The 111974-nt window shown below is 63.3% G+C and carries 112 protein-coding genes, 3 tRNA genes and 1 riboswitch (2 of these 116 running past the window's edge); of the genes, 50 read left to right on the top strand and 65 right to left on the bottom strand.

Annotated elements, in window-relative coordinates; translation table 11 throughout:
* Together G8E03_RS04075 and G8E03_RS04080 are read right to left on the bottom strand one after the other, a co-directional pair.
* Positions 1-695: the 5' portion of an aspartate kinase gene (locus G8E03_RS04075; RefSeq protein WP_166188955.1), read on the bottom strand. The gene continues 556 nt to the left of window position 1, outside the view; 695 of the gene's 1251 nt are visible here — the first part of the coding sequence; it begins with the start codon at positions 693-695; its stop codon lies beyond the left edge, outside the window.
* Positions 696-795: 100 nt separating this feature from the next.
* Complete coding sequence (locus G8E03_RS04080; RefSeq protein ID WP_166188957.1) at positions 796-1212, bottom strand: DUF1178 family protein; 417 nt, start codon at positions 1210-1212, stop codon at positions 796-798.
* Between the two features lie 111 nt (positions 1213-1323).
* Between G8E03_RS04080 and G8E03_RS04085 the strand changes: the two genes are divergently transcribed.
* From G8E03_RS04085 to phoB, 7 genes are all read left to right on the top strand, one after another.
* Positions 1324-2589, top strand: a complete 1266-nt coding sequence (locus G8E03_RS04085; RefSeq protein ID WP_166188959.1) for an ATP-binding protein — start codon at positions 1324-1326, stop codon at positions 2587-2589.
* Positions 2590-2749: 160 nt separating this feature from the next.
* A complete protein-coding gene (locus tag G8E03_RS04090; RefSeq protein ID WP_240910420.1) occupies positions 2750-3739 on the top strand; it encodes a substrate-binding domain-containing protein in 990 nt (329 codons plus the stop codon).
* Between the two features lie 148 nt (positions 3740-3887).
* Positions 3888-5267 carry a phosphate ABC transporter permease subunit PstC gene (gene pstC, locus G8E03_RS04095; protein ID WP_166188962.1) on the top strand — a complete coding sequence of 460 codons (1380 nt, stop codon included), beginning with the start codon at positions 3888-3890 and terminating at the stop codon, positions 5265-5267.
* Positions 5268-5280: 13 nt separating this feature from the next.
* Complete coding sequence (gene pstA / locus G8E03_RS04100; protein WP_205793252.1) at positions 5281-7059, top strand: phosphate ABC transporter permease PstA; 1779 nt, start codon at positions 5281-5283, stop codon at positions 7057-7059.
* 27 nt (positions 7060-7086) lie between these two features.
* The gene (pstB, locus tag G8E03_RS04105) at positions 7087-7884 is read left to right on the top strand and encodes a phosphate ABC transporter ATP-binding protein PstB (protein WP_166188965.1); all 798 of its coding nucleotides are present in this window, start codon (positions 7087-7089) and stop codon (positions 7882-7884) included.
* A 22-nt stretch (positions 7885-7906) separates the two neighbouring features.
* Positions 7907-8605: a phosphate signaling complex protein PhoU gene (gene phoU, locus G8E03_RS04110; protein ID WP_166188968.1), complete on the top strand. Its 699-nt coding sequence runs from the start codon at positions 7907-7909 to the stop codon at positions 8603-8605.
* A gap of 13 nt (positions 8606-8618) precedes the next feature.
* Complete coding sequence (gene phoB / locus G8E03_RS04115; protein WP_166188970.1) at positions 8619-9332, top strand: phosphate regulon transcriptional regulator PhoB; 714 nt, start codon at positions 8619-8621, stop codon at positions 9330-9332.
* A 26-nt stretch (positions 9333-9358) separates the two neighbouring features.
* Here the strand turns inward: phoB and G8E03_RS17675 are convergent, their stop codons facing one another.
* Together G8E03_RS17675 and G8E03_RS04120 are read right to left on the bottom strand one after the other, a co-directional pair.
* Positions 9359-9541 carry a glyoxalase superfamily protein gene (locus G8E03_RS17675; RefSeq protein WP_430693235.1) on the bottom strand — a complete coding sequence of 61 codons (183 nt, stop codon included), beginning with the start codon at positions 9539-9541 and terminating at the stop codon, positions 9359-9361.
* Entirely contained in the window at positions 9541-10134 is a 594-nt protein-coding gene (locus G8E03_RS04120) for a GcrA family cell cycle regulator (protein ID WP_166188972.1), read from the bottom strand. Before G8E03_RS04120 ends, G8E03_RS17675 begins: the two co-directional genes overlap by 1 nt.
* Positions 10135-10277: 143 nt before the next feature.
* Here G8E03_RS04120 and G8E03_RS04125 point away from each other — a divergent pair, with 143 nt between their 5' ends.
* A complete protein-coding gene (locus G8E03_RS04125; RefSeq protein WP_240910421.1) occupies positions 10278-11087 on the top strand; it encodes an ABC transporter permease in 810 nt (269 codons plus the stop codon).
* A gap of 3 nt (positions 11088-11090) precedes the next feature.
* On the opposite strand, the gene G8E03_RS04130 is transcribed toward G8E03_RS04125, so the two are convergent.
* Complete coding sequence (locus G8E03_RS04130) at positions 11091-11528, bottom strand: NUDIX domain-containing protein (protein WP_166188974.1); 438 nt, start codon at positions 11526-11528, stop codon at positions 11091-11093.
* Between the two features lie 84 nt (positions 11529-11612).
* Here G8E03_RS04130 and hslO point away from each other — a divergent pair, with 84 nt between their 5' ends.
* Positions 11613-12650: an Hsp33 family molecular chaperone HslO gene (hslO, locus tag G8E03_RS04135; protein ID WP_166188976.1), complete on the top strand. Its 1038-nt coding sequence runs from the start codon at positions 11613-11615 to the stop codon at positions 12648-12650.
* A 49-nt stretch (positions 12651-12699) separates the two neighbouring features.
* Here hslO and G8E03_RS04140 read toward each other — a convergent pair whose 3' ends face one another.
* Positions 12700-13218, bottom strand: a complete 519-nt coding sequence (locus G8E03_RS04140; RefSeq protein WP_166188978.1) for a DUF4329 domain-containing protein — start codon at positions 13216-13218, stop codon at positions 12700-12702.
* Positions 13219-13266: 48 nt separating this feature from the next.
* Here G8E03_RS04140 and G8E03_RS04145 point away from each other — a divergent pair, with 48 nt between their 5' ends.
* The 4 genes from G8E03_RS04145 to G8E03_RS04160 all read left to right on the top strand — a co-directional run bounded on the left by G8E03_RS04145 (position 13267) and on the right by G8E03_RS04160 (position 16314).
* Positions 13267-13899: a CoA pyrophosphatase gene (locus G8E03_RS04145; protein ID WP_166188980.1), complete on the top strand. Its 633-nt coding sequence runs from the start codon at positions 13267-13269 to the stop codon at positions 13897-13899.
* On the top strand, positions 13883-15049 hold the full coding sequence (locus G8E03_RS04150) for a CCA tRNA nucleotidyltransferase (protein WP_166188982.1): 1167 nt from the start codon (positions 13883-13885) through the stop codon (positions 15047-15049). Before G8E03_RS04145 ends, G8E03_RS04150 begins: the two co-directional genes overlap by 17 nt.
* Before the next feature lie 72 nt (positions 15050-15121).
* Positions 15122-15736 carry a LysE family translocator gene (locus G8E03_RS04155; RefSeq protein ID WP_166188985.1) on the top strand — a complete coding sequence of 205 codons (615 nt, stop codon included), beginning with the start codon at positions 15122-15124 and terminating at the stop codon, positions 15734-15736.
* On the top strand, positions 15733-16314 hold the full coding sequence (locus G8E03_RS04160) for a LysE family translocator (RefSeq protein WP_166188987.1): 582 nt from the start codon (positions 15733-15735) through the stop codon (positions 16312-16314). Before G8E03_RS04155 ends, G8E03_RS04160 begins: the two co-directional genes overlap by 4 nt.
* On the opposite strand, the gene G8E03_RS04165 is transcribed toward G8E03_RS04160, so the two are convergent.
* A complete protein-coding gene (locus tag G8E03_RS04165) occupies positions 16280-16879 on the bottom strand; it encodes a hypothetical protein (RefSeq protein ID WP_205793254.1) in 600 nt (199 codons plus the stop codon). The two genes, G8E03_RS04160 and G8E03_RS04165, sit on opposite strands and share 35 nt — an antisense overlap.
* Entirely contained in the window at positions 16870-17751 is an 882-nt protein-coding gene (gene hemF / locus G8E03_RS04170; RefSeq protein WP_166188992.1) for an oxygen-dependent coproporphyrinogen oxidase, read from the bottom strand. The genes G8E03_RS04165 and hemF overlap by 10 nt, the downstream gene beginning before the upstream one ends.
* A gap of 166 nt (positions 17752-17917) precedes the next feature.
* Here hemF and G8E03_RS04175 point away from each other — a divergent pair, with 166 nt between their 5' ends.
* The gene (locus G8E03_RS04175) at positions 17918-19756 is read left to right on the top strand and encodes an ABC transporter ATP-binding protein (protein ID WP_166188994.1); all 1839 of its coding nucleotides are present in this window, start codon (positions 17918-17920) and stop codon (positions 19754-19756) included.
* Positions 19753-21588: an ABC transporter ATP-binding protein gene (locus G8E03_RS04180; RefSeq protein WP_166188996.1), complete on the top strand. Its 1836-nt coding sequence runs from the start codon at positions 19753-19755 to the stop codon at positions 21586-21588. Before G8E03_RS04175 ends, G8E03_RS04180 begins: the two co-directional genes overlap by 4 nt.
* On the opposite strand, the gene G8E03_RS04185 is transcribed toward G8E03_RS04180, so the two are convergent.
* Together G8E03_RS04185 and gltX are read right to left on the bottom strand one after the other, a co-directional pair.
* Positions 21572-24073: a methyl-accepting chemotaxis protein gene (locus tag G8E03_RS04185; protein ID WP_166188998.1), complete on the bottom strand. Its 2502-nt coding sequence runs from the start codon at positions 24071-24073 to the stop codon at positions 21572-21574. The two genes, G8E03_RS04180 and G8E03_RS04185, sit on opposite strands and share 17 nt — an antisense overlap.
* A gap of 58 nt (positions 24074-24131) precedes the next feature.
* Positions 24132-25454, bottom strand: a complete 1323-nt coding sequence (gene gltX, locus G8E03_RS04190; protein WP_166189000.1) for a glutamate--tRNA ligase — start codon at positions 25452-25454, stop codon at positions 24132-24134.
* Positions 25455-25558: 104 nt separating this feature from the next.
* On the opposite strand from gltX, the gene G8E03_RS04195 reads away from it, so the two are divergent.
* Positions 25559-25963 (top strand): metallopeptidase family protein, encoded by a 405-nt coding sequence (locus G8E03_RS04195; protein WP_166189002.1) that lies wholly within the window; start codon positions 25559-25561, stop codon positions 25961-25963.
* Between the two features lie 337 nt (positions 25964-26300).
* Here G8E03_RS04195 and G8E03_RS04200 read toward each other — a convergent pair whose 3' ends face one another.
* The 9 genes from G8E03_RS04200 to G8E03_RS04240 all read right to left on the bottom strand — a co-directional run bounded on the left by G8E03_RS04200 (position 26301) and on the right by G8E03_RS04240 (position 33590).
* Positions 26301-27392, bottom strand: a complete 1092-nt coding sequence (locus G8E03_RS04200; RefSeq protein ID WP_166189004.1) for a DUF1513 domain-containing protein — start codon at positions 27390-27392, stop codon at positions 26301-26303.
* Between the two features lie 6 nt (positions 27393-27398).
* Positions 27399-28415 carry an imelysin family protein gene (locus tag G8E03_RS04205; RefSeq protein WP_166189006.1) on the bottom strand — a complete coding sequence of 339 codons (1017 nt, stop codon included), beginning with the start codon at positions 28413-28415 and terminating at the stop codon, positions 27399-27401.
* Entirely contained in the window at positions 28412-29968 is a 1557-nt protein-coding gene (locus G8E03_RS04210; protein WP_240910422.1) for a di-heme oxidoreductase family protein, read from the bottom strand. The genes G8E03_RS04205 and G8E03_RS04210 overlap by 4 nt, the downstream gene beginning before the upstream one ends.
* Positions 29969-30066: 98 nt before the next feature.
* Positions 30067-31329 (bottom strand): imelysin family protein, encoded by a 1263-nt coding sequence (locus G8E03_RS04215; RefSeq protein WP_166189008.1) that lies wholly within the window; start codon positions 31327-31329, stop codon positions 30067-30069.
* A gap of 27 nt (positions 31330-31356) precedes the next feature.
* Positions 31357-31842, bottom strand: coding sequence for a hypothetical protein (locus tag G8E03_RS04220; RefSeq protein WP_166189010.1), 486 nt, complete (start codon positions 31840-31842; stop codon positions 31357-31359).
* Entirely contained in the window at positions 31839-32003 is a 165-nt protein-coding gene (hemP, locus tag G8E03_RS04225; protein WP_166189013.1) for a hemin uptake protein HemP, read from the bottom strand. Before hemP ends, G8E03_RS04220 begins: the two co-directional genes overlap by 4 nt.
* 286 nt (positions 32004-32289) lie before the next feature.
* Positions 32290-32829 carry an AAA family ATPase gene (locus G8E03_RS04230; RefSeq protein WP_166189015.1) on the bottom strand — a complete coding sequence of 180 codons (540 nt, stop codon included), beginning with the start codon at positions 32827-32829 and terminating at the stop codon, positions 32290-32292.
* 167 nt (positions 32830-32996) lie between these two features.
* Positions 32997-33072: transfer RNA gene (locus G8E03_RS04235), tRNA-Ala, on the bottom strand.
* Positions 33073-33257: 185 nt separating this feature from the next.
* Positions 33258-33590: a TIGR02300 family protein gene (locus G8E03_RS04240; protein WP_166189017.1), complete on the bottom strand. Its 333-nt coding sequence runs from the start codon at positions 33588-33590 to the stop codon at positions 33258-33260.
* A 129-nt stretch (positions 33591-33719) separates the two neighbouring features.
* Here G8E03_RS04240 and G8E03_RS04245 point away from each other — a divergent pair, with 129 nt between their 5' ends.
* Together G8E03_RS04245 and G8E03_RS04250 are read left to right on the top strand one after the other, a co-directional pair.
* Complete coding sequence (locus tag G8E03_RS04245) at positions 33720-34994, top strand: polyhydroxyalkanoate depolymerase (RefSeq protein WP_240910423.1); 1275 nt, start codon at positions 33720-33722, stop codon at positions 34992-34994.
* Positions 34995-35001: 7 nt separating this feature from the next.
* Entirely contained in the window at positions 35002-35688 is a 687-nt protein-coding gene (locus G8E03_RS04250) for a M48 family metallopeptidase (protein ID WP_166189022.1), read from the top strand.
* Positions 35689-35700: 12 nt separating this feature from the next.
* Here G8E03_RS04250 and G8E03_RS04255 read toward each other — a convergent pair whose 3' ends face one another.
* From G8E03_RS04255 to G8E03_RS04335, 17 genes are all read right to left on the bottom strand, one after another.
* A complete protein-coding gene (locus G8E03_RS04255; RefSeq protein WP_166189024.1) occupies positions 35701-38085 on the bottom strand; it encodes a ligase-associated DNA damage response DEXH box helicase in 2385 nt (794 codons plus the stop codon).
* A gap of 26 nt (positions 38086-38111) precedes the next feature.
* Positions 38112-38891 (bottom strand): crotonase/enoyl-CoA hydratase family protein, encoded by a 780-nt coding sequence (locus G8E03_RS04260; RefSeq protein ID WP_166189027.1) that lies wholly within the window; start codon positions 38889-38891, stop codon positions 38112-38114.
* A complete protein-coding gene (locus tag G8E03_RS04265; RefSeq protein WP_166189029.1) occupies positions 38888-40201 on the bottom strand; it encodes an ATPase in 1314 nt (437 codons plus the stop codon). Before G8E03_RS04265 ends, G8E03_RS04260 begins: the two co-directional genes overlap by 4 nt.
* Positions 40202-40204: 3 nt before the next feature.
* Positions 40205-40693: an A24 family peptidase gene (locus G8E03_RS04270; RefSeq protein ID WP_166189032.1), complete on the bottom strand. Its 489-nt coding sequence runs from the start codon at positions 40691-40693 to the stop codon at positions 40205-40207.
* Positions 40690-41538, bottom strand: coding sequence for a tetratricopeptide repeat protein (locus G8E03_RS04275; RefSeq protein WP_166189034.1), 849 nt, complete (start codon positions 41536-41538; stop codon positions 40690-40692). The genes G8E03_RS04270 and G8E03_RS04275 overlap by 4 nt, the downstream gene beginning before the upstream one ends.
* A complete protein-coding gene (locus G8E03_RS04280; protein WP_205793256.1) occupies positions 41535-42101 on the bottom strand; it encodes a tetratricopeptide repeat protein in 567 nt (188 codons plus the stop codon). The genes G8E03_RS04275 and G8E03_RS04280 overlap by 4 nt, the downstream gene beginning before the upstream one ends.
* Positions 42091-43101 (bottom strand): type II secretion system F family protein, encoded by a 1011-nt coding sequence (locus tag G8E03_RS04285; RefSeq protein ID WP_166189038.1) that lies wholly within the window; start codon positions 43099-43101, stop codon positions 42091-42093. The genes G8E03_RS04280 and G8E03_RS04285 overlap by 11 nt, the downstream gene beginning before the upstream one ends.
* Before the next feature lie 3 nt (positions 43102-43104).
* Complete coding sequence (locus G8E03_RS04290; protein ID WP_166189040.1) at positions 43105-44067, bottom strand: type II secretion system F family protein; 963 nt, start codon at positions 44065-44067, stop codon at positions 43105-43107.
* A complete protein-coding gene (locus G8E03_RS04295; protein ID WP_166189042.1) occupies positions 44067-45554 on the bottom strand; it encodes a TadA family conjugal transfer-associated ATPase in 1488 nt (495 codons plus the stop codon). Before G8E03_RS04295 ends, G8E03_RS04290 begins: the two co-directional genes overlap by 1 nt.
* Positions 45555-45604: 50 nt before the next feature.
* Positions 45605-46819: a CpaE/TadZ family protein gene (locus G8E03_RS04300; RefSeq protein WP_166189044.1), complete on the bottom strand. Its 1215-nt coding sequence runs from the start codon at positions 46817-46819 to the stop codon at positions 45605-45607.
* 17 nt (positions 46820-46836) lie between these two features.
* Positions 46837-47478, bottom strand: a complete 642-nt coding sequence (locus G8E03_RS04305; protein WP_166189047.1) for a TadE/TadG family type IV pilus assembly protein — start codon at positions 47476-47478, stop codon at positions 46837-46839.
* On the bottom strand, positions 47475-48083 hold the full coding sequence (locus G8E03_RS04310; RefSeq protein WP_166189049.1) for a TadE/TadG family type IV pilus assembly protein: 609 nt from the start codon (positions 48081-48083) through the stop codon (positions 47475-47477). Before G8E03_RS04310 ends, G8E03_RS04305 begins: the two co-directional genes overlap by 4 nt.
* A gap of 119 nt (positions 48084-48202) precedes the next feature.
* The gene (locus G8E03_RS04315; RefSeq protein WP_166189051.1) at positions 48203-48850 is read right to left on the bottom strand and encodes an OmpA family protein; all 648 of its coding nucleotides are present in this window, start codon (positions 48848-48850) and stop codon (positions 48203-48205) included.
* A complete protein-coding gene (locus G8E03_RS04320; RefSeq protein ID WP_166189054.1) occupies positions 48837-50228 on the bottom strand; it encodes a type II and III secretion system protein family protein in 1392 nt (463 codons plus the stop codon). The genes G8E03_RS04315 and G8E03_RS04320 overlap by 14 nt, the downstream gene beginning before the upstream one ends.
* Before the next feature lie 234 nt (positions 50229-50462).
* The gene (cpaB, locus tag G8E03_RS04325; RefSeq protein ID WP_166189056.1) at positions 50463-51314 is read right to left on the bottom strand and encodes a Flp pilus assembly protein CpaB; all 852 of its coding nucleotides are present in this window, start codon (positions 51312-51314) and stop codon (positions 50463-50465) included.
* A gap of 79 nt (positions 51315-51393) precedes the next feature.
* Entirely contained in the window at positions 51394-51612 is a 219-nt protein-coding gene (locus G8E03_RS04330; RefSeq protein ID WP_166189058.1) for a hypothetical protein, read from the bottom strand.
* A gap of 108 nt (positions 51613-51720) precedes the next feature.
* Positions 51721-51933 (bottom strand): Flp family type IVb pilin, encoded by a 213-nt coding sequence (locus G8E03_RS04335; protein WP_166189060.1) that lies wholly within the window; start codon positions 51931-51933, stop codon positions 51721-51723.
* Between the two features lie 270 nt (positions 51934-52203).
* On the opposite strand from G8E03_RS04335, the gene G8E03_RS04340 reads away from it, so the two are divergent.
* Entirely contained in the window at positions 52204-52959 is a 756-nt protein-coding gene (locus tag G8E03_RS04340) for a lytic transglycosylase domain-containing protein (RefSeq protein ID WP_205793258.1), read from the top strand.
* A gap of 12 nt (positions 52960-52971) precedes the next feature.
* On the opposite strand, the gene G8E03_RS04345 is transcribed toward G8E03_RS04340, so the two are convergent.
* The 4 genes from G8E03_RS04345 to G8E03_RS04360 form a co-directional block, all read right to left on the bottom strand.
* Positions 52972-53613, bottom strand: coding sequence for a 3-oxoacid CoA-transferase subunit B (locus G8E03_RS04345; RefSeq protein WP_166189062.1), 642 nt, complete (start codon positions 53611-53613; stop codon positions 52972-52974).
* Complete coding sequence (locus G8E03_RS04350; RefSeq protein ID WP_240910424.1) at positions 53613-54335, bottom strand: CoA transferase subunit A; 723 nt, start codon at positions 54333-54335, stop codon at positions 53613-53615. Before G8E03_RS04350 ends, G8E03_RS04345 begins: the two co-directional genes overlap by 1 nt.
* 100 nt (positions 54336-54435) lie before the next feature.
* Complete coding sequence (locus tag G8E03_RS04355; RefSeq protein ID WP_166189066.1) at positions 54436-55107, bottom strand: alpha/beta fold hydrolase; 672 nt, start codon at positions 55105-55107, stop codon at positions 54436-54438.
* 119 nt (positions 55108-55226) lie between these two features.
* A complete protein-coding gene (locus G8E03_RS04360) occupies positions 55227-56318 on the bottom strand; it encodes a class II histone deacetylase (protein WP_240910425.1) in 1092 nt (363 codons plus the stop codon).
* Positions 56319-56443: 125 nt separating this feature from the next.
* On the opposite strand from G8E03_RS04360, the gene G8E03_RS04365 reads away from it, so the two are divergent.
* Positions 56444-56971 (top strand): L,D-transpeptidase, encoded by a 528-nt coding sequence (locus G8E03_RS04365; RefSeq protein ID WP_166189068.1) that lies wholly within the window; start codon positions 56444-56446, stop codon positions 56969-56971.
* On the opposite strand, the gene G8E03_RS04370 is transcribed toward G8E03_RS04365, so the two are convergent.
* Complete coding sequence (locus G8E03_RS04370) at positions 56964-57563, bottom strand: ParA family protein (protein ID WP_166189070.1); 600 nt, start codon at positions 57561-57563, stop codon at positions 56964-56966. The genes G8E03_RS04365 and G8E03_RS04370 overlap by 8 nt on opposite strands.
* A gap of 101 nt (positions 57564-57664) precedes the next feature.
* Between G8E03_RS04370 and G8E03_RS04375 the strand changes: the two genes are divergently transcribed.
* A complete protein-coding gene (locus tag G8E03_RS04375) occupies positions 57665-59146 on the top strand; it encodes a flavin-containing monooxygenase (protein WP_205793260.1) in 1482 nt (493 codons plus the stop codon).
* On the opposite strand, the gene G8E03_RS04380 is transcribed toward G8E03_RS04375, so the two are convergent.
* From G8E03_RS04380 to G8E03_RS04415, 8 genes are all read right to left on the bottom strand, one after another.
* Complete coding sequence (locus tag G8E03_RS04380) at positions 59122-59352, bottom strand: hypothetical protein (protein ID WP_166189074.1); 231 nt, start codon at positions 59350-59352, stop codon at positions 59122-59124. The two genes, G8E03_RS04375 and G8E03_RS04380, sit on opposite strands and share 25 nt — an antisense overlap.
* A 9-nt stretch (positions 59353-59361) precedes the next feature.
* On the bottom strand, positions 59362-59862 hold the full coding sequence (locus tag G8E03_RS04385; RefSeq protein ID WP_166189076.1) for a GNAT family N-acetyltransferase: 501 nt from the start codon (positions 59860-59862) through the stop codon (positions 59362-59364).
* The gene (gene rimO, locus G8E03_RS04390) at positions 59859-61238 is read right to left on the bottom strand and encodes a 30S ribosomal protein S12 methylthiotransferase RimO (RefSeq protein WP_166189078.1); all 1380 of its coding nucleotides are present in this window, start codon (positions 61236-61238) and stop codon (positions 59859-59861) included. Before rimO ends, G8E03_RS04385 begins: the two co-directional genes overlap by 4 nt.
* Before the next feature lie 157 nt (positions 61239-61395).
* Positions 61396-62637, bottom strand: a complete 1242-nt coding sequence (locus G8E03_RS04395; RefSeq protein ID WP_166189081.1) for a GAF domain-containing sensor histidine kinase — start codon at positions 62635-62637, stop codon at positions 61396-61398.
* A gap of 203 nt (positions 62638-62840) precedes the next feature.
* On the bottom strand, positions 62841-65306 hold the full coding sequence (ligD, locus tag G8E03_RS04400; RefSeq protein WP_166189083.1) for a DNA ligase D: 2466 nt from the start codon (positions 65304-65306) through the stop codon (positions 62841-62843).
* Positions 65307-66134 (bottom strand): non-homologous end joining protein Ku, encoded by an 828-nt coding sequence (gene ku, locus G8E03_RS04405; protein ID WP_166189086.1) that lies wholly within the window; start codon positions 66132-66134, stop codon positions 65307-65309.
* Positions 66135-66306: 172 nt separating this feature from the next.
* The gene (locus G8E03_RS04410) at positions 66307-67083 is read right to left on the bottom strand and encodes a COG3904 family protein (protein ID WP_166189089.1); all 777 of its coding nucleotides are present in this window, start codon (positions 67081-67083) and stop codon (positions 66307-66309) included.
* Positions 67084-68361 carry a hypothetical protein gene (locus tag G8E03_RS04415; protein WP_205793262.1) on the bottom strand — a complete coding sequence of 426 codons (1278 nt, stop codon included), beginning with the start codon at positions 68359-68361 and terminating at the stop codon, positions 67084-67086.
* A gap of 134 nt (positions 68362-68495) precedes the next feature.
* Here G8E03_RS04415 and mgtE point away from each other — a divergent pair, with 134 nt between their 5' ends.
* The 6 genes from mgtE to infB all read left to right on the top strand — a co-directional run bounded on the left by mgtE (position 68496) and on the right by infB (position 76465).
* Positions 68496-69875 (top strand): magnesium transporter, encoded by a 1380-nt coding sequence (gene mgtE / locus G8E03_RS04420; RefSeq protein ID WP_166189091.1) that lies wholly within the window; start codon positions 68496-68498, stop codon positions 69873-69875.
* A 261-nt stretch (positions 69876-70136) separates the two neighbouring features.
* Positions 70137-70820, top strand: a complete 684-nt coding sequence (locus tag G8E03_RS04425; RefSeq protein WP_166189094.1) for a type 1 glutamine amidotransferase domain-containing protein — start codon at positions 70137-70139, stop codon at positions 70818-70820.
* Positions 70821-71011: 191 nt separating this feature from the next.
* The gene (rimP, locus tag G8E03_RS04430; RefSeq protein ID WP_166189096.1) at positions 71012-71575 is read left to right on the top strand and encodes a ribosome maturation factor RimP; all 564 of its coding nucleotides are present in this window, start codon (positions 71012-71014) and stop codon (positions 71573-71575) included.
* A gap of 6 nt (positions 71576-71581) precedes the next feature.
* Positions 71582-73213 carry a transcription termination factor NusA gene (nusA, locus tag G8E03_RS04435; protein ID WP_166189099.1) on the top strand — a complete coding sequence of 544 codons (1632 nt, stop codon included), beginning with the start codon at positions 71582-71584 and terminating at the stop codon, positions 73211-73213.
* Between the two features lie 24 nt (positions 73214-73237).
* Positions 73238-73849, top strand: a complete 612-nt coding sequence (locus tag G8E03_RS04440; protein ID WP_166189101.1) for an RNA-binding protein — start codon at positions 73238-73240, stop codon at positions 73847-73849.
* 78 nt (positions 73850-73927) lie between these two features.
* Positions 73928-76465, top strand: coding sequence for a translation initiation factor IF-2 (gene infB / locus G8E03_RS04445; RefSeq protein WP_166189102.1), 2538 nt, complete (start codon positions 73928-73930; stop codon positions 76463-76465).
* 116 nt (positions 76466-76581) lie between these two features.
* Here infB and hppD read toward each other — a convergent pair whose 3' ends face one another.
* Positions 76582-77682 carry a 4-hydroxyphenylpyruvate dioxygenase gene (gene hppD / locus G8E03_RS04450; protein WP_166189105.1) on the bottom strand — a complete coding sequence of 367 codons (1101 nt, stop codon included), beginning with the start codon at positions 77680-77682 and terminating at the stop codon, positions 76582-76584.
* Positions 77683-77816: 134 nt separating this feature from the next.
* Here hppD and G8E03_RS04455 point away from each other — a divergent pair, with 134 nt between their 5' ends.
* Positions 77817-78281 carry an Lrp/AsnC family transcriptional regulator gene (locus tag G8E03_RS04455; RefSeq protein WP_166189107.1) on the top strand — a complete coding sequence of 155 codons (465 nt, stop codon included), beginning with the start codon at positions 77817-77819 and terminating at the stop codon, positions 78279-78281.
* A gap of 27 nt (positions 78282-78308) precedes the next feature.
* On the opposite strand, the gene G8E03_RS04460 is transcribed toward G8E03_RS04455, so the two are convergent.
* Positions 78309-78845: an NADPH-dependent FMN reductase gene (locus G8E03_RS04460; protein WP_166189109.1), complete on the bottom strand. Its 537-nt coding sequence runs from the start codon at positions 78843-78845 to the stop codon at positions 78309-78311.
* Between the two features lie 188 nt (positions 78846-79033).
* Between G8E03_RS04460 and smc the strand changes: the two genes are divergently transcribed.
* Entirely contained in the window at positions 79034-82486 is a 3453-nt protein-coding gene (gene smc, locus G8E03_RS04465) for a chromosome segregation protein SMC (protein WP_166189112.1), read from the top strand.
* A 4-nt stretch (positions 82487-82490) separates the two neighbouring features.
* Here smc and G8E03_RS04470 read toward each other — a convergent pair whose 3' ends face one another.
* Entirely contained in the window at positions 82491-82838 is a 348-nt protein-coding gene (locus tag G8E03_RS04470) for an ArsR/SmtB family transcription factor (protein ID WP_166189114.1), read from the bottom strand.
* Positions 82839-83083: 245 nt separating this feature from the next.
* On the opposite strand from G8E03_RS04470, the gene G8E03_RS04475 reads away from it, so the two are divergent.
* From G8E03_RS04475 to G8E03_RS04495, 5 genes are all read left to right on the top strand, one after another.
* The gene (locus G8E03_RS04475) at positions 83084-83422 is read left to right on the top strand and encodes an AtpZ/AtpI family protein (protein ID WP_166189117.1); all 339 of its coding nucleotides are present in this window, start codon (positions 83084-83086) and stop codon (positions 83420-83422) included.
* A 45-nt stretch (positions 83423-83467) separates the two neighbouring features.
* A complete protein-coding gene (locus tag G8E03_RS04480) occupies positions 83468-84205 on the top strand; it encodes a F0F1 ATP synthase subunit A (protein ID WP_166193870.1) in 738 nt (245 codons plus the stop codon).
* 50 nt (positions 84206-84255) lie between these two features.
* On the top strand, positions 84256-84492 hold the full coding sequence (locus G8E03_RS04485) for a F0F1 ATP synthase subunit C (protein ID WP_166189120.1): 237 nt from the start codon (positions 84256-84258) through the stop codon (positions 84490-84492).
* A gap of 169 nt (positions 84493-84661) precedes the next feature.
* Positions 84662-85210, top strand: a complete 549-nt coding sequence (locus G8E03_RS04490; protein ID WP_166189122.1) for a F0F1 ATP synthase subunit B' — start codon at positions 84662-84664, stop codon at positions 85208-85210.
* A gap of 12 nt (positions 85211-85222) precedes the next feature.
* Positions 85223-85714 (top strand): F0F1 ATP synthase subunit B family protein, encoded by a 492-nt coding sequence (locus G8E03_RS04495; RefSeq protein ID WP_166189124.1) that lies wholly within the window; start codon positions 85223-85225, stop codon positions 85712-85714.
* Positions 85715-85786: 72 nt separating this feature from the next.
* Here G8E03_RS04495 and G8E03_RS04500 read toward each other — a convergent pair whose 3' ends face one another.
* Both G8E03_RS04500 and G8E03_RS04505 read right to left on the bottom strand, forming a co-directional pair.
* On the bottom strand, positions 85787-86356 hold the full coding sequence (locus tag G8E03_RS04500) for a peroxidase-related enzyme (protein ID WP_166189126.1): 570 nt from the start codon (positions 86354-86356) through the stop codon (positions 85787-85789).
* The gene (locus tag G8E03_RS04505; protein WP_166189129.1) at positions 86353-87051 is read right to left on the bottom strand and encodes a GNAT family N-acetyltransferase; all 699 of its coding nucleotides are present in this window, start codon (positions 87049-87051) and stop codon (positions 86353-86355) included. The genes G8E03_RS04500 and G8E03_RS04505 overlap by 4 nt, the downstream gene beginning before the upstream one ends.
* Positions 87052-87119: 68 nt before the next feature.
* Positions 87120-87252, top strand: a riboswitch (FMN riboswitch).
* 68 nt (positions 87253-87320) lie between these two features.
* Between G8E03_RS04505 and G8E03_RS04510 the strand changes: the two genes are divergently transcribed.
* Complete coding sequence (locus G8E03_RS04510) at positions 87321-87776, top strand: 6,7-dimethyl-8-ribityllumazine synthase (protein ID WP_166189131.1); 456 nt, start codon at positions 87321-87323, stop codon at positions 87774-87776.
* Between the two features lie 55 nt (positions 87777-87831).
* Here the strand turns inward: G8E03_RS04510 and smpB are convergent, their stop codons facing one another.
* Both smpB and dapA read right to left on the bottom strand, forming a co-directional pair.
* Positions 87832-88308: an SsrA-binding protein SmpB gene (gene smpB, locus G8E03_RS04515; RefSeq protein ID WP_166189133.1), complete on the bottom strand. Its 477-nt coding sequence runs from the start codon at positions 88306-88308 to the stop codon at positions 87832-87834.
* Positions 88309-88329: 21 nt separating this feature from the next.
* Positions 88330-89208: a 4-hydroxy-tetrahydrodipicolinate synthase gene (gene dapA, locus G8E03_RS04520; RefSeq protein WP_166189135.1), complete on the bottom strand. Its 879-nt coding sequence runs from the start codon at positions 89206-89208 to the stop codon at positions 88330-88332.
* Between the two features lie 138 nt (positions 89209-89346).
* Between dapA and G8E03_RS04525 the strand changes: the two genes are divergently transcribed.
* From G8E03_RS04525 to G8E03_RS04540, 4 genes are all read left to right on the top strand, one after another.
* Positions 89347-91278 (top strand): lytic transglycosylase domain-containing protein, encoded by a 1932-nt coding sequence (locus G8E03_RS04525; RefSeq protein ID WP_205793264.1) that lies wholly within the window; start codon positions 89347-89349, stop codon positions 91276-91278.
* 262 nt (positions 91279-91540) lie between these two features.
* Positions 91541-92203 carry a pseudouridine synthase gene (locus G8E03_RS04530; protein ID WP_240910426.1) on the top strand — a complete coding sequence of 221 codons (663 nt, stop codon included), beginning with the start codon at positions 91541-91543 and terminating at the stop codon, positions 92201-92203.
* A gap of 59 nt (positions 92204-92262) precedes the next feature.
* Positions 92263-92424 (top strand): YqaE/Pmp3 family membrane protein, encoded by a 162-nt coding sequence (locus tag G8E03_RS04535; protein ID WP_166189140.1) that lies wholly within the window; start codon positions 92263-92265, stop codon positions 92422-92424.
* The gene (locus tag G8E03_RS04540) at positions 92421-92783 is read left to right on the top strand and encodes a DUF4112 domain-containing protein (RefSeq protein ID WP_166189142.1); all 363 of its coding nucleotides are present in this window, start codon (positions 92421-92423) and stop codon (positions 92781-92783) included. The genes G8E03_RS04535 and G8E03_RS04540 overlap by 4 nt, the downstream gene beginning before the upstream one ends.
* A 79-nt stretch (positions 92784-92862) precedes the next feature.
* Here the strand turns inward: G8E03_RS04540 and pnp are convergent, their stop codons facing one another.
* Complete coding sequence (pnp, locus tag G8E03_RS04545; protein ID WP_166189144.1) at positions 92863-94986, bottom strand: polyribonucleotide nucleotidyltransferase; 2124 nt, start codon at positions 94984-94986, stop codon at positions 92863-92865.
* 286 nt (positions 94987-95272) lie between these two features.
* Between pnp and G8E03_RS04550 the strand changes: the two genes are divergently transcribed.
* Positions 95273-95869, top strand: coding sequence for a hypothetical protein (locus tag G8E03_RS04550; RefSeq protein ID WP_166189146.1), 597 nt, complete (start codon positions 95273-95275; stop codon positions 95867-95869).
* Between the two features lie 128 nt (positions 95870-95997).
* Here G8E03_RS04550 and rpsO read toward each other — a convergent pair whose 3' ends face one another.
* The 6 genes from rpsO to rbfA form a co-directional block, all read right to left on the bottom strand.
* The gene (gene rpsO, locus G8E03_RS04555) at positions 95998-96267 is read right to left on the bottom strand and encodes a 30S ribosomal protein S15 (RefSeq protein WP_166189149.1); all 270 of its coding nucleotides are present in this window, start codon (positions 96265-96267) and stop codon (positions 95998-96000) included.
* A gap of 154 nt (positions 96268-96421) precedes the next feature.
* Positions 96422-97294, bottom strand: coding sequence for a DMT family transporter (locus G8E03_RS04560; protein WP_166189151.1), 873 nt, complete (start codon positions 97292-97294; stop codon positions 96422-96424).
* Positions 97282-97830: a DUF1643 domain-containing protein gene (locus G8E03_RS04565; RefSeq protein ID WP_166189154.1), complete on the bottom strand. Its 549-nt coding sequence runs from the start codon at positions 97828-97830 to the stop codon at positions 97282-97284. The genes G8E03_RS04560 and G8E03_RS04565 overlap by 13 nt, the downstream gene beginning before the upstream one ends.
* 10 nt (positions 97831-97840) lie before the next feature.
* Entirely contained in the window at positions 97841-98743 is a 903-nt protein-coding gene (gene truB / locus G8E03_RS04570) for a tRNA pseudouridine(55) synthase TruB (RefSeq protein WP_166189156.1), read from the bottom strand.
* A 24-nt stretch (positions 98744-98767) separates the two neighbouring features.
* Positions 98768-100327: a sulfotransferase family 2 domain-containing protein gene (locus G8E03_RS04575; protein WP_166189158.1), complete on the bottom strand. Its 1560-nt coding sequence runs from the start codon at positions 100325-100327 to the stop codon at positions 98768-98770.
* A 24-nt stretch (positions 100328-100351) separates the two neighbouring features.
* Positions 100352-100753, bottom strand: a complete 402-nt coding sequence (rbfA, locus tag G8E03_RS04580; RefSeq protein WP_166189161.1) for a 30S ribosome-binding factor RbfA — start codon at positions 100751-100753, stop codon at positions 100352-100354.
* Positions 100754-100917: 164 nt separating this feature from the next.
* Between rbfA and dapB the strand changes: the two genes are divergently transcribed.
* Positions 100918-101721, top strand: a complete 804-nt coding sequence (gene dapB / locus G8E03_RS04585; protein WP_166189164.1) for a 4-hydroxy-tetrahydrodipicolinate reductase — start codon at positions 100918-100920, stop codon at positions 101719-101721.
* Between the two features lie 57 nt (positions 101722-101778).
* Here dapB and G8E03_RS04590 read toward each other — a convergent pair whose 3' ends face one another.
* The gene (locus tag G8E03_RS04590) at positions 101779-102798 is read right to left on the bottom strand and encodes an alcohol dehydrogenase catalytic domain-containing protein (protein WP_166189166.1); all 1020 of its coding nucleotides are present in this window, start codon (positions 102796-102798) and stop codon (positions 101779-101781) included.
* A gap of 179 nt (positions 102799-102977) precedes the next feature.
* Here G8E03_RS04590 and G8E03_RS04595 point away from each other — a divergent pair, with 179 nt between their 5' ends.
* From G8E03_RS04595 to G8E03_RS04620, 6 genes are all read left to right on the top strand, one after another.
* Positions 102978-103799, top strand: coding sequence for an SDR family oxidoreductase (locus G8E03_RS04595; protein WP_166189168.1), 822 nt, complete (start codon positions 102978-102980; stop codon positions 103797-103799).
* An 11-nt stretch (positions 103800-103810) separates the two neighbouring features.
* Entirely contained in the window at positions 103811-104569 is a 759-nt protein-coding gene (locus G8E03_RS04600) for an SDR family NAD(P)-dependent oxidoreductase (RefSeq protein ID WP_205793266.1), read from the top strand.
* Positions 104570-104823: 254 nt separating this feature from the next.
* Positions 104824-107763 carry an isoleucine--tRNA ligase gene (ileS, locus tag G8E03_RS04605; RefSeq protein WP_166189170.1) on the top strand — a complete coding sequence of 980 codons (2940 nt, stop codon included), beginning with the start codon at positions 104824-104826 and terminating at the stop codon, positions 107761-107763.
* A gap of 72 nt (positions 107764-107835) precedes the next feature.
* Positions 107836-107909, top strand: a tRNA-Gly gene (locus tag G8E03_RS04610).
* A gap of 358 nt (positions 107910-108267) precedes the next feature.
* Positions 108268-109443 (top strand): elongation factor Tu, encoded by a 1176-nt coding sequence (tuf, locus tag G8E03_RS04615; protein ID WP_166189173.1) that lies wholly within the window; start codon positions 108268-108270, stop codon positions 109441-109443.
* A gap of 96 nt (positions 109444-109539) precedes the next feature.
* Positions 109540-110511 (top strand): zinc transporter ZntB, encoded by a 972-nt coding sequence (locus tag G8E03_RS04620; RefSeq protein WP_166189175.1) that lies wholly within the window; start codon positions 109540-109542, stop codon positions 110509-110511.
* 27 nt (positions 110512-110538) lie between these two features.
* Here G8E03_RS04620 and G8E03_RS04625 read toward each other — a convergent pair whose 3' ends face one another.
* Entirely contained in the window at positions 110539-110973 is a 435-nt protein-coding gene (locus G8E03_RS04625) for a hypothetical protein (RefSeq protein WP_166189177.1), read from the bottom strand.
* A gap of 311 nt (positions 110974-111284) precedes the next feature.
* Between G8E03_RS04625 and G8E03_RS04630 the strand changes: the two genes are divergently transcribed.
* The 3 genes from G8E03_RS04630 to nusG form a co-directional block, all read left to right on the top strand.
* Positions 111285-111360, top strand: a tRNA-Trp gene (locus tag G8E03_RS04630).
* A gap of 58 nt (positions 111361-111418) precedes the next feature.
* Entirely contained in the window at positions 111419-111616 is a 198-nt protein-coding gene (gene secE, locus G8E03_RS04635) for a preprotein translocase subunit SecE (protein ID WP_166189179.1), read from the top strand.
* 140 nt (positions 111617-111756) lie between these two features.
* On the top strand, positions 111757-111974 hold the start of the coding sequence (gene nusG / locus G8E03_RS04640) for a transcription termination/antitermination protein NusG (protein ID WP_166189181.1). The gene runs 316 nt beyond the window's last position; only the first 218 of its 534 coding nucleotides appear in the window; it begins with the start codon at positions 111757-111759; the stop codon falls past the right edge of the window.

The raw sequence follows: 111974 nt of genomic DNA on the forward strand, positions 1-111974 counted from the left end.
ACCTTGTGGGCCATGGCCAGCTCGACCGAGCGGACCTGAAGCACCTTCGCGCCGAGGCTGGCAAGCTCCAGCATCTCCTCATAGGCGATGCGGTCCAGCTTGCGGGCCTTCTTGGTGATGCGCGGATCGGTGGTATAGACGCCGTCCACATCGGTATAGATGTCGCAGCGTTCCGCGCCCAGCGCGGCGGCAAAGGCGACGGCGGTGGTGTCGGACCCGCCCCGACCCAGTGTGGTGATCCGGCCCTCGGCGCTCAGCCCCTGAAAACCGGCGATCACCGCATGGGTGCCCTCAGCGAATTTCGCGTCCAGATTGGCGGTGTCGATGCCCTCGATCCGCGCGACGCCGTGGGCGGAGGACGTGCGCACCGGCACCTGCCATCCCAGCCAGGACCGCGCGTCAATGCCCATCTGCTGCAAGGTCAGCGCCATCAGGCCCGCCGTCACCTGCTCACCCGAGGCGACGACGCTGTCATATTCGCGGGCATCATAGAACCCGGCGGAATTGCTGCCCGCCGGGGCGGCGGCATCGCGCACCCAACCGACCAGCTCATTGGTCTTGCCCGACATGGCAGACACGACGACGGCAACGTCGTAGCCTGCGTCGATCTCCCGCTTGACCTTGAGGGCGGCGTTCCTGATGCGGTCCAGATCGGCGACCGAAGTGCCGCCGAATTTCATCACGAGGCGGGGCATGAGGCGTATCCTGACGTATTGATATTTGCCCTGAACGGCGGGCCGGAAAATCCGCGCGGTACTTAGCGTGTCGCGCGGCAATGGGCAAGCAATCGCGCGCTCAGTGCGTCTTTCGCGGGCCGAAGGGCAGGGGGGCCACCGGAATGCCGTCGTCGATCAGGGCCTTCGCCTCCGCCTGCGTGGCCTCACCCCAGATCGGGCGTTCGTCGCTTTCGCCGTCATGAATGCGGCGGGCCTCGCTCGCGAAGGTCTTGCCTACATAGTCGCTTTCGGCCTCGACCTTTTCGCGCAGCGCGCGCAGGGCAATCTCGGCCGGCGACCGGTTCGCGGTCAGCGGCGCGCTCTCTTCCTCCGCCGCGCTCACACGGGGGGCCATCATCGCCTTGACCACATCGTCATCGCCGCAGATCGCACAGGACACATGCCCGGCCCCGGCCAGGCGGTCATAGGTGCCACTGTCAGCGAACCAGCTTTCGAAGCGGTGCCCGGCACTGCATTTGAGGGTATAGCGGATCATCTCGTCACCGTTGCGTCAAATCACTGCGTTAGATAGCGATGGTCCCGCCCGATGCAAAGCGGCATCGCCGTCGCGGGCATTTGGCAAGGCCACCTTACACGAGGAGACCCGATGACGATACGAGGGTGGCGCCGAATCGCCGTAGTGCTGGTCTGCACCGTGATGGGCGGACTGGTCGTCGCTTGGGGCGTGCCGACCCTGGGCGCGATGGTCTTGATCGCGATAAGCGGGCTGTCGGGCATCGCGGTGTTCGCAATTCTGGCGCCGGACGTCGATGACGAACCCACGACCAGCGCCCCCAAGTCATCCGGTGCCTTGCCGCGCGGGGTCGGGCGGCATCTGCTGGAACGCATCCCCAGCCCGCTGTTCCTGATCGACGCGCGCGGGCGCATTGTCTACGCCAATACGGCGACGCGCACGATGCTGCCCCGGCTGGAACAGGGCGTCCATTATGCCTCGCTGTTTCGGGCACCCGCCTTCGTTGATGGCGTGGCGCAAGTGATGCAGGGCACGGCGGAGCAGACGGTGACCTTCACCACGTTCTTCGCCGGGATCGAGACACATCTTCTGGCGCAGATGCGACAGATGGAGGCGGATCAGGAATTCGGCGCGGGCCAGCAAGTCCTCGTCCAGTTGTCGGATGAGACGCGGCGCATGGCGACGGAGCGGATGCGAACGGATTTCATCGCCAATGCCAGCCACGAATTGCGCACACCGCTCGCCTCGATCATCGGGTATATCGAAACGCTGCAAGGCCACGCCCGCGATGATGAGGCCGCCCGCATTCATTTCCTCGACATCATGTCGCAACAGGCGGCGCGAATGCAGCGGCTGGTAGAGGACCTGATGTCGCTCAGCCGGATCGAGATGGATGCCCGCTCCACCCCGACGACGCCCTGCGATCTGTCGCGGATCGTGCTTGAGGTTACGGATGGGATGCAGCCCCTGGCCCAGCGGCGCAAGGCAACGTTGCAGGTCACGTTCGGACAGGAAACCGCCGGGATCGTCGCGGATCGCGATCAGATCGGGCAGGTGCTCAGCAACCTGATAGAGAACGCGCTGAAATACGGGGGCGAGGGCGGCACGGTCAGGGTTTTCCGCACCGAAGCCGATTCGCGGTTTCCCGGCATGATCGGCGTGGGGGTCAGCGACGACGGCCCGGGGATCGGTCGCGAACACCTGCCCCGCCTGACCGAACGTTTCTACCGGGTCAACGCCAAGCAGAGCAGGGCGCAGGGCGGCACGGGGCTGGGCCTTGCCATCGTGAAGCACATCCTCGCGCGGCATGGCGGGGAACTGGACGTCGCGTCAGTTCAGGGTCTGGGCAGCACCTTTACCGCATGGTTGCCGTTGCATACGCAGGACGAGGCGGCGTGAGTCTGGCTTATTCCATGCAAAATCAACGCCATGAACTGTCATATTTCCGATATGGCCTGCTGTTAGACAAACCCCGACTTCGGTTGTCGCCGAGGGTTTCGAGTGGCAGCATTGTCGCATAACGAATGGGTCCCAGACCCGAATAGCGGAGTTTCTCACTGTGAAAAAATCAAGCATCCTCGCGCTCACGACTGTCGGCATGGTCGCCGCTGTCACCGCGAACGCCCAGTCGCGCGATCAAATTCAGATCGTCGGTTCCTCCACGGTGTTCCCCTTCTCCACCGCTGTGGCCGAGCGTTTCGGAAACGTCACCGACTTCCAGACCCCGATCGTGGAATCGACCGGCTCGGGTGGCGGTATCCGCCTGTTCTGCGCCGGTGTCGGCGTCGAGAACCCGGACATGACCAACGCCTCGCGCCGGATCAAGCCGTCCGAGCTGGAAACCTGCTCCGAGAACGGCGTGACCGGCGTGATCGAAGTGAAGATCGGCTATGACGGCATCGTGCTGGCCAATTCCAGCGAAGCCCCCGTCTACAATCTGACCACCGGGCAGATCTGGCAGGCGCTGGCCGCCGACGGCCCCCTGCCCACGATGTGGAATGAGATCGACCCCTCGCTGCCCGCAGTTGAGATCGAGGTTCTGGGACCGCCGCCGTCCTCCGGTACGCGTGATGCGTTCGAGGAACTGGTGATGGAAGCCGGATGCGAGACGATTTCCGGCGCGAACTGCGAAAACTCCGCCCATATCCGCGAGGATGGCGTCTATGTCGACGCGGGTGAGAACGACAACCTGATCGTGTCGCGCCTCGAAGCGAACCCGCAGGCCGTCGGTGTGTTCGGCTTCTCGTTCCTCGACCAGAACAGCGACGTGATCCAGGGATCGCTGATCAACGGGGTTGAGCCGACCTTCGACGCCATCGCCGATGCGGATTATCCGGTCGCACGCTCGATGTATTTCTACATCAAGGACGCACATATCGGCGTCGTTCCGGGCATCGCGGAATATGCCGAGCTGTTCGTGTCCGAGGACATGATCGGCGAAGACGGCTCCCTGCTTGATCTGGGCCTGATCCCGCTGCCCGAGGATGAGCTGGAAACGACGCAGAGCAATGTCGCGAACCGCACTGTGCTGACGACACAAGACTTCTGATTTCATGTCGCGTATGCGATTGAAGTAAGATGACGGACAGGGGCGCGCGCGTCCCTGTCCCCAATTTCTGGCCCCACGTTCCGGCCCCGCTTTTCGGCCCGGCTTTTCGGGAACGGTCGGTGGGTCCGGCAGGAATGGAGAAGACGGCATGGTGCTGACCGCGAGTTTTGTGGCGATTTTGTTTCTGGCTGTGGCGGGATACGGCATGTCGCGGTCGCGCGCCGTCTCCGTCGCGGGGGGCAATCTGGCCCGGCTGCATTCACGGCCCAGCTATCACGGCACGTATTCGCTGCTGTGGGTGCTGATCGCCGGCATCGCCACCCTGCTGATCGTGGGCGAGGCATGGGCCCTGCTGAATGAGCGTATCTATTTCTCGATCATCGAGGACGCCCGTCCCGGTCTGGCACAGATCGAAAAGCAGCTGATCCTTTCCGATGCACACCAACTGGCCAATGGCGGGATCTCCTCCGCCACGGGTGAGGTGCGAACCACGCTGGCCGAGACGATCCGCGTGATGGACACATGGCGCGTCGTCGTGACGTCGGTTCTGTCCATGGCCGCCGCTGCTGCCGCCGCCGCCCTGACATTTGGCCGGATCGACGCGGACTGGCGTGCGCGCAACCGGTCCGAGAACATTATCCGCGCGATCCTGATGATCTGCGCGATCATCGCGATCCTGACGACGATCGGCATCGTGCTGAGCCTGATTTTCGAGACGATAAACTTCTTCGGAAAGATCGACTGGCAGGTGCACAAGTTCCTGTTCGGCACCACCTGGTCGCCGCTGTCCGGCGTCAGCGCGGGCAAGCTGGATCCAGACAAGGTCGGCGCCGTGCCGCTGTTCGCGGGCACGTTCATGATTACCATCATCGCGATGCTGGTCGCGGTGCCGGTCGGCCTGTTCGCCGCCGTATATCTCTCGGATTTCGCCAGCAAGGCGACCCGCGCCTGGGCCAAGCCGATGCTCGAAATCCTCGCAGGGGTGCCGACGGTGGTCTACGGCTTCTTCGCCGCGATCACCGTGGCCCCCGCGATCCGCGACGCCGGGAACTTCCTGGGGTTGAGCGTGGACAGTTCCTCGGCGCTGGCGGCGGGCACGGTGATGGGGATCATGATTATCCCGTTCATCTCCTCCCTGTCGGATGACGTGATCAATTCCGTACCGCAAAGCCTGCGCGACGGCTCCTACGGGCTGGGCGCCACCAAGGCGGAGACGATCCGCCAGGTGGTGCTGCCCGCCGCGCTGCCCGGGATCGTGTCCGCCGTCCTGCTGGGCGTGTCCCGCGCGGTGGGGGAAACGATGATCGTGGTGATGGCCGCCGGTCAGGGGGCCAATCTGACGTGGAACCCGTTGGAGGCCGTGACCACCGTCACCGTGCAGATTGTCATGCTTTATACCGGCGATACCGATCTGGAGACGGCCTCCGGTCCTGTCTTCGCGCTGGGCTTCACGCTGTTTTGCGTGACGCTCCTGCTGAACGTGGTGGCCTTGCGCATCGTGCGCCGCTACCGCGAAATGTACGATTGAGGGAGACCGCATCATGGTCGCCATGAACGAACTGAGCGCCCTGCACGGATCCGACGCGTCCAAGCGTCGCCTGCGCAAACGGCGCGCCGCCGAAACCCGGCTCAAGATGTACGGCATCGGCGCGATCGTCATCGCCGGTCTGGCGCTGGTCACGCTGATGTGGTCGGTGGTGGGCAATGCCCGCTACGCCCTCAGCGAGAGCTACATCACCTTGCCGTTGACCCTGTCGGCGGAGGAGCTGGGCGTCGATCCCTCCGACCCGCAGAGCATTCGGCGCGGCGATTACGAAAACTTCGTGCGCGACGCATTTCGTGACAGGTTCGACTATGTTTCCGGGCGCACACCACGCCGTGAACTGGGGGATCTCTATTCGAACGCCGCCGGGTTCGACCTGCGCGACATGGTGGTCGAAAATCCCGCCCTGATCGGACAGACCGTGGATGTGCGGATGCTGGCCTCGGACGTGGCGGACCTTTATATCAAGGGGGATTACGGCACGCTGCAAACGCCCGATCTGTCCTCACCACTGCGATTCACCGCAACGGGTGAGGATACCGTGCTGGTCGAGGCGACACAGCCCGTCTTCGCGGATGTCTTCGCGGACGTGCAGAACGATCTGCTGGCCCTGGCCGAGCGACGCTGGCGTGAGGCCGCCCGGCAGGAGCTTGGTCGCATCGAATTCCTGCGCCGTGCCGATATCGCCGAAACCACCGAGGAACGCACCGCCGCCATCGAGGAGGCCGCCCGCCGCGAGGCCGCGCGCGACGCGCTTCAGGAGGAGGCCGACGATCTGCGCGACCGCGCGATGGCATCCGACGGGTTCGAGGAGTTGACCGAGGATAACGAAAGCCTGCTGTTCAGGCTGAACGGCGGCTGGCTCAAGGCGACGATGGTCGGCCCGGACGTGGCCGAGGCGACGATCATCGCGCCGCTGGACAGCCGCGATCTGAACAATCCCGATTATGAAATGCTGGTGCAGCCGGTGCCCGAAAGCGCGCGCAAGTTCTCGGACGATCAAATCGTCTGGATCGAGGAATTGCGCAACCAGGGTGCCGTGGAACAGGTGTTCAACTGGCGTTTCTTCACCGCCAGCGACAGCCGGGATGCGGAACGTGCGGGCATCTGGGGGGCGGCCGTCGGCTCGTTCTGGACGATGCTGGTCACCTTCCTGCTGGCCTTTCCCATCGGAACCCTAGCCGCGATCTATCTGGAGGAGTTCGCCCCCCGCAACCGCTTCACCGATTTCGTTGAGGTGAACATCAACAATCTGGCGGCCGTGCCCTCCATCGTGTTCGGTCTGCTGGGTCTGGCGGTGTTCCTGGGCTTCTTCGGCGTGCCGCGATCCGCGCCCATCGCGGGCGGCATCGTGCTGGCCCTGATGACCCTGCCAACGATCATCATCGCCAGCCGGGCGGCGATCCGGGCCGTCCCGCCCTCGATCCGCGATGCGGCGCTGGGGCTGGGCGCGTCGAACTTGCAGACCGCCTTTCACCACGTTCTGCCGCTGGCGATGCCGGGTATCCTGACCGGAACGATCATCGGCATGGCACAGGCCTTGGGAGAGACCGCCCCCCTGATCCTGATCGGGATGGTGGCGTTCATCGTGGACGTGCCCACCTCCGTCACGGATCCGGCGACGGTTCTGCCGGTTCAGGTCTTTCGCTGGTCCGACTTCCCCGAGCGCGCATTCGAGGCGCGTACCGCCGCGGCGATTTGTGTGCTGCTCGCTTTCCTAGTACTCATGAACGCATTCGCTGTGTTCCTCCGCAAACGTTTCGAGCGGCGTTGGTAGGACGCCATGGCCGAAGGAAACCCAGATATGACGAATATGCGCATGACCGAACAAGACCTTCAGGATCGTGAAACCAAGATCGCCTCACGCGGGGTGGACGTGTTTTATGGCGCGACGCACGCGATCAAGGACGTGGACATCGACATCCTCAACAACACGGTCACGGCCTTCATCGGCCCATCGGGCTGTGGCAAGTCCACGTTCCTGCGGTGCCTGAACCGGATGAACGACACGATCGACAGTTGCCGCGTAACGGGGCAGATCCTGCTGGACGGCGACGATATCTACCACAGTTCCGTCGATCCCGTGACGCTGCGCGCCCGCGTCGGGATGGTGTTCCAGAAACCGAATCCGTTCCCCAAATCCATCTTCGACAACATCGCCTATGGCCCGCGCATTCACGGGCTGGTCAACAACAAGGCGGAACTGGACGAGGTGGTTGAGAAATCGCTGCGCCGCGCCGCCATCTGGAACGAGGTCAAGGACCGTCTGGATCAGCCGGGAACCGGCCTGTCCGGCGGTCAGCAGCAGCGCCTGTGCATCGCCCGCGCCATCGCCACCGCGCCGGAGGTCCTGCTGATGGATGAGCCGTGCTCCGCGCTCGACCCCATCGCCACCGCGCAGATCGAGGAGCTGATAGACGAGCTTCGCCAGGATTTCGCGGTGGTCATCGTCACGCACTCGATGCAGCAGGCCGCGCGGGTCAGCCAAAAAACGGCGTTCTTCCACCTGGGCGTTATCGCGGAACATGGCGACACCAACCAGATTTTCACCAATCCGGTGGACAAACGCACGCAGGATTACATTACTGGCCGTTTCGGCTGATCTCATTGCAGGAGGGCGCGTCATGGGTCCGCATATCGTATCTTCTTTCGACGACGATCTGATCGCCGTGCAGGCGCGCATTTCGGAAATGGGCGGCATCGCGGAGGAGATGCTTTCGGGCGCACTGGAGGCGGTGAAGAACCGCGATGCCCAGATGGCGCAGGAGGTCATCGCCCGCGACAAGCGGCTGGACGCGATCGAGATGGAGGTCGAAAACCTGGCCACCCGCGTCATCGCCCTGCGCCAACCGATGGCCGGCGATTTGCGGCTGCTGATCTCCGCGCTGAAGATGGCCTCGACGTTGGAGCGTGTGGGCGATCTGAGCAAGAACATTGCGCGCCGCGCCGTCTATCTGGCCAATGCGCGCCCGGTCAAGCTGTCCTCCTCCATCGTGCGCATGGGCAACCAGACGCTGGGCCAGTTGACGGAGGTGCTGGACGCCTTCACCTCCAGGGATACCGCGCTGGCCGTCTCCGTCTGGAAACGGGACGTGGAGGTGGACGAGATGTACAACTCCATCTTCCGTGAGGTCGTCACCTACATGATGGAGGATCCCCGGACCATCGGTCTGGGCTCGCAATTGCTGTTCGTGGCCAAGAATCTGGAACGGATCGGCGACCACTCCACCCATCTGGCGGAGACGATCTATTACATCGTCGAGGGAACGCCCCTGGGCGATGACCGCCCCAAGGGGGAGCCGCTGGGGCTCGAAGGCTACTAAGGGGAGAGGCGACATGGCCAAGGTTTTGGTGGTCGAGGATGAACAGGCGCTCAGCGAATTGTTGAGCTACAACCTCAGCAAGGAGGGCTTTGACGTCTGCCTCGCGATGGATGGCGAAGACGCGCTGTACATGGTCGAGGAGGACGCGCCCGATATCATCCTGCTCGACTGGATGCTGCCGAATGTATCCGGCGTGGAGATTTGCCGTCAGGTGCGCGCGCGCACGCAGACCAAGGATATTCCCATCATCATGCTGACCGCACGGGGTGAGGAAGAGGACAGGGTGCGCGGCCTGGAAACCGGTGCCGACGACTATCTGACCAAGCCGTTTTCGATGACGGAACTGGTGGCGCGAATGCGGGCGGTTCTGCGCCGCTCCCGTCCGGGCGTGGCGGGCGATGTCGCCACCTTCGCCGATATCGTGCTGGACCGGGAGACGTGCCGCGTGCGTCGTGGCAAGCGGGACGTGCATCTGGGCCCGACGGAATTTCGTCTGCTCGACGTGCTGATGCAACGTCCGGGCCGGGTATTCAGCCGCGAGCAGTTGCTGGACCGCGTTTGGGGCCACGATGTTTATGTCGAGATTCGCACGGTGGACGTGCATGTCGGTCGTCTGCGCAAGGCGCTGAACCGGCGCGGCGAACAGGATCCGGTGCGCACGGTCCGTTCCGCCGGATATGCGCTGGATGAGACATATTCAGCAGTGGCACATGCGCGGGCAAGCTGAGGCTTAACGATAGGTTAAGTTATTGATTAAAATGGTAGGTTTCGCACGCGAAACCGTCCATTTTTCCGGACCGCCGTGCGCGCCATATAAAGCGGTAGGTCAGGGGCGAAGCGGTGCTCCCACGCAATCTCAACCCCCAGGTAGCCGATCCAGAAGTCCCGCGCCCGCCCCGTATCGAAGCTGCGCAGGACAGGGACCGGCGGCCGCATCAGCGGCTGGCGGAGCGGCGGTCGCGGCGCGAGGACATCGGCTGGAACGCGACGGCGGTATGCGCCTCGCAATAGGGCTTTCCGGGTTGGCAGGGCAGGCCGCAGAACCAGAATTCCTCCGTCGCGGGATCACCGATGGGCCATTTGCAAGTCCGCTCGGTCAACTGCATCAGGGTCAGCTTGCGGGCGCGCTTCTCCACCTCGGCCAGATTCGCCAGAGCCTCGGCGCTGATCTCATTGGCGGAGGGTTGCGGCGGCAGGGGCTGACCGGCGGTGATGATCGGCTTGCGCGGCGGAATCGGCAGGTTCGCGGGCTTTTCCACCGGCTTGGGGGCGGCGGCGGCCTGCGGGGCAGGTTCGGGCTTTTTCGCCTCCGGCTCCCGCGGGGGGGGCGGCTTCACGGCCTCAGGCTCGGGCGTGGTCTTGGCGGCGGCGGCAGGTGCCGCGGTCCGATTCGACAGGCCGAGGCGATGCACCTTGCCGATCACGGCGTTGCGCGTGACACCGCCCAATTCCTTTGCAATCACCGAGGCGGACTTGCCTTCGGCCCACATCTGCTTGAGGATTTCCACACGCTCATCGGTCCAGGACATCGCTCACGCCTTCCTTGGGTCTGTCAAAAACAAAAACGCGGCCCATATGACCGCTGGTGATATCTTCATATCAATTCACTGACTGCATAGTATGGCGTCAGGCCCCCCGGATACAAGGGGCCGGGATGCCCTGAGAGGACTTCATGACCGCGATCGACAACCGCCCGATGGGCGAACGCCGTTTTGGCCGCTGGAATACGCTGGGAACGCAGACGCTGGCCCTGCGTGAGATTCGCCGGTTCACCAGCGTCTGGACGCAGACTCTGGCCGCGCCGATGGCGACGGCGCTGTTGTTCATGCTGATCTTCGTGCTGGCGCTGGGCGACCGGCGCGGCGACGTGATGGGAATGCCCTTCGCGCAGTTCCTGGCGCCGGGCATCGTGATGATGACCGTGATCCAGAACGCGTTTGCCAACACCTCCTCCTCCATCGTGATATCCAAGGTGCAGGGCAATATCGTCGATACGCTGATGCCGCCGCTGTCCGCCTCCGAGATCATGCTGGGCTATGTCGCGGGAGGTGTCGCGCGCGGTGCGCTGGTGGCGGTCGCGGTGGCGCTGGTCGTCTTTCCGTTCGCGGGGGTCTGGCCCGCCAACCCGATCTGGACGCTGGTTTTCGTGCTGCTGGGCGCCACGATGATGAGCCTGGTGGGCATTCTGGCAGGTATCTATGCCGAGAAGTTCGATCAGATGGCGGCGATCACCAACTTCATCGTGACGCCGCTCAGCTTTCTGTCGGGCACGTTCTATTCGCTGGAAACGCTGCCGCCCGCGATGTCGATCATCAGCCACGCAAATCCGGTGTTCTATGTGATCGACGGGTTCCGCTACGGCGTGCTGGGGCAGTCGGACAGCTCACCGTGGCTGGGTGTATTGGTCTGCGTCGGCGTCTGCGCGGTAATCGCGGCGATCTGCTGGCGGTTCTTCGCGACGGGCTACAGGCTCAAATCCTGAACCTCAGATACGGAACTGGCGCCTTACGAAGTGCCGTTCCGCCCCGACGCTGAGGCGCTCGGCGGCATCCGTCGCGCGCATCCAGACGGGGAAGTGATCGGGTTCCGTCGGCGGGGCCAGTTGGCGGACCGGATGGCACAGGTAGACTGCGCAGATCTTGTGCGCCCACCAGCCATATTCCGGCATGAAGACATAGCGTTGATACGCGCCCAGCCGCCGGGGCCGTGCGACGCGCCAGCCGGTTTCCTCGATCACCTCGCGGTGCAGACCGGCCAGAGGATGCTCCCCCTTGTCGATGCCGCCGCCGGGCAGCAGAAGCGTCTGATCCCTGACGGTGGTGCGCGCCAGCAGCAGCCACGCGCCATCCGCGATGATGGCATAGGCACCGGGGCGATCGGCATAGGCCTGACCGCTCTTTATCGCTTCGCCGAACCTGCGCATATTCTGCTCCCGCCTCACAGGGGTTACATTGCCCCGGTCTGAGTACTATGTCGCATCCTCATGTGAAAAGCCCGGAGTGAGAGAATGAGCACCGCCGCAACCATCGCCTGGGATGATTCCATCCTGCCGTTTCAGCTCGATGCATCCGACATGCGCGGCCGGATCGCGCGATTGGACCACTCGCTCGACAATATTCTGGGGCAGCACGACTACCCGTCCAACGTGTCCGAGCAGGTGGCGCAGGCCGTCCTGCTGACCGCGATGATCGGGCAGACGATGAAACTGCGCTGGCGGTTGTCGTTGCAGATTCGCGGTGACGGGCCGCTGCGCCTGATCGCGACGGATTACTTCGCCCCGGCCAAGGCGGGGGAGCCGGGACAGGTTCGCGCCTATGCCAGCTATGATGAGGATCGTCTGCAAGACGGTCCCGGATTTCCGCAGATCGGCAAGGGCATGTTCGCGGTCATCATAGATCAGGGCGAGGGGATGCAGCCCTATCAGGGCATCACGCCGCTGGCGGGCGGATCCCTCGCCGCATGTGCGGAGACGTATTTCGCACAGTCCGAGCAGTTGCCGACCCGCTTCGTGCTGGGTGCGGCCCAACAGGTCGAGGCCGAGGGTGAAACCTGGCGCGGCGGTGGTATCATGCTTCAGCACATGCCGCCCGCAGGCAGTCACGTCACGGGTGAGGAAGGCTCGGGCGAGGGCGGTCTGCTGGGCGCGAACGATCTGATCGGGCGCGACGCGGAGGAAGACTGGAACCGCGTCACGATGCTGTTGGAGACGACCGAATTGATGGAACTGGTCGGGCCGCATGTGACGCCGGATCAGTTGCTGGTGCGCCTGTTCCATGAGGAGACGCCGCGTGTCTTCGACGCGCAATCGGTCAAGTTCGGCTGCACCTGTTCGGCGGCGAAGGTGGTGCAGACCATGTCGATGTATTCCAGCAAGGATGTCAGCCACATGACCACCGATAACGGCACCGTCACGGCCGATTGCCAGTTCTGCGGGGCGCATTACGAATTGCCCGCGCAGGTTCTGGGATTCGAGGCCGATCCCGAGGCCGCCGAGGCCGCAGCGCAGGCGGCCAAGCCCAGCTGGCCGGGCCGCCCCGCCAGCTAGGCATGGGTCAGGCCAAAGGCGCGCGCGATGCCCGGCACCGCGCGCGCGATCACTCTCCGAACCGGTTCAGCAACTGGTCCAGCGTATAGCGTTCCGGCACGGATCTGCTGCCACGTGTGGTAAAGGCCGGATCCTGATACAGGCAGCCCAGCCCGCAAAGCTGCTGCGCCACGCGGCGACGCCAGTCGAACACCCAGATCCGCCCGCCCGGCGTGCCGACATAGCCGTCTGTCTGCGAATCCATGTCCGAATACACGTCGATGGGGGAGGGGACCTCGTCATCGTATTCCTGCGTCCAGGCACCGTGGCTGTGATAGGAGGCGACGACCGTCCAGCCATCGGGCACGTTCTTGATCAGGCAGCTTGCATGGGTTCCGGGCGCGGCGCGGGTGGCGCGCAGGACACCATCGGTATCATAGGCGATATAGCCGCAATATTCCCGGCTTTCCTCGACGCTGCGCCGCTGAATGTCCTTGAGCGCCTGAAAGGCGAGGGCGTGGACGGGGTTCTTGTGCTGAGCCATCGCGGGTGCGGCCAGCAACAGCAGGATCGCCAGATAGATGCGCAAGGTGCCGCTCCTCTTGTGTCGGTGCCCAAGCTAGGCCATCACAGGCGCATGGAGCAAGCAGATCAGGCAAATCGCGACCTGGAACAGGTGCGCAGGGCGCTGGCACGGGGGATTCCGGCGGGCTCGTCTGACTTCGATCTGAACGCGCAGTTCCGCGCAGCCCTGCCCGAGGGGCGGACCCTGCGTCCGGCGGCCGTGCTCTGCCCGTTGGTGGTGCGCGGGGGACGGGTGCGGGTGATCCTGACGCGGCGGTCCTCTCAACTGCGGCACCATCCGGGGCAGGTTGCCTTTCCCGGCGGCAAGGTCGATGCCGGTGACGATGGCCCGCTGGCCGCTGCCCTGCGTGAGGCATCCGAGGAAATCGGCCTCGCCCCCTCGCAGGTCGAGCTGTTCGGTGAACTGCCCCAGCATGAGACGGTAACGGGGTTTCGGATGCATCCCTATATCGGGCTGGTCGCGCCGGATTTCACGCCGCGTTCCGACCCCGGAGAGGTCGAGGAAGTGTTCGAGGTGCCGCTGGCCCATCTGGTCGATCCCGCGCGTTGTCAGGTGCATACGCGGCAGTGGCGCGGGCATGTGCGCAGCTATTACGCGATGCCCTACGGGCCGTACTACATCTGGGGCGCGACCGCCCGGATCCTGAAGGCCCTGTCGGACATGGTAAATGCGACTGACATCTGACTGGATCACCGCGCCACGCTCGCAACTGGTTCTGCGCGTGGCGGGCGGCGCGGCGGGTCCCGCGTTGTTCGTCGGTGGATCGGTGCGCAACGCGGTGCAGGGCCGCCCGATCGGAGATCTGGATATCGCCACACCGGCCTTGCCCGAAACCGTGATGGCGCAGGCGAAGGCCGCAGGGCTGAAGGCGATCCCCACAGGTCTGGACCACGGCACGGTGACCATCGTGGCGCAGGGTGTCGCGCATGAGGTCACGACATTCCGCCGCGATGTGCGCACCACGGGCCGCCATGCCACCGTCGCGTTTTCGCACGATATTGCGCAGGACGCGGCGCGGCGCGACTTCACGATGAACGCGCTTTATGCCGGTGCGGACGGGCAAGTGATCGACCCGCTGGGCGGCTTGCCCGATGCGCTGGCGGGCAGGGTCCGCTTCATCGGTGACGCAAGTGCGCGCATCGCGGAGGATTACCTGCGCATCCTGCGGTTCTTTCGCTTTACCGCGATCTATGCCTCCGGCCCGGCGGATGCGGAGGGGCTGGCCGCGTGTGCCGCTTCGCGCGATGGGATCTCCCGCTTGTCGGTGGAGCGTGTGACCGGCGAGATGTGCAAGCTGTTGCAGGCCCCCGCCCCGGCCCGCGCCGTGGCGGAGATGGACGCCGCCGGCATATTGCAGAGCGTTCTGCCCGGCGCGCAGCCGCAGCACTTGCCGCCGTTGCAAAGGGCGGAGGCTGCGCTGGACGCCGCCCCGCGCTGGCGCCGCCGCCTGTTGGCGCTGGGGGGCGACAGTTCGGGCTGGCGTCTGTCCAACGCGGATCGCAAGGCCCTGACGCAGGCGCAGCAAATGCTGGGCACCCCGGCGACCACCGCCGAACGGGCCTATCGCGCCGGTGCGGACATCGCGCTGGACGCGGCGTTGGTCGAGGCGGCGTGGGCCGATGCCATGCCCTCCGCCGACCTGCGCCGGGATTGCGACCGGGGCGGGCGCGCGCGATTTCCGCTGGCGGCGGCAGACTTAATGCCCCCTTACCGCCCCGGCAGCGCGCTGGGGGCGGAGTTGCGCCGGCTGGAGGAGCACTGGATCAGGCGCGATTTCACCCCCGACCGCGCCGCCCTGCTGGACGCGATGCGCCCGCCGCCGGACCTGCCGTAACGATACAAACTGAACGTTGACGCGCCCCGCGCGGCCCGCGAAGGTCTGGTCCGCAACGACCGGAGCCTGCCCGTGACCATCGAGACCATCATCGCCATCGTGGCACTGGCCGCCGGCACCGTCTGGACGCCGGGGCCGAACAACGCGATGCTCGCCTCATCCGGGGCGCGGTTCGGGTTTCGCGCCACGCTGCCCCACGCGATGGGGGTGGCGGTCGGCTTTCCAGTGATGTGCTTCGTCATGGCGCTGGGACTGGGGCAGGTGTTCGAGGCGCAGCCCCTGATCGGTGAGATCCTGCGCTGGATCGGCGCGGCGCTGCTGCTGCGGATCGCGTGGAAGACCCTGAACGCGAAACCGCCCGGAACCGATCAGGGCGCGGCGAAGCCGTGGACGTTCCTGCAGGCCAGTGCCTTTCAATGGATCAACCCCAAGGCGTGGGTGATGGCCGTCTCGATGATCTCGCAATTCGTGACCGGAGTGGACCCGGTGCGCGAGGCAGGGCTGGTCGCGGGCATCTATCTGCTGGTGGGGCTGACATCCGCCAATGGCTGGGCAGGCTTCGGCGCGGCGCTGCAACGGTTCCTGTCCACACGCGGGCGGATGCTGGCATTCAACGCGGTAATGGCGGGGCTGATCGTGTTGACCGTGGTGGGGCTGATCTTCGCGGATCTGAGGCCGGGCGCTTGATTCCGGCCTCGCTGGCCTTCTTCGTTTTCGTCGGTCTGTTCTCACCCGGGCCGAACGTGATCCTGCTGACGGCATCGGGGGCGCGGTTCGGGTTTCGCGCGACGGTTCCGCATATCCTCGGCGTGGCCATCGGTGTGGGGATCACGGCGGGGCTGACCGGGCTGGGGCTGGGGGCCGCGATCATGGCCGTGCCCATGCTGACCGTCGTGCTGAAGGGCATGGCGATGATGTGGATCCTGCATCTGGCCCACAGCCTGTACCGCGCCACCCGCGCGCCGAGGGCACAGAGTGCGCAGAGGCCCTTTACCTTCGTGCAGGCGGTGCTGTTCCAGTGGGTCAACCCCAAGGTCTGGGCCGTTGCGCTGGCGGCATCGTCCTTCGTCGCGGATCAGGGACCGGTGGGGGCGGGGCTGGCGCTGGCACTGGCGTTCTCAGCCATCAACCTGGGCGTCTGCTTGTTCTGGACCAGCGCCGGGCACCTGCTGGGGCGTCTGCTGGCGGATGAGGCGCTGTGGCGGGTCTTCATGACCGTGATGTCGGGGGCTATGGCCCTGTCCGCTGTGCTGGTCCTGCTTTGAGCGAGGCCCACCACGGGTCCGCTGCCAGGGCGCGGCGCAAGGGGGTCATCGTGGTGGCCGGGGCCTCCTGAATATAGCGGTGCGCCTCCTCGATCTGGTCGCCCTGCAAGGTTTTGAGATAGGCGATCGCACCCGCCACGGTAAAGGGGTCGCGCGGTGCCTCGTGGAAATTCGGCTCCAGATCGGTCCAGATGGCGGCATCGTAATCGCCCGTCGCGCACCATTCCATCACCCGGTCATTGACCTGTGGCAGGCGACCGAAGGCGTCGGTCGCCGTGGCCCAGCCGATCCGGTCCAGCGGTGCGCGCTCACGCTCCGCCAGATCGACCGCCGCTTGCGCCACCTGCGTGCGGGTGGAGCGGATGGCGTGGGTGGGGCACAGGGCACCGTCCTGCGGGTCCAGGCAAACCGCCAGCCCCATCTTGCGCTTGGCCGAAACGCGCGAGAATTCCATCGGGAGGTCTGGCCCGCCGCGCATCTGCCATGCGCCGGTCACGTGGGGGGCGAGGATCTCGATATCCCAGATCAGGGAGCCCCAGCCGAGGATGGCGATCCTCATGGCCATGCGGCCAGCGGCGGCAGGCTCATCAAGACGGCCTCGGGGTTGTGGCCTGTCTGCAAGCCGAAGGTCGTGCCCCGGTCATAGACCAGATTGAACTCCGCGTAGCGCCCGCGCCGGAACAGCTGGTGATCGCGGTCAGCCTGGGTCCACTCCTCGAACATCCGATTTTCCACAATCGGCACGAACGCCTTCAGAAAGGCCCGTCCGACATCCTGGGTAAAGGCGAAATCGGCGTTCCAATCGCCTGAGCAATGATCGTCGTAGAAGATGCCGCCGACGCCGCGCGCCTCGTTCCAGTGGCGGATCATGAAATACTCATCGGCCCATGCCTTGTAGCGCGGGTACAGATCGGCGCCGTGCGGGTCGCAGGCGGCCTGCTGTTGCGCATGAAAGAACGCGGTATCCTGCGGCACCTCGACCATCGGGTTCAGATCCGATCCGCCCCCGAACCACCAGCCATGCGGGGTCCAGAACATGCGGGTGTTCATGTGTACGGCGGGCACCTTGGGGCTGCGCATATGCGCGACCAGGCTGATGCCGGAGGCCCAGAATCGGGGATCCTCGGCCATGCCGGGCATATCCTTGCGCGCGGCCATGGCCCGCTGTGCCGGTGGGGCCAGGGTGCCGTAGACCTCGGAGATGTTGACGCCGACCTTTTCGAAACAACGGCCGCCGCGCATGACGCGCATCTCACCGCCGCCGGCATCCGAACCATCATCGGAATGGCGTTTCGTCGGCTTGCGCTCGAACCGCCCGGGGGCCAGGTCAGCGAACGGTCCCGAGGTCTGAGCATCCTCCAACCCCTCGAATGCATCGCAAATCCGGTCGCGCAAGCTGCGAAACCAGTCCGCCGCTCGGCGTTTTTCGTCTGTCATGTCCATTTTCGGATGTCTCACCTGGTCGTTTCGGGCGGATTTTCATCCTTTGTGCGGCAAGGTTCAAGGGAAGGGGCGCAACGCGGTTGTCCTCCGCGTCACAGGACATAGGTTAACTGGGTCTGCGGGTCGCGCGTCCCGTGCCGTCCCGCCGAGGAATTATTCCATGTTTCGCTTCTTTGAGAAGCTGGTGGACCCCTACCAGCCCTATCCCGACGACGACGTGCCACCGACACGTTTGTGGCCCTTCCTTGCGGATTACATGCGGCCCTTCCGCAGCGTCCTGATGTGGACCCTACTGACCACATTCGCCGTTACCGTGGTCGAGATCGGGTTGATTTTCTATACAGGCCGGGTGGTTGACCTGCTGGAGGTCAGCGGTCCGACGGCCTTTCTCAGCGATCACGGGGTCGAACTGGGTCTGATCGCGGCGTTCATCCTGCTGCTGCGACCCATTGCACAGATGCTAAACGCGATGCTGCTGAACCAGGCGCTGCTGCCCAATATCGCCACGCTGGTGCGCTGGCGCTCACACAGGCATGTTCTGCGACAATCGGTCGCTTGGTTTCAGGGCGATTTCGCCGGACGGATCGCCAACCGGGTGATGCAGACGGCCCCCGCCACGGGCGAGGCGGTGTTCCAGATCTTCGACGCGCTGGTCTATGCGGTGATCTATCTGATCGGGGCGCTGCTGCTGCTGGGCGGCACCGATCCGCGGCTTATGCTGCCACTGGCCGCGTGGGGGCTGGCCTATATCGTGCTGTGCATCGTTGTCATTCCGCGCATCGGACGCGCATCCAAGGATTTTTCCGACGCCCGATCCGCCATTACAGGCCGGATCGTGGACAGCTACACCAACATCCAGACCGTCAAGCTGTTCGCCCACACGCGTGAGGAAGAAGCCTTTGCCGGTGAGGCCATCGAACATGCCCGGGACAAGTTTCAGGTGCAGATGCGGCTGATTACAGCGATGGAGCTGGGGTTATTGCTGATCAACGGCCTTCTGATCGTCGCGGTCATCGGATGGTCCATCGCGCTGTGGCAACAGGGGATCGGAACGGTCGGGACGGTGGCCGCCGCCTCTGCGCTGGTGCTGCGGCTGAATTCGATGACGGGCTGGATCATGTGGGCACTGTCGTCATTCTTCCAGAATCTCGGCGTCGTGCGTGAGGGGATGGAGACGATTGCCCAGCCCATCGACCTGACCGACGCACCGGATGCCAGCCCCCTGCACCTGAAAGGCGGCGAAATCGCGTTTCACGACGTCAGTCACCATTACGGACGCGAAGCCGGGGGGCTAGACCGCGTGAACCTGACGATCCGTCCGGGGGAACGGGTGGGTCTGGTCGGGCGATCCGGCGCGGGCAAGTCCACGCTGGTCAACCTGCTGTTGCGGTTTCATGACGCGGAATCCGGCCGCATCACGCTGGACGGGCAATCGTTGGCGGATGTCACACAGGACAGTCTGCGCCAATCGGTGGGGATGGTGACGCAGGATACCTCGCTGTTGCACCGGTCGGTCCGCGAAAACATCCGCTATGGCTCCGCCGACGCGACCGAGGCTGAGATCATCGCTGCGGCCAAGCGGGTGGAGGCGCATGAATTCATCCTCGATCTGGGGGATATGAACGGGCGCACCGGCTATGATGCGCATGTCGGGGAACGCGGCGTCAAACTGTCCGGTGGGCAAAGACAGCGGATCGCACTGGCCCGTGTCGTGCTGAAGGACGCGCCGATCCTGATTCTGGACGAGGCGACCTCGGCCCTGGACAGTGAGGTCGAGGCCGTCATTCAGGACGCCCTGTATGGGTTGATGGAGGGCAAGACCGTCATTGCTATCGCACACCGCCTGTCCACCATCGCCGCGATGGATCGCATCGTCGTGCTGGATACAGGTCGGATCGTCGAGGAGGGAACCCACGACGCGCTGATCGCGCAAGGTGGGTTGTATGCCGGATTCTGGTCGCGCCAATCGGGCGGATTTTTGAACGCGGCGTCGAAATGAAGGCGTTCTTTGCCAACCTGATCGCGCCCTTCGCACCGGCGGACGGGCCGCCCCCGCAAACCTTGGGCGCGTTCCTGCGCTGGGCGCTGGCCGGATCGGGGCGCGTGGTGGCGATCACCGCTCTGTTCGGGCTGGCGCTGGGCATTAGCGAGGCGGTTGCCGCGTGGCTGGTCGGGCACATCGTCGATCTGGCGGTGGCACAGGGGGGCGAGGCATTCTTCGCCCGCAATGCCGGGCTGTTGCTGGGCGCGGGGGCGTTTTTCGTGCTGCTGCGTCCGATGCTGGTTACGCTGACCTCGGCGCTGAATTCGCTGTCCGTCGGGCCAAATGCCACGACGCTGGCGATGGCGCGGCTGAACCGTCACACGATGGGACAGTCCTTGCGCTTTTTCGAGAACGATTTCGCGGGACGGATCGCGCAAAAACAGATGCAGACCGTATCGGCCATCGGCTCGATCCTTTCGGAAATCGTGAACTCGCTGGCGTTTGCGTTCTCCGTTCTGATGGGATCGCTGTTGGTGCTGATTCAGGTCTCACCCCGACTGGGACTGGTGCTGGCGGGATGGTTCGCGATCTACGTACTGTACGTCCGCTACTTTCTGCCCAAGGTGCGCCAGCGTTCCCGCGCGCGGGCCGGGGCGCGGGCGGCGCTGTCGGGGCAGCTGGTCGACGTGCTGTCCAACATGGCGACCGTCAGGCTGTTTGCCACAGGCGCGAGCGAGGAGCGCGCGGCTGAGAGGGCGATGGGAACGCTGCGCGACAAATCAATGGATTTCGGCGCGATTTCGGTCGCGTTCCGCGGGGGGCTGAGCCTGCTGGGAGGTCTGTTGCCGGTCGCCCTGATCGGATGCTCCGTCTGGTTCTGGCAAAGCGGGGAAGCGACGCCCGGCGACATCGCTATCGCGGGCCTGCTCTCCACCCGTCTGGGGCAGATGTCGGGCTGGATCAGCTTCGTCGCGATGGGGATTTTCGCCAATATAGGTGAGATCGAGAACGGCATGAATACCCTCGCACCCGCGCATGACCTGCCGGATCGCGACGGTGCCGTTCCCCCCGGTCCGGTGGCGGGTGAGATCGCGTTTCACGATGTCAGCTTCGGCTATGGCAGGCCGGACGGCGGTGGCCTTGACGGGCTCGACCTGCATATCGCCGCCGGGCAGAAGGTCGGCTTGGTGGGACGGTCGGGGGCGGGGAAATCCACCGCGCTGTCGCTGCTGCTGCGGCTCTACGATGTGGAGGGCGGGAGGATCACCCTGGATGGAAAGGATATCCGTGACCTGACGCAGGACGGTTTGCGCGGCGCGATCGCGATGGTTCGGCAGGATACCGCGATGTTCAACCGCTCCGCCTTCGACAATATCTCCTACGGAATCGCGAACGCCGATCCCGCCGCGGTCGAGCGTGCAGCCCGGCGCGCGCAGGCCCATGATTTCATCGTCGGTTTGTCCGATCCGGCCGGGCGCACTGGATATCAGGCACATCTGGGCGAGCGTGGTGTTCGCTTGTCCGGCGGGCAGCGGCAGCGGATCGCGATTGCCCGCGCGTTCCTCAAAGATGCGCCGGTGCTGATGCTGGATGAAGCGACGTCCGCCCTCGATTCGGAGACGGAGGCGGCGGTGCAGTCCGCTCTCGAAGACCTGATGCAGGGGCGCACAGTTGTCGCCGTGGCGCACAGGCTTTCGACGCTGGCGCATATGGATCGGATTGTCGTGATGGAAAACGGCAGGATCGTGGAATCGGGCCATCATGCCGAATTGCTCGACCTGCCGGGGGGCACCTACGCGGCATTCTGGCATCGGCAATCGGGCGGCTTCATCACGACCGAGGCGTAACCGTCGCGGCGATCTGCGGCGTCTCAACCTCAACCGGGGTCAATTGAAACTGCGAGATCAGCTTGCGCAACCGCTGGGCGCTGTCCTGCAAGCTGCGCGCGCGCTTGGCGCCGCCTTCGGCCAGGGCGGTTTGATGCTGGGTGGAATCGTCCATGGCGCTGATCGCGACCGTGACCTCCTCGACCGAGCGGCTCTGCTCCGTGGACATGGTGGAAATCGCGATGATTGCACGGTTCATGTCGTTGACGGACTGCGCGATGGCCGCGAGCTTTTCCCCGGTTTCACTGACCTGAACCGCCCCGCTTTCGACATGGTCGATGCTGTTGGAGATAAGCCCGGAAATGTCTTTGGCGGATCGCGCGGCGCGGTCGGCCAGATGCCTGACCTCGGAGGCGACGACCGCGAATCCGCTGCCCGCATGCCCGGCGCGGGCCGCCTCGACCGCGGCGTTCAGGGCGAGGAGTTTGGTTTGGAACGATATGGCGTTGATGACCGCCACGATGTCGCGCATCCGGGAGGCCGCGCTCTCGATCCCTGTCATGGAGGCGCGGGCCGCCTCAGCGATATCGGCGGCCTCGACCGCGCCGGACGCGGTCGTGGTGGACAGAGCGCGCAATTCACGGCCGCGTTCGGAGGTCATGGCGATCGCGCGGGCCATTTCGCGCATCGTGGCAGAGCATTGGCGCAGAGCGGAGGCCTGCATCTCCGTCTGTCGGGACAGTTGATCGGCCTCCTCCGCGACCTCACCGCTATGGATGGCGAGGGCTTCGCCGGTCAGTGTAATGTCTCCCACCACCTCACCCAGCGTGGCGATTGAACGGTTCACATCCCTTTGCAGGATGTGGAATATGCCGTCATGCTGGCCATCCATCCGGTGTGTCAAATCGCCATGCGCCACGGCTGCGATGGTGGTGGCGACGCTGGCGAAGCCGCGTTCGAAGCTTTCGCACATGCGGTTCACGTCCTGGCCGATCTCGTTCAGTTCGCCGCCATCGGCATTGTCCGCGATACGTGTGGTGAAATCCCCTGCGATGACACGGCCCACCAGTTGGCCGATATCGTGCTGCAACGTGCGCGCCGCTGTCTGATCGACAAGTTGGATGACGAAACCGGCCCGTGCGTTGTGCTCTGCTATCGGGCGGATGACGGCGTCATAATGGCGATCCGCGATATGCACCGCGACGGTCGCCTCCACCCCATTGGCCACCTTGCGGGCCAGATCATTGTCCAGTGACACCAGCCAGGCGAGCGGGTTGTCGTATTGCGTGTCCGTATCGTGCGCGCGGGCCAGATCCTCCAGCTGTTTGCTGACATACAGCACGTCGCTGACGGAATGCGCGACCAGGAGCATCATGTCGGAGCGATCGAGCGCTTCACGTATGCGGCGGCCGGCGACCCCGCGTTGGTCGATGAGCGTTACCGCCGTCGCCATCTGCCCGAATTCGTCATTGCGGCCGCCGGGCATCTGACCTGCGGCCTTGTTCTGCGCGATATTGCGGACGGCCCGCAGAAACTGGTTGAGAGGTCGTAACAGCGAGATGATGTTGAGCAGGGTCATCAACATGAGGACCACGAAACTGATGATTGCGATCAGGACGACGGTGTTGCGGGTGGTCATCGCCGTGTTGACCGCCTGACCGTCGGCCCAAGCGCGAATCGTGTTGAGCTGATCGACGATTCCGCTGAAATCCCGATAGATCGCGGGCGATTCGGAGTTGATCCGTTGCTCCTCCAACGCGCGGGCGTTTTCGTCCAGTGCGCTCAGACGACCAAGCGCATTCTGCATGGCCTCCAGAACGGTGACGAAGGGGTCGATCCGATTGCGCAAATCCTCCCCCGCCAACGCGCGCAGACGGGGCATGGGGGCCAGCATCGCTGACAGTTCACCGGCCATCGTTCGCATCAGGGCGGTGTCGTGGGGGAAACGCGGGTTTTGCATCAGCTTCCAGATAGCGTCGTAGGTCGCACTGACCTCCGCCAGCATATCGAATCGACCATCACCGATCACGACCTGATCCGAGGCATAGATGCGCGACAGCAACGGGTCGAGGCTCGAGAAAGCCGCTTGCAGCTCAAGGCCGATGGCGTTGATCTCACCCTGCACCGCCACGGCGTCATCATAGAGGGCGTTGAAGGCCACCACCTCCGCGCGAAGAGCGCTTAGCTGGTCCGTGACGTCGGTTTCGATCGACACTATTTCCGACATCATTCCCAGATGTTCGACGACATGGGCGAACTGTTCGTTCGCATAGCTGCGCAGATCGAGGTTTTCGCGGCGCAGGTCGAGGGTGGAGGCCCGATCCGCGTTGGCGAACGCGCTTTGCGCATCGTGCAGATGCATCAGCGAATCGCTCCTGTCGGAGGAGCGGATGACCTGAGAGCGGACCTCGTTCATGCTGCTCCACACGAACAGGATGATGCCCATCAGTCCCAATCCGGTCAGGATGAAACTTGCGATAAAACGCAGTGCGATCGTATTCTTCATCCTGGGCCTCGACAGAAAATGCTGTCAAAAGGCCTAAGCGGCACAGGTTAAGGTAACGCTAACTCCCCTTGGGAGCTTTGGAAAGCAGTGGCATCAGCCGGGCCATGTCGGGTCCACGCTCCATCCCGGACAGCGCCTTGCGCAGGGGCATGAACAGGGCCTTGCCCTTGCGGCCGGAGCGTTCCTTCATGGTGTTGGCCCAGTCAGACCAGCTCGTCTCACCCCACGGTTGCGGCGGCAGATGGGCGAGGGCGTCCGCGATGAAATCCGCGTCCTCCTCCGCGATCAGGGGGGTCGCGCCGTTTTGCACGATGTCCCACAGCGGATCGACATCGGCGATCACCTGAACGTTTTCGCGCGCCATCAGCCAGAACGGCTCCGCCTTGGGGCCGTCGATGCCGCGCGCGGCCAGGGCCTCGGCCACATCGGCATAGGGGCGGGCGTGCAGAACGCGCGCGGTCAGCGGGCGCAGGTCGTCCACATCGAATTTCGTGGGGGCGGAGCCGAAGCGGCTGAGGTCGAACCCGTCGATCAGTTCCTGATGCGTCGTGCGCAACTCCACCGGATCGGAGGAGCCGAGACGCGCCAGGTGGCTGAGCAGGGCCATAGGCTCGATCCCCGCCGCGCGCAGATCGCGCAGCGACAGCGTGCCCAGACGTTTCGACAGCGCCTCACCCTGCGGGCCGGTCAGCAGCGAGTGGTGGGCGAAGCGCGGATGCGAATGCCCCAGCGCCGCCATGATCTGGATCTGGGTCGCGGTGTTGGTCACGTGATCCGAGCCGCGCACCACGTCCGTGATGCCCATATCGGTGTCGTCCACCACGCTGGCGATGGTGTAGAGCACCTGCCCGTCGCCCCGGATCAGGACCGGGTCCGACACCGACGCCGCATCGATGGAGATATCGCCGAGGATACCGTCCGTCCACTCGATCCGCTCGTGATCCAGCTTGAACCGCCAGTGGCCGCCTCGTTCCGCGCGCAGGGCTGCCTTCTCGGCGTCGCTGAGGGCGAGGGCGCCGCGATCATAGACGGGGGGGCGGCCCATGTTGAGCTGCTTCTTGCGCTTCAGATCCAGTTCGGTGGGCGTCTCGAATGCCTCATAGAGCCGCCCGTCGGCGCGCATCCGGTCGGCCGCGTCGGCGTAGCGGTCCAGCCGGCTGGATTGCGTCTCGATCCGATCCCAGGTCAGGCCCAGCCATTCCAGATCCTGCTGGATCGCATCGGCATATTCCGGCTTGGACCGCTCGGGATCCGTATCGTCGAGGCGCAGAATGAACGTGCCGCCCTGCTGCTTCGCGATCAGCCAGTTGAACAGCGCGGTGCGCAGGTTCCCGATATGCAGATATCCGGTCGGCGAGGGGGCGAAGCGGGTGACGGTCATGACAGGCTTTCGGCTGTGAAAATGCTTGCCACTGCATAGACCAGTCGCGCGGGGCATTTAAGGGGGAATGTTGCCTATATGGGCGCACCCGGTACTGTGCGGGCATGGAACAGATCGACATCCTGCCTCCGGGCCTGCCCGAAATCGCCGCGATGGCGCAGGCCGTGCGTGAAGCCTTGCCCGAAGATATGCGCCGGATGTGCGCCGATCTGGTCGTTCGGGTCGAGGATTTCGCCGATGATGAGACGCTGGAGGAGATGGGGATCGCCTCACCCTACGAGCTGACGGGCCTCTACAGCGGCATCCCTCTGACCGAGAAATCCGTCGCGGATCAAGGGTACGGGCCCGACACGGTCTACCTCTACCGTCGGGCGATATTGGAGGAGTGGATCGAGAGGGGCGATGTCGGACTGGAGCATCTGGTCGGCCATGTGCTGATCCACGAAATCGCGCATCATTTCGGCTGGTCGGATGCGCAGCTTCACGCGATCGAGGATTGGACGCTCTAGCCTTGTGCAGAAATGCCGGATCGTGCCTCTGAATCGTGCTTGGCGGATCGGATTTGGCCCTGATTGCACGGAGCGGATCTCACTGAATTCAAGCGTTAATCATTTATCAACGTTCACGACTTTGTTGTCCCGTTGCTGCGGGAATGTTCATGTTATCACAGATACTTATAACCACATCATGCAGCGTCACCCTACAGCGCTGCATGATGTGAGCCGGTTCGGTTCATGTTGATAGCTGTCGGATGGGCACTCCCCCCTCCAGACCCGCCCGATGTGACTGCGCCTGCGGACCCCACGCTGCAGGCGTAGTTCCTTTCGGGGGCAGCCGGTACCGGTTTCACGCGCTATCGGACGTGATCGCGATCAGGTGGTTGTCCCATGTATATCGGCCCGACCACTGCCTAGACTGCTGTACTGCGCCGATCCGGTGAAAGCTGCCCAATCCCGAGGTGACTGCGAACCCGCCGCGCGCGCGGGCCACGCCGCTGGCATCCTCGACCGCATGGCTCTCGATCAGATGCCCCACCTGCGTGTCATAGACCTGCACCAGTCCGCCGCGAGGCGACGTGACGGCGACGCGGCGATCATCGGGCGCGAAGGCGACGCTGCCGACATAGCCCCGCATGGCGCGCAGCGCCTCGGCCGGGGCGTCCATCAGAACGGGCGAGGATGCGCCGCGCCGATGCGTGCCGAGCAGGGCCACGACGTCCCCACCGCCGTGCCACTGCATGGCGAAGGCGACCTGGCCGCGCGTGGAAACCGCCAGATGCCGGATCGAATTCTTATGCAGCGTCGGGGGCAGGGCGGCGATCTGCTGCACGGTGCCGTCGGTGATGTAGGCCAGATTCGGGGCCATGGTCGGAATGTTCAGCTTGACCCGTCCGCTATCGGGATGCGTGTCGATCCCGCCATTGGCCACGACCAACGTGTCGGTGCCGGGCAGGCGCTGGATGTCGTGGGGGCCTATGCCGCCGCTGGACCATTCCGCCACGCGTAGATATCCGGCGGCCACGTCCCAGACGCCGATTCGGCCCTGTCCCGCCTCGAAGTCGTTTTCCGTAGTGAACAGCCAGTTTCCATCTGCGGAAAACGCGCCGTGCCCGTAGAAATGCCGCCCCTCGGGCGCGGTCAGCGTCGCGGTTGCGCGGCCCGTCAGGCAGTCGATGACGATGGCGAAGGTGCCGGGTCTGCGGGCGAAGGCAACGGCCTCGGGGCGGGTGGGCCTTGCCGCCGCCGCATGACCGCGCCCCGGCAGCGGGATCTGGAACAGGACATCCAGCGCCGCGTCGATTCCGCACAGTGCATAGCGCCCGTCCGGCAAGGCCGCCGCCGCCAGATAGGCAGGTGAGCCGACATCCGCCCAGGTCGGTTTCGGGATCAGCCCCGCCGCCAGCAAGCCGCCGACGAAATGTCGCCTGCCTGTGTGCATGGCGCCTCAGTCCCCGTCCATCGAGTTGAAGCCGGCGGCGACGCCCAGGCGGGGGCCAAGCTCATCCCGCGCGAGGGTGCGGATCGCCTGCACGCCCTGCTCGATGACCTCGATCCGCAGGCGGCCCTGCGCGCTTGAGACGCCTGCGAAGGTCGGATTGTCCAGCCGCGCCAATCGCGTCTGGCTGTAGGCGAAGGCGGTGTTGAACTCCGATGCAAGGTCCGTCCCCTCGCCCGCCATGCGGATTGCAAGGTCGTTGAGCGCATCCAGGCTCAGTTCCACATGCCGCGCTGAGCGGCCGGATCGCCATGCCTCGGCCCGGGTGGGGCGGGGGCGATCGAATGAACCCATCGGACGGCTGAGGCGCGTGTCCGCCGTGAATTCCAGCCCGGTGGTCAGGGATTTGAACAATTCGCGCAGCACCTCGTTTTCGGACCTGTAGGTGCCATCCGGCGCAGGGTTCAGCATCCGCGCGGCGTAATCCTCATGCCAGTCACGGGAAATGGAGGCTGTGGTCGCTGCGATATCCTGTGTGACGGTGCGCACCAGTTGGCAGCGATAGGTCGCATCCCCCATGGTGGAGATCGCAGGATCGTAAAGCAGGAATTCCAGAGCGTAGAATCCCCGTGCCGCGATCGAAACGTCTGCATATTCCTCCGCCGTATCTGCGATCGGATCCTGATCCGCGATCAGTTCGGCCAGACGCTTCGGTGTTGCCCCCCGGCTGTCGGGCCAGAAGGCCAGCGCGAAGGCCCGGTCGTCCTGTTCCGTCGGGCCGAACCGCAGATGGCTGGCCGCGACCCAGGCATCGAACGCCTCACCATAGGCGGTGCGCAGCGGGGGCGCGGTCGCCTCGCATGTTTCCTGCGCAATGTCGGCCAGATGGTCCGAACGCTCGGCGAGCATCTCGAACCTGGGCAGGATGTGACTGTTCACCACATCCTCGACTATTGCGGCATCGTCCTGGGCGGCGAGGGCGGTGGGCAGGGTCAGTATTGTCAGGGCGGCAAGAATACGAATCATAAGCTCTCCAGAAAGGCGATCAGCGCGGCGCGATCCTCGGTTGGCAGGGCGATGACGGCATCGCGCTGCGGCGCGGCCTCACCCCCGTGCCACAGAACCGCTTCGAGCAGCGAGCGCGCGCGTCCGTCATGCAGGAAATAGGTATGGCCGCTGACCTGTTGCGTCAAACCGATGCCCCACAGGGGGGGCGTGCGCCATTCCCGACCCGTGGCGCGACCCTCGGGCCGGTGATCGGCTAGGCCCTCGCCCATGTCGTGCAACAGCAGGTCGGTATAGGGCCAGATCAACTGAAAGCTCTGCTCGGGGCGGTCGCGCAACCGGTGCGTTACGAAGGACGGCGTGTGGCAGGCGGTACAGCCGGTGGAATAGAACACCTCCTTGCCGCGCAGAACCTGCGGGTCGTCCACATCGCGGCGCGCCGGAACGCCCAGATTGCGACTGTAGAAGGCGACCAGCTCCAGCCCCTCGGCGTCTACCTCGGTGCCGCGATCGTCGCCGTCGCCGTGAATGGCGTTGCGGCAATCGACCTGCGCGGGGGTGCATTCGCCCGCCGCCGCCGGAAAGATCGGGGTGGAGATGCCGATATCGCCCGCAAAGGCACCGGCAGATTGTTCCAGTACCGTCGGCTCGATCGCCTTCAGCCCGAACCGGCCCAGCATCGGTTCGTCGTGCACCAGGGACCAGACCACGTTGGGCCGCCCGGAAATGCCGTCATCGTTGGCGTCGTCGGGGTCGGCATTGGCCAGAATGTCCGCCGTCGGAATCGCCTCCAGCAGGCCCAGTCCGATCATCTGCGGCGCCAGGCGGGGGCTGAACATCGCGTCGGGGTGCAGCGGTCCATAGCCCAGATCGGCGGCGGTATAGGTCGGATGGCGCAGGGATGCCGTCTGACCGTCGGGGAAGGTCACGGTTTCCTCTTGATAGCTGATGTCGAGGCGATATTCCGCGCGATAGCCCTGCACCGCGAAATCCTGCAACTGCACGCCGTAATTGGGATCCGGGCTGGTGGCGATGTAGCCCTCGATCTGCGGTATCAGATCGTCCAGCGTGCCGGGGATCGACACGCGCAGGAACATCGAGATTGCGTTGCTGTCCTCCGCCTCGGGCGGGTGGCCGCGGCCGTCCTTGATGTGGCAGCGCTGGCATGAGCGCGCATTGTAAAGCGGCCCCAGCCCGTCCGAAGCGAGGGTGGAGGACGGCGCGGAGACCCACAACTTGCGAAACAGCCCGTTGCCGACCTTGAAGGTCAACTCATCCTCGAAGGTCAGATTGTCCGAGGGCTGCGAGAACGCGTCGGCTGTGCCCACCACCCGCACGGTCGCGGCCCCGGCGGACATCTGCTCGAACCGGGCGGGGGCGGTGAAATCATCGCTCAGCGCCGTGACGGCGGCAATCCGTGCGGTTTCCTCCGCCGTGCGGGGAATGACGTTCAGGTGCGGATCGCCTAGGGTGGCCCGGAAATCCTCAGCCTGAATATCGGCCTGAATGGCGGAGCCTGCCAGCAGAGCAAGGCCGAACGTCAACATGGCATGGCGCGATGATCTGGTGAGCATTCCGTGTCCCGCTACGAAGGATGCGGGCGGTTCGCAACCGAACCGCCCTGATGTTCAGGCGAAGCCCGGCCACCGCGATGTGCGGCCGGGCATATGCTTTATTGGAAGACCGCGTTCGGATCGTCCAGACTGTCCGAACCTTCGATGGCGATCTGGTCCAGTTCCAGTGCCGTCACGACACGTTCGATGGATCGGGTCTGATCTATCAACCCCTCGACGCCGCCCATGATCAGGTCCTCACCGGCGGAGTTGCCGCGCTCCAGCATCTGATCGTAGGCGAAGCCTGCCTCGGCGGTGGTCTTGATCCGGCCCAGTGCCATCATGGTGGTGCTCAGCTTGGTCAGCATCTCACGGTCCAGCTCCGGGTTGGTTTCGGCCACCAGATCGGACAGCGAGGCACCTGACACCAACGTGCCGTCGATGCGGATATATTCGCCCAGATATGCGCTCTGCACGCCCAGACCGTCATAGTAGTGATCGTTATGCGTGTTGTCCGCGAAGCAGGAATGCTCCTCCTCGGGGTCGTTCAGCATCAGGCCTAGGCGCATCCGCTCACCTGCCTGCTCGCCATAGGACAGCGATCCCATGCCGGTCAGAATGGTGGACAGGCCGGAGGTTTCATCACTCAGCACCGCTGCACGGGCGGCACCGCCGTCCGCCCATTGCGCGGCCATCCATTCCAGGTCGGAGACCAGCAGATCGGTCGCGGCCTTCAGATATTCGCCCCGGCGGTCGCAATTGCCGTTGGTGCAGTCATCGCCGGTCGCGTAGTCGGTCCACGCGCGGTTTCCGGCCCCGGCCTCGTGCCCGTTCAGATCCTGCCCCCACAGCAGAAATTCGATCGCGTGATAGCCTGTGGCCACGTTCGATTCGATGCCGTCGGCCTCGTGCAGGGTCTCGCTCAGCAATTCGGGCGTGATGGCGCTGGCATCGACCTGCGTGCCGGAGAGGGTGAATTCGGGGCTGGCGATGACGTTCAGCGCCGCGAACGCGTTTTCATCGGTCGGCCCGCCATAGGTGGCATCGACGTAATCGATCAGGCCTTCGTCGAGCGGCCAGGCGTTCACCTTGCCCTCCCAATCATCCACGATCGCGTTGCCGAAGCGGTAAACTTCGGTCTGCTGATAGGGCACACGCGCGGCAAGCCACGCGTCCTTTGCGGTCTGAAGCGCCGGGGCCGATGGGTTTGCGATCAGCGTATCGACCGCCGATTGCAGGCGTTGCGCGGCGATCAGGCTGTCCTCGTACTTCGCCGCCGCGATATCGGCATATGTGTCGAGCACATCTGCCTTTTCAACAGCCAGGGCGGGGGAGGCGAGGGCGAGGCAGATCCCGGTCGGAATCAGATAACTGCGTTTCATGGGCTTTCCTGTCAGTGGGATGTCGTTTCAGTGGAATGTAGGTGGCTGCATGTCCGTCTGCGCCACCTCATGCGGGGCGCTCAGATGCATCCGCCTGAGCGCCAGTCCGAAATCGGTGGCGAGCGCGGTGACCAGCGGCGCCATGTCCGGCCGCACCAGAAGGGTGGCGATCAACATCGCGTCGTCGCGATCCCCCTCCGCCGCCGTGGCGATGAAATTGGCAAAGCACGATTCGTCCCCGCCCAGGCATTGGCAGCCCACGGCGTGCAGCATCAGCGGGCGGCGACCGTGGCGGGTGCACAAACCGCAAAGCTGTCCGAACGTGTCCAGAAGGCGACCGCCATTTGCAGGGCCGAAGCACCGCTCGAAATCGCCCGACACGCAGGTTCGGCTCTCATCCCCGTCGGACCAGAGGCGCAGGTAGAGGACGCTTGCCGCCTCGATGCCGCCAAGCTCGGTGATGTAGCCGACAGGCGCGCCGCCGCGCCGCGCATGTGAAACGTCATGGGTCATTTGGTCAGGATCAGTTTTCCGGCCCGCGTGATCCGCAGGGTGTAGACTTGATCGCCCAGAACGATCTGCGCCTGGTCGCGGCCCTCGGTCAGGTCTGTCGCGGCATAAGTGGGCAGAGCATTGGGCACGGTCTGTTTCGGGGGGATCGCATGAAAGGACATTACAGCCACCCCCCGGTTCTGCCTGCAATTCGGCAAGTGGAAAGGCGTGGTGCGTTCATGTGAGTGGTCTTCGAGCGTTCGATCAGCGGCCGCATCAGGGGTTCCCTCGCATCTGATGATTTTCGGGCTTCTCTGGCGCGAGGCCTGAGTGGCTGGACTGCGGTGAAGTTGAGTGATTTGCTCAGATATGTCAACCCGACAATTTCAGTCGGGTAAGGGGGGCGGGTGTCGGCTCTGCCACTTCTGCTGAAAGGCCGTATCGACCTGAGGTAGCACTTTGGAGAATTTACAAGCTCAGCTGTGTGGCTACGAAATTGGCGCGCTGCTCAATGTCGACAAGCGGAAGCTCCGTGATCTCGTATCCGAGCGCGGCGTAGGTTTTGCGCATGACCGCACAGGTTGCTTCGGCTTCGGCACTGTTCTGCTTGCGCTCCGCGTCCTGCGTAAAAATGTCATCCCAGTAAGGCGCCAGAAAGACGCGACGATTGTAGCGGGCCGCCCTTGCCGCTGCGATGACGTGGGGTGGCACGGGGAGGGCGCAGAGCGTCAGGTAGCCCAGGATGTCGGGAATGCCGCGATCGAAGATTACGGGGCCTGGAATGGCCTCAGCGGAACTATAGGCGCGAAGGTCGCGCGCCAGCATGCTCTCGGCGTAAGCGGCGCGGTCCGCCCAGGGCAGTGCGCTGCCGGCGTTATCTCTCTCCTCGCGGATGATCGCGCGGCCGGATTCAGGGATCGTGTGGAAGCCGCAGCGGGCGAGCTCTGTGATCAGGCTGGTCTTGCCCGCACCGGGGCCACCCGTCACGACAAAGAAATGGTCGCTCATGGGCCATCCTCGGGTTTGACAAGGGGGAAGAACTGCGAAGCGATCAGAACGCAATGGGCGTGGATCGAGGCAGCATGAGATTTTCTAGGTAAACAGCACCCGTCGGCGCGGCAGAGGCAAGACACCTGATGATAAAAAGCGGAACTATCTGATGCTTCTAGGGGTGTTGGTGGAGCCTAGGGGGATCGAACCCCTGACCTCCTGCATGCCATGCAGGCGCTCTCCCAGCTGAGCTAAGGCCCCGAACCGCTTGCGCGATACCGGCGGATGTCTAGGCCGACTGCGGGTATCGCGCAAGGGTAAAATACGACATTCGTCTTCGCTATATTCTATGGCCCGCGCACAGTGAAGACTCAGGTGCCTTCGCGGTGGTGAAGATCAGTCCCCACCGAGATAGCGAAAATCAATCCGCATCGCGGCAGCGAGAATCAATCGTCGTCGTTGTCGTTCGCCTTCTCGGCGATCTCATCCAGCGAGACGTCGTCATCATCGTCGTCCAGAACGGTATCGTCATCCGCTTCCAGATCGGAATCATCGTCATCGTCCAGCACGTCATCGACGACCTCTTCGGCCGCGGCGGCCTTGGCCTTTTCCTTTTTCGCAGCCTCGGCGCGCGCGCCTTTGGACTTGGTCAGGGTAAAGGCCGACAACTCATGCACCGTACCGCAGTTCGGGCAGGTCGTCGGATCGTTGTTCAAATCGTAGAAGCGTGTCGTGCAGCTAGGGCAGAGACGTTTCGTGCCCCATTCCGGTTCCGGCATCTGACTTCCCTCATTCTCATATATCCAAAGCGGTGCCGTGCCATAGGCCCGGCCTGATGTCAAAGGCTTTGGTCCCCACACAGGGTAGCTATGTGTTGCAATGCGGTGAAATTCCGCGCACCTTCGCAGATGCAAACAAAAAATGATGAGGGACAGGCGATGCTATATCACGCTTATGAGTACACGCACGCCGCGATGGGCCCCATGCGACAGGCCGCGCGCATGGGCCAGCAAATGCTGACATCGCCTTTCAATCCCATGGCCAGCACCTATCAGGCTCGTGCGACCGCCGCCGCGTGTGAGATGTTCATCAATGCGACGCGACGTTACGGGAAACCCGAATTCGGGATCGATACGGTCGAGTTGAACGGCAAGACCCTGGACGTGGTCGAGTCGGTTCCGTTCGCATTGCCGTTTTGCGACTTGCTGCACATGAGCAAGCCTGACGCGCCTGCGGATCAGACTCCGGTGCTGATCGTGGCGCCCATGTCGGGCCATTACGCGACCCTGCTGCGCGGCACCGTGCGCCAGATGCTGCCCGATCACGACGTCTATGTCACCGATTGGGTGGACGCACGCGACGTGCCATTGAGCCAGGGACGCTTCGATCTGGACGACTATACCGACTACGTGATGGAGCAGTGCCGCTATATCGCCAAGGTCACGGGTGAGCGTCCCGCCGTTCTGGCCGTATGCCAACCCGGTGTTCCGGTTCTGGTCGCGGCCTCCCTGATGGCGGAGGATGGCGACCCCGCGCGCCCGGCCTCGGTCACGCTGATGGGATCCCCGATCGACGTGACGAAGAACCCCAAGCAGCCCAACGAACTGGCCACCGGCCGGCCGCTCAGCTGGTTCGAGAACAACGTCATCGTCACGGTGCCGTTTCCCAACAAGGGATACATGCGTCGCGTCTATCCCGGTTTCCTGCAATTGTCGGGCTTCATGTCGATGAACATGGACCGCCATGTCGATGCCCACGTCAAACAGTTCCGCAACCTGATCAAGGGCGACGGGGACAGTACCGAACAGCACCGCACCTTCTATGACGAATACAATGCCGTGATGGACATGACGGCGGAATTCTACCTTCAGACCATCGAGAGGGTGTTCCAGAAGGGCCTGCTGGCGACGGGCGAGTACATGTACCGCGACCGTCTGGTGGCGCCATCTGCGATCACCGACATCGCCCTGATGACCATCGAGGGTGAGATGGACGACATCACAGGTCTGGGTCAGACGGAGGCGGCACATACGCTCGCCACCAATCTGCCGGATGACAAGCGGGCGCATTACGTGCAGGCCAAGGTCGGGCATTACGGCGTGTTCAACGGCTCGCGCTGGCGCCAGTTCATTCAGCCCAGGGTCGCGGAATTCATGCAGGCGCAGCGCGCTCCGTTCGCCTGAGGCCGCGATGGCCGAGGTGCTGCGCATCGGATCGCCGCCGATCACCGTGGTTCTGCGTCGGTCCACGCAGGCGCGGCAACTGACGTTGCGCGTGCCCTCCATCGGGGGCGACCCGATCCTGACCGCGCCCCGCCGGGTGGCGCGGCATGCGATAGATGGTTTCCTGATTGAGCGTGAGGACTGGTTGCGCGCCGCATTGGGGCGCACCCCGCAACCCGTGGACATTGTCGAGGGCGCGCGGATCCCGGTGGAGGGGCGGCTGCATACCGTGCAATTGACGGGCCGTCGCGGCATCCGGGCTGAACCCGGTCTGCTGGAGGTTCCCCGCGCGGGGACGGGCAGTGCGCTGTCCGCCTGGTTGCGTGGGCTGGCCCGTGACAGGCTGGCCACCGCGACCACGCGCTATGCGGCCCAGCTCGGGGAGGTGCCGGGAAAATTGACCCTGCGCGACACCCGCTCGCGCTGGGGCAGTTGCACCTCGGACGGCAACCTGATGTTTTCGTGGCGGTTGATCATGGCCCCGGTCGAGGTGCTGGACTACGTCGCCGCGCATGAGGTCGCGCATCTGGTGGAAATGAACCATTCCCCCGATTTCTGGGCCATCGTCGACCGGCTGAAGCCCGGCTGGCAGGTGCATCGCGACTGGCTGCGCCGCGAGGGAGCGGATCTGCACCGCTATCGTTTCGATCCCTGACGGGCGCGCGGGTTACTGCCCGATCTTCGCCTCACGCAGGAGCGCGCCGATTTCCTCGTCCAGCAGGCGGCGCTCGGCCTCGCCCTTTACCGGCACGCGGCCGACTTCAAGGATCAGCGGGGCGCTCAAGGGCGTGACATGCGGGGCGGCCACGTGGTCCACCCGCCCCTTGATCCGATCCATCAACTCCTCGATCCGGTCGAAATCGACCATGCCGCGCATCGCCTCGTCGCGGGTGATCTGCAGCATCAGGTGATCGGGGTCGTATCGGCGCAGCGTATCGTAGAGGATATCGGTGGAAAACGTCGCCTGACGGCCTGATTTACGCTGACCCGGTTGGTTCTGGCTGATCAGTCCGGCGACGCGGGCGGGAATGCGGAATGTCCGCTTCATCACCATGTTCTCGGAAAACCAGGTGTCCAGGGCCTCTCTCAGATCACCCTGATCCAGCAAGCTGCCCGGATCCTCCACCGGGTCGAGCGCCCAGATCATCAGGGCGTAATCATTGGCGACAAAGCCGAGAGGGCCCAGCCCCGCAGCCTCCATCCGGCGGGTCAGGATGATGCCCAGCGTCTGATGCGCGTTGCGCCCGGCAAAGGCATACCAGACCGAATGGAACTGCGGCCCGCGCTTGAATGTCTCAACCAGTAGGCGGTCGGCTTGCGGCATTTTGCTGATCCGGGATTGCAGGTCCAGCCAGTCGGCGGTGTGATCGGGCAAGCGCGACCACGCACTGCGATCGTTCAGAAAGGCCAGCAGGCGGTGCGCCAGTCTGGTGGACATGGCCAGTTTCGTACCGCCGAAGGTGGCGATCTTCGGTTCCTTGCCGCTCGACGCGCTTACCTGCACCGTCATCTCACGCAGGCCCTCGTATTTCACCACCTGACCGCCGATCAGGAAGGTGTCGCCGGGGACCAGCGTGCTGGCGAAGCCTTCCTCGATCTCACCCAATGTCTTGCCCCGCCGATAGGCCACCTTGAGGTTGTTCTGGTCGAGGATGGTGCCGACATTCATTCGCAGGTCACGCGCGGCACGCGGGTCGCGCAATTGCCACTTGCCGTCCCGCTCCACCAACCGTTGATAGCGGTCATAGGCGCGCAGGGCATAGCCGCCGGTGGCGCAGTAATCCAGACACCGCTCGAACGCGGCGCGGCTGACGGTGCGGTATGCGCCGGCGCGCTTGATCTCGGCAAACAGGGCCTCCGCCGCGAAGGGGGCGGAGCAGGCGGTCAGCAGGATATGCTGGCACAACACGTCCAGTGGCGCGTCGGGGCGCGGGTCGCCGTCCAGATCGGCATGGCGCGCCGCCTCCAACGCGACACGGCATTCGATGATCTCGAACTGGTTCGCTGGCACGATCAGCGCCTTGCTGGGCGCGTTGTAGCGGTGGTTGGCCCGGCCGATCCGCTGGACCAGCCGCTTGACGTTCTTGGGCGCGCCGACCTGGATCACCAGATCGACATCGCCCCAATCGATGCCCAGATCCAGCGATCCGGTGGCCACGACGGCGCGCAACGCGCCGCTGACCATGGCCGCCTCGACCCGCTGGCGAGCATCGCGGCTGAGCGAGCCATGATGCAGCCCGATCGGCAGGTTTTCGTCGTTCACCGCCCATAGCGCCTGAAAGAACAGCTCCGACTGGGCGCGGGTGTTTATGAAGACGATGGTGATCTTGTGTTGGCGGATCTGTTCTAGAACCTCACGCGCGGCATGTCGCCCGCCCTGACCGAACCACGGCGGCGGCTGCTCGGTTTCCAGCATCTCGATATCGGCGGGCGGGCCGGGATCGGCGACGAGCAAATGCGTATCAGGGCCCAGAAACCGGGCGAGGGCAGGCGGATCCTCGACCGTGGCGCTCAACCCCGTGCGGCGCAGGCCGGGGGCGAGGGTTTCCAGCCGCTCCAGGCACAAGGTCATCTGATCGCCGCGTTTGCTTTCGGCCAGGGCGTGAATCTCATCGACCACGACGCGCCGCAACCCGCCGAAGATGCGCGGTGCCTCCTCATAGCTCAGCAACAGGGCCAGGCTTTCGGGTGTTGTCAGCAGGATATGGGGCGGATCGACCCTCTGGCGTTGCCGCATGCTCTGTTTGGTGTCGCCGGTCCGATCCTCGATCCGCAGATCCAATCCCATTTCGCGCACTGGTGCATCCAGGTTGCGGCGAATGTCCGCGGCCAGCGCCTTGAGCGGTGAGATATAGAGCGTGTGCATCCCCTTATGCGGCCCTGCGGCCAGTTCCACCAGCGAGGGCAGGAACCCGGCCAGCGTCTTGCCGCCACCGGTTGGGGCGATCAGCAGGGTGGAGCGGGCCTCCGCCTGCAGCAGGGCACGCTGATGCGGATGCGGCGACCACCCCTTTGCGGCGAACCAGTCGGTGAATAACTTGGGCAACTCCATAGGGCGGAGTTAATCCAGCGGGGGCCTCATTCAAACACCGGCGCACGTTTCTGAACGTTGGCCATTACCGCCTCCATCTGATGCGGCTTGCCGATCAGATCGGCCTGAAGCCGCGATTCCGCCAGCAGGACTTCCTCCGGCGTTTGGGTGGCGGCGATTTCCGACAGGGCCTTGGCCGTGCGTACGGCGCTGGGCGACTTGCCCGCGATGTCTGCCGCCAGGGCCTGCGCGCGGGCCAGCGGATCCTCCGCGATTTCCGTCACAAGCCCCCAGTCCTGCGCCTGCTGCGCGGCGAAGACCTCACCCGTGTAGATCAGCCGCTTCATCACGTCGGCCCGCATCAGACGCGGCAGCAGGACCATGCCGCCCATGTCGGGGACAAGACCCCATTTCATTTCCATGATGCTCAGCCGCGTGTCCGGGGCCGCAATGCGGATATCGGCCCCCAGCGCGATTTGCAGCCCGCCGCCGAAGCATGTGTGATGTACCGCTGCGATGACCGGCATGGGCAGCTCGTGCCAGACCATCGCCACGCGCTGAAACAGGTTCGAGCGCCCGTGCGTGCGATCCAACAGGGCGGCCGGGTCCGCGCCCAGCACGCCGAAGCTCGCCACATCCAGACCGGCACAGAACGCCCGCCCCGCGCCCGACAGCACCACGGCGCGCACGTCGTCGCGGTTCACCGCCTCGCCCGCGGCGACGATCCCGTCCAGCATCGCGGGGTCCAGCGCGTTCATCTTGTCCGCACGGTTCAGGCGCACATGCGCGACGTGATCCGTGATCTCGATCGTAACCCGGTCGGTCATCCCATTCCCTTCGCATCGCTGGAGTCGCTATCGACGTAGAGGTTCTCCCACGCCCGTTCCATCAACGGGATCGTCATTTCACGCGCGATCCCCTCGTAATCGCAGATCGAGCCCATCTGGCTCATCAAGAAGGGCGCATGATAGGCCGCGAAAGGCCCGTTCGGGCTGGGATACAGATTGCGCAGCATGTGCGTGATGACATCCTCACGCGGTTCGAACCCGGCCTTGCGCGACATGATGACGAACATCTTGAGGAAGTCCTGCTGCCCCGGTCGATCGATCTTGACCTTGTAGTAAATCCGCCGCAACGCGGCACCGTCGAACAGGTCCGTGGGCGCGAAGTTGGTGGAGAAGATCACAAGCGTGTCGAACGGCACGGTGAACTTCTGCCCCGATTGCAGGCTCAGCAGATCGTAGCGTTGTTCGATCGGCACGATCCAGCGGTTCATCAGTGCCTGCGCGCTTTCGCGTTGCCGGCCCAGATCGTCAACGATAAACACCCCGCCCGTCGCCTTGAGCTGCAAGGGTGCCTGATAGGTGCGGCTGACCGGATTGTAGCCCAGATCGAGCATGTCCAGCGTCAGTTCCCCCCCCGTGATGACCGAGGGCCGCTTGCACATCACATAGCGCGGGTCGAATGGCGGGCGTGATCTGATCGCGTGGGGATCGGATTGCGGACCGGCAATGACCTGATGCACGATCGGATCGAACAGGCTGATGGTCTGCCCGAACACGACCAGGGTATGCGGGATGAAGACCGCATCCCCCAGCGCATCGCGGATCGCCTCGGACAGCACGGATTTGCCGTTGCCCGGCGGGCCGTAGAACAGGATGGAACGGCCCGAATTCACCGCCGGTCCCAATTTGTCGAGCATTCCGGGCGGCAGGACCAGATGGTTCGATGCGGCCTCCAGCTGAGCCTTGCGGATTGCCGCGCCGGCAACGCTTTGCCGTTTGCTCTGTGCCTCGAATGCGTCGAGCGAGATCGGAAAGGTTCCGTAGTATTCCGATTGCGCCAGTGCGTCCTGCGCCCGCGCGCGGCCCAGATCGGTCAGTTGATAGCGCAGCTCGGAGGCCGCCTCGACCCCCCGGTTTCCCAACGTCTCGATCAGGTTTTGCGTGCGGGCAATGTCGATCAGCGCGTCGATGATCGGCGTCATCACACCGCAGGCCCGCGCCAGTTCCGTGGGCAGGCTAAGGCTCATCCGAAACATGGTCTTGAGCATCAGGTCCCGCGCGAACGTGGTGTCCAGCCCCAGATCCTCCAGTCGGGTGGGGGCCTGTGGTGCGGTCTGTGGCAGCGCGCTCATATCTCAGATTTCCGTCGCGAGCAGCAGGAGGTAGAAGATCAGCGACACCGATAGCGCCACCCCGTAGGAGAAAACGCCCTTTGCCGACCAGCTCGCCCAATCGGGGGCCATCGCGCGCATAGCGGGAATCCGCCCGACCATGCGGTGGGTCAGCAGACCCGTCAGCGCCATGATTCCCAGGATACGCATGAAAAACGTCATGTCCGCAGGATCGACGAACAGAAAGACTGCCGCAGCGAATTTGACATCCCCCGCGCCCATCTGCCCCAATGCATAGAGCACCAGACCGATGGCGAAGACGATGCCCCCCGCCAGCAGGCGCATCGGAATTTCGCTCAGCGGCACCGTCAGCGGCACCACGATCACGAAGATCGCGAGCATCGCGATACTGATCCGGTTCGGAATGCGCATGGCGCTGAAATCTGTCCAGACCGCGATCAGCGCGGGAATGGCAACAGCACACAGGTGAATCAGGGCTATGGTCGGGGTCATCTGTTCACGGCACTTTGCAAGGCAGCCAGCTTATCCGCGGCGGCGGCGAAGTGGCGCGGATGTGTTTCCACCGCCAGTTCCAGCAGCCCGCGCGCGATATCGGGCTGATCCTGGCGCAGCGCGACGAGGGCCATGTTGTGATAGATTTGCGCCCGCTCTTCCTCGCTCAACGGGACGACGGGCAGGGCGTAGTTGCCCTGTAACGCCCGCGCGATGGCGAGGTTGTTCTTCGCGCCGAAGCTTTGCGGATCGTAGCGGACGGATTCGGAAAATTGCCGCGCTGCCCCCACCAGATCGCCGCGCGACATCTTGGATACGCCCCAGTTGTTGAGGATCGGCGCCGGTTGCGAGGTGAGGTTGCGCGCCTTGGCATAAAAACCGTCCGCCGCATCCCACCGTTCGTAATTGTCCGCGACAATGGCGTTGAGCTGGTTCCAGCGGTATTCCTCGGCCCCGCCGCGTACGAGCGACAATTGTGCTTCGGCGCGGTCCCACTGATTCAGGCGCACCAGCGATTGCGCATAGGTGATGCGGTCGCGATCCTCCAGATTGCCCTGTTCGTCCAGCCGCTCGAACGCGATGACAGCCTCGTCGTTTCGGTCGGCGCGGGTCAGGCTGATGGCATAGCCCCGCTGGAAATCCAGCCGGTCCGGCTCATCCGCCAGGGAGGATCGGAAAAACTGCACTGCGGCCTCCGGCTCACCGGTGGTCAGCATCAGTTCCGTCAGGTTCACGCTGTCGATTGCATTGAGCGCCTGCGGCGTCGGGTCGAAGGGGGCGCGCGGTTCGCACGCGCTCAGCGCCATCACCCCTGCCGTGCCCAAAATCGCCAGTTTGCGTTTCATTCTGCCTCCCCCTCGCCCAGAAGATACCGACCCGATCCCTGTCGTACCAGCGTCAAATCCGTATGTGCGGTGTCAGATACCGGCACGACGTCGCCCTGCAATTCCTCGATCCGGGCCAGATTGGCGCGGGCGACCTCGTTCGAACCGCTCGACAACGCGAATGCGGTCTGGAAGGCGTTGCGGGCCGTGGCGAGGTCTTGCATGCTCAGGGCGACGACGCCCAGATTGTTCCATGCCTCGACCGAGGCGGGTGCCTTATCCACCGCGATCTCCAGAAACCGTTTCGCTGCGCGCAACCGGCCCAGCCGTGCGTTGACGGTCCCTAGCGCGGCCTCGATCTGTCCTGACGGGCCGGTCTGCCCGCTTGCATAGGCGCGGGTGAAGGCGCGCAGGGCCAATTCGTACTGCCCCGCCCGCATCAACAAATGTCCGGTCGCCAGCGGATCGTCCACCTGATCCACGTCATAGACGGTGGGCATGACACTGCGCATCTGCGGAACCGGTTCCTGCGGCGTGCAGGCGGTCAGCATAACCAGCAGGATCAGCACGGCCCTACCCGCCAAGGGTGTTCAGGATGTCATAGACCGACGGTCCGACCAGAATGATCAGCAGCGGCGGCACTGTGAACAGCATCGTGCCCAGGGTCAGTTTCGTGGGCAGGGTGTTGGCCTTCTCCTCCGCCCGCATGACCCGCTTGTCGCGCATTTCCGCGCCATAGACCCGCAGCGCCGAGGCGATCGACGTGCCGAAGCTGGCGGACTGGATCAGAACGGTGACGAAGCTGGACACGTCCGGCACGCCGCAGCGTTCAGCCATGTCGCGCAGCACGGTGACGCGGTCCTTGCCTGCGCGCACTTCGTTCGCGACGATCTCGAATTCCTCGGCCAGGGTAGGATAGCCGACGCGGATTTCCTCGGACACGCGCAGGATCGCCTGATCCAGCGACTGGCCCGCCTCGACGCAGACCAGCATCAGGTCCAGCGCATCGGGAAAGCCGACGGCGATTTCCTCCTGCCGTTCCTGCAGGCGTTTGGTGACCCAGTAATTCGGCCCCATGTAGCCGATCAGACCGGGGATCGCGACATACATCATCATCTTGGTCAGGTCGGTATTGTCGCCTGCCGTGATCAGATAAAACACCAGCCCCGTTCCGAGCAGCCCGATGCCCAGCGTCACCCGAAGGAAAAAGAAGGTCGAAACGGCGGAGCGGCTGCGATAGCCCGCGCGGGTCAGCTTCAGCCGGATTTCCGAGAATTCCTTCTGGTCCTGCGGTTCCAGATACGGTGCGAGCGAGGCCAGACCCCGTGCGCCGGGATCGTGGCGCAGTTGCAGGCCGGTCTGCTGCTGAACTGGCCGCGTCTTGCCCGGCCGGGACTGACCGCTATGGCCCCCGTCCTCATGCAGCCGGTCGAGCCGGTCCGCCGGGCGGCGCAGCGCGATCGGTGCGGCCAGTGCCAGCATCAGCAACATCAGCGCGATGGAGGCATAGAGCGGTCCCAGCGGCCCCAGCGCCGCCTCCAGAAACACGTAAGCCGTGTCGAGCTTGTCGAGCACTGCATCCATCGGTCAGACCTTGATATTGACCATCGCCCGCATGAACAGGACGTTGACCACCAGAAACACACCCACGACGATCACCGCCGGGGTAAACAGAGAGGTTTCCTGAACCTCGTCGTAATAATTCGGCTCCACCAACTGGATGATGATGATCGCCAGCAGAGGGAAGACCGAGAGGAACCAGCCGGACCAGCGGGCCTCCGCCGTGATTGCCTTGACCCGGCGGAACAGCTTGAAGCGTGATCGGATCACAGCCGACAGGCCTGCCAGAACCTCGGCCAGATTGCCGCCCGATTGCGCCTGAATGCTGACCGCGACCGACAGGAACCGCAAATCCTGGACCGAAATACGCTCCGCCATCCGGGCCAGCGATTCCGTGATGTCCATGCCATATGTCGCCTCATCCGCGATGATGCCGAATTCGGTGCCCAGCGGATCAGGCATCTCATGCGCCACGATGGAGACGGAGGAGGAGAACGGATGCCCCACCCGCAAGGACCGCACGATCAGTTCCACCGCGTCGGGCAATTGTTCCTCAAACAGGGCCATGCGCGCCTTGGCCTTGTTGTTCAGCCAAAGGTAGACCCCGCCGAACCCCATCAGGATCGAGATGCCGATCCGCAGAACCAGTGCCGCGCTGGAGAAGATCGTCAGCAGTACGAAGACCATGATCGCCATCATGCCGATGACCAGCACCAGACCGCGCGGCGTGAACGCGATGTTCGCCTGCGCCGCACGTTCGTATAGCGGCGCCATGATCGGGATTCCGGAATTGCGGCGATGCTGGTCCCGCTCGGCGCGCAGGGTTTCCAGCACGTCCTCGGGGTCCTCACCCTTTTCCAGCAGTTCCAGCCTGCGGTTGACCTTGCTTTCCAGGCGCACCGACTTGCCGAAGATCAGCAGGTACACCCCTTCGACCATCAGCAGGACGCCGACGAAGATCATGGCATAGATGATCGGCTCGAACGACATCAGTCTGTCTTCACGGGAGTGTAGATGGAATTGGGCAGCTCATATCCCCACTGTCTGAACCGATCCGAGTGGATTGAGCGCAGGCCCGTCGCGGTGAAATGCCCAAGGATCATGTTATCCGCATCCAGACCGGTCCGCTTGAAGCGGAAGATTTCCTGCATCGACACGATATCCCCCTCCATCCCTGTCAGCTCCGTCACCGAGACCATTCGGCGCGAACCATCTTGTAGACGACTGACCTGTACCACCAGGTTAACGGCCGCGGCGATTTGCGCGCGGCTGGCGCTCATCGGCATTTCCACACCGGTCATCGCGATCATGTTTTCCAGACGGCTGATCGCGTCACGGGATGAGTTCGCGTGGATCGTCGTCATCGAGCCGTCGTGGCCGGTGTTCATGGCCTGCAACATGTCGATCACCTCGTCGCCGCGGGTTTCACCCACGATGATCCGGTCCGGGCGCATCCGCAGGGCGTTGCGCAGCAGGTCGCGCTGCGTGACCTCGCCGCGCCCCTCGACATTGGGGGGGCGGCTTTCCATGCGGCCGATATGGACCTGTTGCAGTTGCAGTTCGGCGGTATCCTCGATGGTCACGATCCGCTCGGAATTGTCGATGAACGAGGACAGGGCGTTCAATGTCGTCGTCTTGCCCGAACCCGTACCGCCCGACACGATGATGTTCAGCCGGCACGACACGGCCGCTTGCAGATAGGCGGCCATTTCCTCGGTGAAGGCGCCGAAGTCGATCAGCTCGTCGATGCTCAGCTTGTCCTTGGAGAATTTACGGATCGACACCAGCGGGCCGTCCACCGCGCAGGGCGGGACCAGCGCGTTGAAACGTGATCCGTCCGACAGGCGCGCATCGACATAGGGGTTCGATTCATCCACCCGCCGGCCCACGGCGCTGACGATCTTGTCGATGACCCGCAGCAGGTGCTTCTCATCCTTGAAGACGGTATCGGTCAGTTGCAGCTTGCCCTTGCGCTCGACGAAGACCTGACGGTGCGAGTTCACGAGGATGTCGTTGACGGTCGGATCCTTCAGCAGCGGTTCCAGCGGGCCCAGGCCCGTCACCTCGTCATACAGATCATTGTTGAGCTGCTCGACCTCGGCCGCGTTCAGGACGATGCCCTGTTCGCGCAGCCCCTCGCGGCTGATCGCGCTGATCTCACGCCGCAGATCGCCCTCACTGACCTTGTCGAGCACGGCGAGGTTCAGGGTTTCCAGCAACCGGCGGTGCAGTTCCATGCGGATGTCGAGCAGGCGGGCGCGGCGCTTGGCGTCCCGTTCCTTCTCAGCGATCTGCGCCGCCGTTTCAGGCTGGGCCTTGCTCAATTTCGGTGATGGTGTCGTGGCGCCCGCAGGCGGGGCGCTGCCAGTTGCCGCAACCCCGGACTTTTCCAGCGCGGGTGAAGCCTGAGGGCGGGGCGAGGGTTGTGCAGCCCGCTGACCCGGTTTTTGCCCCGGCTTCTGATAACGTGAAAACAATGCCGTACCCCCCTCAACCTCGTCCCGGCGTCCCGGCCGGGCTGCGATCCTCAGATCGCGTCTGTCTGCTGTTTCTCGGCCAATTCGGCCAGCGACCCTGCAATCTTGCGCACTTCCTTGCGCAAGGCATTGCCGGAAGCGCCCTCCGCGAGTGGCACACCCTGATCGGCGGCGTTCATCACGGCCTTGCCGCCATCGGGCAACATGACATTGTATTCGATGCCCAGCGATTCCGCCATGCGCTTGACGCGCCCCTTGCCGCCACCGGTCAGGCCGCCGGGGGCGCGGTTCATCACGTATTGCACCTTCTCCAACGGCAGGTCCTCGGCCTTCAGCGCGCGCAGGAACCGCAGCATGTTCTGGGCGCAGCGCATGTCCAGCTCCATCACGGCGAAATAGGTCTCCGCCATCTCCAGAACGACGCTGGTCCATCCCACCAGAACCGAAGGCATGTCCACGATGACGAAATCATGGGTTGTGGCCGCCACATCCAGAATGCGGCGAATATCCTCGTTCTCCACAATCTCGAAGGGAACCGTATCGGGCGGGGCGGTCAGGACGGACAGCTTCTTGCCATAGGTCACCATCGCATCGCCGATCGCGGCCTTGTCCTGCCCCTGTGGTTCGGTCAGCAACTGCATCGTCGCCTCGCGCCGGGCCAGATCCAGATAAGTCGCGACCGACCCGAATTGCAGGTTCAGATCAATGATACAGACCTTGCGCGAGACCTTGCGCGGGGTCTGCGCCATCTCCCATGCCAGATTGACGGCCAGGGTCGTGGCCCCGACGCCGCCCGCGATGCCCTGCACCGGCAGGATCATCCCGCGCCGCGCCGACATATCGCCGACATGTGCGGGCTGATGCGATGCCACGCGCATCTTTTCCAGAGTCTCTGCCAACACGCCCTCGGGCATCGGGTAGGGCGTGAACTCGTCCGCGCCGGCACGCACCAACCTGTGCAAGGCGGTTGCTGTCAATTCCTCGACCACCAGCAGCACAGGCAGCCCGCGGGCCTTCGCCGCCGTCACGATGCCGACATACGGGTCCAGTTCGCCCTCATCCGCACGCTGCACGGCCAGGATGACGCATTCCGTCGCATCGGGGTCCAGACCCGCGATCTGTGTGAGCGCATCGTCCAGGCCCGCGCCCAGCCAGCCTTGGCCATATTCACTGTCCAGATCCTCGATCAACAGATCGAACTGATCCATCTCCCGCGCGATGGCGAGGGCATCTGGTGTCGCCGGCTTTTTTCTGAGTAGCGCCATTCCGGATCTTACCGCCCTTAGTTGCTGAGGTCTTCGGCCACGATCGTGGCGAGGATCTCGGGGATTTCGAACTCGACCGTCGTGTCGAACATTCGCAGAATCATCGGCATGGATTGCGGGCTGACGGCCAGAACGATCAGCGGCACGTATGTCTGTCCGGCAGAGCCCAGATTTACATCCTCATATGCGATCGCGAAATCCTCCAGCTCCAGCGAATAGGCGAAGCGGTCGACCTCATCGTAGATCAGCTTGAACCGGGTGAGATCGCAATTGCTGTCGGGCATGCTGCCATCCTCACGCGGGATGAAGGCGGAGCCGTTGCACACTTGCGTCGGGATCGGCTCACACGCGCCCAGATAGCAGGCATCGCCCGCATTCGCCCCTGCCGCGACATTGCGATTTATCACCCGCGTGCCCAGTCCGGTCTGCACCGTCAGCGACGTGGAAACCGGTGGCGTGACAGCCGCGAGGCGTGCCGCCATCTCCAACCCCTTTTGCGCGCTCAACGCCCAATGATACGCGATGGAGACCTGAACGATCAGCAGAATCAATAGGATCAGCGGTATGAACACGATCACGAATTCCAGCGACGCGGCCCCCCGGTCCCGTCTGACGAACCGACCAGCGGCGCGACGCGCATTTGCCAACAGGCGCGTCATTGCGTTCTCGGCCAGTTTTCGGTGGCGGTCATGAAGATGCCCTCCGCGAAACTGCGCTGTTCCAGTTCGGTGTAATTGTAGACAGCGACGCCGTTCTCAGTGGTAAATTCGGCGTCGTTGTCGCGCATTCCAATGAACTTGACGAACGCGAACTCGGCATAGGCCTTGATAGTGATCTGTGTAGAGGTGGCGGTGGAGACGATGGAGATGGAATCGACAATCGGCTGGCCATTCTCGTTTGTCGCGATCTCACCCCCCGCATTGGTGTGGTATCCGGTGCAGCCTAGGGGTTCGGTTCCATCCGCCGCGCCATCGAACAGGCTGATCGAATCGCCCATGCGGGTTTCGATTATGCCCCGCGCCTTGCACAGAAATTCGTCCGGAACGGTGGTTCCGGTCGGGTCCAGCGGCGCACGGCTGATGAACCGCGCGGCATCGCGTGCCGCGACATCCAGCGAATTTCGCGTCTGCATTGCTTGACCATACTGTTCCGCAAAGCCGAGCGCAGCCAGGAGAACCGGCAACGTTACGACGAATTCGACGGTAATCGCCCCCTGCGAGTCCCCGAAGAACTTGCGGATGCGGTCTAAGGTTTTACGCCCCACGCGCATGCCTGTTCCGATCCATTATGTCCTGTCTGATGACCCTATCAGGAAGCAGACACTTGTAAATATTTGCGCGAAGCTGCGGCGAGGAAATCTTGCGACATTGTTGCGTAAGCGCGTTAATCCTGACCGCTACCCCCCTCGCCACCACCACCGCCATTGCCGATCTTGAGCGTATAGACGGGACGGTTCACATAGGCGTCATAGATCGCGTCGGCGCGCGCTCCGTCGAACTCCCCGCCGGCCAGCTCTATCGCTATGCCAGCCACTCGGGTGACAGCTCGCCGGTTCAGCACCTCACGCTGGGTCGTGTCGACCACCGGCATCTGTTCGCCGAAGGTGGCAATCGCGTCCAGCCGTTCCCTGCTGATCCCCCGCGAAACGAGGAAATCCACAGCTGATTCTGCGCGTCGCAGTCCGAGTTGCAGGTTGTAGTTCTCACCCCCGACCAGATCGGTATGCCCCTCGACCCGCAACCGTGCCTGCGGCGTCCGGCGCAACCACGCGGCCTGCTGCTCCAGCGTGACCTGCGCCTGCGGGGTGAGCGCCGCACTGTTGAACGCGAAGTTGATGGTATCGTCCACCTGACCTGCGAACCGCGCGGACAGTTCCTCGAAACTGGGGCCCGAGACGGCATAGCCGACTTGTACCGCGTTGTTCATTTCGACCGAAGCGCCAAAGCCGGGCAGGACGTTACGCTGTGAACCCTGGTCGCAGGCAGCCAATCCGGTGACGACAAGAATCAGCCCCAGCTTATTCCAGAACATAACCGTACTCCCCCTCGAAATCCTGAGCCGCCACGGCATCCGCGCCGCCGACTGTCTGCCCCAGCAGGAACAATTCCCGCTCGTTGGGGATTTGCACGCGGTCCGTGGGCAATGAGAGCAACTGCCCGTCGGTGGGTGACACCAGATAGGGTGTGATCAGGATGACCAACTCGGTTTGCTGCCGTCGATATTCTGTGGATCGGAACAGGGCGCCCAGAACAGGCAAGTCACCCAGCAGCGGAACCTGCGAGATCGAGTCTGTGAAATCGTCCTGCAACAGGCCGGCAATGGCGAAACTTTGCCCGTCGCGCATTTCGACCGTGGTCTGTGTGCTGCGCGTGCTCAGACCGTTGACCGATATGCCGCCCCCGCCGGTCACGGCTATTTCGCTGTTGATCGAACTGACGGTCGCCGCCAGTTGCAGATTTATCAGATCCTCATCCACCACGGTCGGGGTGAAGGCCAATTGAATGCCGAACGGTTTGAATTCGACAGACACGGATCCTTCCTCATTTATGACCGGCACTGGATACTCCCCGCCGGCGAGGAATTCCGCGCCCTCCCCGGACAGTGCGACGAGGTTCGGTTCGGCCAGCGTGCGCAGCAATCCCTCGGATTCCAAGGCGTCGATCGCGATCTCGATCCCGATATCGCCAAGCTGGAACAACGCGCCCAACTGCCCCGACGAGGATATTACCACTCCAGCAGTGTCGTTCCCAACCAGCGGCGCGGGGGCCGTCGCATTGCCGAATACTCCGACGAAACGACCATCCGCATCGGTGATACCCAGGCCCAGCCCGAGGTTCTGGGACACGGTGCGCGACACCTCCGCGAAGCGGACCTTCAGCATCACCTGCTGCGATCCGCCGACCGTCATCAGATTGGTGACGTTATCGGGGGCATATTGTTCCGCCAGCTCCAGCGCCTGACTGACCTTGCGCGCGCCAGAGACCCGCCCCGACAGGACAATGCCGGCGCCTGCGGTGCGCACCTCGATATTCTCACCCGGCAGGATGTCGGACAGGCGTTCCTTGAATTCCGACAGGTCCGGGGTGACGCGGATTTCGACATTCGCGACCAACTGGTTGTCGAGCCCGATCAGCGTCAGCGTCGTGCGCCCCGGCGCGCGGCCCAGCACATACAGGCTGGAATCGCTCAGCACCGCGACATCGGCAATCCGTGGATTGGCCAGACTCAACTCACTGATGCCAACACGCGACTGCAAAACGCTGGCCTGATCGACCGTAACGCTGATCGCCTGTGCGACGGCGCCGCGTTGAACGGTTAGAACAGGTTGCTGCTGTGCCCCGGCGACATTCGCCGCGAGCACACCCAAACTAGCGAGCAGACTTGCTCGAATCAGCTTTCTCAAGCGCATGTTGCCGATATCTCCTGACCCACAACCTCTGGTAGTCGCACCTCTGCCGGGTGCGCTTGCCACTGATCCTGCCTGAAATCGGAAAAAACGCAAGAATCAAGGACTTGTAAGACGGTGCTATTATGGGATTTCAGCAACAGATCCGTGTCCATATAGCGTCAGTATGACGCAGACCTCCCGGGAAAGTACTTTTTTCCCAGATGCTTGCTCGATTTTACTTGTATGGGCCATAAATCAGTCCGCATTCACGATCGAAACGTCCGATCCGCGGCGGATCGTGATTGTGCGACGGGGCGCAATGACCTCTGGCACGATTTCCTCGGCAATGACCGGTTCGGGGGCGACGTAGCCGACCACATCGTCCAGATTGACCTCTAGATCACCCGTTTCAGCCACGTCCCCGATGCCACGCAGCGACAGCGATAATGCGCCCGAGGCCTGAGCCTGCGCCAGAACGGCGGCCTGTTGCGGGGTCGCGCGAACGGTGATCGTGCGGGCCACCACGGGGCGGTTGCGGTCCTGATCCGAAATCTGATCGACGGCGATCAGGTCGATATTCTCGATGATCAGGCGGGTGACGGCCTCACCCCGGAAACGGCCCGACCAGAACACATCCACCCTGTCGGATGGAGTCAGAAAGCCCGAAACCCCCGATGCGACATCGACGCGGATGGTGAAGGCGCGAAACCCCTCGCCCAGACGCGCGGCAACGCCCGCCTCACGCCCGAAGCCGGTGATCTTGGCGCGGCTGATCGGTTCGCCCATCTCCATGTTGCGCAAGAGGCTGGGGTTTGGCGCGTCTTCGCCAAACAGATCGTCCTCGGTCAGGAACCAGTTTTCGCCGACGATATCCACGACTCTGGTGGGAAAGTTGACGAACAGCACACGTTCGGGCGTCAGTTCGGAACCGTAGCTCAGCGCACGGCGCGCCACAGCGACGGTAACATAGGAATCCTTCTGGGCTTCCAGCTCCAGCGTGCGTGCGAGGCGCACCTCATAGGCATCGAAGCGGTTCTTGGCGGTATAGGCGGCGAAGCCAGCCAACCCCAATCCGACGATTAGAAACAGTAGAAACAGAAACCGCATAGTGCCCCCCAGTATATGCGTGATATATCGAACGATATATCTTGTGGCTCCGGGCCAGAATTCGGATCGCGACCGTGAACTAGTCTAATTCGTCTCCGAAGCTTTCACCAGTGCGATCCACGACTGCGGTGCCGATCGCATCGGAAACCACTTGCGTACTGTTGTCCACACCCGGTTCGATCAGGATCAGCACACCCAAACCCAGCACGATAGCCGCCCCACATAAAACGATCCAATCCACTGTGACCGCGCCCGTGTCGTCTGTGGCAAAGATACGCAAGTCAGTATTGAGACGCATGGGCCGAGCCCCTCATGTGTACGCGTATTACAGACAGTGAGGATATAAAAATGCCGCTCGCAACGAAGGCGAACGGCATTCGTATTTCAACCTAGAAGAGGTTGGCTATCAGCCGCCGAGGTCCTGATCTGTACCGATCGCGGTGGAGCTGACTGCGCCTTCGAGTTGCAGGCCCACATTGGTCGCGGCAGTGCCCAGACCCGACTCGACCGTCGCGACGACGCCGATTGCCAGGGCGACGACTGCGCCTGCCAGAACGACCCAGTCGACCGTCACGGCGCCGGACTCGTCCTTGGCGAACTTGCTGAAGAATTTGGTCATGTTGATCCCCTCCAAGAGATTCTGAGAATGTCGCCCGCCGAACCTAATCGGTGACTGGGATTACTATGCGAACTGTTTGTGGCGTGAATTTGTTCGTCCACACGCTGACGAAATGCAATCATAGGTGGAAATCTGGGGCAAATGTGGCGGGAATGTGGCGAAAATGGTCCGCGTTGTCACAAAGGTAGCCAGAGCGATTCCAATTGCGGCAAAAAATCGGCAGATTGAGCCAACTGGGGCGTTCGATGCCCGTCTTGCAGAGAATCCCTGATGCCCGCACGTCTGATCCTGTCGTTCTGTCTGTTCGTCATGGTGACGACGATCGCCTCTGCCGCCCACGCGCAGGGGGGCGGAGTTTTCAGGTCCGTCTCCAGCGAGCTTGCACAGCGGCCGCGCGGCGGCGTCATCGATCTGTTCGCCCGGCCCAATGTCGGAGTTCAGCGCAGTCCGGCCGATCTGGACAACTGGTTTTGGCGTGGGGTGGCACCGGATCGAAATGCAGCGGCCCCGCGACGAATGGAGGCCGCGGGCGCGCTGGCCGCGACCGGGCGCTACTCGGCCCCCTCGCGGGCCCGGTTTCTGGCTTTGCTGGCGCAATATCGCGCGCCGTTGCAGGACGCGGCGGCGGCGCATGGCCTGTCGCTGCCGTTCCTGATGTCGCTGGTGATGGTGGAATCGGGCGGGGCGCACGATGCGATCAGTTCGGCCGGGGCGGTCGGGTTGACGCAACTGATGCCTGCAACTGCGGAACTGATGCAGGTCGCGGACGCGACCGATCCGCGCGATAATGTGATGGGGGGCGCACGCTATCTGTCGCAAATGCTGGTAGCGCATGATGGCGACGCGGTTCTGGCCCTTGCCGCCTATAATGCCGGGCCGGGGGCCGTGGCCCGGGCGGGGGGCGTGCCGCTCTATGCGGAAACGCGGGCCTACGTGCCCCGGGTTCTGGCCGCATGGCATGTCGCCAGGCAGTTGTGCGAGACCCCGCCGGTCAGTGCGACGGGGCCTTGCGAGATCAGAGGCTAGACGCCACGCAGATCACGGGACCAGGGTTGCTTCGGTCGCGGCCTCGATCTCGGCCATGGTGATGCCCTCGGCGATTTCCACCACCTTCAGGCCGCCCTCGACCACGTCGAACACGCCCATTCCGGTGATGATCCGGTCCACCACGCCCTTGCCCGTCAGGGGCAGGGTGCATTGCTTGAGCAGCTTGCTCTCCCCCTTCTTATTGGCATGGTCCATGATGACGATGACGCGCCCGACACCGGCGACCAGATCCATCGCGCCGCCCATGCCCTTGATCAGCTTGCCGGGGATCATCCAGTTGGCCAGATCGCCGTTTTCCGCCACCTCCATCGCGCCCAGAACAGCCGCCGCGATCTTGCCGCCCCGGATCATGGCGAAGCTTTGCGCGCTGTCGAAATACGATGTGCGGCTTACCTCGGTAATGGTCTGCTTTCCGGCATTGATCAGGTCGGGGTCCTCGTCCCCCTCATAGGGGAACGGCCCCATGCCCAGCATGCCGTTTTCGGATTGCAGGGTGATGTCCTTGTCGCCGACGTAATTCGCTACCAGCGTCGGGATGCCGATGCCGAGGTTCACATACATGCCGTCTTCGAGCTCACGCGCGGCGCGTGCGGCCATCTGATTGCGATCCCAACCTTTGATTTCAGCAGACATCATGCTTCCTCCCGCTGGCGCACGGTGCGCTGTTCGATCCGCTTTTCGTGCTCACCCTGAATCAGGCGATGCACATAAATGCCGGGCAAATGGATTTCATCGGGGTTGAGGGTGCCGCAGGGCACGATCTCCTCGACCTCAGCCACGCAGATCTTGCCACAGGTCGCGGCGGGCGGATTGAAGTTGCGCGACGTCTTGCGAAAGACGAGGTTGCCGGAATCGTCCGCCTTCCACGCCTTGACGATGCTCAGATCCGCGACCATTCCGCGCTCCAGGATATAATCCTGACCGTCGAATTCCTTCACCTCCTTGCCCTCGGCGATCACGGTGCCGACGCCGGTCTTGGTGTAGAATCCGGGAATGCCGGCGCCGCCGGCGCGCATCCGCTCAGCCAGTGTGCCTTGCGGGTTGAATTCCAGCTCCAACTCGCCCGACAGGTATTGCCGCATGAATTCCGCATTTTCCCCTACATAGGAGGCGATCATCTTTTTCACCTGACGGCTTTCAAGCAGCAGGCCGAGGCCGAATCCATCGACGCCCGCATTGTTCGACGCGATTGTCAGGTCCTTGGGGCCCGCATCGCGGATTGCCACGATCAGGTTTTCGGGGATGCCGCACAGGCCGAATCCCCCCGCCGCGATAAACATCCCGTCGAACAGGACGCCCTCCAGCGCCTCCGCCGCCGAGCCATAGACCTTCTTGACCATTGCGATGTCTCCCATGCTGCATTTGCGAATGATGTGCCGTGTACGCTGGCCCCGAGTCAAGCGAGCCGGACCCGGACCATGAAATATTCGTGCGTGAACCCGGTCTTGCGGCGGCTCATAATATCCGGCGCAAAGCGGTGTTCACGATGTCCGGGCGCTCCAGGCTGACCAGATGGCCGCATCCCTCGATCTGTGTCAGGCGGGCGGCGGGCAGGGCCTGCGCAAGGCTTTCGTGCAGTTTCGGCGGGCAGATCCGATCCTCGGTGCCGACGATGACCTCCACTGGCATCGTGCAGCGGTCCAGATGCTCCAGCATGGCGCGTCGCCCGTTCAGGGCCGCCGATTGCCGGTGGTATGTCGCCTCGTCCGTAGCATCGCTCATCTGCGCGACCGTTTCCGAAAGGCGTTCCCCCACGCTCGGATCGTGTGCGAAGAACATCGCCTGGAACGGCTCCGAGAACGCCGCCAGTCCGCCGGCGCGAACCGCGGCCTGTTGCCCGGCCCGCCATTCCTTTTCCTTATCGCGCGCCGCGGTCGGATCGGTCGCCATCAGACAGGCGAAGCGTACCCGGTCCGGGGCGCGGGCCATCACCTCCATCGCGACCATGCCGCCCATCGACAATCCGCCCAGATCGAACCGATCAGGCGCGTTGGCCAGCACCCGGTCGGCCATCGCCCCGATATCGTCGTCGCGCGTCACGTCCGCGACATGCACGTCGTCGAATTCGGCGATCTGGGGCGCGTATAATCTGTGGTCGCATAAATGTCCCGGTATCAGGATCAGCATGGTCGTTTCCTTTGTCGTGAGTAGGCCGCGTTAACGACTTTGTCGCGATGGAATGCCCGCCGCAGCCCAGCCACGGGGCAGCGCGACAATGTCATCGGCAACCATCGTAACCGTCGGTTTCATCGGCAACCATTGTAAACGGCAATCTCGTCGATCAGTTCGCGGTACACGGCGTTCATCCGCTCATTTGGTTGGTGTGCCGTAATCCGGGGGCTGAGGGGATCCGGCGCTACGATCTGACTGCGCGCCATTTCGCCCAGGACCGCGTGGCCGCAGAATGGCACGTGCACCTCGGAATATCCGCCCTCATGCGCCATGGCCAGACGACCGGTGCACAGCTCGTCCGCTGCCTCCATCATGCTGCGTGTCATGGCTGCGAAGGTATCGGACCCGGCCAGCATACGGCCCAGGGGGTCCACGCCGCTGGCGTCGTAGCCACATGCGATGATTATTATGTCCGGTTTGAAGGTGCTCAGCACAGGGCGCACCACCTGCTCCACCGCATAAGTATAGGCCACGTGCCCCCCGCCCGGGGGCAATGGGATATTGACGTTGCTGCGCGCATCGGTCTGCACGCCGCCGGTCGTCCAGGGATAGTTGGCCGCCTGATGGAGCGAGACGGTCAGAACGTTCGGGTCGTCGGCAAAGATAGCCTCCGTCCCATTGCCATGATGCACGTCCCAATCGACAACGGCGAAGCGTTCAGCCAACCCGGCAGCCTTCGCCGCCTCGATGGCGACGGCGATATTTGCCAGTAAGCAATAGCCCATGGGAGTATCGGGCAGACAGTGATGCCCGGGCGGGCGGCTTAGCGCATAGGCGTTGTCGAAATGCCCGCGCAGCACCCCGTCCACGGCGGCGATCACCAGCCCGGTGGACAGCGCCGCGATCTCGAACCCGCCGGGGCCGAAGGGCGTCCGCTCCCCCATCTCACCCCCACCAGTGTCGGACAGGCGTTTGAATTCGTTCAGGTAGTCCGCGGGATGCACCCGACGCAAGGCCTCCTGCGTTGCCTCTGGCGCGGTGCGGATATCCAGATCGCGCGACAGGCCGGTGACCTCGATCAGATTGCGCAAGCGGCGCTTTGTCTCGGGGTTTTCGGGCAATCCGCCAGTGATCATTGGCTGAACCAACCCGCCGACAGGTGCGACCAGAGCGTAATTTCCGCCGGAGTGCCAAAAGCACCGCTCATCACTGAAAATCGCTGTCACCGTACCCTCCGCATTTTGGGCAGTTGAGACCGATGGGAACCGGATTGCAACTCACGGCGTTTGAACATTGAGCGGCTGATGAAGGGTGTCATCGGTCAACATATTGTAATTCAGAGGTTTTTATCATGTCTGCAACCCACTTTTCACGCCGAGCCGCCCTTGCAACGCTTGCAGGTGGTGCATTGATGATCCCCTCGATCACGAGGGCAGCGACCGTTGCAGACTGGTCGCCATATTTCTCAAACATCACGCGCGGCGGGCTGCATTTTTCGACGGACGCCCGTCAATTGACTTGGTGGGCGCCCGGCGGAACGATCAGCCGGGTGATGGCCTCCGCCGTTCCTCGCAGTGAGGATCTGACCCGGCGTGGCAGCACCGAGATCGTGCGCAAGCAGCGCAATCCCAGTTGGTCCCCCACGCCCGACATGCTGGCCAAGAACCCTGATATTCGTCCCACTCCGGGTGGTGCGCCGGACAATCCGCTGGGCAGTTACGCCCTGTATTTCGATTGGACCTATTACGCGGTTCACGGCACCAACAACCCCGACAGCGTCGGTACGGCTGCATCCTCCGGTTGTTTTCGTCTGGCGGCCGAGGATATCGAGTTCCTGTATTATACCGTTCAGGTCGGCACGCCGGTCGTCGTCAGCTGATCGCGTCGATTTCGGCAGCGACGGCGGAGACCTCGATCGCCGCCTTCGATCTGGGCTGAAGTTCGGCGGCTGCCTTTCCCATCGCGAAGGCTTGCTGAAAGATCACGCGGTTTCCCAGATGCTGATCCAGCAGATCCGCCCCCAGAACCTCTCGCGCGTCCTGTGCAGCGCGCCCCGTCGGCGGCACGCGGTTGAGCAGAACGCGCAGGGGCGTTTTCTCCTTCTTCGCCATCTCAAGCACCGGTTCCAGTGCCCACAGGTCCATCATCGACGGCTGGGAGGGCGCGATGACCAGATCGCTGTCCCGGATCGTCGCACGCAACAGGATATCGGCGTTTCCCGGGCAATCGACCAGCACCAGATCGGCCTTGCGTGCGGCTGCCCGGATGTCGGAGCCGGCCTTCCAGTCGGAACTGGCCGTACACGCCATGTCGGATCGCATCGCGGCCCAGCGGGTCAGCGATCCCTGCGGGTCCAGATCGACCAATGCGACCTTCAGGCCGGACGCCAGCCAATGATGGGCGAGTTGCGTCAGAACGGTCGTCTTTCCTGCGCCGCCTTTCTGCTGTGCGAACGTAACGATCCGGCTCATAACTCTCTCCCGCAGTGCAATATTTGTCAGAGTGACGCCTTTCGCGGGTAAAGAGAAACAAAATCGACTTGCGCTTGCGCGGATGTCGCAATGTGCTCCAAATGGCGACCGAAAGGGGGGCCGGGATGCCGGACGCGGATGTCATCATCGTCGGCGCAGGCCTGTCGGGCATTTGCGCCGCAAGCCTGTTGAGCGCCAAGCGCCCCGCGGATCGCGTCATTGTGCTGGAGGCGCGGGATGCCATCGGCGGCACTTGGGATCTGTTTCGCTATCCCGGCATCCGTTCGGACAGCGACATGCATACGCTGGGGTATTCCTTTCGCCCCTGGCGAGGGCAGAAGGCGATAACCGACGGTGGCTCCATCCTGAGTTACATCCGTGACACAGCGCGGGAGCAGGATGTCGAACGGCTGATCCGGTTCGGGCACCGGCTGTTGGCGGCGAACTGGGACGGGGTGGCGCAACACTGGGCGTTGCGCGTTCAAACCCCGGAGGGGCAGATCACGCTGACCACACGCTTCCTGCTCGGCTGTACGGGATATTACGACTATGAAGCCGGGTATCAGCCGGATTTTGCGGGGCAGGAGGATTTTGCCGGTCCGCTGGTGCATCCCCAGCATTGGCCCGAGGGGTTGGACTGGCACGGCAAGCGGATCGCGGTTATCGGCAGCGGCGCCACCGCCATCACCCTCGTTCCGGAGCTGGCGCGAAAGGCCGCGCATGTCAGCATGATTCAGCGCATCCCCTCCTACGTGGCGGGAATGCCGGCCCGCGACAGGCTGGGGGACAGGGTGAAGCGTATCCTGCCCGAACGGGCCGCCTATGCCGCGATCAGATGGAAAAACATCCTGCTGGGGATGGGCACGTATCAGGCGACACAGCTTTGGCCCGGTTTCATCGGGCGGCTGCTGGCTAGGAAAGCGGCAGAGCGTTCGGGGACGGATCCGGCGGATTTCCACGCCCCCTACGGCCCCTGGGAACAGCGGTTGTGCCTCGCGCCGGACGGGGATCTGTTCGATGCGCTGCGCACGGGGCGGGCCAGCATCACGACCGGCCAGATCGCCGGGTTCGCACCGGACGGCGTTCGCATGGAAAGCGGTGATCTGATCCGTGCGGATGTGATCGTTGTCGCCACCGGGCTGCGGATGCGCCTTGGCGGCGGCGCGGCCCTGTCGCTGGACGGCGCTGTGCTGCGCTTTGCCGATCACGTCTCCTACAAGGGAGCGATGCTGTCGGGTGTGCCGAATTTCGCGCAGATGTTCGGCTATACCAATGCGAGTTGGACGCTGAAATGCGAATTGATCGCCCGTTGGGTCATTCGGCTGCTGAACCGGATGGAGGCGGTGGGCGCGACCGTGGCGACGCCGGTGTCACCGCAGGATCTGAAGCTGCGCAGCGCGGTGCCGCTATCGTCGGGATATGTTCAGCGGGCACACGGATCGCTGCCGATGCAGGGCGACCGTGGCCCATGGCGCGTGCATCAGAACTACCTCAGGGATGTCTACGCGTTTCGTTATGCGCCGGTCGATGACGGGGCGATGGTCCTCTCCACCATGGATCAGTCCTTCTCCACACGGGCGTAACTCCCCTCAGGCAGGTCGAGAGCGGCGTGCAGATCGCGCAATTGCGAGGTGGTCAGCATCAGCACCTGAACCTTGCCCGTGCGCGGGTCCAACTGCTCCACCCGCGCACCGTCGTCGAAGATGGTGATTGTTACGTCCTCGGTCGCGGCGGTGTCACCGACCAGCGTCACCACGGTCGCATCGAATTCATGTTCTATGGTAAACATGACCGAAGCCTAGGACGCTTCGCCGGCGTGGACCAGTGCGGAAATGTCAGCCCAGTCGAACCGGATCGCCGTCGAGGGAAAGTCATAATCCGGATCCGGGCCGCGCCAGGTCTCTACCGCGCCGAGGCGTTCGTAAAACCGCCGCGCCCCCTCATTGCCCGCGACGATATACAGATATGCGGAACTGACGCCGTTTTTCGCGATGCGGGCGAAGGCCGCGCCCAGCAATCGCGGGCCAAGTCCGGCGCCCTGCGCGAAATCTGCGACGTGCAGCGCATCCACATAGGCCGGATTCGCCGCGTCCACGCTGACGAAGCCCGCCAGACGATTCCCTTGAATGGCGACCAGGGTCGTCCCCTCGGGCAGGACCGTCCATTTTTCGGCAAGCTGTGCGCGCGCCCCGTCGTTCAAATAATCGGCGGGCAGCAATTCGGCATATGTCGCGCGCCAGCTTTGCAGATGCAGTGCGGCAATCGCGGGCAGGTCGGCGGGCGTGGCGCTCCGGATCAAACCGGGGTGCCCCACAGATCGTATTCGCTGGCCTCATCCACCTGAACGTTGACGAAATCGCCGGGCTTGAGGTCCGCGAACCCCTCGTCGATGAACAGGTTGCCGTCGATTTCGGGTGCGTCGGCCCTGGTGCGGCAAACGGCGCCTTCCTCATCCACGCTGTCCACGATGACCTGCTGGATGGAGCCGACCTTGGCCTCCAGCTTTTGCGCGGAGATACGCTGCGCGACCTCCATGAACCGTGCATAGCGATCTTCCTTCACCTCCTCCGGCACATGGTCGGGCAGGGTGTTGGAGCGGGCGCCGGTAACGTTCTCGTATTTGAAGGCTCCGACGCGATCCAGCCGCGCCTCCTCCATCCAGTCGAGCAGGTGCTGGAATTCCGCCTCCGTCTCACCGGGATAGCCGACGATGAAGGTGGAGCGCAGGACGATCTGGGGATTGATGTCGCGCCATGTCGCGATCCGCTCCAGCGTCTTGGATGACGCGGCGGGGCGGGCCATGCGTTTGAGCACGTCGGGATGCGAATGCTGAAATGGAATGTCCAGATAGGGCAGCAAATTGTCGCCCATATGGGGGATCAGTTTGTCCACATGCGGATAGGGATAGACGTAATGCAGGCGCACCCATGCGCCCAGCTTGGCCATCTCCCGGCTCAGATCTTCCATGTGGGTGCGGACCTCGCCGCCCTTCCACGGATGCAGGTCATGCTTGCGATCCACGCCATAGGCGGAGGTATCCTGCGAGATCACGAGGATTTCCTTCACCCCGCTTTCCACCAACTTCTCCGCCTCACGCAGGACGGCATGGACAGGGCGGGAGGACAACCTGCCGCGCATGTCGGGGATGATGCAGAACTTGCACTTGTGATTGCAGCCCTCGGAAATCTTCAGATAGGCGTAGTGGCGCGGCGTCAGCTTCAGTCCCGCAGGCGGCATCAGGTCGATGAAGGGATCGGGGTCCGGCGGGACGGCGGAATGCACCGCGTCCAGCACCTGTTCGTATTGATGCGGCCCGGTCACGGCCATGACGGAGGGGTGGGTGCCGCGGATATAGTCTTCCTCCGCCCCCAGACAGCCCGTCACGATGACCTTGCCGTTTTCGCGCAGGGCCTCGCCGATTGCCTCCAGCGACTCGGCCTTGGCACTGTCGAGGAAACCGCAGGTGTTCACGATGACACTGTCGGCCCCGGCATAGTCGCCGGTGATCGCGTAGCCTTCGGAGCGCAATCTTGTCAGGATGCGTTCGGAATCCACCAGCGCCTTGGGGCACCCGAGGGAGACCATGCCGATGGTCGGCTGGCCGGGGCGCGCGGTGCCGCGGATCACGGCAGCCGGGGCGAGGTCGGGGCGAAGATCTGGTGGATTGGTGCTCATCCCCGCCTCATACATCCAGTTTCGCCCCACGAAAAGCGCGCAGTTCGTGTGCGACACGCCATGTCGCGACGAAAGGAAGACATGATGAGCGAATGTTCCGCCTCCTCGACGGGGGCCCGGAATGCGCCGCTCCCTCGAAGGTGCATCCGGGGCAGTATCAGGCGGCGACTGACAGGGCAGGCATTTTGAACGCGAAAGTGGTGGTTCCGTCCTCGCATGTCACATCGATCCGGCCACTATGGGCCACTGCGATTGACGAGGCGATATATAGGCCGAGGCCCAGCCCCTCTCCATTCGCATGAACGCCGCGTTGGAATGGGTGGAACAGATTTTCCTGCAACTCGTCGGGGACAGCCTCGCCCTGATTGGCGACACTGATCTCGATTCCGCATTCGCGCATCAGGCCGCGCACCTCGATCGGCGTGCCGGGGGTTGCGTAGCGAACGGCGTTCGACAGCAGATTCGAGATTGCCTGCGCGACGCGCGGCGCATCGCAGCTGACCGGCTGGTCAAAGGCCAGATCAAGCAGGATTTCGTTCTGCGGCGATGCCGCGCGAATTTCCTCGACGATCTGGGTGATGACTTGCGTCAACGGCGCATCCGGCGTGGCGGAAATGCGGATGCCACCGCCAAGCCGTGCCTTGGCGTGCATCATAATGTTTTCGATCAGGTCGTTCATGCGATGCAGCGAGGACCGCATGAACGGCAGGATTTTCCGCGCTCCCTCGGTCAGAGGTTCCCTGTCCAGTTGGCGAAAGCCTGCATCCAGCGCCGCCACCGGATTGCGAAGGTCGTGGCCCAGAACCGCCACGAACTCCTCCTGAATTCGGGCCAGTTCGCGCTCCTGCTCCGCCAGCCGCTTCTCTGCCTCCAGCTGCTCCTCAGTCTCAAGGCTGCGGCCGATGATGTCGGCGAACATCTCAAGCATCGCCACCGCGCGCGGGTGCTTGATATTGCGAGGTTCCGTGTCGATCGCGCAGAGGGTGCCGAAAAAGCTGCCATCGCTGCGGTAAATCGGGATCGAGGCGTAGCTGACGATCCCGAACTTGGCCGCGATGGGGTGGTTCCCATAGACATCGTCGGTTGCGGTATCGTTGAACAGGACCTTGTTCGACGTTTCCCGGACCGACTGGCAAAAGGTCGACTGGATCTCAATCTCATCGCCCTCGGCCAAGCCGAAGTTCACCTCGTCAACGGTGCGGCACGCCACCCAGCGGTCGGCAGTTACCCGCGCCACGGCGGCAAAGCGCATGTTCGTGGCCAGCATGACGGTTTCAAGGATCGTGCCGACAAGATCGCTGCCAGCCAGAATCTGGATATCGGCCTGGAAATCGTGGTCTCCCGCCAGAAAGGCGCTGTGATCCTGGATCACCGGCTGCTGCAGCGCGTTGTCATTCATTCTTGTCTCCTGAAGGATGGCACTCGCGGTGACACTGGCGAAACGATCAGCAAAGAGTTGCGGCTATTTGCTTGAGCGCATGGACAATATGGCAAATGTATAGGGGAGGCAATATGGTCTAGAATGCGGCCAACGGAACGCGGTGTCAGGCTATACCATGTCAGGTCAGCGTGAATGCGATCCATTTGGTTCGTCTTGTGCGGCTACTTTTCCGACAGGGACTGAAGCGCGTCGATGACGCCATCGCTCAAGCTCTGCAGGTTCTTTTGTGTTTCCAGCCCCGGACAATCCAGTTTCAGCCGCGCCGCCATATCGGCCATGGAAAACCGGTTGGCACCCTCCAGCGTTTCCAGCTCCTCCCACGTCACCGGCACCGCCACGGGCGCACCGGCGCGGGCGCGCAGGGAGTAGGGTGCGATGGCCGTGGCGCCGCGTTCGTTGCGCAGCCAGTCGATGAAGATGCGACCCCGACGCTTGGATTTGGACATCGTCGCCGTGTAGCGATCCGGGTGGCGGGTGGCCATGACATGCGCGAAGGTCTTGGCGAACAGCTTGACCGTGTCCCAGCCGCGGGTGCGCCGCAGCGCCATCCACACATGCACCCCCTTGCCGCCCGTTACGATTGCCCCGCTGTCGAGGCCCAGTTCCGACAGGGTATCGCGCAATTCAAAGGCCGCGTCGCGCACGTGGTCCCATCCCAGCCCCTCGTCCGGGTCGAGGTCGAAGACCAGACGGTCGGGCCGTTCCAGCCTGTCGATGCGCGCGCCCCAGATGTGGAATTCGATGCTGCCCATCTGCGCCGCCGCGATCAGGCTTTGCGCTCGCGTGGCATAGAGGTAATCGGCCATGTCGCCATCGCTTTCCTCGATGCTGATGCGGGACAGTTCATCCGGCATGCCGCCGCCATCATGCTTCTGGAAAAAACACGACGCGTCGATGCCTGAGGGGCAGCGATACAGCGACAGGGGGCGATGCCCGCTCAATGCGATCAGGCGTTCCCCGATCCGGGCGTAATGGCGCGCCACATCGCCCTTGGTGCAGCCTGAAGCGGGAAATACCGGACGCTCCGCGCTGCTGATGCGGATGCCCTGAACGGTGGTTTCGCTGTCTTGCTGCATCGGTTCCTCCAATCGCACCTCGTCGGCCGGCTTGTCGTCGCGCAGGCCCAGAAAGCTGGCATGCCTGACATAGCCGTCGCCGGTAAATTCCGCGAACTCCACCTCGGCCACGAGGTTCGGGCGCACCCATTGCGTATCCTTCGCGATCTCATCAGGAACATCGGCGCAGGGCGGTGTCTTGCGCGGCACGACAGCGTCCATCAGATCTGTCATCGCGGCATCGGAAAACCCTGTTCCCACGCGGCCCTTGTAGCACAGCGCATCGTCCTCATGGCTGGCCAGCAGAAGCGAGGCAAACGGGCGTCCTGCCTTGTCCGAGGGGGAGTAGCCGATGATGACGAATTCCTGTCTGCGCGTGCATTTGACCTTGCGCCAAGCCTTGCTGCGGGTGCCGCGATAGGGGGCGTCGATACGCTTGCTGATGATCCCCTCGGCCCCGGCCTTGCAGGCGCTGGCAAAGACCTGCGCCCCGTTGCCGACGATATGTTCGCTCAGCCGGAGCGGGGCGCCGGGCTGCACACCTGACAGCAGACTGGCCAGCCGTTCCCGACGCTCGATCTGCGGTGCCTTGCGCAGATCCTCACCGTCGATGTTCAGCAGGTCGAAGGCGAAGAAGACCAGCGCGCGCCCCTGCTTCAGCGCCTGTTGCAGCGAGGAGAACGCAGAGCCCTGAATGCGGGCGGCCATCACCTCCCCGTCGATCAGCGCGGCATCACAGGGCAGCGGATCGAAGGCACCGTCCAGCGCGTGAAACCGATCGGTCCAGTCCTTGCCCGACCGGGTATAGAGCCGCGTTCCGCCCTTGCCCAGCGCTGCAAGGCAACGGTAGCCGTCAAACTTGGTCTCATGCAGCCAGTCGTCGCCCTCGGGCGCGCTATCGACCAATGTGGCAAGTTGCAGCTTCGCAAAGGCGGGGCGTTTCCGGTTGCGGTTGGTTGTGTTCTCAGACTCAGGCGGGGTCTGGGCGGGGGCGTCGGCGGCGATTTCCTTCATCGTGCGGCCGGTCTTCACGGATAGGGCTGTGCCCGTGGTGAAGGCATCGGCATCATCGCGGGCGTAATCGTCACGCTCCTTGATCAGCAGCCAGTTTTCACGCTTTTCCTTCGGCTTTCCGCGCATCCGCACCAATGTCCAGCCGCCCTTCATGCGCTGGCCTTGCAGGGTGAATTTCAGCTTGCCGTCCTTCAGGCCCTCTTCGATGTCCTCCTGCGGGACCCAACTGCCGGTATCCCACAGCATGACCGTGCCGCCGCCATATTCGCCCTTCGCGATCGTGCCCTCGAAATCGCTGTAGTCCAGCGGATGATCCTCCGTGCGCACGGCCAGTCGTTTTTGGGACGGGTTGGGGGAGGGTCCCTTGGTCACAGCCCAGCTGAGCAGGACGCCGTTCCATTCAAGCCGGAAATCGTAGTGCAGTCGGGACGCCGCGTGTTTCTGAACCAGGAATCGCCGCCGCGCCTGGGACGTTCCGACCTGACCGCGCGGCTCTGCCGTGCGGGAGAAATCCCGCTTTCGGTTGTATTCCGCCAAGGGGTCGGGGGATTTGGCCATCTAGGATGCCTTTTTGCCGGATGCCTTCTTCTTCTTGCCGTCCGCGTCCTTCAGGCTTTGTTTCAGGGCGCTCATCAGGTCGACCACGTTGCTGTCGCCGCCGGTGTCATCATCGTCGGTGCGCACACGCGGGGTCTTCTTGTTCTTGATCTTGGCATCCAGCAGCGTCTGCATCGCCTCGGCATATTTGTCGTGATAGGCGGCGGCGTCGAACGGCGCGCTCTTGCGGTCGATCAGGGAGGTCGCGACCTCCAGCAGATCCTCATCGACCTTGTCATCCTCGATATCGGTGAAGATCTCGTCCGCCTCGCGCAGCTCATCCTCGTAATGCAGGGTTTCCATCAGCAGGCCGTCACCGCAGGGTTTCACGGCAGCCAGATATTCCTTGCCCCGCATCGTGACCTGACCCAGCCCCACCTTGCCCGCCTGCCGCAGCGCATCGCGCACCACGCGGTAGGCATCCTGCGCCAGATCATCCGAAGCGGTGATGTAATACGGCTTGTCGAAATAGAGCGGCGGGATTTCGCAGGCATCGACGAATTGAACCAGCTCGAAGGTCTTTTTCGTCTCCAGCTTGATCGCGTCGATCTCGTCCGGGTCCAGCAGGATGTATTCGTCGTCATCGACCTCGTAGCCCTTGACGATGTCGTCGCTCTTGACGGGGCCGATGCCGGGCACGGATTTTTCATAGCGGATACGCTTGCCGGACGGTTTGTGGATCTGGCGGAACGATACGCGCGCACCCGTTTTGCTGGCCGAGAATATCTCGACCGGGATGGAGACGAGCGACAGGCGAAGCTGTCCTTTCCAAAGCGCGCGCGGTGCCATCTTGGTCCTCTCCTGCGAATGTGGGCCGCCATGATCGAAAGGCGGGGTTCCTTAAGATATAGATTTCACCCGGCAATCGTTCCACATTTTAGAGCTGAAACTGTATTGTGCATGGTGCTTGCGTCGTCACTCGTTCCGCCAGATGGGCGCGCGGGCGAGGGGCACATGATCGTTAGTCCGTCAGGACAGTAGCGACCTCGTATTCCTCGATCTGCTCGGGCAGCAGGTAATAGACCTCCTCGGGCGGTGTTTGCAGGGCATGGGTCTGAACGCGCGGATCGACGCCCATTGTTGCGGTATGTTCCAGCACCTCGCCCTGAATGGCCTGTACCTGCCGCGCCGCCTGCGCACCTGACAGGAAGCTGCCCTCCAGAAAGGCCGCCTGATGCATCCCGACCCAGGACCGGCGGCTGACCGTGCGTTCCATGCCCGAAAACAGGATCAGCGGACAGGCGGAGGCGCAGGCCGCATCCGCGGTCAGCAATGTGTCGTATTCCGCAGCGCGCACCAACTGCCCCATGCGCAGGGCCTCCTGCACCACACCGCCGGGGGAATGCAGGGCGATGGTGTCGATCCGCTGCCCGTCGAGAGCGGCTTCAAACCGGTCGGACGTACCGGCGGAGATGAAGCCAGACAGCAACATCACACGCCCGAAATCCGGGGTTTCCTCAATGGTGAAGGCCATATCCTCCATCTGCGTGGGCAGCGGAATCGGCCCGCCCTGCCTGCCTTCGCGCGCGGGAACGGTGGTCGGGCGGTAGCGACGAACCTGATCGCCCGGCGCGGCAGGCTCCGTGATCGCGGGGGAGACATCACCGCCCCGCATTCCGGTCCAGACGGCGGACGCGTCCGACCAGACGAGAAACCCCGCGATCCCCAATTGAGCGAGCAGGACCGTCCCCAGAATGCGCGGCAGCGGCAGGTTGGTGGCGCGCAGCAGAAGGCCCATCTAATCGCGGACCGTGTGGATGGCCGCGACCTTTTCGGCGCGGGTAGCGTCGGGACGCGCACCCTCGATCCGGTCGAGCGCGCGCATCGCGGCCTCCAGATCGTCCAGCGTCATGGCGCGGGCGGGGTCGCCGCGACTCTCGCCCTCTCGTATTGCGGCCTGCGTGACGGCGAGGATCAGCACCAGCACCGCCGGAAGCAGATCAATGGCGATCGCGCCCGCCCAACTGGGCACGAAGTTACCGGCGTAGCGGATGACCGCATCAGCGGTGGAAATCGGAGTGTAGGTCGTCTCCTCCGGCTGGGGCAGGGCCTGAACCTCCTGCGCGGCAATGGCGAGGGTCTCGGCCCGCAGTTCCAGCGCCTCAAGCACCGAGGTGATCGTCGCGTTCTGCGCGTCACGAATGGTCGCGGTGCGGTCAAGCTCCGGCAGGATCACGGATGCGGCCAGGTCGTTCGCCGCCCGCTCCACCAACGGGGCGACGGACATCTGGCGCAAATCGGTGATGACACCGGCCAGGCGCACGGATTGCTCGGCGAACGCGACCGAGCGCTGTTCGACCGCGCCGCTGGCCACGATCAGACTGCGCATCCGGCTGAGGATCTCGTTGCCCTGCGCGAAGGCGGCGTCGATGCCGATGCTTTGTGCCTCGATCAGTGATTGCAGGGAGGCCAGCTCATCCGCCTTTTGCGTCAGAACGCGGTAGACGGCCCCCTGACCGCCGACGCCCGACAGGGCGCCCGATGCCTCCTGCTGGCTGAGCGCGGTGAACCCGTCGCTGGCGCGCGCCACGTCCAGGCCCAGACCCTGCGCCGCCTGCGCGTTGGAATTCGCCCGTTCCAGCGCAGCCTGATAATCCTGCACGGTCACGGCAAGGTGCTGCTCCACGGCGGCCGACCCGGCCAGCGCTGCGGCATTCAGCCACGAGGACATCGCAACGATCGCCAGACTGCCGAGCACGGTGGCAAGCCCCAGCCCGATACGCGAACCCGCGCTGGTCAGCACAGGCAGGATGCGCATGACGTAGGACCAGAACACGAAGATGCCCACCGACACCGCGACCGAATACGCGACGGCGGCGAAGATCGACATCGCGCCGGTCTGTTCCAGCAAGCCGGACACGCCCAGATAGGTGTAGATGCCCGACGCGACCGCCAGAACGCCTAGTGCCAACGGCGTGAAGGTATCCAGCCACCGGACATGCCCCCGCAGCTCCCGCGCGGCGCGTACGCCGGACTGACCTGTCTGGTCTGGCTGCTCGGCGTGCTGATCTGTCATGGAACGCTCCTCAATGAGTCTATGGCAAATATGGCGGATCGACCCAGTTTCAAAGACGACCGAACGCCGGGCCGCCTTTCAACCGGTCTTGCACGTGCTAAAACATGATCTGAACACCGACCGAGGGGACTACCATGGCCGAAAGCCCGCAAGAGCTGCACAAGAACGAGGATGTCTATGCGCTCAACGCAGCGGCGGTCGAGGCGATCCTCGCGGCGATGGAGGCCGGCGATCGTGATCGGTTGATCGAGTTTCTGGGCCACATGCACCCCGCCGACGTGGCCGACCTGTTGGAACAGATCGAACAACCCAGACGGATCCGACTGATCGAGATGTGGGGATCGGACATCGATCCCGAGGTTCTGTCCGAGCTTGAGGAAGGCGCCCGCGACGACGTTCTCAATACGCTGACGGCGGATCAGCTCGGCTCCGCTGTGCAGGAGCTGGACACCGACGACATGGTCTATCTCGTCGAGGATCTGGACGATGCGGACAAGGAGGAGCTGCTCGACCAGTTGGACGACGCGGACCGGGTTGCTGTCGAACAATCGCTGACCTATCCCGAATACTCCGCCGGTCGCCTGATGCAGCGCGACATGGTCACCGCGCCCGCCCATTGGACGGTTGGCGACGTGATCGACTACATGCGCGCGTCAGACGATCTGCCCGAACAGTTCTACGACATCATCATCGTCGATCCGGCGATGCGCCCGATCGGTGAGGTCAGGCTGGGTCGCGTGATGGCGCATCCGCGCAGTGTAAAGCTGGAACACATCATGGAAAAGGACCTGCGCACGATCCCGGTGGATCAGTCGCAGGAGGACGTCGCCTACGCCTTCAACCAGTATCATATGATCCAGGCGCCGGTGGTGAATGCGGACGGACGACTGGTCGGAATCATCACCATCGACGATGCGATGGACGTGCTGGAGGACGAGGCGGAGGAGGACATGCGCCTGCTGGCGGGTGTGGGGGACGAGGAGATCTCGGACACGACCTGGCAGATCGCGCGGCAGCGGTTTCCCTGGCTGCTTGTGAACCTGTTCACGGCGATCCTAGCGTCCATCGTGATCTCTCTATTCTCCTCGACAATCGAGGCGGTGGTGGCCCTGGCCGTTCTGATGCCCATCGTGGCCAGCATGGGGGGCAACGGGGCGACGCAGACCCTGACGGTCGCGGTGCGGGCCATCGCGACGCGCGATCTGACGGGATCGAACGCGATGCGGGTGGTGCGCCGCGAATTGGTCGCCGGCACGTTGAACGGCATAGCCTTCGCCGCGATTATCGCCGTCGTAGGGGTCATCTGGTTCGGCAATCCGATGCTGGGCGTCGTTCTAGCCATTGCGATGATCGGCAACATGGCAATTGCGGGGCTGGCGGGAATACTCGTGCCGCTGAGCCTGGACAAGTTCGGCGCCGACCCCGCGCTTGCCTCGGGCACCTTCGTGACGACAGTGACGGATGTGGTGGGCTTTATGCTGTTTCTGGGGCTGGCGTCGCTGCTGCTGTTGTAACCCGCGCATTTCACTTTCCCGATACATCCCCGCCGGAGGCTTCTGGACCCTCGCCCGGACGTTCCGTCATATTGTGGGATGCCCCGTCATATTGCTGTTCGTGCTAGCCTGATTTCCCGGGATCGTGCCCCAGTTCATCAGGCTGTAGCGCCACGCGCGGGGCGGGCGGGGTTCCTGCGGCGGAACGTCCGGGTAAGAGGGCGCGTTGATGTGCGCTGAACATTGCAGCCCCCCACAAGATATATTCCAGGAGATTTACAGATGACCAAATCCATTCTGATGATTCTGACATCGCACGACACCTTGGGCGATACCGGAGAGAAGACGGGCTTCTGGCTCGAAGAATTCGCGGCCCCCTATTTCGTCTTTCGCGATGCGGGGCACGAGATCGTCCTGGCCTCGCCTGCGGGCGGGCAGCCGCCGCTGGACCCCAAGAGCGATGCGGAGGACGCGCAGACCGACGCAACCCGGCGGTTCAAGGCGGACCCGGCGGCGCAGAGCGCATTGGCCAATACGCGCCCGCTGGCCGAAATATCCGAAGATGCGTTCGACGCCGTGTTCTATCCCGGCGGTCACGGTCCCATGTGGGATCTGGTGGACGATGTGAAATCCATCGCTCTGACGGAGGCGTTCTGGGCCGCAGGCAAGCCTATCGGGGCCGTGTGCCATGCTCCGATCATTTTCAAGCATGCCAGGACGCAGACCGGCGATTATATTGTCGCGGACCTCGACGTCACAGGCTTCACAAATGGTGAGGAGGACGCCGTCGGCCTGACCGATGTCGTGCCGCATTTGGTCGAGGAGGTGCTGAAGGAGCGTGGCGGCAAGTATGCCAAGGCGGACGATTTCGCGCCCTTCGTGCGGATCGACGGCCAGCTTGTGACCGGGCAAAACCCAGCATCCTCGGAAGGGGCGGCAAAGGCACTGCTGGATTTGCTGGGCTAGTCGCTGCCGGACGGGATGTCGCGGCCCCGGCATCGTTGCCGGGGCTTGCGCATCCGGGTGGTTGGTTCTATGTTGCCTTTCAACAGCGACTGTCGGCCTCCACCCCCGATACTCACCGAAACACGCAACGGGCCGCTGGCCCGTTTTTTTATGCCCGAAACTTTTTCATACCCGAAACTTGGCGAGTGCCCATGACCGACATGATTGCAAAGGCGTCCATCGACCGGCGCATCCACGACATCATCGCCCCCGCGGTGGAGGATATGGGATTCGAGATCGTGCGCATCCGCTTCATGGGGGGCAAGACCAAGGTCGTGCAGATCATGGCGGAAAGGCCCGAGGGCGGCATCGAGGTGGACGATTGCGCGAAGATCTCGCAAGCCGTCTCCGCGCTGCTGGATGTCGAGGATCCGATCGAGGGGGAATACGCCCTCGAAGTATCCTCACCCGGGATCGACCGCCCGCTGACGCGCCTCAAGGATTTCGAGCGTTACGAGGGCTATCAGGCCAAGGTCGAGACAACGGAACTGATCGACAACCGCCGCCGGTTCAACGGGGAGTTGCGCGGCGTTCAGGACGGTGAAATCCTGATCGAGATCGCCGAGGGTATCGTCGGACTGCAATTCGACTGGCTGGCCGATGCCAAACTGATTCTGACGGACGAGCTGATCGCGGAAAGCCTGAAGGCACGCGACACCAAGCTCGAAGGATTTGACGAGATCATCGAGGATGATGCCTCGAACGAAGAGGAGTGACGGACAATGGCAACGGTTGCGGCAAACAAGCTCGAACTGCTTCAGATCGCCGACGCGGTCGCGCGTGAGAAGATGATCGACCCCGGTCTGGTCATCGAGGCGCTGGAGGAAAGCTATTCCAAGGCGGCGAAGGCCCGCTACGGCGCGGATTACGATATCCGCGCGTCCATCGACCGCAAGACCGGCGATCTGACCATGACCCGCGTGCGCACCGTGGTCGAGGAGGTCGAGGATCACTTCACCGAACTGGACCTGCACGACGCGAGAGAGATCGACCCGAACGCCCAGATCGGCACCGAACTGTCTGATCCCCTGCCGCACATGGATTTCAGCCGCATCGGCGCCCAGTCGGCCAAGCAGGTCATCATGCAGCGTGTGCGTGAGGCCGAGCGTGAGCGTCAGTACGAGGAATTCAAGGACCGCAAGGGCACGATCATCAACGGTCTGGTCAAGCGGACGGAATACGGCAACGTCATCGTCGATGTCGGCCGGGGTGAGGCGATGCTGCGCCGCGATCAGCTGATCCAGCGCGAGGCATTCCGCAACGGCGACCGCATCCGCGCCTATATCAAGGATGTGCGTCTGGAGCAGCGCGGCCCGCAGATCTTCCTGTCGCGCACCGCGCCGGAATTCATGGCCGAGCTGTTCAAGATGGAAGTGCCCGAGATTTATGACGGCGTGATCGAGATCAAGGCTGTGGCCCGTGATCCCGGATCGCGCGCGAAGATCGGCGTGATCTCCTACGATTCGGGCATCGATCCGGTCGGGGCCTGCGTCGGCATGCGCGGCAGCCGCGTACAGGCCGTCGTGAACGAGTTGAACGGTGAGAAGATCGACATCATCCCGTGGAACGACGACGCCGCGACCTTCTTGGTCAACGCGCTGCAACCTGCCGAGGTCGCGAAGGTCGTGATGGATGAGGATGCCGGCCGGATCGAGGTCGTCGTACCGGATGAGCAGCTGAGCCTCGCCATCGGACGTCGTGGTCAGAACGTGCGTCTGGCCAGCCAGCTGACCGGCTGGGACATCGACATCATGACCGAGGCCGAGGAATCCGAACGTCGTCAGGCGGAATTCGCGGAACGCTCCAAACTGTTCATGGATTCGCTCGATGCGGATGAAATGGTGGCGCAGCTTCTGGTCTCCGAAGGGTTCACCAACCTTGAGGAAGTCGCCTACGTGGAAATCGAGGAACTGTCGGGCATCGACGGCTTCGATGAGGAAACGGCGCAGGAGCTTCAGGCCCGTGCGCGCGATGCGCTGGACGCGATCAACGCCGCCGCGACCGAGAAGGCCCGCGAGATGGGCGTCGAGGATTCGCTGTTCGAGTTTGAGGGCCTGACCCCGCAGATGATCGTGGCGCTGGCCGAGGACGGCATCAAGAACCTGACCGATTTCGCGCAATGCGCGGATTGGGAGCTCGCTGGCGGCTACACCACCGTAGACGGTAAGCGGGTCAAGGATGATGGCCTGCTGGAGCAATTCGACGTCAGCCTGGAGGAAGCCAAGGAACTGGTGCTGACCGCGCGGGTTCTGCTGGGCTATATCGACGCGGACGAAATGGTCGCGCAGCAGGCAGCGGATGCCGAGGCTGCCGCCGCGGCCGAGGCCGGCGAAGAAGAGGAAGCCGAGGGCTGATTGCAGCCTTCGGAAGGGTGTACCGTGAGCAGGGGTGGACGCGATAAAGACCGCAGTGAGCCGGAACGGCGCTGCATCGCCACGGGGGTGAGCGGGCCGACCGCCCCCCTCGTGCGCTTTGTCGTGGGGCCGGAGGGGGACGTGTTCCCCGACGTGGCCGAAAAGGCGCCCGGACGCGGCATGTGGGTCAGCGCAGACCGCGCGGCGATTGACCTGGCGGTAAAGAAAAACCTGTTCAGCCGGTCCGCAAAGGCCCCGGTAAAGGCCCCCGCCGACCTGTCGGATCGGGTCGAGGCATTGCTGACGCGGCGACTTCAGGACGCGCTGGCCCTTGCCAGAAAGGCCGGGCTGGCCCATATGGGGTTCGATACGGTCCACCGACGGTTGAAGTCCGCTCCGGTCGCCGCATTGATCGAAGCCAGCGACGGATCGGAGGCGCAGCGCGCCAAGCTCCGCCCGATGGCTGGGGAAGCACCCGTGATTTCCTGCCTTTCAAGGGAAGAATTGGGTTTGGCATTCCGCCGGGATAATGTGATACATGCCGCGCTGGACGCAGGTGGTGTCACGAAGACGGTCCTCAGGGAGGCGTCGCGGCTCAATGGGCTGCGGGGCCATGAGGCCGTTTCGATAGACTGACCGCCGCGATACACGCGACGGACGGGATGGATTTGGGCGACGGGGCAAAGGGGCTCCGACGAAAAGGTTAAGGTCAGTATGAGCGACAACAAAGGCGACGGCGACAAGGGCAGGACGATCGGAACACGCGGTGGCGGGACCGAGACGAGCCGGGTCCGGCAAAGCTTCTCTCACGGACGGTCCAAATCCGTCGTGGTGGAGAAGAAGCGGAAGCGTGTCGTGGTGCCAAAACCCGGTACAGCCGCGACCTCGGGTGCGAACGCCGCACAGGTCCGCAGCGCACAGGGTGGCGCCAACGCAGCCGTGTCCGACAGTGAGATCGATCGCCGCCGCCGCGCCTTGATGGCCGCGAAGGCGTCTGAAGCCGATCGTATCGCCAAGGAAAAGGAAGCCGAGGAACGCCGCAAGGCGGAGCTGGCCTCCCTGCGCGAACAAAAGGAATCGAAGGAGCGTGAGGCGGCCGAAGCCGAAGCCCGCGCCGTAGCCGAGGCCGAGGCCAAGGCGATGCAGGAGGCCGAGGAGGCCAAGCGCAAGTCCGATGAGGAAGCGCGCGCCCGCAACAAGCCGCGTGGCAAGAAGGAGGAGAACGTCGTTTCCCCCGCCGATGCGCCCGCACCGCCCAACGAGGTCGAAGGCCCACGCCGCACCGCGCCCGGCTCCGCGCCCAAGCGTGACGACCGCCGTGAGGACCGCAACGCCAAGAAATCTCCGGGTGGCGACAAGCGTCGCTCAGGTAAGCTGACCATCAATCAGGCGATGGGTGAGGGCGGCCGCCAGAAATCCATGGCCGCGATGCGCCGTCGTCAGGAACGTCAGGCCCGCAAGGGTGGCGGATCCAACGAGCCACGTGAAAAGGTGGTTCGCGACGTAAAGCTGCCCGAGGCGATCACGGTGGCCGAACTTGCCAACCGGATGGCCGAGCGTGTGGCCTCCGTCGTGAAATCCCTGATGCAGAACGGCATCATGGCGACTCAGAACCAGAGCATCGACGCCGATACCGCCGAGCTGATCATCGAGGAGTTCGGCCACCGCGTCGTTCGCGTCTCGGATGCGGATGTCGAGGACGTTATCACCACCGTGGTGGACGATCCCGCAGACATGAAGCCGCGCGCCCCGGTCATCACGATCATGGGCCACGTCGATCACGGCAAAACCTCGCTGCTGGACGCGATTCGCAAGACGAACGTCGTCTCGGGTGAGGCGGGCGGTATCACGCAGCATATCGGTGCCTATCAGATCAGAACGGATGACGGGACGCTGCTCAGCTTCCTCGACACGCCGGGTCACGCCGCCTTCACCTCGATGCGTGCACGCGGTGCCCAGGTCACGGATATTGTGATCCTTGTGGTTGCCGCCGACGATTCGGTCATGCCGCAGACCATCGAGGCCATCGCCCATGCGAAGGCAGCGAAGGTTCCGATGATCGTCGCCATCAACAAGATCGACCGCCCCGGCGCCGATCCGATGAAGGTGCGCACCCAGCTTCTGCAACATGAGGTCGTCGTCGAGGCGATGTCGGGCGACGTGCTGGATGTCGAGGTCTCCGCCGTTACGGGTGAGGGGCTGGACAAGCTGCTGGAGAACATCACGCTTCAGGCCGAATTGCTCGAACTGCGCGCCAACCCCGACCGCGCCGCCGATGGCGCCGTGATCGAGGCGAAGCTGGACGTAGGCCGCGGCCCCGTTGCCACGGTTCTGGTCCAGAACGGCACGTTGCGCCGCGGCGATATCTTCGTTGTGGGTGAACAATGGGGCCGGGTCCGTGCGCTGATCAACGATCAGGGTGAGCGGGTCGAGGAGGCCGGACCTTCGGTTCCGGTGGAGGTTCTGGGCCTGAACGGCACACCCGAGGCTGGCGACGTTCTGAACGTCGTGCCGGATGAGGCGCGTGCCCGTGAGATCGCGGAGTATCGCCAGCAACTCGCCAAGGACAAGCGTGCCGCAGCCGGTGCCGCAACCACGCTGGATCAGCTTCTGGCGAAGGCCAAGGCGGACGAGGACGTTTCCGAACTGCCCATCGTGGTCAAGGCGGACGTGCAAGGTTCGGCCGAGGCGATCGTGCAGGCGATGGAGAAGATCGGCAACGACGAGGTTCGGGTGCGGGTTCTGCACTCCGGCGTTGGGGCCGTCACCGAGAGCGACGTGACCCTGGCCGAGGCTGCAGGCGCACCGATCATCGGCTTCAACGTCCGGGCGAATGCACCCGCGCGTGAGGCGGCGAACCAGAAGGGTCTGGAAATCCGCTACTACTCGATCATCTACGATCTGGTCGATGACGTGAAGGCGGCGGCCTCCGGCCTGCTGTCGGCGGAAGTTCGCGAATCCTTCATCGGTTACGCCTCGATCAAGGAGGTCTTCAAGGTCTCCAATGTCGGCAAGGTCGCGGGTTGCGTCGTCACCGAAGGTGTGGCGCGGCGTTCCGCCGGTGTCCGCCTGTTGCGCGACAACGTCGTCATCCATCAGGGCAAGCTCAAGACGCTCAAGCGCTTCAAGGACGAGGTCAAGGAAGTCCAGAGCGGCCAGGAATGCGGTATGGCGTTCGAGAACTACGAGGATATTCGCGAAGGCGATGTCATCGAAATCTTCGAGACGGAGGAGATCGAGCGCACGCTCTGATCCCCGCCCTGTTCAACCAAAAGGCCCGCCATCACTGGCGGGCCTTTTGCGTATTCGGGGGATGTCGCCGGGGCATCGTGACGTTGATACCTCCGGCTTAGGTGGTCGAATTCGGGTCAGGCGCCGACGACGCCGCGCGCGATCTGGTCGGCCTCGATGCTTTCGAACAGGGCCCTGAAGTTGCCCTCACCGAACCCGTCGTCGCCCTTGCGCTGAATGAACTCGAAGAAGATCGGCCCGATCACCGTTTTCGAGAAGATTTGCAGCAGGATACGGGTTTCGCCTCCGTTTACCACGCCCTCACCGTCGATCAACACACCGTGCTTCATCATCTTGTCCACCGGTTCCTCATGCCCGACGACGCGGTCATGGCTTAGCTCATAATAGGTCGCCGGGGGCGGGGGCATGAACCGGATGCCCTTGTCGTGGATTTGATCAATGGATGTGTAGATATCCTCGGACCCGACGGCGATATGCTGAATGCCTTCGCCGTTGTAGCGCTTGAGGTATTCGACGATCTGCCCCTTGTCCCCGCGATCCTCGTTGATGGGAATGCGGATCTTGCCGCAGGGGGAGGTCAGCGCCCGGCTGAGCAAACCTGTGAACTTACCCTCGATATCGAAGAAGCGGATTTCGCGGAACTTGAAGGTGTCGCAGTAGAACTTGAACCACGTGTCCATGTTCCCCTTCACCACGTTGTGCGTCAGGTGATCGAGGTAATAGAAGCCGACGCCCTCGGGCTTCGGGTCGCGTGCACCGGTCCATTCAAAGTCCTGATCATAGGGGGAGCGGCCGTCATCGTAGTCGTCGATGAAGTACAGCAACGATCCGCCAATCCCGATGACCGCCGGGGCGTCTATGCTCTTGCCCGTACCGGTATATTCCGTGGCACCCGTGTCCAGTGCCCGCTTCAATGCCACCTTTGCATCGACCACACGCCAAGCCATCGCAGGGGCGCAGGGGCCGTGATCCTCGACGAACTGGGCCGCGTGGCTGCCGGGTTCCCGGTTGACGATGTAATTGATGTCACCCTGACGATAGAGCGTGATGTCCTTGCTCTTGTGCTGGGCCACTGGCGTAAATCCCATCGAGCGGAAGAGCGTGTCCAGCTTTTCGGGTTCAGGATGGGCAAACTCCACAAATTCGAATCCATCGGTTCCTGCCGGATTGGAATCGGAGATCGTGGCCTTAGGCGCATCGTGTGGAAACGGACCCATGTTGAGCCTCCCTTGCATGTGAATTTGTCCGAACGTAACGTCGAAGGCATGCAATTCGTGCGCAAAGAATCCCGTTTATGGCCGCTTTGTGCGTGTAAAATTCAGATAATAGTAAAATGGTGCGGGGAATTTTCATGGCAGGCCAAATCGATGCGTTCGACCGTGCTCTGCTGACATGTCTGCAGGGCAATTCCCGTCTGACGGCTGCTGAGTTGGCGGAAAAACTGCATCTCAGCCCCTCGCAATGCGCCCGCAGGCGGCAGCGGTTGGAGGAGGACGGATATATTGTCGGCTACCGCGCGGTGGTGGATGCCGCGCGCATAGGCGCCTCGGTCGAGGCTTTCGTTCAGGTCACAATGGCAGCCCACAGCCGTGAGAATGCGCAGGATTTCGTGCGAATGGCCGAGCGAACGCAGGCCGTGGTCAGTGTCTGGACCCTGACGGGGGAGGCTGATTACATGCTGCGGGTGTTCTGCGCCGATCTGACTGCCCTGAACGAGCTGGTGCAACGCACCCTGCTGCCGCATCCGGCGGTGGCCCGGGTGCAGAGCCAGATCGTGATGGAACGCTTGAAGGATAATGCGCCGATAGCGCCTTAGTCCGCCATCGTTCCGGGCGGACTGATTTCAGCCCCTATGCAGGGCCACCTCGGCCTTGAGCGATTCCATCAGTTTGCCCAGAAGTTCGGTGCTTTTCTCATCCTTGAGCCTGCCCTTGTCGTCAAAGGCTTCGCCCGCCCCGGCTATCGCAACTTCAGGGCCAGTCAGAACGCGGGCGAAATGCGGGAGGAGGGCGTGTCGCAGAGTATATTGCGACCGCTCACCCCCTGATCGTCCCGCCGCGCTTGAGATGATCGCCACCGGCTTGTCCGCCAGCGGGTTTCCGTCCGACGCGAGGCTGACCCAGTCCAGAGCGTTCTTGAGCAGGCCGGAGATCATCCTGTTATATTCGGGTGTGGAAATGACGATGGCGTCGGCCTGACCTATGAGGGTAACGAGGCGCCCGACCTCCGCCGGTGTTTCCAGATCCGTGTTGAGCAGCGGCAGTTGCAAGTCCGCGCGGGTGTAGAGGTCCGGCGCGAATAGCCGCGCGGCCTCGTCCACCAGAAGCGTGTTGGACGAGCCGCTGCGCAGGGAGCCTGAGATGCCGACGAGATGGGTCATGGATAGCCTTTCGCGTTTTTGCGTCCGAATGCTCATAACGCTATCGGGTTCGGGGACAACCCAAATATGGCACCCTCCAGATATTGTGCCCTTTCGGGAGGGGTGCACTCTATACCGTGGCGATAGCTTGACATGGCTGGGTGTCGCGCGGACCATCGGGGATTAGTGGAATCGAGGCTGCCGCCAGAATGCAATTTACCAAGCTCAGATTGCTCGGCTTCAAGAGCTTCGTCGATCCGACGGAACTGACGATTGCGGACGGGCTAACCGGCGTGGTCGGTCCGAATGGCTGCGGCAAGTCCAACTTGTTGGAGGCCCTGCGCTGGGTCATGGGTGAAAACCGCCCGACAGCGATGCGTGGTGCGGGGATGGAGGATGTGATCTTCGCCGGGGCATCGTCCCGTCCCGCCCGCAATTACGCCGAGGTGACGCTGACCCTCGACAATACCGAACGGCTGGCCCCCGCAGGCTTCAACGAGGATGACCGGATCGAGATCGTGCGCCGCATCACCCGCGATGCCGGATCGGCGTTCAAGACGAATGGCGGGGACGTCAGGGCGCGTGACGTACAGATGCTGTTTGCGGACGCGTCCACAGGTTCCCATTCCCCCGCGCTGGTGCGGCAGGGCCAGATCTCCGAACTGATTAACGCCAAGCCCAAGGCCCGGCGGCGTATTCTGGAGGAAGCCGCGGGAATTTCGGGCCTGTATCAGCGCCGTCACGAGGCGGAACTGAAGCTGAAGGCGACGGCAGCCAATCTGGAACGCGTGGACGATGTGCTGGCCCAGTTGGATCAGCGGCTGGGAATGCTCTCACGTCAGGTCCGGCAAGCCGCGCGCTACCGCGAAATTGCGCGGGAGTTGCGGCAGGCGGAGGCTCTCTTGTTGTATCGTCGGTGGCGTGAGGCGGATGCGGCGCATCTGGCCGCAGAATCCACGCTGACCCAGACGACGACAATGGCCGCGCGGGCGCGCGCCGAGGCGGCCCGCTGTGCGCAGGTCAGGATCGACACGGCGGACGCACTGCCACCCTTGCGTGAAGAGGAAGCGGTGGCGGGCGCGGTGCTGCAAAGGCTGAGTGCCGAGCGCGATGCCCTCAAGGATCGGGAGCATAGGGCGCGACGCGCGGTCGAACGGCTGGAAGCGACGCTCGCACAGTTGCACCGCGATCTGGACCGCGAAGGCCAGTTGAACCGCGATGCGGCAGAGTCCAGCGAGCGGCTGGAATGGGAACAGACCGCCCTGAAACAGGCCGGCGCCGGGCACGAGGATCTCAGCGCCGAGGCGCAGAAGACAGCGACCGATGCGGCTGCCACGCTCAAGACACTGGAGGCAACGCTGGACCGCCAATCCGAGGACGCCGCCCGTCTGGCCGCGCGTCATCAGGCCGCCGCGCGACGGCTGGAGGAAGCCAAGAAGATACATGACCGGGCCGTGGCGGAGCGGGACAAGGCTGACAAGGCCGCATCACAGGTCGCGTCCGATCTGATCGACGCACAGGCGCGGCTGGAGGCGGCGCGAACGGCGCAAGAAGCCACGGCGAAGGAAGCGACCGCCGCCGAGGACAGCTTGCAGCAGGCGGAGAAGACCCGAGACAGCGCGCAGACCGTCGAGGCCGAGGCCCGCGCCGCCGCCTCCGCCGCTGCGGGGGAGGCACGGGCCCTGGACGGGGAGGTCACGGCCCTGCGCCGTCTGTTGGCGCGTGATTCCAGCGACAGCGGCCAGATTCTGGATTTGATCCGCGTGGAGCGGGGATATGAGGCCGCGCTAGGCGCCGCGCTGGGCGACGACCTGAAGGCGGCGATGGCTCAAACGCATGGTTCCGGCTGGGCGGAACTGTCGCAATATGAGGACGTGGCGGACTTGCCGGCGGAGGCCGGGCGTCTGGCGGATCATGTGACTGCGCCCGCCGTTCTCGCCCGGCGGCTGCAAGCGGTCGGTCTGGTTCCGGCGGCGCTGGGGGACGCGTTGCAAGCCGCTCTGACCCCGGGCCAGCGGCTGGTTTCGCGCGAAGGGGACATGTGGCGGTGGGACGGATATCGCGTTACAGCTGCGGATGTGCCGTCTACCACAGCCTTGCGTTTGCAGCAGAAAAACCGGCTGGAAGAACTCGAAGCGGCGCACCGGACGGCCCTTCACGCGGCGGAATCGACGCAAGCCGCGCACGGGAAGGCCCGCGAAATCCTCGATCAGGCAGCGGCGCAGGACGCGAAGGCACGCGCCGCCCGGCGCATAGCGGATGAGGCGGCAACCCAGGCCACCCGCGCGCTTAACCGTGCGGAGGCAGATGTATCGATGCTGGAGGGGCGGGCCGACACGTTGCGATTGGCCTCCGAACGACGGGACGAGGATGTGGTGGAGGCGCAGCTTGCCTTGGATGAGGCGCTGGCACAGGGCGACGCCCTGGAAGATCTGGACGAAGTGCGGGCCGCCGTCGAGGAGAGCAGGAACAGCGTTGTCGAGGCGCGCTCCCTCATGCTCAGCGCGCGTGCGCGTGCGGATGAGATCAGGCGCGAAGGCGACGCCCGCATCAAACGCTTGCAGGAACTGACGAAGGAAATCAGCGGCTGGAAGCTTCGCCTGCAGACCGCTGGAAAGCGGAGCGCGGAGTTGGAGGCTCGGATCGACGCCACTCAGGCGGAACTGACATCCGCCAGCACGCAACCCGCGCAGATAGCGGCAAAACGTGCCGATCTGGCGCGGGAGGTGGAACGGGCGGAGGCCCGGCGCGCCGGCGCGGCCGACGCACTTGCCATTGGTGAGGCCGCCGCCCGCGCGGCCGAGCAGGCGGAGCGTGAGGCGGAACGTGCCGCTTCTGATGCACGTGAGGCCCGTGCCCGCGACGAAGCACTGCGCGATGCGGCTGCCGTGGCCCTGACCGCAGCGGCGGAGCGGATCGAGGATGAGCTGGACGTCACGCCTACGGCGTTGCTGGATACGTTGGAAGCCGATCCCGACAAAATCCCGACGGTGGAGGCGATCGAGACAGACATCACACGCTTGCGACGCCAGCGGGACGCGCTGGGCGCGGTGAACCTGCGTGCCGAAGAGGACAGTCGCGAAGTGCGGGAGGAGCGCGACACACTCGCCGCCGAAAAGGCCGATCTGGATATTGCCTGTGAGAAGCTGCGCACCGGCATTGCCAATCTGAATCGGGAGGGGCGCGAACGCCTGCTGGGCGCCTTCGACACGGTGAATCAGAACTTCGCCCGGCTGTTCACCCATCTGTTCGGGGGTGGGGAGGCCAAGCTGGAGCTGATCGAAAGCGACGATCCGTTGGAGGCAGGGCTGGAAATCATGTGTCAGCCGCCGGGCAAGAAGCTGTCCACCCTGTCGCTGCTGTCAGGGGGGGAGCAGACGCTGACCGCGCTGAGCCTGATCTTTGCGGTTTTTCTGGCCAACCCCTCGCCTATTTGCGTGCTGGATGAGGTGGACGCCCCGCTGGACGACGCGAATGTCAGCCGGTTCTGCGATCTGCTGGATGAGATGACGCGCACGACCTCCACCCGCTTTCTGATCATCACGCACCATGCCGTCACGATGAGCCGCATGGACCGGTTGTTCGGTGTCACAATGGCGGAGCAGGGCGTCAGTCAGCTGGTCAGCGTCGATCTGCGCCGGGCGGAGGAAATGGTCGGTTGAGGTTTCAGCTTTGCGATGCGTGCTCTCCCAGTAGGGGCGAAAGAGCGACTTCGAGCCGGTCATAATCATCCGCACCCCAGGCGCCGAAAGCCTCCATCCACCGGGCGGCGGGTGCGATGGCATCCGGGTTGAGGGCGCACCATTTCTCGCGCCCGCGCTTCTCGGTCGTGACCAGCCCCGCCCGCATCAGGATTTGCAGATGCTTCGATACCGCCGCCAGGGTCAGATCGAACGGTTCGGCCAACGTGCCGACGGGCAGGTCGCCATGCAGCAGGCGGTTCAGGATCGCGCGCCGCGTCGGATCGGCGAGAGCGGCGAAGGTCGCGTCGAGGCTGGCTGCGCGCTGTGACATTGCGGCAGCTTGCACCGCCCGACGTGAATCATCAACCGATTGGTTGAAAATAGCGGAGCACCATCCTGACAGCCTCGATTTCGCGCGGGGCCAGAAGCTAAATCACAACCTTGATGGATGATTGCATTATATCAATGGGTTACGCGGCAGTGGGCGGGGCTCTGATCTGTTGACTTGGCTGAAACCCATGCCTATGGTCCGCGCAAACAGGTGAAGGAGGCCAGCCGCCCCGCTGGATCGATCGAATGAAGGATCGGAGCAAGCTGGACGAGCTGGATCGCAGGATCGCCGCGGCGCAAACCGCGGTGCGTCCCAAGCCGAATGAAGAGAGCAAGTACCGCAAAGCCAACCTTGCGTGGCAGATGGTGATCGAGCTGGTGGCAGGAATGCTGATCGGCCTGGGAATAGGGTGGAGCCTCGACTGGCTCTTCGGCACGTTGCCACTCTTTCTTGCGACCTTCGGCATTCTGGGCTTCGCGGCCGGAGTGCGGACCATGATGCGCACCGCCGAGCGGGTGCAGGAACAAGTGGCGCTGGCGCGCCAGGATCAAGACCCCACCCCCGGTGGGCAAAGCGAGGATTGAGACGTGGCAACACCGACCGACGGCGAACTCTTCGCCATTCATCCGATGGATCAATTTGCCGTGGAAAGCCTGAGCGGTCACGGCGGCCCGGCAGGTCTGGCCGGTATTGGCATGTTCACAAATCAGATGCTGTGGCTGGCGATTACCGTTCTTGCGATCGCCGCGCTGTTCGTTCTGGGCAGCCGCGGTCGTGCGATGGTTCCGTCGCGCATCCAGTCGGTGGGTGAGCTGATGTACGGTTTCATCTACAAGATGGTCGAGGATGTGGCGGGACGCGATGCGATCCGTTTCTTCCCCTATATCATGACGCTGTTCACATTCATCCTGTTCGCCAACCTGCTGGCGCTGATCCCGACGAGCTTCTCCATCACCTCGCATATCGCGGTGACGGGTGTTCTGGCGATGCTGGTCTTCCTGGGCGTGACGGTGCTGGGTTTCATTCTGAACGGTGCGAAGTTCCTCAAGCTGTTCTGGGCCGATGAGGCGCCGCTGGCGCTGCGCCCGGTTCTGGCGGTGATCGAGTTGATCTCCTACTTCGTGCGCCCGGTCAGCCATTCCATTCGTTTGGGCGCCAACCTGATGGCAGGTCACGCCGTTCTCAAGGTGTTTGCCGGTTTCGCCGGCGGGCTGGCCGTGCTGACCTATGGTCCGGGCGCCATCGTTCCAATCGTTGCCATTTCTGCCATGTACGGGCTCGAATTGCTCGTCGCGGTAGTGCAGGCGTATGTCTTCACGATCCTGACATGCGTCTACCTCAAGGACGCGCTGCACCCCGGCCACTAAGGTCGGCGCAGCATCTCAATCGAGCCATTCCAACCTAAGGAGTACACACTATGGAAGGCGATATCGCAGCAATGGGCGCCTATCTCGGCGCAGGCTTTTCCGCAATCGGCATGGGCCTCGCCGGTATCGGCGTGGGTAACGTCGCCGCGAACTTCCTCTCGGGTGCGCTTCGCAACCCGGCGGCGGCAGGCGAGCAGACCGCGACCCTGTTCATCGGCATCGCATTCGCAGAAGCACTGGGGATCTTCTCGTTCCTCGTCGCTCTGCTGCTGATGTTCGCTGTCTGATCGACAGTATGCATTCCACCGCGCGGGGGCTCCTCGCGCGGTGAACCCTCTCTGAAACATGAGAGCACGACCGGCTCCACTGAGCTGATGACCCAGATTTATCGGACCTGTCCGCGATCCGCCTAATCCCGGATGCTGGTACAGGTTCAGGCCGTATCGGAGAGCTGTCATGGCGACATTAACCACGGAAGGCGCGGCTCACGGCGCAGACGTCTCGCACGAGGCGAGCGGTATGCCGCAGCTGGCGATCGAAACCTTCCCCAGCCAGATTTTCTGGCTGCTCGTGGCGCTGGTCGCCATCTACTTCCTGTTGTCGCGCGTCGCCTTGCCCCGGATCGGTGCCACGATCGAGGAGCGTCAGGACGCGATCTCCAACGATATCGAACGCGCCGCCGATTACCGCCGTCAGGCGGAGGCGGCGGAAGCTGCCTATGATCAGGCGCTGGCCGATGCAAGGGCCGAGGCTGGCCGTATCGCGGACAAGACCCGCGCCGACATCCAGGGTGAGATCGACGCCGCGATGGCAAAGGCGGATGAGCAAATCAGCGCCCAGACCGCCGAATCCGAGACCCGCATCGCCGCGATCCGTGACGAGGCGACCGTTGCGGTCCAGTCCGTCGCGAAGGAAACGGCGCAAGCTCTGGTCGCGGCCTTGACGCCCGATCTTGCCGATGACGCCGCAATCGACGCTGCCGTCGAAGCCCGCACGAACGCGTAAGGAGAGACGACAATGGATTTTCTTTACAATACCGATATCGTCGTCGCGATCGCCTTCATCATCTTTGTTGGCTTCCTGATCTATGTCGGGGTGCCCGGCAAGGTCACGAAGATGCTCGATGATCGGGCCGACAAGATCAAAGCCGATCTGGCCGAGGCGCGCGCCCTGCGCGAGGAGGCGCAGCAGGTTCTGGCATCCTACGAGCGTAAGCAGAAGGAAGTCGAACAACTGGCGGCGGAGATCGTGACGAAGGCCAAGGCCGAAGCGCAGGCGAACGCCGATGCCGCGAAGGCCGATCTGGCCGAGTCGATCGAGCGCCGCATCGCCTCAGCCAAGGATCAGATCGCCTCCGCCGAAGCGGGCGCCGTGCGGGAGGTCAAGGACCGCGCCGTCGAGGTTGCCGTTCAGGCCGCGCGCGACGTGATCGCGAAGCAGATGGACGCCGCCCATGCGGATGCCCTGATCGACGATGCGATCCAGCAGGTCGGTGCCAAGCTGCACTGATCCGGCACAGAGTGCTTTTTTGATAACGCCCGGTCCAAATGGTCCGGGCGTTGTCGTTTGTGGGGTGATCGCTCAACGCGCTGTGGCGTGGTACTCGGTGTTCGGGCGCATGTCGATTGCGCTGCTCATCCGGTTCGTCATGTTGAAGAAGCTGGCGACGGCCGCGATGTCCCAGATGTCCTTGTCCGTCCAGCCCGCATCGCGCAGTTTCTGGCGGTCGGCTTCCTCGATCCGGTAGGAACCTTCGGTCATGGCGACCGCGAAATCCAGGGCGGCGCGCTGCTGCGGTGTCACGTCGGCAACGCGGTAATTCATCACCAGCGCCTCGCCCAGCTCGGGGTGACCGCTAAGCTCACGCACCGCCGCACCATGTGCCACCAGGCAATAGAAGCAGCGGTTCACCGCACTGACCACGACGGCGATCATCTCACGCTCCAGCTTGGTCAGACCGCTTTCGCCCAGCATCAGGTCGTTGTACATCGTGGAAAAGGCGTCCAGCTTTGTGGTGTCGTGGGCATAGGACCGCAGGACGTTGGGAACCATCCCGAGTTTTTCCTCGCAAATTCTGAAGAACTTGGCCGTACGCTCCGGCAGGGGATCCTGCTGGCGCAGATTCAGGGCGGTGGGGTGATCGGGGTTCATGCGGTATCCTCCTTGATGCGGTAATGATAGCCACCAATATCGCTGAAGCCCATCGTCGAATAGAGCGCGAGGGCGGCGGTATTCGCCTCGGTCACGATCAGGCTCAACCAGGTGCAGCCCGCATCTGCGGCCCATCCGGCGCTGGCGGCGACCAGATCACGCGCAACCCCGTGGCGCCGATGGTGGGGCGAGATTTCCAGTGCGTGCAACATCGCCAGATCGCCCTTGGCGCCGACATAGACACATCCGGCGAGCCGATCGCCCAGGCGGCCTGTGATGTAGGTTTTCGGACAGGTCGCGCGGTCCATGATCTGCAAGCGTGCGGGACCGATGCCACCTTCGGCCCAGATTTCGGCCATGCGCGCAATCGGCGCTTCGCCCTGGACTGTGCGCGGACCGGCGGGCCGCATTTGTGCCAGTTCGGCTGCTGGGGCGACCAGCAAGCGGCAGGGGTCCTTGATGGCGTAGCCGGCGGCGTCCAGACGTTCGGCGAGGGCATCCTCACCCGTGCGCACCATCACTAGGGGGCCACATCCGTCCAGCGTCGGGGACTCGACCATTGCAGTTGCGGCATTGACGCGGCTGCCCCCCGCGCCGCCGATACGCCGCAGCCAGTCCCCGTTCTGGCGATACATCTCCGGCGGCCATGTCGCATCGAGAGTTGTGAAGATACTGGAGGGGTCTGGCAACTTCATGTCGTGTTCCGTCTTTCGCAAAGGTCTTTCCCTTGCTAGAGGTAATACGTCCCGCCGCAAAGGGGGGACGACGTTCTCGGGGCGGGGTGCAACTCCCCACCGGCGGTGATAGCCCGCGAGCGGCCTCTCGATCGAGAGGTGTCAGCAGATCCGGTGTAATTCCGGGGCCGACGGTAATAGTCCGGATGTGAGAGAACGGGAGCGGTCGCAATGTGACCTGCTCTCAATTGCCCTGGGTCCGTGTCACTTGGAGCAAAGGAGATTATCCCATGACACGCCCAAATCGTATCGCGTTCATCCGTGCCCGCTGGCACGCGGACATCGTGGATCGTGCCCATGACGGCTTTGTCGAAACCCTGGCGGAGCTGCGCCCGGACATGAGCGTCGATGTCTTCGACCTGCCCGGCGCATTCGAAATTCCGCTTCTGGCCCGCAGGCTGGCGCTGTCCGGGCGCTATGCGGCCGTGGTGGCCTGTGCCTTCGTCGTGGATGGCGGCATATACCGCCACGACTTCGTGGCCAGCGCGGTGATCGACGGATTGATGCGCGCGCAGATGGATGCCGACGTGCCGGTGTTGAGCGCCGTCCTGACGCCGCATAATTTCCACAACTCCACGGAACATCAGAGCTTCTTTGAGGCGCATTTCGTGGAAAAAGGCCGTGAAGTCGCCCGGGCCGCAGTTGCGGTGCTGAGCGCGGACGCGGCGTTGGAAGCCGTCGCCTAGCACGATCCGGATCGAGGGGGCATCACGCCCCTTCGATCAGCACAGCAAATGGCGATCAGCGCAGCAGGCGGGCTTTCTCGCGTTGCCAGTCGCGCTTCTTCTCGGTGTCGCGCTTGTCCGCATGGGTCTTGCCCTTCGCCAGACCCAGCAGAAGTTTCGCGCGACCCTTGTCGTTGAAATACATTTTCAGCGGTACGATGGTCATCCCCTCACGCCCGACGCCCTGCCATAGTTTCGACAGTTCACGCTTGTTTACCAACAGCTTGCGCCGCCGCCGTTCCTCATGCGCGAAGGCCCGGTTCATGGACTGCGCGAAGGGTGCGACGTAGGAGTTGATGAGCCACAGCTCCCCATCCTCGACGCTGGCATAGCTCTCAGCGATATTCGCGCCGCCTGCGCGCAGGCTTTTCACCTCGGACCCTTCGAGCACGATGCCTGCTTCGAGCGTATCCTCGACGGCATAATTGTATCGCGCCTTGCGGTTCTCCGCGACGGTCTTGTTGTTCGGGTCGGACTTCTTTTTCTGTGCCATGGGGATCAGATAGGGCTTCGCTCAACCATTCAACAGGCCCGCATGGACCATAGCTGCGCGAACGCGGTCCTTCACCGCATCCGAACACTCGACAAGGGGGAGGCGCACCTCCTCGGAGCATCTGCCCAACAGGGACAGCGCATATTTCGCAGGGACCGGGTTCGGCTCCAGAAACGCGGCGCGAAACAGCGGGAACAGGCGGTCGTGGATGTCGCGGGCGGTGGCGAAGTCACCGTTCAGGCAGGCCTCCTGCATCTGTGAGCACAGGCGCGGCGCGATGTTGCCGACAGTGGTGATGCATCCGACGCCGCCATGCGCATTGACCGCCAGCGACGTTTCGTCATTGCCGGAAACCTGAATGAAATCGACACCGCAGGTGATGCGCTGATCCGAGATGCGGGACACGTCGCCTGTCGCGTCCTTCACCCCGACGATCCGTTCCAGCTTCGCCAACTCACCCATTGTGGCAGGCGTGATGTCCACGACCGAACGCGAGGGGATGTTGTAGAGCAGGATCGGCAGGCCACACGCGTTATGGATCGCGGTGAAATGCGCCAGCATTCCGGCCTGATTGGGCTTGTTGTAATACGGGCTCACGATCAGCAGGCCATCCGCGCCGACTTCCTCGGCGTGGCGGGCGAAGCGGATCGCCTCAACCGTGTTGTTGGAGCCGGCACCGGCAATAACGGGAACGCGACCGGCGGCCTGTTCCACCACGATGCGCACGACGTCCTCATGCTCCTCATGGGTGAGGGTCGGGCTCTCCGCCGTGGTTCCCGCCGCGACCAGACCATGCGAGCCTTCAGCGATCTGCCAGTCCACAAAGGCGCGCAGCGTCTTCTCGTCCACCTTCCCGTCGGCAAAGGGTGTGACGAGCGCAGGGATCGAACCTTTGAACATGGGGAAGCTCCGAAAAATATGTGGTTGCGGGTGCTTGCCCGCAAAGCCGTGATTGGAAAAGCCCGCCGTCACGCCATATGGTCGAACGGAAAAGCATGTGTGTTGGGGGTTCTAGTGATTTTTGCCGTTTTGTCGAGAATGATCCTGCCGGTAACGGCAATCGCGTTGCTGGGCCTGTCGTCCGCGTCGGCGCAGGACGCCGCGCGGTCCGCGCAGTTGGTCCAGGCGGCGGACGAGCGTGAGTGGGTGCAGGCGGTTTCCGCCGCACAGGCGCTCGGCTCTGCGGAAGCGTTGGAGTTGGTGAATTGGAGCCGCCTGCGGGCCGGGGACGCGAACTGGTGGGAATATGTCCAGTTCATGCAGACCCGTGGCGACTGGCCGGGGCTGTCGCGGATGCGCCGCGTCGGCGAAGCGCGCATTCCCGCGAATGCGACACCTGCGAATGTCATCGCTTTCTTCGATGGTGAAAAACCGCAAACCGGCGTCGGCGTCGTCGCTTTGGACAGGGCGCTACGAGCCACGGGCCGCGCGGTGGAGGCGGACGCGCTGGTCGTGGACGCATGGCAAAACATGTCGCTGGACACCCTGGGTGAACAGATGCTTGCCGCCAGCCACCCCGCGCTGATCGCACCGTTCCATCAGGTGCGACTGGACAATGCCATCTGGGAGGGCCGGTTGGGCGAGGCGGAGCGTATGGTCCCCCGTGTCAGCCCCGATTGGCGCGCCCTAGCCGTCGCACGGATCGCGTTGCGTCGCAATCAGGACGGCGTGAACGGTCTGATCGACGCGGTCCCGGCCGCGCTGCAATCCAATGCGGGTCTTGCCTATGACAGGTTCCGCTGGCGCACGCAGCGCGGAGTGGACACCGCCACCGACCTGATGCGCGAGAGGTCCGTCTCCGCTGCCACGCTGGGCCGCCCGGATCGCTGGGCGCGCTATCGGCGCGATACGGCGCGGCGTGAGATGCGAACGGGAAATGTCGCCGTCGCCTATGAGATCGCCTCGCGGCACGGGCTAACCTCCGGGTCGGATTATGCCGATCTGGAATGGCTGTCGGGATTCTTGCAATTGCGAAAGCTGCGCAATCCGGGCGCCGCGATAGGTCATTTCGAGCGGTTCCTTGCGGCGGTGGACACGCCGATTTCCGTCGGGCGGGGCGGATACTGGCTAGGCCGCGCGCATGAGGCAGCGGGCAACAGAGCAGAGGCGGAGGCCGCTTACCGGCTGGGTGCTGAGCATCAGGTCAGCTTCTACGGACAGTTGGCCGCACAGCGGCTGGGCGCGGCACCAGATCCTGCCCTGTCGCGGGGGCAGCAGGTGGACTGGCGGCGAAGCTCCATCGCCAGGGACCCGCGCCTGACGGCCGCAGCTATATTGTACGCAGGCGGCGACTGGGTGAACGGGGAGTTGTTCCTGACGCGCATGATGCTGGATCAGCAGCAGGAACAGGCGATGTCCGCTGTGGCGCAATACGCACTGGACGAGGCGCGCCGCGCCGACAGTTCGGTCCGTTTGTCCAAGCAGGCCGCGCGCAGCGTCGTGACCTTGCCCTTGACCGCCTATCCGATGATGAACCTGCCCGCATTGCCCGGCAACTTGCCGCCTGAAATGGTCATGGCGCTGTCGCGGCAGGAAAGCGAGCTAAACCCCCAGGCCGAGAGCCGGGTTGGCGCGCGCGGGCTGATGCAGTTGATGCCCGGAACGGCACGCGATGTCAGTCGCCAGTTGGGAATCGAGTATTCGCTGGGGCAACTGACCAGCAACCCCGCCTACAACATCCGGCTGGGGACGACGTACCTGTCCGAACAACTGGCGGCCTTCGGCGGCAGCTACATCATGGCGGCGGCGGCATATAACGCGGGGCCGGGGCGGCCTCGTCAGTGGGCGCAACGCTATGGCGATCCGCGCTTTATGGATGTGGAGGAAGCCGTGGACTGGATCGAGGGCATTCCGTTCAACGAAACGCGCAACTACGTGATGCGCGTCCTCGAAGGAATGCATGTCTATCGTCAGCGGATAAACGGGCGTCCGGTTCCCTTGCGGATCGAGCAGGACATCACCGCGGGATGACATCGCGTGGGGCGCGCATTCTTTCGCGAAGAATCGTGTAGATCCCCGCGCCAACGATCAGGACAGCCCCCGCAGCTGTCCTCGGATCGAGGCGCTCACGAAAGATCAGCAGCCAGTAACCCGCGACACCAGTGACACAGAGCACCGCCATCCAAGCCCATCAGCTCCGCCCATTCGTTCCCAGCAGAACGGACGATCAGCGTGAGTCAGCTTCGCGTCGTTGGATTGCATTGGGACACCTCCGTGCCGTAGGTGATGCGTGATGGAAAAGATGGTCAATATCAAACCGCCCCCGCTGATCGCATACCGGCCACCCGCACGCCCGGTCGAGGTCGTGCATGTAGACGAACACCTGTTGATCGTGGCGAAACCTGCGGGATTGCTGAGCGTTCCGGGCAACGTCTTTACCGACTCCCTCGAACTCCGTTTGCGGCAGGTCTATCCCGAGGCGCTGTTGATCCACCGGCTGGATATGGACACTTCGGGCATCATGGTCTTCGCCCGGACGGTCTTGGCGCAGCGGCACCTGAACTGGCAATTCGAAAAGCGCACCCTGCGCAAGCGATACGTCGCGCGGGTGGAGGGCCACGTGGCCGGGCAGGCAGGCTTCGTCGCGTTGCCGTTATGCCCGGATTGGCCGAACCGGCCGTTGCAGAAAGTCGATTTCGAGCAGGGAAAACCTTGCCTGACGCATTGGAAGCTGCGCGAGCGCGGTGCGCGCGATACCCTGCTGGCCCTGACGCCCAGCACCGGCCGGACACATCAATTGCGGGTGCATTGCCGTGCCATGAGCCATACCATTCTGGGCGACCGGTTCTACAACGGCGCGAAGGCACCGCGTCTGATGTTGCACGCCGAGGCGCTGGACCTGCGCCATCCCGACGGCGGGGCGTGGCACACGTTCGAGGTGCCTTCGCCGTTCTGATCGGGAACCAAGCCTGCAAGTCCACGTTGATCGGGAGTATTCAACGGACGGAGATTTTCATGGCAGACCTCATTCGGGTCATCCTGTCGGTGCTTTTGCCACCGCTGGGCGTATTCTTTCAGGTCGGACTGGGCCTACAATTCTGGATCAATATCGTGCTGACGCTGCTGGGCTATATTCCGGGGGTGGTCCATGCAATCTGGATCATCGCACGTAAATGAGCGGCGTGGATCAGGCCAGACGGTTGCGGCGGATCGAGACTCTGGCCCGTACGCTGGATTCGAAATTCCGCATTCCGGGCACCGGCATCAGATTCGGCTGGGACGGCATCCTGTCGATCCTGCCTGTGGCGGGCGATACCGTCGCTGCGGGGCTGTCCGCCTATCTGATTTACGAAGCGTACAAAGGCGGTGCGCGCAAGCGAACGTTGACCAAGATGGGCACGAATGCGGGCGTGGACTGGCTGTTCGGCTCGATCCCCGTGGTGGGTACCATTTTCGACGTGGCGTACAAGGCGAACACCCGCAATCTGAAGCTGCTGCAGGAGGAACTGGCGCGACAGGCGCCACCGCAGGCGTAACGCGCCTCAAACGGAAAAGGCCCCGGCATCGCTGCCGGGGCCTTTCGTTTTCAGTCGGCCTTGTTCAGTCTGCGGGGCATCAGCCCTCGGACTTGATCTCTTCGCCGGTTTCCTGATCCACGACCTTCATGGAGAGGCGCACCTTGCCGCGATCGTCGAAGCCCATCAGCTTGACTTTCACTTCCTGGCCTTCCTTGAGCAGATCCTTTGGATGGCCCACACGCTCATTCGACAACTGCGAGACGTGCACGAGGCCGTCACGCTTGCCGAAGAAGTTCACGAACGCGCCGAAGTCCATCAGCTTGACGACCTTGCCGGTGTAGATCGCGCCGGCCTCAGGCTCCGCCACGATGGAGTGGATCAGCGCGCGCGCCTTGTCGATGGCCTCACCGTTGGGCGATGCGATCTTGATGATGCCGTCGTCGTTGATATCGACCTTGGCACCCGATTCCTCGACGATGGAGCGGATGACCTTGCCGCCCGAACCGATGACTTCACGAATCTTGTCGGTGGGGACCTGCATCGTCTCGATGCGCGGTGCGTGGACGGAGAAGTCCTGCGCTGTGGTGATCGCCTTGGACATTTCGCTCAGGATGGTCATGCGACCGGCCTTTGCCTGCTCCAGCGCGGTTTTCATGATGTCGGGCGTGATGCCTGCCACCTTGATGTCCATCTGCAACGAGGTGATGCCGTTTTCGGTGCCCGCAACCTTGAAGTCCATATCGCCGAGGTGATCCTCATCACCCAGGATGTCTGTCAGGATTGCGTAGTCGCCGTCATCCTCAAGCACCAGACCCATGGCGACGCCCGCCACCGGAGCCTTCAGCGGAACGCCTGCGTCCATCATCGACAGCGAGCCGCCGCAGACAGATGCCATCGAGGACGAACCGTTCGACTCGGTGATCTCGGACACGACGCGGATGGTGTAGGGGAAGTCGGTCGCCGCGGGCAGAACCGCCTGAAGCGCGCGCCATGCCAGCTTTCCGTGGCCGATCTCACGACGGCCCGGGCCCATCATCCGGCCAGCTTCACCGACCGAGTAGGGCGGGAAGTTGTAGTGCAGCAGGAAGTTGGAGCGGCTCTCACCGTGCAGTGCGTCGATGATCTGCTCATCGTCGCCCGTGCCCAGCGTGGTCACGACCAGACCCTGCGTCTCACCACGGGTGAACAGGGCGGAGCCGTGGGTGCGCGGCAGGATGCCGGTTTCCGACACGATCTGGCGCACGGTGTCGAGCGCGCGACCGTCGATGCGGTTGCCGTTCTTGACCACATCACCGCGCAGGACGGAGGATTCCAGCTTCTTGAATGCGGAGCCGAGGTTGCTGTCCTCCAGCTCTTCCTCACTCAGACCTTCGCGGATGCTGTCCCGCGCGGCGGAGATTGCCGCCTGACGTTCCTGCTTGTCACGAATGGCAAAGGCGGAGCGCATGGCGTCCTCGCCCAGGGATTTCACCTTGGCGAACAGATCGGAGTAGTCCGGGGGCGTGAAGTCGAATGGCTCCTTCGCGCAATCCTCGGCCAGATCGATGATCATGTCGATCACCGGCTGCATCTGCTGATGGCCAAAGTTGACGGCGCCCAGCATGACTTCCTCGGACAGTTCGTAAGCCTCGGACTCCACCATCATCACGGCGTCCTTGGTGCCGGCGACGACCAGGTCCAGGTGCTGTTCGGGGTTTTCACGCAGCTTGTGCATGTCGTCCACCGACGGGTTCAGCTGGTATTCGCCGTTCGAGTAGCCAACGCGCGCGCAGCCGATCGGGCCCATGAACGGCGCGCCCGACAGGGTCAGCGCAGCCGAGGCCGCAATCATCGCGACGACGTCGGGGTCGTTTTCCAGATCGTGGGACAGCACGGTGCAGATGACCTGCGTTTCATGCTTGAAGCCCGGAACGAACAGCGGGCGGATCGGACGGTCGATCAGACGCGAGGTCAGCGTCTCTTTCTCGGTCGGGCGCGCCTCACGCTTGAAGAAGCCGCCGGGGATCTTGCCGGCTGCGTAGTATTTTTCCTGATAGTGCACGGTCAGGGGGAAGAAATCGAAGCCCTTCTTGGGCTGCTTTTCGTACACGACGGCGCACAGCACGCTCGTCTCGCCATAGGTGGCGATGACGGAGGCGTCGGCCTGGCGCGCGACTTTCCCTGTCTCGATGGTCAGCGTATCGCCGCCCCATTCGATGGATTTCTTGAATTCGTTGAACATTTAGCGTCCTTCTAGGGCTTACCCGGCCTTCCGGGCGCCCCGTTCACATACGCGGCCCCATTGCCGCTGACCCCTGTCCTGCTGCACGCGCCGGGGTCGGAGAGCGTCGCGCAGATGCGCGCGTGTGTAGCTGGTTTTGAAAGGGATGGGTAGGGGGGAGCTGTTTTATGATGAATGGCAGCTTTGAGGCCAGAGTGCTGAATATTGCAGGTCGTATGAATGGCTGCATTGAGGAGTGAAGTATGCTTTACAGGTGCTGCACGGTTGCAATAAAGGTCCTCGGAAAATGGCAAATTATGATGCCGAAGCGGTATTGGAAAATAATTCTGAAATAGTTGAAAGAATTATATTAATAAATTCTAAGCTGTCCGGTTTTTGGTCCTCTGCTCATGGCTGGGCACCCGAAGATGCCGCTAGCTTACTCTTCAAATCACGTTTGGACTGGCAGGTCTCACTTTCAGAAACGCTTCATTTGTGGATCGATCGAGACCCAATGACCGACGGGGAATTGATCTTGGCTTGGGCTAATCTAGGGGCGTTACTTGAAGGGACGCTGAAGCTCTTCTTTTCAATTTATTATTCGGATTTTCAAACGGACATTGAAGCGCTCAAGAAGGCGAATGCTTACGACCACAAGAAGAAGACCCACAAGGAGCCTGACGGGCTAACACTCGAGGTCCTGCGTAGATATGTTATTCAGAAAAATCTCTTCGTGGAGGCACATCGAGAGATGTTTCAACTTGTCCAAAGCCGTCGAAATGCGATTCATGCCTACAAGGATCGCGATTTGGGCACCGTAAACGAGTTTAGAGACTCTGTTTGCGGCTACATGAAGTTTCTAACCTACGTTGATCTTAGCGTCCCCTACCCTGATTACTCATGAGGCTTGCGCCTGAAAGCCGCTATCTGCGTACTCGCAGCGAAATGGCGCTTGGTCCGCGTAGCAGCCATACGGAAAAAGGCCGCCCCCAATGGGACGGCCCTTCCAATCTCAATCAGTGAGCAGTTGCCTTAGCGGCGGATGCCCAGGCGCTTGATCAGGTCCTGATACTTCGCCTCATCGCCCTTGCGGACATAGTCCAGCAGCTTGCGGCGCAGGGCCACCATCTTCAGAAGGCCACGACGGGAGTGGTTGTCCTTCTTGTGGGTCTTGAAATGCTCGGTCAGCGTGGAAATGCGGCTGGTCAGGATCGCGATCTGCACCTCGGAGGAGCCGGTATCGCCTTCCTTGAGGCCGTAATCCTTGATCAGCTGTGCTTTGACGTCTGGCGTAATCGACATCGTGTCTTCCTTTCGGTTCGTATGAAGAAGCCCCGCGCCCCACGGCCGATGCCGGGATGTCGTCCAGCATGGTCGGGAATCAGCGAAGGGGTCGGCGTGGTCGTCCCACGGCAACGCGCGCCGTATTGCACAGATCGCACGGCGGGGAAAGGGGTCATGCGCGGATGCGGCGAAGCCCGACCAGATTGCTGACAAGCAGGGCCGCGACCACGATCACGCCGCCCAGAATGGCGCGCGGGCCGGGATCCTCTCCCACGATCCACCAGACGAGGATCGGGGCTAGCGCCGTTTCCAGCAACATGATCAGGCTGACCTCGGTCGAGGGGATATAGCGCGGCGCGGAGGAGATCAGCGCGAAGCTGAGCGGGGCGATGATCGCGCCCATCACGAACAGGAACCCCATGTCCCCCTGCAAGGGCAGCGCCAGCCCGCCCATGGCGATGCCAAAGGCAACCGGTACAAATGTCGATCCGGCCAGCGCCGGGACCATGCTGCGCCCCGGTGCGAACCGGGCAAGGCTGAAGCCGGCGGCCATGGTGAAGCTGCCCCCGAGCGCGGCCAGATCGCCGGACCAATGCGCGACGCCGCCCTCGTCATTTCCCGTGACCAGAATGCCGATGCCGATCATCGCGGCCATGATCGTCAGCCCCATGCGCAGGTCGATCCGCTCCCCCATCATCAGCCATGACAGCAGCGCTGCCCAGAGCGGCATCGCGGCCAGGATGAACAGCGTGTTGGCGACGGTCGTCCAAGCAATGGCGAGGTTGAAGCAGACCGCAGCAACCCCCATCGCCAGCGCGAAGCCCGCTCCCGGCCAGCCGAGGGTTCGCACATCCTCGGGCAGTTTTCGGCCTCGCAGCAAAATCAGGGCCACCCACAGGACGGCCCCCTGAAATCCGGCGCGCCAGATCATCAGCGTCCACAGATTGGTGTCGATCAGCCGAAACAGGATGGTGTCGGGCATCAGGACCATGATCCCGATAAAGGCCATGGTCAGTCCGCGTTGCCGTTCTGTCAGATTGCCCATGGGCGCGGTCCTTGTGCATAGGCGACGTAGAGCGGGTGCCGGGGGTGGCCGTCGCGGCTCAACCCCAGAACGTGCAGGTTGCTTTCGGCGCGCAGGATGGCCGCCACGTGCGCGTTCCGCCCCTGATGTACCCCATGCACACCCCATCCGCACAGGGTCAGATCGGCCCAGCGACAGGCTTGGCGCAATACGGTGTCATTGTCCGGGCCAACGGGGGCGGGGTGACGTTTCATCTCTCGTGGATCGGTGGCACGCACGGCGAACAGGTTCGTGATCCGAAACGCGCCGAAACCGCCTGCCCGGGCCCTGCGCTCACACCGTTCGATGGTCGGATCGTTGCGACGCTCATCCGCGGTCGAGGGGTTGAGCATCACGACGTTGAGCTTCGGCCCCTCCGCCCAATGGCGGGTCAGGGCGTAGCGGTAGGCCTCGCACGGGGAATAGATCGCCTCGGACCAGCGGGTGTCGTCCTGATGCGTTCGGACGATCCAGTCCGGGTTGCATTGGGTCTCACCGCTGGACCGCAAGGTGGTCATAAAGTGGCCGTCACAGGTTGAAAACGCGCGACGGGTGCAATTCGCCTGCCTTGTAGATACCGACGGCGACCGGCTTGCCCTCGTAGCTGGCCCAGCATTCCGCGCCGTATTCGACGCCCGAAGCGATGACCATGCCGGGGTTGCCATTGCGCAGTCGCACCGCCCCCTCGGGCGTGGCGGGAAGTTCGTCGAGATCCTGCAGGCCGACGCTCAGCGGGTGGATGTAGTCATCCAGCTTCGGATCGCGGGCGAGGGTTTCCAGCGTGCTCCAGTCCACACCGTCCGACGGCTCGAACGGGCCGGACCATATGCGGCGCAGGTGATCCACATGCCCCAGACAGCCCAGCGCGGCCCCCAGATCGCGTGCGATGGAGCGGACATAGCCGCCCTTGCCGCAGACCATCTCCAGCACCAGAAGGTCGCCGTCGCGGCTGATCATTTCCAGGCTTTCGACAAACAGGGGGCGGGATTTCAGCTCCATCTCTTCACCATCGCGGGCGCGGGCATAGGCGCGTTCGCCATCAACCTTCACCGCGGAGAATTGCGGCGGAACCTGCTCGATATCGCCGGTAAAGGCGGGCAGGGCCGCGATGATCTGCGCATCCGTGGGGCGCGTGTCGGAGGTGGCGATGACCTCGCCCTCGGTGTCGTCGGTATTGGTGGCTGCACCCAGACGCATGGTGAAGCGGTATGCCTTCATCGCGTCGGTCACGTAAGGCACGGTCTTGGTCGCCTCACCCAGTGCGATGGCCAGAACGCCCGTTGCGGTAGGGTCCAGCGTGCCGGCGTGACCGGCCTTCCGGGCATCCAGCGCCCAGCGCACCTTGTTGACCACCGAAGTGGAGGTGACACCGGCCGGTTTGTCGACCACCAGCCAACCGCTGATGTCGCGGCCCTTCTTACGTCTTGCCATGTCGTCTCTTCTCGTTTCGACGGCTCAGGCCGCCCAATCCCCGCTGACCCGCAGACCGGCCGCGATGCGCAGGCCGTCATACAGATCGCAATCGGTGCGGTACAGGCTCCGCACGGCTTCGGCAACCGGTCCCGTCAGGGCGGCCGCGATATCGTCAGGCAATCGGTTCTGCGCGCTGATCGCGGCGAGCGGTTCGCCCAGTTCGGGCCGGTTCAGGAACCCGGGCAGTTCATGGGCAAGCCTGTCGGTAAATATCGGGATCCCGCCAGCATCGATCAACCGACGCACATCATGCGATTGCAGGCGACTGCCAGCATATCCCCTGCTGTCAATGAAATCCGCCTTTCGTCGCCGCATGTAGGTAGCAAGGATAGACAGGTTATGGGCATGATCGTCCGCGCTTGCCGGTTGCGCGATAAAACCGCGCCGTCGGATCAAGGTCGTGCGCAGATTGGCGAAACCCGACCTGCGCGGACGCTCCATCATGAAGGCATACAACGCCCCGAACCGTTCCAGCGGGTCGCGCAGCAGAGTCAGCGCACTTTCCCCGTTTTGGGCAAGGGTTTCGAGAGGGATATCCGCGCTTCCCGCGATCACGCCGGCTTTTCCCAGAACCTGTTTGATCTGCGCCCCACCGGTGAAGGCCGCCGTGGTCAGGCTGACACTTCCCGGGCCGATCAGGCGCTGGACGCGCCGATGCCGCAACATGGGCGGGCATTCGAATGCACCCTGCCGCCGTTCCGGGGACTGACTTTGCCAGGCGTTCCGGGCGCGTTCATGCAGGATGGTGTCGGCGCGATAGAGCTTGCGGATTGCAGCGGCCAGATCATCGTCCAGCACATCCGGTGCGCTGGCTGGTTTCTCCGATCGGTTCCGGCTTTTCACCGCCTGCATTCGTTCGGCCATGTCGGGCACGACGGGGGCCATCAACATCGGCAACTGCCAGTCCAGACCGTCGAGCGTCAGGTGGTTCAGCTTGAACATGCGTGCCCGACGCAGGCGGCTGGTTTGCGGGCGCCAGTGATAGTTGATGGCCAGATCTGTGCCCCCGTCCAGATTCTCCCCAACCCATTCCAGCAACCGATAGACGTTCGCCCGATGCTCCGCCGCATCCAGGTCGCGGTCCAGATCGACGACACCGATCTCTTCGAGATGCGCGCGGATCTTGGGGAAGTTGACGGCGCCCTTGCCCCAGATCTTGTCAAAATAGAACGACATGAACCGGCTGGCAGGATCGCGAAGCACGCTGAACGAATAGGGGCTGCCGAAAACGGTGTCGAAATCCTGCCCCTCGGCGCGGACCAGACCGTCTTCTTCCTCATGCACGTTGATGCCTGCCGGATGCTCATCCCCGTTGTCGAGGGCGTAGAACAGGTTCTTGAGAAAGGTGCAGCCGCATTTCGTGATCGGCAGATAGTAGATCGGATAGCTGTTCGTCGTCAGCAATATCGCGGGATCGCGCGCTTTCGCGTCGTTCGCGAGTCGGCGTTCGATACGTTCCTGGCGGGCCTGCGCCGTTTCCTCAGGCGAAATCCGAGGTTGAGGGGCGGGAGGTCTCTTGCGTCGCCAGGGCAGGAATTTCATTTCACATGTCCCCTACGGGCGCGCTCAGTCGTCGCCTTCCAGATCGCGGCGAACCTCCGCCAGATCGAGTAGCCGCCGGGTTTCGTCCATCTGATCGTAACTTTCATCGGGGCGAAAGCGCAGCTCGGGCGAAAACTTGGTCGTCATCTGCTTGCTGATCGTGCGACGCAGGGTCGATTGGTTCCGGGCCAGCGCCTTGATCACACGCTGCACGTCGCCGCCGCCCAGCGGCATGACGAATGCGGTCGCATGGCGCAGATCATTGCTCATGCGGACCTCACCTACCGTGACGGACACATTTGCCAGATCCGGGTCGTGCAGGTCGCCCCGCATCAGCGTGTCCGACAATGCGCGGCGCACCAGCTCGCCGACGCGGAGCTGACGCTGGGTGGGGCCTGTACCCTCGTGAGAACTGTTCTTTGCCATGGAGGGCATTTCGTGCGGATCACCGGCGGAGTCAAGCCGGAGGACCAGATCGGAGAAGCCGGATATGGCGCAAATGCAATCGACACGGTTGCCCGTCGCGGTCCACTCGGCCTATCTCAGTCCGATATATAGCGGGCTCAGTCAGGACAGAGCGGGAGAATGCGATGATCGGTGTGACGATAACGGGCGTTTCGGGGCGTATGGGCCAGATGCTGGCGCGGGCGGTGGCGCAGGACGCGCGATGCGAACTGGTCGGGGCGACGGCCCTGCCGGATCATGAATGGATCGGGCGGCGTTTGCGCGATGTCCTGCCCGACAGCGCCTCCGACGTGGTTGTGGGGGCGGAGGCCGTGGACGCCATTGCAAATGCGGACGTGGTCATTGATTTCACCGCGCCCGAGGCGACCCGCGAACACGCGACGCTGTGTGCACAGGCGGGGGCGGCTCACGTGATCGGCACGACCGGTCTGGACGCGGACGATCTGGAACATCTGACGCGCTGCGCTGTTCACACGACCATCGTGCGTGCGGGCAATTTCAGCCTGGGGGTGAATCTGCTGACCGTGCTGACCCGCAAGGTGGCCGAGGCGCTGGGCGATGATTTCGATATCGAGATCGTCGAGATGCATCACCGACACAAGGTCGATGCACCCTCCGGCACGGCGCTGATGCTGGGTGAGGCCGCCGCCGAGGGACGCGGTGTCGCCCTCGACGACATGCGCGAAAGCGGACGCGACGGCATGACGGGGGAACGCCAGCGCGGCGCAATCGGCTTCGCGGCTTTGCGCGGCGGTGATGTGGTGGGGGAACATCAGGCGATCTTTGCCGGCACGGGGGAGCGGATCACCCTGGGGCATATCGCATCGGACCGGATGCTGTTCGCCCGTGGGGCCGTCGCGGCCGCGGTCTGGGCGCGCGATCAGGCGGCGGGAGAATACGACATGGTGGACGTGCTGGGCCTCAGCTGACGGGACGCGACCCGAAATGAGACTGGCACGGGGCAACAGGACCCCGTGCCGGATGCCTTACGGCTTGATGAACACCTTGCCGTCCGGGATTTTGGTCGCGGCGGGCAGTTTCTCCATCGCTTCGGACAAGGGCACGATGGCCGCCACGTCCGTCTTCCACTTGCCCGAAACGAAACGCTCCTGAACCTCCTCGATGACGCTGCCCAGTTTGGCCGGATCGGTTTCCTGCATCCAGCGGGTCAGCCAGAATCCTTCGATCACCTTGTGTTGAAAGATCAGCTGCCCCATCTGCGTCAGCTTCGGCGGTGTCGTGGACAGCTTGCCGTAGTTCACCCAGCGCGCCCGGTTCGGCATGGCGAAGAACAGATCCGCCGTCGTCTGATCCCCGACCGCATCCAGCAGGATGCGCGGCTTGAGCGATTTGAGGACCGGTTCGGCCTTTGCCATCATGTCATCGTCCGAGGTGACCAGAACCTCGGACGCGCCAAGTTCGCGCAACAGGTCGGCCTGCTCGGCCCGGCGCACGACGGCGATGGGGGCGATGCCGTTGTCGCGGCCCAGCCCGATCAGCAGTTTGCCCAGCTGTGAACCCGCAGCGTTCAGGACGAAGCTTTTCGCACCGCTTTCACGCACGATATCGAACATCGCCATCGCGGTCAGCGGATTGACGATCTGACCGGCTGCATCCTCTGCCCTCAGATCGGGGCGGCAGGGGATCAGGCCCTGCGATTTCGTCATCGCATATTCTGCCCATGTCCCGGACTGCGTGGCGAAGAAGCTGACCCGTTGGCCAACCAGCGGACTGTCGCCCGCGACCACGGTTCCGACACCTTCGAACCCGGCGGGGGCGTCCTTGATGCGGGGCTGACCGTATTCCCCCTTGATGAAATGCAGATCGGACGGGTTCACCGCGGCCAGGTCCACCTTGATGACGACCTGGTCGGCTTGGGGTTGTGGCACTGGCACTTCGCGCGCTTCGAGATAGAGTTCCAGCGTGTCGATGGACGGACCCTCCTGCGTGCCGGAATAGCCATCATGAAGCTGGACGAGGGCCTGCATCGTATCGGGAAGAGTCATTGGTTTCTCCTGCGTGATCTGTACCCGTCTGAGGTAGGGGGCGGGCGGTATGCTGCCTAGGCCGGTTCCCTTGCGTCACGTTGCGTCATCTGTCGTGAAGGGTTTACGAAGTCCGGGGGCTGCGACCATTCTGGATCTTGCAAGAACAAGGTCGCAGATACGGCTCAGGAGGAATTCGGATGGGATATTTCGACAGTTTGTTTTCGGTTCAGGGCAAGGTCGCGCTGGTCACAGGTGGGGCGACGGGTATCGGTCGCATGATTGCCGAGGCGCTGGCCGAAGGCGGTGCCACCGTCATGATCTGCTCACGCAAGGGCGATGCTTGCAAGGACGCCGCGGATGAGATCAACGCGAACCGACCCGCGGGCCGAGTTGAGGGCTTCACCGCTGACGTATCCACGACGGAGGGTATATCCGCCCTGGTCGCGGAGGTTCGGGGTCGCGTGGCCCAGCTGGATATCCTCGTCAACAATGCGGGGATCACATGGGGGGAGCCCTATGAGACCTTCCCGATGGAGCAGTGGACCCGCATCATGGATGTGAATGTCGGTGCGATGTTCACTCTGACCCGCGATCTGACCCCGCTGCTGGAGGCGGCAGGCACCGATGCCGATCCCGCGCGGATCATCAATATCGGCTCGGTCATGGGCACGCTGCCCCTGGCGGAGGGCGCCTATTCCTACACCATGTCAAAGGCCGCCGTGCATCACCTGACCAAGACACTGGCTGGTGAACTGGCAAGTAAGCGGATCACGGTGAACGCCTTCGCGCCCGGACCCTTCCCGTCCAAGATGACCCGTTTTGCCACCGGCACCCCCGAAAAGGCCGAGAAGGTCGGTGAGAACGTGCCGCTTGGGCGCATCGGCTCCGCTGAGGATATCGCCGGGGCGACGTTGTACCTGTGCGGCCGGGCAGGGGCCTATGTCTCCGGCGCGATTCTGCCCCTGGATGGCGGTATGAGCGTTCAGACCCCGGCAAACCTCTTTGCCAACACGCAGTGACGGCAATCGGCATGTTCGAGGACAACACGATCCTGATCACCGGAGCCGCCGCTGGGTTGGGTGAGGCCGCTGCGGACGCGTTCGCGCAAGGCGGCGCCCGGCTGCTCCTCAGCGATCTGTCGCCGGGGGTCGAGGATGTGGCCAGACGTCTGGACGCCGACTGGATGATTGCCGACGCGGCGAAGCCCGAGGATCATCGCGCCCTGGTGGCGCGTGCGGTCGAAATCGGCGGGCGTCTGGACGTGGCGCTGAACAATGCCGGCATTGCCCACCCCCCGATGCGGATCGAGCAGACGCCCAAGGATCTCGCGCGCAGGGTGATCGAGGTCGATTTGCTGGGTATGTTCTGGGCATTGCAGGCACAAATCCCGCAGCTTCAGCAACAGCACAGGGCAGACGGGTCATCGAGCTGCATCGTCAATGTCGCCTCGATCGCCGGTCTTGTCGCCGCCCCGACATTGGGGATCTATGCCGCTGCCAAACATGGGGTGTCGGGATTGACCAGAACGGCCGCAATCGAGAATGCGCGGCGCGGCATCCGTGTGAACGCCATCTGCCCGGCCTTCACGCGCACCAGCATGGTGGATGACATCATAGGCGTCGCACCGGACCCCGCCGCCGCCACGGCGGACCTGACACGCGGTGTGCCGATGCGGCGTCTAGCGGAGCGTGAGGAGATCGTAACCGCGATTCTCTTCGCTGCGAATCCGCAAAACAGCTTCATGACCGGGCAGACTCTGGCGCTGGACGGCGGTGTCACCGCGTATTGAGGCGCCACGGCGCAGTGTGCAGTCCGGCTGGTAGCGGGCGTGAGACAGAGGGCCTGTCGCGGCCCGTTCTTGCTTACCGTCTGGACCGCGCGCGCGGCCTGCGGTATCACGCGGCCATGACCGGTGGATTTCGCATAGGTATTCGAATTATTCGCCCGGCACGCTGATCGCGTCGCCGGGACAAGGCGCATGGCCGGACCGCGCCGACCCTACCTAACGCCTACCATATCCACGATAGTGACGGAGCCGCCGAAATGTGCGCCGAGACCACCACGCCAGAATACAAAGATACGCTCAACCTGCCCAGGACCGACTTTCCCATGCGGGCCGGTCTGCCCAAGCGGGAGCCTGAATGGCTCGCCCGGTGGAACGAGATCGGCGTCTATGATCGCCTGAGAGAGAAGCAAGACCGCCCGCCCTTCGTCCTGCATGACGGCCCTCCCTACGCCAATGGCCACCTGCATATCGGCCACGGCCTGAACAAGATCCTCAAGGATATGGTCGTGCGCAGCCAGCAGATGATGGGCGCGGATGCCTGCTATATCCCCGGCTGGGACTGCCACGGCCTGCCCATCGAGTGGAAGATCGAGGAGAAGTACCGCGCCAAGGGTCGCAACAAGGACGAGGTTCCGGTCAACGAGTTCCGCGCCGAATGCCGAGAGTTCGCGCGGGGCTGGGTCGATATCCAGCGCGAGGAATTCAAGCGCCTCGGCATCACCGGAAACTGGGCCGACCCCTATCTGACGATGAATTTCTCATCCGAGGCGACCATCGCCGAGGAATTCATGAAGTTCGTGATGAACGGCTCGCTCTATCAGGGATCAAAACCCGTTATGTGGTCCCCGGTCGAAAAGACCGCCCTGGCCGAGGCCGAGGTCGAGTATCACGACCGCCAGGTCGATGCGATCTGGGTGAAGTTCAAGATCGAGCCGGTCGGTGACATCATCAAGCTGATGGAGGCAGGGGCCGATAGCGAGGGTACGGGCCTCGGCGTGTTACCCGATGATCTGAACGGTGCGAACGTGGTGATCTGGACCACGACGCCCTGGACGATCCCGTCCAACCGCGCGGTCTGCTTCAACCCGACGCTCAATTACAGCCTGTACCAGGTGACCGAGGCGGCCGAGGAAAACTGGGCCAAGGTCGGCGACAAGTTCCTGCTGGCCGATGCCCTGGCCGAAACGGTCTTCGCGGATGCGCGGGTCGCGGCCTATGAGCGGCTGCACGGTCTGGATGCGATGCAGTTGGAGGCGATCAGCTTGGCGCACCCGCTGCGCGGCGTGGCCGACGGGCAGGGCGAATGGGATTACGACGTGCCCATGCTGCCGGGCGATCACGTGACCGATGATGCCGGAACGGGCTTCGTTCACACCGCACCCAGCCACGGCGATGACGATTATCAGATCGGCCTGAAGCACGGGCTGAAGATGACCTTCAACATCGAGGCCGACGGCTCCTACCGCGCCGATCTGCCCCTGTTCGGCGGTGAGGCAATCCTGAAGCCCAATGGCAAGCCGGGAGGCGCGAACAAGGCCGTGATGGCGGCCCTGCGTGAGGTGTCCGCGTTGATCGCATCGCGGCGGATCACCATCTCGGACGCCCATTCATGGCGCTCCAAGGCCCCGGTCATCCGGCTGAACCGCCCGCAATGGTTTGTCGCCATCGACAAGGAGATCGGCGGCAATGATACCTACGGCAAGACGATCCGCGACCGCGCGCTGACCTCCATCGACGAATTGGTGACGTGGACGCCGAAAAACGGGCGGAACCGGCTGCATTCGATGATCGAGAATCGCCCCGACTGGGTGCTGTCGCGCCAACGTGCCTGGGGCGTTCCGCTGACCTGCTTCATCAAGAAGGCCCCGGACGGCACCGTCGAGTTGCTGCGGGACGAGGCGGTGAATGCCCGCATCACTGAGGCATTCAGGGCCGAGGGCGCGGATTGCTGGTTCGAGGATGACGCAGCGGAACGCTTTCTGGGCGAACGCGCGGCCGAGGGCTGGGAGAAGGTCGGAGACATCCTGGACGTGTGGTTCGACTCCGGTTCCACCCATGCCTTCGTCCTGCGCGACCGGCCCGATGGCGGCTGGCCTGCGGACCTCTACCTCGAAGGCACGGACCAGCATCGCGGCTGGTTCCATTCCTCGATGTTGCAAGCCTGCGGAACGATGGGCCGTGCGCCCTACAAGGGCGTTCTGACCCACGGCTTCACGCTGGATCAGAAGGGGGTCAAGATGTCCAAGTCGCTGGGCAACATCATCGCCCCGGATGAGGTCGTCAAACAATACGGCGCGGATATCCTGCGGCTGTGGGTGGCGCAGACCGACTACACTGCCGATCACCGTATCGGTCCGGAAATCCTCAAGGGCGTGGCCGACAGTTATCGTCGCCTGCGCAACACGTTCCGGTTCATCCTTGGCTCCATGGCGGAGCATGAGCCGGTCGCCCATGCGGACATGCCGGAGCTGGAGCGCTGGGTGCTGCACCGTCTGTCCGAACTGGACCGACAGGTGCGTGAGGGCTACGCGAAATATGATTTTCAGGGCGTGTTCCAGAAGCTGTTCAGCTTTTGCACCATCGACCTGAGCGCGGTCTATTTCGATATCCGCAAGGATGCCCTGTACTGCGACGCGGCAAGCTCGATCGAGGCGCGGGCGTCGCGCACGGTTCTCGACCTGCTGCACACGCATCTGACAAAATGGCTCGCCCCGATCCTGACCTTCACGATGGAGGAGGTCTGGCTGGAACGCTATCCCGCGGGCTGTGTGCATCTGGAGGATTTCGCGTCCGTCCCGACCGAATGGGCAGATCAGACCCTGGCGGAGAAATGGGTGCGCATCCGCGCGGTGCGCCGTGTGGTGACAGGGGCGCTGGAAATCGAGCGGACGGCGAAGCGTATCGGTGCCTCGCTGGAGGCTGCACCGGTGGTTCATGTCATGGATGCGGACCTGCGCACCGCCTTGAACGGTTTGCCGTTGGCGGATCTGTGTATCACCTCGGATATTTCGGTGAGCGACACCGCAGCGCCTGCGGATGCCTTCACGCTTGAAGACGTTCCGGGCGTGGCGGTCGTGCCTGCCTTGGCCGAGGGTCAGAAATGCGCGCGTTGCTGGAAAATCCTCCCCGATGTGGGCACGCATTCGCATCCCGGCGTGTGCGCACGATGCGATACCGCGCTCACCGCGAAAGAATGATCTGAAAATCAGGGGCGCGTGGTTGCGCGCCCCCTTGCAGCCGCCGCGCAGCTTGGGTATTCAGACGCCAGCGCGGGCGTTGTGTAATGGTAAGACCTTAGCCTTCCAAGCTAAAGACGCGGGTTCGATTCCCGCCGCCCGCTCCAACACTCCGATCCTGTACACATTCCGATTTTGATGTTTCCGTCATGCGAATTTCGTGACTGACAGATTTATCTGGCTTAGGCCGGTACTATCCATGGCGGGCCAATGTCCTGCGGGTCTCGCAGGCTGTCCTGTTCCTGGCTTGAGAGTGGCTGCCGACGCTGCCTGGCAGGGGTGCGCTGCGCGGACTGACTTGAATTGACGTGCCCGCGCGTCCACTTCACGACAATGGCGCGGCGCGCGCCTCAGGGTGGCTGATCGCGATTCGAGGCGGCGGGACAATTCCCCTTGCGGGAACGGGTCCAAATGCTTTAGTCAGCCGCCATAATTTCGGTCCCTCAGCAGATACGGGAAATGACAATGGCGAAGGCAAAGTTCGAGCGGACGAAACCGCACGTAAACATCGGAACGATTGGTCACGTTGATCACGGCAAGACGACGCTGACGGCGGCGATCACGAAGCAGTACGGCGACTTCAAGGCGTATGACGAGATCGACGGCGCACCTGAGGAGAAGGCGCGCGGGATCACCATCTCGACCGCGCACGTGGAGTACGAGACGGAAGCCCGTCACTACGCGCATGTCGATTGCCCGGGCCACGCGGACTACGTGAAGAACATGATCACGGGTGCGGCGCAGATGGACGGCGCGATCCTGGTGGTGAACGCGGCCGACGGCCCGATGCCCCAGACGCGTGAGCACATCCTGCTCGGCCGTCAGGTGGGCATCCCCTACATGGTCGTCTACATGAACAAGGTCGATCAGGTCGATGACGAGGAACTGCTCGAGCTGGTCGAGATGGAGATCCGCGAGCTGCTGTCCTCCTACGACTATCCTGGCGACGACATCCCCGTGATCCCCGGTTCGGCGCTGGCCGCCCTGGAAGGCCGCGACCCCGAGATCGGCGAGCAGTCGATCGCGAAGCTGATGGAAGCTGTCGACAGCTACATCCCGAACCCCGAGCGGGCCGTGGACCAGCCGTTCCTGATGCCGATCGAGGACGTGTTCTCGATCTCCGGTCGCGGTACGGTTGTGACCGGCCGTGTGGAGCGTGGCGTGATCAACGTCGGCGACAGCATCGAGATCGTGGGCATCCGCGACACCAAGACCACGACTTGCACGGGCGTCGAGATGTTCCGCAAGCTGCTGGATCGCGGTGAGGCCGGCGACAACATCGGCGCTCTGCTGCGCGGTATCGACCGTGAAGGCGTTGAGCGTGGTCAGGTTCTGTGCAAGCCGGGTTCGGTGAAGCCGCACACGAAGTTCGAGGCGGAAGCGTACATCCTGACGAAGGAAGAGGGTGGCCGTCACACGCCGTTCTTCGCGAACTATCGCCCGCAGTTCTACTTCCGCACGACGGACGTGACCGGCACGGTGATCCTTCCCGAGGGCACCGAGATGGTGATGCCCGGCGACAACCTGAAGTTCGACGTGGAGCTGATCCAGCCGATCGCGATGGAAGAGAAGCTGCGCTTCGCCATCCGTGAAGGCGGCCGCACCGTCGGCGCTGGCGTCGTCTCCAAAATCCACGAGTAAGCATACTCGTCGACACTGCGAAGCGCCGTCGCAACCATGTTGCGGCGGCGCTTTGCGTTTGCTGCCACCGATCCCATTTGATGCCAGAGTGTCAGAATGAACGAACTTATCCTCAGCTCCCTGATTCTCGACGGTCCCCGAAAAGGACAGGTATGCCCACGTGAGGAGGTGGAACCTCTGCTGGATGCGGAAACGTTGCTGTGGGCGCATCTGGACGCGGATCACCCGGATGCGGATGCGTTTCTCGACCGGCATCTGCCCTATGTCGACGACATGCTGCACGAAGCGCTGGTCGCCGACGACACGCGCCCGCGCTGCGTCGCCGTCGGGGGCGGGGCGCTGATCATGCTGCGGGGCGTGAACCTGCAGGCAGGTGCGCTGCCCGAGGACATGATCTCGATCCGGTTGTGGATAGACGCCCGGCGTGTGGTCACTTTGCGCAAGCGAAACCTGAAGGCGGTGGAGGACTTGCAGGCGAATATACGTTCAGGCCAGGGCCCGACCACCCCCGGCGCCTTCATAGCGGATTTCGCGAGACTTCTGACGGAGCGGATGGAACCGCTGTTGGATACGTTAGAGGACACGGTCGCCGCGCAGGAGCAGAATGTGCTGGATGCGCCCGGCCCGGAATTGCGGCGCGAGATTGCCGCGACCAGACGGCAAATGATTATCTTGCGGCGCTATATCGCACCCCAGCGCGACGCGATGCGTGCCTTGAAGGAGTTGAATGTTGACTGGTTGATGCTCGACGATCATCACGACCTGCAGGAAACGGCTGATCGCGTGATGCGGCATGTCGAGGATTTGGACATGCTGCGTGAACGTGCGCAGGTCATTCGGGATGAATTGGCGAACATTCTATCAGATCGGATGAACAGAAATCTCTATACGCTCGCGGTGTTGTCAGCGGTATTTCTGCCACTGGGGTTCATAACCGGATTGTTGGGAGTAAATGTCGGGGGCATTCCCGGGGCAACCGCATCATGGGCCTTTGCTGCGCTGTGCGGCGTTCTGGCCATGATTGGCGGAGCGATTCTCTTGATGCTGTGGCGGCGCGGCTGGATGTAGCCGCGCCTACCATTTCTCGAGCATTCCTCAGGACGCGTTCGCGTCGATCATCTGATAAACTTCGTTCTGGCTCAACGTCAGAACGACGCCGCCCTGTGTCCTCTCCGCGCCCTGCGCCGAAAGTGAGATGGTGTCGAGGGTGCCGGGCATATCCTCATCCAGAGCAACCCTGACACTTCTCAACTGTCCGTTCGCGCCTGCGTAGACGTCGTGTACTTTTCCGATGCGTTCGCCCTCAACCGTCAGGATCGATTCACCGATGGCTGCGAAGGTCAGGCCTTCGGTCTGTGTGACCGGCTGGGAATCCAGTTGGATCGGTCCTTCATCGGTCAATACATCCTGTGCGACGTTCATGATGGTGCGAGTTTCCGCGACGGTTATCGGTGGGACGAATTCCTGTGCCGACAGGCCCGTGCCCGCGATCAAGGCGATGGGTAAGATGAAATCAGCAGCTCTCCTCATAACAAATCCTTTCTTTTCAAATGCAACCGGCAATGCGGTCATATGTGCAGGAACAGATGCGCCCGAGGGCAGGTTCCGGATAAGGCGCTCGGAATCAGTCGGATTTCGCTATGTGGTGCCAGATTCGCGAAAATGGATGGATTGTTTTCGCGGAATCTCAGCGTATTTGGCTGGTTTGTGCAAAGGCGCGGGCAGGCGGCCGGACTGGGACATTAAGTGGTTTTGCCAACCTAAGGCGATCCTGACCATCTACGGGGTATTGCGTCTTTGTCGCAAAGCACGTAACTCACCGATCGTCGGCCGTGGCCCATAGGGGTATAGCTCAGTTGGTAGAGCATCGGTCTCCAAAACCGAGGGTCGTGGGTTCGAGTCCCCCTGCCCCTGCCAGGCCGACATATTGCCACACCTTCTTCAAGGTGGCGCAAGGATGCTGAGGAGAAGACTGATGGCCAAGAGCAATCCCGCTGAATTCGTGCAGGAAGTCCGCGCTGAAACGGCGAAGGTCGTATGGCCGACCCGGCGCGAGGTGATCCTGACGACCGTGATGGTGTTCATCATGGCGACGATCGCGGCGCTGTTCTTCTTTTTCATCGACCGTCTGATCGCGTTCGGGTTGGAGCAGATTCTCCAGTTCGGCGCTTGATCTTCGGGCCTCGTGGGGCTAGACGCATCGAGACTTACCAGACAGCACGGCGCGCCAGATTCGGACGGCGCGCCTGATTTTGTTTGGGAACATTGAAATTCCGGGCCGGTAACGGCGCGCAAGCAAGGTGAAGACGCGACATGGCGAAGCGGTGGTACTCAGTTCACGTTCTCTCGAACTTCGAGAAGAAAGTCGCCGAGTCGATCATGGAGCAGGTCGAGCAAAAGGGCTTGCAGGACGAAATCACCGAGGTGCTGGTTCCAACGGAACAGGTCATCGAGGTGCGTCGCGGAAAGAAGGTCGAGACCGAGAAACGCTTCATGCCCGGCTACGTGCTGGTCAACATGGAGATGACGGA

This window comes from Pontivivens nitratireducens (assembly GCF_011290545.1).
Taxonomy (GTDB): Bacteria; Pseudomonadota; Alphaproteobacteria; order Rhodobacterales; family Rhodobacteraceae; genus Pontivivens; species Pontivivens nitratireducens.

Coding starts and splice junctions, on each gene's coding strand:
- G8E03_RS04080 (WP_166188957.1), bottom strand. CDS start 1,212: ATGATCCGCTATACCCTCAAATGCAGTGCCGGGCACCGCTTCGAAAGC.
- G8E03_RS04085 (WP_166188959.1), top strand. CDS start 1,324: ATGACGATACGAGGGTGGCGCCGAATCGCCGTAGTGCTGGTCTGCACC.
- pstC (WP_166188962.1), top strand. CDS start 3,888: ATGGTGCTGACCGCGAGTTTTGTGGCGATTTTGTTTCTGGCTGTGGCG.
- pstA (WP_205793252.1), top strand. CDS start 5,281: ATGGTCGCCATGAACGAACTGAGCGCCCTGCACGGATCCGACGCGTCC.
- pstB (WP_166188965.1), top strand. CDS start 7,087: ATGACGAATATGCGCATGACCGAACAAGACCTTCAGGATCGTGAAACC.
- phoU (WP_166188968.1), top strand. CDS start 7,907: ATGGGTCCGCATATCGTATCTTCTTTCGACGACGATCTGATCGCCGTG.
- phoB (WP_166188970.1), top strand. CDS start 8,619: ATGGCCAAGGTTTTGGTGGTCGAGGATGAACAGGCGCTCAGCGAATTG.
- G8E03_RS17675 (WP_430693235.1), bottom strand. CDS start 9,541: ATGCGGCCGCCGGTCCCTGTCCTGCGCAGCTTCGATACGGGGCGGGCG.
- G8E03_RS04120 (WP_166188972.1), bottom strand. CDS start 10,134: ATGTCCTGGACCGATGAGCGTGTGGAAATCCTCAAGCAGATGTGGGCC.
- G8E03_RS04125 (WP_240910421.1), top strand. CDS start 10,278: ATGACCGCGATCGACAACCGCCCGATGGGCGAACGCCGTTTTGGCCGC.
- G8E03_RS04130 (WP_166188974.1), bottom strand. CDS start 11,528: ATGCGCAGGTTCGGCGAAGCGATAAAGAGCGGTCAGGCCTATGCCGAT.
- hslO (WP_166188976.1), top strand. CDS start 11,613: ATGAGCACCGCCGCAACCATCGCCTGGGATGATTCCATCCTGCCGTTT.
- G8E03_RS04145 (WP_166188980.1), top strand. CDS start 13,267: ATGGAGCAAGCAGATCAGGCAAATCGCGACCTGGAACAGGTGCGCAGG.
- G8E03_RS04150 (WP_166188982.1), top strand. CDS start 13,883: ATGCGACTGACATCTGACTGGATCACCGCGCCACGCTCGCAACTGGTT.
- G8E03_RS04165 (WP_205793254.1), bottom strand. CDS start 16,879: ATGGCCATGAGGATCGCCATCCTCGGCTGGGGCTCCCTGATCTGGGAT.
- hemF (WP_166188992.1), bottom strand. CDS start 17,751: ATGACAGACGAAAAACGCCGAGCGGCGGACTGGTTTCGCAGCTTGCGC.
- G8E03_RS04175 (WP_166188994.1), top strand. CDS start 17,918: ATGTTTCGCTTCTTTGAGAAGCTGGTGGACCCCTACCAGCCCTATCCC.
- G8E03_RS04180 (WP_166188996.1), top strand. CDS start 19,753: ATGAAGGCGTTCTTTGCCAACCTGATCGCGCCCTTCGCACCGGCGGAC.
- G8E03_RS04185 (WP_166188998.1), bottom strand. CDS start 24,073: ATGAAGAATACGATCGCACTGCGTTTTATCGCAAGTTTCATCCTGACC.
- gltX (WP_166189000.1), bottom strand. CDS start 25,454: ATGACCGTCACCCGCTTCGCCCCCTCGCCGACCGGATATCTGCATATC.
- G8E03_RS04195 (WP_166189002.1), top strand. CDS start 25,559: ATGGAACAGATCGACATCCTGCCTCCGGGCCTGCCCGAAATCGCCGCG.
- G8E03_RS04200 (WP_166189004.1), bottom strand. CDS start 27,392: ATGCACACAGGCAGGCGACATTTCGTCGGCGGCTTGCTGGCGGCGGGG.
- G8E03_RS04205 (WP_166189006.1), bottom strand. CDS start 28,415: ATGATTCGTATTCTTGCCGCCCTGACAATACTGACCCTGCCCACCGCC.
- G8E03_RS04210 (WP_240910422.1), bottom strand. CDS start 29,968: ATGCTCACCAGATCATCGCGCCATGCCATGTTGACGTTCGGCCTTGCT.
- G8E03_RS04215 (WP_166189008.1), bottom strand. CDS start 31,329: ATGAAACGCAGTTATCTGATTCCGACCGGGATCTGCCTCGCCCTCGCC.
- G8E03_RS04220 (WP_166189010.1), bottom strand. CDS start 31,842: ATGACCCATGACGTTTCACATGCGCGGCGCGGCGGCGCGCCTGTCGGC.
- hemP (WP_166189013.1), bottom strand. CDS start 32,003: ATGTCCTTTCATGCGATCCCCCCGAAACAGACCGTGCCCAATGCTCTG.
- G8E03_RS04230 (WP_166189015.1), bottom strand. CDS start 32,829: ATGAGCGACCATTTCTTTGTCGTGACGGGTGGCCCCGGTGCGGGCAAG.
- G8E03_RS04240 (WP_166189017.1), bottom strand. CDS start 33,590: ATGCCGGAACCGGAATGGGGCACGAAACGTCTCTGCCCTAGCTGCACG.
- G8E03_RS04245 (WP_240910423.1), top strand. CDS start 33,720: ATGCAAACAAAAAATGATGAGGGACAGGCGATGCTATATCACGCTTAT.
- G8E03_RS04250 (WP_166189022.1), top strand. CDS start 35,002: ATGGCCGAGGTGCTGCGCATCGGATCGCCGCCGATCACCGTGGTTCTG.
- G8E03_RS04255 (WP_166189024.1), bottom strand. CDS start 38,085: ATGGAGTTGCCCAAGTTATTCACCGACTGGTTCGCCGCAAAGGGGTGG.
- G8E03_RS04260 (WP_166189027.1), bottom strand. CDS start 38,891: ATGACCGACCGGGTTACGATCGAGATCACGGATCACGTCGCGCATGTG.
- G8E03_RS04265 (WP_166189029.1), bottom strand. CDS start 40,201: ATGAGCGCGCTGCCACAGACCGCACCACAGGCCCCCACCCGACTGGAG.
- G8E03_RS04270 (WP_166189032.1), bottom strand. CDS start 40,693: ATGACCCCGACCATAGCCCTGATTCACCTGTGTGCTGTTGCCATTCCC.
- G8E03_RS04275 (WP_166189034.1), bottom strand. CDS start 41,538: ATGAAACGCAAACTGGCGATTTTGGGCACGGCAGGGGTGATGGCGCTG.
- G8E03_RS04285 (WP_166189038.1), bottom strand. CDS start 43,101: ATGGATGCAGTGCTCGACAAGCTCGACACGGCTTACGTGTTTCTGGAG.
- G8E03_RS04290 (WP_166189040.1), bottom strand. CDS start 44,067: ATGTCGTTCGAGCCGATCATCTATGCCATGATCTTCGTCGGCGTCCTG.
- G8E03_RS04300 (WP_166189044.1), bottom strand. CDS start 46,819: ATGGCGCTACTCAGAAAAAAGCCGGCGACACCAGATGCCCTCGCCATC.
- G8E03_RS04305 (WP_166189047.1), bottom strand. CDS start 47,478: ATGACGCGCCTGTTGGCAAATGCGCGTCGCGCCGCTGGTCGGTTCGTC.
- G8E03_RS04315 (WP_166189051.1), bottom strand. CDS start 48,850: ATGTTCTGGAATAAGCTGGGGCTGATTCTTGTCGTCACCGGATTGGCT.
- G8E03_RS04320 (WP_166189054.1), bottom strand. CDS start 50,228: ATGCGCTTGAGAAAGCTGATTCGAGCAAGTCTGCTCGCTAGTTTGGGT.
- cpaB (WP_166189056.1), bottom strand. CDS start 51,314: ATGCGGTTTCTGTTTCTACTGTTTCTAATCGTCGGATTGGGGTTGGCT.
- G8E03_RS04330 (WP_166189058.1), bottom strand. CDS start 51,612: ATGCGTCTCAATACTGACTTGCGTATCTTTGCCACAGACGACACGGGC.
- G8E03_RS04335 (WP_166189060.1), bottom strand. CDS start 51,933: ATGACCAAATTCTTCAGCAAGTTCGCCAAGGACGAGTCCGGCGCCGTG.
- G8E03_RS04340 (WP_205793258.1), top strand. CDS start 52,204: ATGCCCGCACGTCTGATCCTGTCGTTCTGTCTGTTCGTCATGGTGACG.
- G8E03_RS04345 (WP_166189062.1), bottom strand. CDS start 53,613: ATGTCTGCTGAAATCAAAGGTTGGGATCGCAATCAGATGGCCGCACGC.
- G8E03_RS04350 (WP_240910424.1), bottom strand. CDS start 54,335: ATGGGAGACATCGCAATGGTCAAGAAGGTCTATGGCTCGGCGGCGGAG.
- G8E03_RS04355 (WP_166189066.1), bottom strand. CDS start 55,107: ATGCTGATCCTGATACCGGGACATTTATGCGACCACAGATTATACGCG.
- G8E03_RS04365 (WP_166189068.1), top strand. CDS start 56,444: ATGTCTGCAACCCACTTTTCACGCCGAGCCGCCCTTGCAACGCTTGCA.
- G8E03_RS04370 (WP_166189070.1), bottom strand. CDS start 57,563: ATGAGCCGGATCGTTACGTTCGCACAGCAGAAAGGCGGCGCAGGAAAG.
- G8E03_RS04375 (WP_205793260.1), top strand. CDS start 57,665: ATGGCGACCGAAAGGGGGGCCGGGATGCCGGACGCGGATGTCATCATC.
- G8E03_RS04380 (WP_166189074.1), bottom strand. CDS start 59,352: ATGTTTACCATAGAACATGAATTCGATGCGACCGTGGTGACGCTGGTC.
- rimO (WP_166189078.1), bottom strand. CDS start 61,238: ATGAGCACCAATCCACCAGATCTTCGCCCCGACCTCGCCCCGGCTGCC.
- G8E03_RS04395 (WP_166189081.1), bottom strand. CDS start 62,637: ATGAATGACAACGCGCTGCAGCAGCCGGTGATCCAGGATCACAGCGCC.
- ligD (WP_166189083.1), bottom strand. CDS start 65,306: ATGGCCAAATCCCCCGACCCCTTGGCGGAATACAACCGAAAGCGGGAT.
- ku (WP_166189086.1), bottom strand. CDS start 66,134: ATGGCACCGCGCGCGCTTTGGAAAGGACAGCTTCGCCTGTCGCTCGTC.
- G8E03_RS04410 (WP_166189089.1), bottom strand. CDS start 67,083: ATGGGCCTTCTGCTGCGCGCCACCAACCTGCCGCTGCCGCGCATTCTG.
- G8E03_RS04415 (WP_205793262.1), bottom strand. CDS start 68,361: ATGACAGATCAGCACGCCGAGCAGCCAGACCAGACAGGTCAGTCCGGC.
- mgtE (WP_166189091.1), top strand. CDS start 68,496: ATGGCCGAAAGCCCGCAAGAGCTGCACAAGAACGAGGATGTCTATGCG.
- G8E03_RS04425 (WP_166189094.1), top strand. CDS start 70,137: ATGACCAAATCCATTCTGATGATTCTGACATCGCACGACACCTTGGGC.
- rimP (WP_166189096.1), top strand. CDS start 71,012: ATGACCGACATGATTGCAAAGGCGTCCATCGACCGGCGCATCCACGAC.
- nusA (WP_166189099.1), top strand. CDS start 71,582: ATGGCAACGGTTGCGGCAAACAAGCTCGAACTGCTTCAGATCGCCGAC.
- infB (WP_166189102.1), top strand. CDS start 73,928: ATGAGCGACAACAAAGGCGACGGCGACAAGGGCAGGACGATCGGAACA.
- hppD (WP_166189105.1), bottom strand. CDS start 77,682: ATGGGTCCGTTTCCACACGATGCGCCTAAGGCCACGATCTCCGATTCC.
- G8E03_RS04455 (WP_166189107.1), top strand. CDS start 77,817: ATGGCAGGCCAAATCGATGCGTTCGACCGTGCTCTGCTGACATGTCTG.
- G8E03_RS04460 (WP_166189109.1), bottom strand. CDS start 78,845: ATGACCCATCTCGTCGGCATCTCAGGCTCCCTGCGCAGCGGCTCGTCC.
- smc (WP_166189112.1), top strand. CDS start 79,034: ATGCAATTTACCAAGCTCAGATTGCTCGGCTTCAAGAGCTTCGTCGAT.
- G8E03_RS04470 (WP_166189114.1), bottom strand. CDS start 82,838: ATGTCACAGCGCGCAGCCAGCCTCGACGCGACCTTCGCCGCTCTCGCC.
- G8E03_RS04475 (WP_166189117.1), top strand. CDS start 83,084: ATGAAGGATCGGAGCAAGCTGGACGAGCTGGATCGCAGGATCGCCGCG.
- G8E03_RS04480 (WP_166193870.1), top strand. CDS start 83,468: ATGGATCAATTTGCCGTGGAAAGCCTGAGCGGTCACGGCGGCCCGGCA.
- G8E03_RS04485 (WP_166189120.1), top strand. CDS start 84,256: ATGGAAGGCGATATCGCAGCAATGGGCGCCTATCTCGGCGCAGGCTTT.
- G8E03_RS04490 (WP_166189122.1), top strand. CDS start 84,662: ATGGCGACATTAACCACGGAAGGCGCGGCTCACGGCGCAGACGTCTCG.
- G8E03_RS04495 (WP_166189124.1), top strand. CDS start 85,223: ATGGATTTTCTTTACAATACCGATATCGTCGTCGCGATCGCCTTCATC.
- G8E03_RS04500 (WP_166189126.1), bottom strand. CDS start 86,356: ATGAACCCCGATCACCCCACCGCCCTGAATCTGCGCCAGCAGGATCCC.
- G8E03_RS04505 (WP_166189129.1), bottom strand. CDS start 87,051: ATGAAGTTGCCAGACCCCTCCAGTATCTTCACAACTCTCGATGCGACA.
- G8E03_RS04510 (WP_166189131.1), top strand. CDS start 87,321: ATGACACGCCCAAATCGTATCGCGTTCATCCGTGCCCGCTGGCACGCG.
- smpB (WP_166189133.1), bottom strand. CDS start 88,308: ATGGCACAGAAAAAGAAGTCCGACCCGAACAACAAGACCGTCGCGGAG.
- dapA (WP_166189135.1), bottom strand. CDS start 89,208: ATGTTCAAAGGTTCGATCCCTGCGCTCGTCACACCCTTTGCCGACGGG.
- G8E03_RS04525 (WP_205793264.1), top strand. CDS start 89,347: ATGATCCTGCCGGTAACGGCAATCGCGTTGCTGGGCCTGTCGTCCGCG.
- G8E03_RS04530 (WP_240910426.1), top strand. CDS start 91,541: ATGGAAAAGATGGTCAATATCAAACCGCCCCCGCTGATCGCATACCGG.
- G8E03_RS04535 (WP_166189140.1), top strand. CDS start 92,263: ATGGCAGACCTCATTCGGGTCATCCTGTCGGTGCTTTTGCCACCGCTG.
- G8E03_RS04540 (WP_166189142.1), top strand. CDS start 92,421: ATGAGCGGCGTGGATCAGGCCAGACGGTTGCGGCGGATCGAGACTCTG.
- pnp (WP_166189144.1), bottom strand. CDS start 94,986: ATGTTCAACGAATTCAAGAAATCCATCGAATGGGGCGGCGATACGCTG.
- G8E03_RS04550 (WP_166189146.1), top strand. CDS start 95,273: ATGGCAAATTATGATGCCGAAGCGGTATTGGAAAATAATTCTGAAATA.
- rpsO (WP_166189149.1), bottom strand. CDS start 96,267: ATGTCGATTACGCCAGACGTCAAAGCACAGCTGATCAAGGATTACGGC.
- G8E03_RS04560 (WP_166189151.1), bottom strand. CDS start 97,294: ATGGGCAATCTGACAGAACGGCAACGCGGACTGACCATGGCCTTTATC.
- G8E03_RS04565 (WP_166189154.1), bottom strand. CDS start 97,830: ATGACCACCTTGCGGTCCAGCGGTGAGACCCAATGCAACCCGGACTGG.
- truB (WP_166189156.1), bottom strand. CDS start 98,743: ATGGCAAGACGTAAGAAGGGCCGCGACATCAGCGGTTGGCTGGTGGTC.
- G8E03_RS04575 (WP_166189158.1), bottom strand. CDS start 100,327: ATGAAATTCCTGCCCTGGCGACGCAAGAGACCTCCCGCCCCTCAACCT.
- rbfA (WP_166189161.1), bottom strand. CDS start 100,753: ATGGCAAAGAACAGTTCTCACGAGGGTACAGGCCCCACCCAGCGTCAG.
- dapB (WP_166189164.1), top strand. CDS start 100,918: ATGATCGGTGTGACGATAACGGGCGTTTCGGGGCGTATGGGCCAGATG.
- G8E03_RS04590 (WP_166189166.1), bottom strand. CDS start 102,798: ATGACTCTTCCCGATACGATGCAGGCCCTCGTCCAGCTTCATGATGGC.
- G8E03_RS04595 (WP_166189168.1), top strand. CDS start 102,978: ATGGGATATTTCGACAGTTTGTTTTCGGTTCAGGGCAAGGTCGCGCTG.
- G8E03_RS04600 (WP_205793266.1), top strand. CDS start 103,811: ATGTTCGAGGACAACACGATCCTGATCACCGGAGCCGCCGCTGGGTTG.
- ileS (WP_166189170.1), top strand. CDS start 104,824: ATGTGCGCCGAGACCACCACGCCAGAATACAAAGATACGCTCAACCTG.
- tuf (WP_166189173.1), top strand. CDS start 108,268: ATGGCGAAGGCAAAGTTCGAGCGGACGAAACCGCACGTAAACATCGGA.
- G8E03_RS04620 (WP_166189175.1), top strand. CDS start 109,540: ATGAACGAACTTATCCTCAGCTCCCTGATTCTCGACGGTCCCCGAAAA.
- G8E03_RS04625 (WP_166189177.1), bottom strand. CDS start 110,973: ATGAGGAGAGCTGCTGATTTCATCTTACCCATCGCCTTGATCGCGGGC.
- secE (WP_166189179.1), top strand. CDS start 111,419: ATGGCCAAGAGCAATCCCGCTGAATTCGTGCAGGAAGTCCGCGCTGAA.